This window comes from Halococcus salifodinae DSM 8989 (assembly GCF_000336935.1).
GTDB classification, from domain to species: Archaea; Halobacteriota; Halobacteria; order Halobacteriales; family Halococcaceae; genus Halococcus; species Halococcus salifodinae.
Window position 1 is genome coordinate 102,065 of sequence record NZ_AOME01000070.1, and the last position, 114,153, is coordinate 216,217.

A 114,153-nucleotide genomic window follows, 5' to 3' on the forward strand; every position below is an offset into this window, starting at 1 on the left:
CCTCGTACGGCGGCCGGCTCGAATCGATGTGCTCGGCGTACTCCCGTTTGAGATCGAGCAGCTCCTCCAGAATCGGCGCGAACGTCTCGAAGTCGTCCTCGGCTTTCGCCTCCTTCCAGACCGGGAGCGCCTCGCTCGTTGTCTGGGAAATTTCGGCGACGAGATCCGTCGGAACGCGCGCCGCGCGGTCATACTGGCGACGGATCTCTCGGACGACGGCGGCCTGTTCGCCCGAGAGATCCGCACTCTCAGCCTCCTCGAGTGCGGTCTCGGTCTCGTCCTCGACGAGGAGTTCGTGGCTCGTCGCCGATAGCGCCGAGCGCTGGGCCGAGCGTGCCGGCGTGCCGCCGTCGGGCATCATGACTTCCTGATCCCAGCTCAGCACGCCCGCTGCGCTCTGGATGTTGGAAATCCGCTCGTAGCGTTCGAGGAGATCGTCGTAGGCGTCGACCGTGGCGTCGGATGCCATACCCGACAGCCGGCGCGCCGCCCTATCAATTCTTGCCTACCGGCCGATCGATTCGGCCGCCTCGCGGTAGGTCTCGTAACACCGATCGAGGACGGCGAGCGACACGCTCTCGTCTTTGGTGTGGGCCTCGCCCTGCTCGGCGGGCCCACAGATCACGCAGGTCACGCCTGCCTCGGCGAGCCAGCCCGCGTCGGTCGCGTGGGGTTTCGTGACGAGTTCGGGCTCGCTCTCCTGAGCCTCGGCGGCGGCCGCGCGAACCGCCTCGGCGAACGCCTCGTCGTCACACGCCATTGGCGGGAGGTCCTGATCGACCGTCCACTCAACGCGTTCCGAATCCTCGACGGCCGCCAGCGGAGCGCGCTCGCCCGGAACCGTCCGTTCATCCACGGTGATCGAACACGACTCCGGAATGACGTTCCACGCCGAGCCACCATCGATCTCGGTCACGACAACGCTTCCCCGTACCCGCTCACCGAACACGTCGGTGGATGGTGCGTCGATCCCGCGAACGGTCTCGACTGCCTCGCACGCGGTGTAGACGGCGTTCTCGCCGGCTTCGGGTTCGCTCGCGTGGGCTGCCGTCCCGCGGGCGGTGATGGTGCTCGCCCGCCGGCCTTTGTGTGCCACCGCGACATCGGTCGTTCCAGGAGCGGAGTAGCCCGTCGTGCCCTCGCCGATGATCGCGTAGTCGGGCGCGAACCCCTCGTCGATGGCGTGGCGTGCGCCCTCGCCGCCGATCTCCTCGCCGGCGAAACTCGCGAAGACGAGTTCCACTGTAGGGTCGGTGTCGTCGGACTGCGTCCGACTGTCCGAGGTGCGTAGCACCTCGCTATCGCGGAAGGCACACATCGCGGCCGCGACCGCGCCCTTCATGTCCGCCGCACCGCGGCCATAGAGCCGGCCATCGCGTTCCTCGACGACGTACTCGCCGTCCGCTGTCTGTGAATCGTCCGGTGGAACCACGTCGTGGTGACCGACGAGCGCGATCGACTCGTCCGCGTCGGCATCCGTGTTTCGGCGGGCAATGACGTTGCCAACCCCATCGCGGGTCACGTCGGCGTCGGTCCCCTCGCGGAGCCAGGTCTCGATGAAGTCACCAGCATCGGTCTCGTCGTCGTGACTCGGGATCGCAACGAGGTCGCGGGTGAGATCCGTGGCAGCAGCCATGGAAGCACAGTCCACGAGAAACGGCATAAGCCCTTCCGCCCGCGCTTGAACACCCTTTTGATCCTGCCGGCCGAACGACACGCATGACTGTCGTACCGGACACGAGCGCGGTTATCGACGGACGCGTGTCCGAACGAGTGGAGAGCGGTTCGTTCGAGGGGGAGACCGTTGCGATCCCCGAGGCGGTCGTCGTGGAACTCGAATCTCAGGCCAACGACGGCCGCGAGTCGGGCTGGGACGGGCTCGAAGAGCTCCAGCACCTCGCCGAACTCGCTGACGAAGGGACCATCGATGTGGAGTACGTCGGCCGGCGGCCGGGCGACGGCGAGCGCCACGCTTCCGACGAGGGGGCCGTCGACGCGTTGATCCGCGATCTCGCTGCGGAGGAGGAGGCCACGCTACTCACGAGCGACAAAGTCCAGAGTGAGGTCGCCCGCGCGAAAGGACTCGACGTCGAGTACGTCGATCCCGAGATCCGGGGAGACGCGCCCGAGCACCTCGCGATCGAGGACTTTTTCGACGACGAGACGATGAGCGTCCACCTCAAGACCGGGGTCGCACCGATGGCGAAGCGCGGTGCGGTCGGCGAGATGCGCTTCGAGACGATCGGCGACGACCTGCTCACGGAGGACGATCTCCAGGAGTGGATCGCGGAGATCGAGACCGCCACGCGGGCGTCGAGCGACGGGTTCACCGAACTCGATCGGAACGGGATGACGATCGTCCAGTTCGGCAACTACCGGATCGCGATCGCCCAGCCACCGTTCGCCGACGGGCTGGAGATCACCGCCGTGCGGCCGATCGTCGAAACCGAACTCGACGACTACGACTACGCCGACGACCTCCGTGAGCGACTGCTCGATCATCAGCGCGGCGTCCTGATTGCGGGCGCTCCCGGGGCCGGGAAGTCGACGCTCGCTGGTGCGGTCGCGGGCTTTCTGGCCGATTCGGCGTTCTCGGTCAAAACGATGGAGAAGCCCCGCGATCTCCAGGTCGGTCCCGAGATCACCCAGTACACCGAACTCGACGGCCGGATGGAGAACACCGCGGACTCGCTGTTGATGGTGCGGCCGGACTACACCATCTACGACGAGGTCAGGAAGACCGAGGACTTCTCGGTGTTCGGGGATATGCGCCTCGCGGGCGTCGGGATGATCGGCGTGGTCCACGCCACGCGAGCGATCGACGCGCTCGGGCGGCTGGTGGGCCGGGTCGAGCTCGGGATGATCCCCCAGGTCGTCGATACCGTGGTGTACGTCGAGGCGGGCGAGATCGATACGGTCTACGACGTTCGAACCGAGGTCAAGGTCCCCGAGGGACTCACCGAGGAGGACCTCGCGCGGCCGGTGATCCAGGTTCGAGACTTCGAGACCCAGCGGCCGGAGTACGAAATTTATAGTTTCAATCGCCAGGTCGTCACCGTTCCGGTGGGCGACGCCGACGAGGAGGACAGCGGCGTGGATCGGATCGCGAAACAGGAGATCGAGCGCGAGATCCGGTCGGTCGCACACGGCAACTGCGAGGTCGACCTGAAAAGCGCGAACACCGCAGTCGTCTACGTCGAGGAGGCCGACATCTCGACGGTGATCGGCAAGGGCGGCGGGCGGATCACCGATATCGAGAACCGACTCGGGATCAGCATCGACGTGCGGACGTTCGACGAGCGACCGGGCGGTCGGGGCCGATCGGGAAACGCGAATAGCGGTGGTGGCGGCAGCCACGGCGGGAGCGGCGGTGGCGGAGCGAGCGGCGCGGGCGATATCGTCACGCCCGAGATCACCTCGCGACACGTCGTGATCCCGATGGACGGCTACGCTGGCGAGACGGTCGAGATCCAGGCCGACGGCGAGTACCTGTTCACCGCGACCGTCTCACGGGGCGGCGAGGTTCAGGTCTCGCGTGGCAGCGCGATCGCGGAGGAACTCGAAAACGCGATCGACCGCGGCCGGCAGGTCACCGTCGCACCGTCGTAAACGACAACAGTCGACCGCTTTTTTCGGGATGGTTGCGCTCTGGAGCGGCGGCTGTGGTGCGGGCCTGGCGTCTCGACGAGCGGAGCGAGTCGAGGCTCAGGAGAGCCTGCTCTCCTGGCGGATGAAGGGCGAGGTCACGAACGCCGGAGCACGCGCTGCGCGTGGTTCGAGGGAGCGAAGCTCCCTCGTCATCACGAAAGGCGCTTCGCGCCTTTCGAACGACTTCGAGTTCTCGTTCGCTTCGTCTGCTCACGGGCGCGAAGCGTCCTCAGAACGGCTTTGCCGTTCTGATGGGCTGCACGAGAGCTTCGATCTCGTGAACGCCCGTTCGCATGGTCCGCGGGACCGAAGGTCCCGCGCTACTCACGAGAACGAAGTGAGTGACCGAGGGTTTCGGGGGTATTGTGCGGTTTGCGGTCGTGGTGCGGTGGGCAACTGGGTTGTACCGCGAGCGACCGCAGGGAGCGAGCGGGGGTTTTTGATCCACCGGAAGACGCGAAGCGTCTTCCGAGCCTTCGTTCGCTCCGCTCACGAAGACACATTTTTGCAAGCGGGGGTCGCGCGAGCGCAGCGAGCGCGATCCCCCGCAGCAAAAAGGTGGGGTCGCATCGTAATGTTCAGTACGCGCCAGTCGATAGGAGTGGTATGAGCGAAACCGACGCCGACGGACCAGTGAGCCGCCGGGGGTTCCTCCGGACGGCAGCGGGGGCGGCGGCCGTCGCGGGTGCGAGCGGCACGGCGGCGGCACAGGAAGGCAACAGTTCGAGCGGGGGTGGTGGCGGTACGACGACAGTGGAGGTCGGTGCGGGATCGGGGACCTCTTTCGGACCCGAGGAAGCCACCGTCGCGCCCGGCGGCACCGTCGTCTGGGAGTGGACCGGCGAGGGCGGCGCACACAACGTCGTCGCCGACGACGGGGCGTTCGACAGCGGGAGCCCGGAGGAAGGGAGCGACATCACGTTCGAACACACCTTCGAGGAGACCGGCGAGTTCGCCTATCACTGTGCACCCCACGAGGCCGTCGGGATGGTCGGGACGATCGTCGTTCAGGAGGGCGGCGCGAGCAGCGGGGGCGGGGAGTCCTCGGGGCCCGCGGTTCCGAACAGCGCGAAGACCCTCGGCGTCGCCACGATGAGTTTTATGCTCTCGACGCTCGGCCTCGCCTACGTCTTCATGAAGTATGGCGGAGACTACGACAACGCACTCGAAGAGTAGTCTCGCAGAGAGAGTCCGAACCGGTCTCGCCCACGCTAACCGGCGATACAATCACACGAATTCTTCTCCACGGCAAACATTCACGCGACCACACGATTGAACAGGACCGGGCCGGTAGCGGGTGCCAATGGGGCTGCATTCCCGATTTCGGCAGCCGGAACACGTCGGCAAGAACCGCTGTCTCGCATGTACGGTGGTCAACGTCGGAATCGCGATCGCGGCGAGCGCTGCGATCGGACTGTGGGTCGCTGGCGCAGGGGTGGCGGTACTCGTGGGCTGTCTCGTCGTCATCTATCTCAGGGGGTATCTCGTACCAGGCACTCCAGCGCTGACCAAGCGCTATCTCCCGGATCGGGTGCTTCGTTGGTTCGGAAAAGCACCGACACAGCCGTCGACCTCCGCGTCCTTTTCACCCGAAGAACTTCTGATAGATGCAGGAGTGATCGGCCCGTGCGAACACGCTGACGATCTCTGTCTCCAGCCCGATTTCCGGGCGGCGTGGCGCGACCGGATCGAGACCGTTCGGGAACGTGACCCGGGATCAAGAGACCTCGAACGCGCGATTGACGACTCTGACGACCGTCTGACGTTCGAGAGGGTCGACAGCAACGTCATCGCGCTTCACGACAACGCAACCGTCGGCCAGTGGAGTTCCGACGCGGCGATCGTCGCTGATGTGGCCGCGACCGACGTCGTTCCGTCGGTCGTTCCCTCCTGGCAGCGACTGACGCCCGTCGAGCGACTCCAGCTCCTCGGTAGCCTCCGGCTGTTCCTCGAAACGTGCCCGGCGTGTGACGGTGCGGTGGAACTGGACGAGGAGGTCGTCGACTCGTGCTGTCGGTCGTACGACGTAGTCCGCGCAGCCTGTCAGGGCTGTGACGCTCGGGTGTTCGAGATCGAGTGGACCTGACCGACTCGCAACGACAAAAGAACTGCCACCCGTCCGCGAAGCCATAGTCCCGAGCGGATTCGAACCGCTGTCATGGGCTCCAAAGGCCCATATGATTGGCCACTACACCACGGGACTTCTCACTACGTTCAAAGTCCCGTGAGGATCGCAAATCCTCCGGATTTGCTCACCACCACGGGACCTCAGCCCGAAGTATCGCCGGATCGCACTTGAACGCTTCGAGACTCGCCCTTATGTGTCTGGGTCACCCGAAGTCGAGCAGACGTGGCCGACGAACGGATGGCGTCCCACGAACCGCCGACGAGATTGGCTGACGGAGCACTCGCTGCGGCCGTTCTCGTCATTGCGATCGTGGTCGTCCGGAACCGCGAGATCGACGTCTCCCTCTCGGTGATCCTGCTCGGTGCTGGATCGACCGTGGGCTTCGAGGTACTCGCCGGTCGCGATCCCGAGCGCGTCCGTCGGCTCTGGGCCCGGCCAGCACTCAGAGCCGTGATCGTCAGCACCGCCCTCTGTCTCGGCGTGTTTGCCGTGGTCGTCTCCGCTGGTTGGCTCGTTATTGCAGGTGCGGCGGCACTCGGCTGTTATTTCGTCGTCCTCGTACTCGCCGCGTCAGGAATCGTCCCACCGCCGGAGACGTGGGCCGACAGACAGTAAGTTCGATTTTGTGCGCGTTTGCGAAAAACTAGTCCGCCGCGCCGGGCTCGGCGTCGAGCAGCGCACAAACGTCCTCGTCGGGGGCGAAGCAGTCGGGACACTGGGGTTCGCGGTCGATGATGGTGTCGAGGCGCTCGGCCACCGTTTCGTCGATCACGCTTTCGAGCTGGCTCGCCTCGGCGCGGAACTCCTCGACGTCGAGCACCTCCACGAGGAACCGCTCGATGATGCAGTACGTCTGGAGGGAATCACGCGCGCGCTCGATCCCTTCGTCGGTCAGCGTGACGCCCTTGTACTTCTCGTGGTCGGCGAGCCCGCGAGATTCGAGCTTCCCGATCATCTCGTTGGCGCTCGCGGGGCTCACGTCGAGAGTATCGGCGAGCCTCCCGGTCGCTGCCGGGCCGTTCTCGACCTGCTGGACGAGATAGATCGCTTTCAGGTACTGCTCGGCCGTGTTCATGGCGACCACCGCCTGTGATCGCCGTGAGCCAGTCGAAGCGGCGCTTCGACACTGTTCACGCGAGCCACCTCCGGCACGGAGCGTGTGCTCGTCGATGCTTCGCTTCGACGGTGTTCATTCGCGTTCCTCCATGAGTTTCGTGACCTCCTCCGCTCCCTCTGCTTCCTCCTCGCGAATCGCCGACAGCGTCCCGACGAGTCGTTCGCGCTCGATGCCGAACTCCACAGTACTGGACTCGATCGCGGCGATGAGATCGTCGTAGAACTTGTAGGCGGTTTCCTCGTTGCAAAGCTGATCGTAGAGCACGCCGTCGGTGTCCCGATCGCGCTCGTAGTGGTCGGCGACGAGTGGTTCGATCTGCTCGAACGGGATCTGCTCGGCGTCGAGTTCGTCGATCAGCCCCGAGAGACGGTCGCGGTGCTCGGCCGATTCCTCGGCGGCGTGCTCCAGTAAGTCCTCGATTGCGGGGTCGAGATCCGCCTCGAACGACTGGTAATGCTGGTGGGCGCGCGCTTCGACGACCTCCTCCAACACGACCCCGATCTGGAGGAGACGGGCGAGCTGGTGGTCCGAGGCCACCGGCTGGCTCACGCTCACGGGGACCACCCGGAAAAGATGCGCTCGAAAACCGATGCCTCGTGGACGTCCATACCGTTGTTCGTGAACGGAAGAACTTAAGCGATTACTCCCGCAGCCGCTCGGCCACGAGGTCATCGAGGTCGTCGCGGAACTCCTCGACGGCGATCTCTTCGAGCACCGGCACGAAGAAGCCCTCGACGAGCATGTTCCGTGCCATGCGTGGCGACACCCCGCGCGAGGTCATGTAGAACAGGTCCTGCTGGTCGACCTGTCCCACGGTGGCGGAGTGGCTCGCCTCGGTGTCGTGGTTGTTGATGATGAGCTTCGGCGAGGCGTCGGCCTCGCTCTCGTCGCTCAGCATCAGGGTGTTCTCGCGCTGGTACGAAGACGTATCCCACGCGTTCGAGCCGACGTCTTGAACGCCCTCGTAGACCGACCGGGCGTCGTCGTCGAGCACGCCACGGGTCACGAGGTCGGCGGTCGTGTGTTCGGCCTCGTGCCAGACCCGCGCGGCGACGTCGAAGTGCTGGTCGTTGTGACCGAAGAACGCGCCGACGATCTGGGACTCCGAGCCCTCGCCCAGAAGTCGGGTCTCGACCGAGGACTTGGTGAGTCGCGAGCCGACGTTCCCTTCGATCCAGTTGATCGTGGCGTGGCTGTCGGCGTGACCGCGCTTGAGGGTGTAGGTGTACGTCTCCTCGTCGACGTTCTGGAGCGAGCCGTACTGGACGTTCGAGTTCTCGCCGGCGTCGATCTCGACGATCCCGGAGTAGTATCGCTCGCCGTCGACGTCCTCGCCCGTCGTCTGACGCTCCAGAATGGTCACCGAACTCGATTGCTCGGTGACGACGAGGGTGTAGTTGAACAGCGACTGGGAGTTCATCCGCGTGCGAACGGTGACGTCCTCGGCATCGACGCCTTCGGGGACGTAGACCACGGTTCCAGTGCTGAAGAGTGCGGTCGAGAGCGCGGTGAGGTAGTTGTCTTCGGGATCGACGACCGAGCCGAAATGCTCCCGAACGAGCTCCTCGCGCTCGTCGAGCGCTTCGGCGATCGACATGACCTCGACCTCGCTGGGCCCGACCTGGTCCTTCTCCTCGGCCGCAGTGAGGGGATCGACGAACCCCTCGAAGTCGAGATCGTAGAGGTTGGTCCAGTTGCGTCCCGGCGTCCGGATGACGTCGGGCATTTCCAGCTCTTCGAGCGTGTCGAGCGCGTCGAGACGTGTCTCCAGCAGCCACTCGGGTTCGTCGAGTCCCTCGGAAATCTGCCTGACCTGCTCCTCCGTGAGGTTTGCGTGTACCTGTGTACTCATTGCGATAATCCGATGGGGAGCTTACCCGAGGCTCCCTTCCATTTCGAGTTCGATCAGCCGGTTGAGCTCGACCGCGTACTCGATGGGTAGTTCTTCGGTGATCGGCTCGATGAACCCGGCAACGATCATCTGCTTTGCGTCGTCGTCGTCCAATCCTCGGGACTGGAGGTAGAACACGTCCTCGTCGCCGATCTTCCCCACAGTAGCCTCGTGGGCGACGTCGACCTTCGACTCCTCGATCTCCATGTACGGCATCGTGTCCGACGTGCTCTCGTTGTCGAACATCAGCGCGTCGCACTCCACGCTCGTGGAGGAGTTCTCTGCGCCGTCGGAGATGTGGACGAGGCCACGGTAGTTCGTGCGGCCGCCGTCCTTGCTGATACTCTTGGATTCGATCGTGGACTTGGTGTCGGGCGCGTTGTGGTAGACCTTCGCGCCGGTGTCGATGTTCTGGCCCTCGCCCGCAAAGGCGATCGTGATGTGGTTGTCCGTCGCGCCGCGGCCCTTGAGAATGGTCGAGGGGTAGAGCATCGTGGCCTTCGAGCCCATCGATCCCGAGATCCACTCCATCGTGCCCTCGCGCTCGCAGATCGCGCGCTTGGTGTTGAGGTTGTAGGTGTTCTTCGACCAGTTCTGCACGGTCGAATACTGGACGTGGGCGTTCTCGCCGACGAACACCTCAACGCCACCCGAATGGAGGTTGAACTCGCTGTACTGCGGGGCCGAACAGCCCTCGATGTAGTGGACTTCCGAGTTCTCCTCGGCGATGATGAGGGTGTGCTCGAACTGGCCCATCCCCTCCGAATTCATCCGGAAGTACGCCTGGATCGGCATCTCGACCGTGACGTCCTCGGGGACGTAGACGAACGAGCCGCCCGACCAGATCGCGCCGTGGAGCGCCGCGAACTTGTTGTCGCTGGCGGGCACGCAGTTCGTCATGAAGTGCTCTTTGACGATCTCCTCGTGCTCTTGGACTGCCTTGTCCATGTCACAGAAGACGACGCCCTTCTCCTCCCAGCGCTCCTGCATGTTCTGGTAGACGATCTCGGACTCGTACTGTGCGCCGACGCCCGAGAGCGCGTTCTTCTCGGCTTCGGGGATGCCGAGCTTGTCGAAGGTGTCCTGGATCTCGTCAGGGAGGTCGGTCCAGTCGTCGACACCGCCGCGGGCGTCGATGTCGGGACGGATGTACGGGACGATCTCGCCGATGTCGACCTCCGAGAGGTCGGGCTGGCCCGGCCAGTCGGTCGGCATCGGCATCGCGTGGAACTGCTGGAGCGCGCGCAGGCGGCGCTCCAGCATCCACTCGGGCTCGTCCTTGTCTTCGGAGATCAGGCGGATCGTCTCCTCGTCGAGATCGCCCTTTTCGGCGCGGAACGCCGAACTCTCCTCTTTTTTGAACTCGAAGCGCGCTTCCGAGTCGGTCTCGCGCAGGTGGTCTTGGTCGGAACTCATGGTGTGTGTTGTAGTGGTCGAAGCCTTATCAGGCTGTCTCGTAGGCTTCCTCGCGGACCCAGTCGTACCCCTCGTCCTCGAGCTTGTGGGCCAGATCCGCGTCGCCGCTTTTGGCGATCTTGCCGTCGAGCATCACGTGGACGTGATCTGGCTCGACGTAGTCGAGGATCCGCTGGTAGTGGGTGATCTGGAGGATGCCCGCGCCCTGCTCGTCGCGGAGCGCGTTGATCCCGTTCGAGACGTCCTGGAGCCGGTCGATGTCGAGCCCGGAGTCGATCTCGTCGAGCACCGCGATCGACGGCTCCAAGATTGCGGCCTGGAGCACCTCGTTCTGCTTTTTCTCGCCGCCCGAGAAGCCCGCGTTGAGGTAGCGCTGGGCGAACTGGGAGTCCATGTCGAGCTGTTCCATCTTCTCGGCCATGATCTCCTGGAACTCCGCGACGCCGACGTCGCCCTCCTCGACATCGCCTTCCATCGGCGAGGTGTCGTAGCCCGCGTCCTCGTCGTCCGCGTCGGCCTCTGCTTCCTCGCCCTCATCGTCCTCGAAGAGCTCCTCGCGCTCTTCGAGCTTGGCGTTCAGGGCAGTCCGAAGGAAGTTCACCATCGTGACGCCCTCGATCTCGGCGGGGTACTGGAAGCCGAGGAAGACGCCGAGCGCCGCGCGCTCGTTGGGTTCGAGATCGAGGAGGTTCACCGTCCGCATGTCCTCGGGGATCTCGATGTCCTCGAACTCGTCTTCGTCGAGATGGACGAGCACTTCGCCGTCGGTGACTTCGTAGGCAGGGTGGCCGGCGATGACCTTCGCGGTCGTCGACTTCCCTGACCCGTTCGGTCCCATCAGTGCGTGGATCTCGCCCGATCGAACTTCGAGATTGACCCCGTCGAGGATCTTCTCGCCGCCCTCCGCGACCTGTGCGTGGAGGTCCCGTAGCTCTAAGCGTGCCATTGTCCTATCGTCCGTCTGTTGGCCCGTCGACCTGATAATGGTTTCCATTCACCGGTAACGATTTTCGATGGGGGAAAATTTGTTTGCCGCGAACGGAACTCACGAGCGAGTATCGCGTTGCAGAATCGGTGGTGAGCGGCCGCCCGCGGAGCGGGGTAGTGCGGTCGGCGGTGTGGTTCGGTGCGGTCCTGGTGGATGAAGGGCGAGTGAGTGAAACGAACGAGGGCTTCGGCGGTGCTGTGTGGAGCGGTTGCGGGGCGGAGAGTGTCAGCAACTGTACCGCGAACGAGGCCACAGGCCGAGTGAGCGGGTGTTTTTGATGAACCTTTTTGCAAGGGGTTGAGCGCGCCGGAGGCGCGCGAACTCGTTCGAGACGGCTTCGCCGTCTCGTGATGTCATCAGAACGCGAAGCGTTCTGATTGCAAGCAAGAAATCGAAGATTTCTTGCACTGACGAAAATCGCGAAGCGATTTTCGAACCACCCCGCAGTAAAAAGGTTCAGGTGAAACTTTGGAGCCCGGTCTGGGTCTGGCCGGATTTGACCTCCTGCCACGAGACGCCGACCGCCTCGATGACGCGCGCGATCGGTCCCTGAAGTGTTTTTTCGAGCATCTTCTCCCAGTTGACCTCGAACTCGTCGGGAATCTGGTCTTCGTACTCGAAACAGATCACGTCGGGCGTGCGCCGGAACTCGGTGTAGAGGGCCTGTTCTTCGGGGCTGAACGTCGACTCGTCGACATCCTCGAAGAAGTCCGGATGGATACGATCGAGATAGAGCCGTTTGGGTTTGCTGCCGCGCTGGAAGTTCGTCCCGAGGAGGAGGTTCGCGTACTTCGCACCGCGGACCTGGGCGGTGTCGGTGTCGTAGTCGTCGAGACGCTTGCCGATCCCACCCGGGATGCCGATCTCGTCGAGCGGAACGGAGCCCTCCGCGCTGAACTCTTCGATCACGTCGTGGACGTAGGTTTCGACCTCGTCGAGGTCCTCGCCGTGGACGATCCGCTCGATCACCTCGTGCTGGACGCGTTTGGTGATCGGTGCGATGTCCGAACGCTTGTACTCGAAGCCCGTGATATCGACGTCGTCGACGTCTTTGCCCTCCTTCCAGATGATGTGGCCGGCGTAGCGTTTCTTCTTGCCGGCCTGGAAAAACCGTCGGTAGAGCTTCTCGAACTCGATCTGGAAACGGTGGTCGTCGGCGTTGAGTGTGTCTCGCGCGAACTCATCGTACGCTTCGTTGATGTGGTCCTCGATATCGAAGGCCTGCTCGATGGCTGCCTCTTTCGTGAGGTCGGCACCAAGCTCTGTCATTACACTGTCGGTATCTCCGTACGTCACCTCGTAGTCCATCTCGTTCGCGGCGCGCTCGGTGAATGAGATGACCTCCCGGTTGGTGGAGGTCACGCCTGCACTCATCGCCCGGTCGTAGAGTCGGAAGCGATCCCAGCCGAACACGCCGTAGAGGCTGTTCATGATGACCTTCACGGCCTGCTGCTGGCGGTCGAATCGCTGGTACTCGCCGGTGCCAGGGGAGTGATCGTCGCGACGAGCTTTCTTCTCCTCGCGTTCGGTGAGGAGCTCGTCCACCATCTCCCGGATCATCCCATCGGGTTCCTTCCGGAAGTGGATTCCAGTGGGTGTCTGGTAGGTCTCGCCGTCGTAAGTATCGGGATCGACCTGGGTTTCGGGCGAGGCGTTGATCGTCACCATCGACATTGGGTATAAACTTTTCAAATCGAGTACAGAAACCATCTCTTTCACGCCGGTGATGGGATCGAACACTGCACCGCCCTCGAAGTCCTCGGTCTCCTGCTGGCCCTTCGAGGGGAGCGCGAACTTGCCGTGGGCCTCGTGGAGGACGTACATGTCGACGGCGTCGCCGGGTGTGGTGGCGTCCTCGAGCTTGCAGCCCACGAAGGTGGCGACTTCCTGCCAGAACGGGATCACGCCCTGCTGGCGGTCGATCTCGACACAGAGCTCCACGTCCCGGAGGTTGTATTCGAGGAGTCGCTCGGGATCGTCCTCCCAGAGATCGCCGATGTCGCCCGGATAGCGTTCCTTGCCGGCGTCGAGTTCGACCTCACCCACGGCGTCCAACCGATAGGAGTCGAGCTCGGTGAACTGGGTGCGCTGGTAGGCGTACAGCAGATCGAACACCACCCGTCCTTTGACGTTCGGCCCCTGCCAGTCCGATCGCCAGACTTCGTTCACCCGTGAGAGGCGATCGGGGTCGAGGTCGTGTTCCTCACAGCCCGCGCCCCCGAGCTCTTCGAGCCGGTCGATGAAGTACGGCGCGTCGAAATCGGTGAAGTTCCAGCCGGTCATGACGTCCGGATCGGTGTCCTCGATGTAGTCGAGAAACGCCGCGAGCATCGCCTCCTCGGTGTCGAATCGGTACACGTCGGCGTCGATCTCGTCGTCCTCGCTGCCACTCTCGCTGCTGTCGCCGCTGCCGCCGTCGATCGCCTCGTACCCCGCGAGCTCCTCGGGCCCCATCTCGCCGCCAGGCGCTTCGTAGAGCCAGACGGCGTACTCGTCGCGGGCGGAGTCGTGACTCGACAGACAGACGATGGTCTCCTCGCCGTCCTCGGGGAACCCCGAGCGGTCGTCGACCTCGATGTCGAAGGTGCAGACCCGGGCTTCGGCTTGCATCTCGATCGGTTCGACCTCGTCGAGGGGAACGACGAGCGCGTCGTCCGTCGCCCGTCGTTCGGGGACCCGAAGACCGCTCGTCACGTCCGTGTCGATCAGGAACCGGTTCGGGAACAGCACGTCGGCCTCGTAGTGATCGAACCGATCCCGAATCTGGCCGACATCGCGCGGGGTCTGGCCGAAGATCTTGGTGAGTGACTCGCCACGAATGCTCTCGTAGGCGTCGCCCTCGACGGCCGACTCCTCCCAACCGGTGATTCGATCGTGATCGAGCCGGTCGTCGTCCTCGTCGAGCGATGCGGTCGGCGCGTAGAAATAGGGCCGAAACCCGTGAACGCGGACGTGTTCGACCTCGTCGTCCGCCGTGCGGCCGAAGACGTGGATGATCGGCGTCTCCTCGTCGCCGCTGCCCTCGATCGTGTAGTCGACCTGGGTCACCGCGATCTCCACAGTACTATCGGCGTCGGGGTAACGCCGTGCGGCGGGGTCGGTGATCTCGGCGTTCGCCCCGCCGTCGCCAGCGACCGCTCGGGCTGCCGTCGCCGCTGCCGACCGATCGCTCCCGCCCGGTGCGACGCTGTCGCCGAGCGTCGCCTGCGTGGTCCCCTCCTCAGTCATGGAGTGTGGTTCGCCCCCGCCGGTAAAAATCCCCGCGGTCGTCGCGTCGAACCCCGGCCTGGCTTGCCGTTTCGGTCGCCGGGCAACGTCGGCCGAATCCGCAAACACTATTGCTTGGCACATGGTACCGCGATACAGCATGTCAAACGCTACCGATCGGCCCGACCCGCCCGCACGGACGGCCGCCGAACCGTCGCCGCCGGCCGGCCTCGAAACCACCGAACGCTACGAGATCGACGACGGCGTCGTGTTCTACGACGCGGCGAATCCGCTCGCGTGGCTCGAAGCGGGCCACGCGCTCCGGCTCGCAGACCAGATCTGAACCGGTACGGAATCCTTTTGCGCGGCGGACCCGGTACTCCGGGCGTGTCAGACGACTCGCCGGGCGATTCGACACTGGACGACGCCGGCGACTCGCTGCCGGGGACGGATCTCGGGTTCGACGTCGGGGCACTCGATGCGGAGCTCGGGCCCGACGATCCGTCGGTTTCGATCCCCGATACGTCGGACGCCGACGCGTCGCCGGAGCTCCTTCAGGCGTTCTGGGGGAGCGTCTTCGCGCTCAAGATCGGCGTGATCGCGGCGACCCTCGGCCTGCTGTTCGGGTTCTTCCAGGGTCGGTGGCGGCTCGCGGGGCTCGGCGTCGCGATCGGACTCGTGGCGTTCGCGAACGGCTATCGGCAGTACCGACGGTATCAAAACCGCTAACCGACCGTGGCCGGTAGAACGAGTATGGACACTGCCCGTATGGACACTACCCGGGACGACCGCGCGCTCGCGCTGCTGCGCGAGATCGACGCCAACGGGCCGTTCGCGGTGCGGACGCTGCTGTCGCGGTACGATCTCTGCGAGAGCGATCTCCACGGACTGTGTGCGGAGCTCCGGGCAGCGGGGTTGCTCGCGGAAGCGGAGGTGGCCGGCGAGCGCGGGTATCGAACCACCGAGCGCGCTCGGAAGGAACTCGAACAGGTCCGGAAAGCGTAGCTCCCCGTCCGTGACGGTGTTACCGACGATCACTTTCACTCCATACTGGGGTGTTTAATAACCACCCACCGGTTAGATCCACGCCAAATGAGGACGAGACGATGACCACGCTCCTCCACGTGAGCGATACCCACCTCGGAAAGCGCCAGTACGGGAGCGATGTTCGGCGGAAGGACTTCGCAGACGCGTTCGAGCAAGCCATCGACATCGCTCTCGGCACACATCCGGAGCACGACAACGACCCGGTCGACGCGGTAATTCACACCGGTGATCTGTTCGATCGGCGGACGCCGCCGCTTCCCGTGGTCAGAAACTGCATCCGAACGCTCCGCAAGCTAGAGGACGGCGAGATTCCGTTTTACGGCATCGTCGGCAACCACGAGCGGAAGATGGACGACCAATGGCTCGACCTCATCGAGGAGACGCGGACTGCGAGCCGTCTCAATCACGTGCCGACGACGGTCGGCGATGTCGCGCTCTACGGTATCGATTCGGTGACGAAGCCAGCGTGGGACGCCACCGAATTCGACCTCGAAGAACCCGACGACGGGGACGCCTTTCGACTGCTCTGTATGCACCAGTTGCTCCACCCTCCGGTGCCCGAAATCATGGCCGACCACGCGACCGCCGAGACTATCGAAAAAGCGGACCTCACAATCGACGCACTCGCACTCGGCGACTACCACGAAGCCGAGGAGGCGGTCGTCGACGGCGTCGATGTCTGGTATCCCGGTTCGACCGAACGCTGTAGCGTGGGCGAGGAGGCCCCCCGGAGCGTGTGTCTGCTTGACATCGAGGACGGAACGCTCAGACGGCGCGCGATCGAACTCGATACCCGGGAGTTCCGGCACGTCGCCATCGAGTTCGGCGAGGACGACGGCTACGGGCACGCAGAGCGCGTCATCGAGCGCCACGACCTCGATGGAGCGGTCGCGCTCGTCGGGCTGCGCGGCGAGCGGAGTTCGGTCACGGCGAGCGCGGTCTACGACCTCGCTACTGAGCGCGGCGCGGCCGTCTGCAAGGTCGACGACGACCGGGGACGCGAGGCGCTCGATGCCGAACACGGCCCGTCGGGAACGGTCAAGCGTCCGGACGAACTCATCGAGGAACGCCTCGCCGAGGCGTCGCTCGGCGGCGTGACGAGAGACGTCGAGGCGCGCGTTCGCGGCGACAACGACCTCGGGACGAGCCACGTGGCCGACTGGGCCGAAGAGCGCATCAGAGAGGCCCAGTCCACGGCATTCGACGACGGCGATTCGAGCGGCGAGACGGAACGTAACGGGGAAGCGGGCGTCGCCGACGCTGACGCCGCTACGGTTGACGACGACACGGTCGCCGACACCGATTCCGGCACCGCCGCCGATGGCGGCGAAGACTCGCGACTCGATTCGTGGACCGGGACGACGGAACACGACGAAAGCGGCGGAAACGAGACGGACGACGGGGAGGGACGACGGTGAAGATCAAGCGCCTGCGTCTGGAGAACGTCCGCAGCTACGACGATCAGACAGTCGAGTTCCCCGACGGCGTCATTCTCGTTCACGGCGAGAACGGCTCGGGAAAGACGTCGCTGTTGATGGGGATCTTCGGCGGACTCTTCCTCTCGAAGATCACGAGCGTGGGGTCGAACAGCTTCACGCTCGAAGACCTCGTGCGCCGCGGCGAGGACAGCGCGTGCGTCGAACTCGTCTTCGAGGTCGGCGGCACTGCGTACACCACGGAGTGGCGGCTCCATCGGACGAGCACAGCTTCGACGGCCGAGCTCACCTCCTCAGCGCTCTCAAATCCAGTCACGGGCGTCCGTGACGTCCGCGCGGCAGTGGTCCAGCTCGTCGGGCTGGACGCCGAGGACTTCGCCAGTTCGGTCTATGTCAAGCAGGGCGAGGTCGACCGCCTCATCGACGACGAGGACCGGACGACGACCATCGATAGCTTACTTGGACTTGACGAGATAGATAACCACACCGAGCGAATGAAACAGGCCCGGCGGGCGGCCGGTCGTGTTCGGGAGGCGAACGCCGAACGGCGGCGTGGACACCAGGAGGACCGCGACGAGTACGACCGCGATGAGGCCGACTTCCAACGAGAGATCACCGCGCTCACCGATGACATCGAGGCGGCGGAGGGGGACGTCGAGACGGCCGAAGAGTATCTCGGCAGACTCAAAGACCACCGACGGGAGAAGACGGCTGCGCTCGACCGCTACGAGGACCTCGTCGAGAAGGCGCGGGCGAAAGCCGAGCAGGTCGAGCGCGTCGAGGCAAAGCGCGGCGAACAGCAGTCGGCCATCGAAGACGCCGAAAGCGCCATCGAGGACGCAGAGGACGAAATCGAGCGTATCGAGGCAGAAATTGCCGACCTCGGCGAGGGGGTCGAGTACGACCTCGGTGACGAGGAAAGCGCCGAAGCGGCACGCGAGGGAGTCACCGCAGCGCTTACCGAGGCGAGCGCCGAGCGCGCCACCGCCGAGAGTAAACTCGAAAGCGCACGCGAAGAACACGAACGGCTCGTCGACGAGCGCGAAGCCGCGACCGAGACGCTCGACGAACTGACTGACGAGCGTGAATCGCTCCGCGAGCGGTACGAATCCATCGAAGAGCGTGCCGAAGCGGCTGAATCGGCCATCGAGGAAGCTATCGGGAAACGAGACCGTCGCGCCGCGTCGTTCCTCCCGAAGCCCGAGGCGGCGGACGTGACCGACGAACACCGCGAGGCGGTCGGGGAGCGTCTCGACACGCTCTGCGAGAAGCGCGAAGCGGCGACGAACGCACTGACCGAGGCACGCACGAAACGGGAGGTGAAGGCGTCGGCGCTTGAGGAGGCGCGTGCGGAACTCGCTGACCTCGAAGAGCGCCTCGATTCACTCGGCGAGCAACGTACAACGATCTGCGAGGAGATCGAGGCAGCGAAAGCCGAGGTGGAAGCCGCCGAGGGCGAACTCGCAGAGAGGGTTGAAAACCTCGCGTCGGACGGTGATGAACTCGGGATCGCCGTGTCCATCGAAAGTCTCGGCGAGGCCAGGAACGACCACCTCCCCGCCCGCCGCGACGAACTCACCGACGCGCTCGGGGACGCAAAGAGCGCGATCGCCGCTCTGAACACGGAGGAACGACAGTACACCGAAGATCTCGACGAGCTACGAAATCTCGGCGAGGGCGGGACGTGTCCGACGTGCGGGCAGGCGGTCTCGGAGGCCCACGTCGAGGACGAAATCGCCGAACTGGAGGACGAGCTCGCGGACATGCGCGAGCGGAAGGCGGCCAAAGAAAGCGAGCGAGAGGCGATCGCCGCGGAACGAGCCGACCTCGACGGACTTCGTGAGCGCATCACCGAAACCATCGAGTACCGCGACGACGCTCTCGAAGCGCGTCGAGAGAAACTCGACGACCTGTGCGAACGCGAGAGCGACATCGATGCCGAGGTCGCCGAGACGAGCGGCGAGGCCGACGCTATGGGAGAAGAGATCGCGCGCATCGAAGGCCAGCTCGACGACTTCGACGAGCGCATCGCCGCGCTCGAAACCGACGAGTCCGAGGCGCGCGAGGGAGTCTCTACCGGCGAAGCCGTGATCGAGGGGTTCGAAACCGTCGCGGAGCGCCGCGAAGCGCTCGAAGTGGCCGAAACGGAGCGCGAGGACGTCGTAGACGACATCAGGGATATCGAGAACGACATCGAAGAGAAACAAAGCGAGGTCGAGTCGCTCGACGGCGCGCTCGACTCTCAACGGGGGACAGTCGAGAACCGCGAAACGGCGCTGGCCGAGGCCCGCGAGCGCGTCGAGGCTGTCGAGGAGGCGAAATCGACGGTCGAGGGGGCCGTCGAGCGCTACGACACCATCGACGACCACGAAGCGACGATCTCTCGGGCGACCCAGCGCATTGCGGGGGCCGAGCGGGCTATCGAGGACTTCAACGAACAGTTGGCAACGCTGGACCGCGAGCTGGCGAAGGTCGAGGAGGAACTCGACGAACACGACGGTCGGGACGAGATCGAGGCGGAGATTCGAGAGACGGAAGCACGCATCGAGAAGCGCGAGGCGACGCGCGAGGAGTACGCCACTCGGGTGCGCCGGCTCCGTGACGAGCGAAGCAAACTCGAAATCGAGCGCGACAACTTAGAACGGCTGAACGAGCGCATCGAACGTTGCGAGCGAAAGGAGCGCTGGGCCGACGACGTCTACCAGGAGATCGAGATGGTGCTCTCGGTGTACCAGCGCGTGAAATCCGAACTCCGTGAAGAGTACCTCGCGTACATCAACGAGTACACGAACGAGGTCTTCGGGAAAATCTACAAGAACACCGGCTACCAGCAGGTCCAGATCGAGGAGATCCACAACGAGCGCCGGGAGACCTACGACTACGCGATTCGGCTGTTGCGCGACGATGGGGCCCGCGAGAACCCGACGAACGCGAGCGGCGGCGAGCGCGCCATCGTCAACCTCGCGCTCCGGGCGGGCATCTATCGGCTCATCGCTGAGATGGGTGGTGGCGACCGGAGTACGCTGCCGCCGTTTATTCTCGACGAGCCGACGACGTTCCTGGACGAAGGCCACGTGGGCCAGCTCGAACGAATGCTCCGGACGCTCGACGACTGGGACGTCCCGCAGGTAATCGTCGTGAGCCACGACGAGCGGTTGATTCACGGTGCGGACCACGAGTGCGCCGTGAGGAAGGACGCCGCGACGAAGACGAGCCGCGCCGAGATGCACGTCGCGGGTCAGTCTCGGGGCGCTGATGGCGGGGATGTCGGCGTCGCATCGGGAGGTGACGACTGAGTGGACCGGAACGCGTTCGGTGTCGTCAGACAGCTGTTCGAGCACATCGATGAGAGCGTGCCGGGCGAGCCGGTCTCTCAGACGGAGTACGCCCGTCGCCTGTTTTCCTTGCTCGGGCGTGACGGCGGGCAGGTGGAGGCACTTGGCGAAGTGGACTGTATGAAGACGCGGACGACCGACCTCGGCACGTGGAGCGAGGATCCGTGGGCCGAGCACACGTACGGTCTCGACGCCAGCACCACCCGGCCGATGGAGTACAACAACGGGCTCGTCGTCGATACCGCGAACGCGAAACTCGGCGTCTCGGGTGCGAGCGGCGACCGTGCGCTCGAACGGGCGGGAACGATACGCTCGGTCGTGTACTTCGACGACGATGAGAGTCGCTTTTTCACCAGCGCGTTCGAGGACGGGAGCGGGTACGTCGACGGCGAAGTGCTCGCCGTCCCCGGAACCGCCGACCGAGCGGCAGACGTCACGCGGTGGATATCGACGGCAGCACAGCGCCTCGCCGAGGGCCGACACGCCCTCGAACACGCGGAGACCATCGATGGAGCGTTGTTCATCGATGGGTCGACCTATCCGCTGGGTGTCCTCTACTGGCTCATGCTCGAAACCGTCGACCGGATGCCGGTGCCGGACACGTGGGAGAAACCACGAGAGATCGTCGCAAACTATGTCGACCTAGTCGACGCCCTCTACGAGAAGGACCTGCCGGTGCTCGGAGTCGTGAAGACCTCGATGACCGGCCAGGTTCTCGACGCGCTCGAAGCGAAGATCGACCGTCACGATCTCACCGACGAAGACGGGCACACGCTCGACGTCCCGTGGCGACGCGACCACCAGTTCGTCGGCGAGGTGCTGCGCGACGGGAGCCTGAACCACCTGACGTACACCTCGTGGCTCGTCCACGAGCAGAGCATCGATGGCCGGCCGTTCGAGATGTTCTCGACAGTCGCAGACCAGTTGAGACACGGCGACCCAGCCGACTACCGCCGTGCGTTCTTTTACGTCCGCCTGCCGAAGACGGGTGGCGTGTTTCGCGTCGAGACTCCGCTGCTGATGCTCGAAGACGACGAGCGCCGCGGGGCAATCCAGCGAAAGGCGCTGAAGGAGATCGCCCGGAGCAGGGACGTTCCCCAAGCGGTCAAGCGTGCTGACCGCATCGCCCGCATCAGTCCTGACAACCGCGAGACGATCCGTGAATTCATCACGTCAGCCGAGAGCTACCACGATTACAACGAGGATGGCCGCTGGAAGGACATCGAGGACCCGAATGAGGTAACCCAATGAGCGACAATCCACTTGAGGACGACCCCTTCGAAACGGACGACGACCGCACCGACGACACTACTGGAACCGATATCAACGACGGGACGGACGCGACCGGAACCGTCGACGACTCGGAGGAGGACAGCGAGCAGGCTGGGACGGTGCTGTCCGAACAGCGTGTCCCGAACTCGGCCACCGATCTCGGTTCCCGTGAGATGGGCCACGTGCTCGCGAGCGAGACAATCCACGTTAGCCGGGACGAGTACACGGTCAACGCCTACGTCGCCACCGAGCGCCGTGATCGAGTGCGGGTCGGCGATTACGTTCAGATTCCGTATCCCGACAGCGAGGACGTCCTGTTCGCCGTTGTCGACGGGTTGCGCTACGAGCCATACACCGACCTCGACGATCGCTCTGACACGCACAACCTGATCAACCGCGAATCCGCGCTCGACGAGTCCGAGTTCGTGCTGGTCGCCGAACTCGAACCGATCACGATCCTCTCCGTCGATGGCGACGCCGAGGATGCGGGCGAACAGCATAAAGAGAGCAGCGAGGCGCTCTCACGGGGTATCGTCAACAAAGTCCCGAAGCCGAACACGGGCGTCGAACTCACCGAAGACGAAGCCTACCTGCGCGAGGGGCTGAACATCCCACACTCGGGCGTCTTCTGTGGGTATCTCTCGGTCGGCGGCAGCGCGATGGAAGTGAACGATGAGCCGTTCCCTTACTACCTCGCCAACCCAGGCATCGGTCTCGATGGGGAAATTGAGCCGGGCGAACCGGCTGTCTTTCGACACGCGCTCGTCGCCGGATCGACCGGAAAGGGGAAGACCCACTTCGCAAAGAACCTCCTCCGGCAATTCATGGGAGAGAAACGCTATCCGATAGAGAACCACGAAACCGGCGAGCTCGAACGAAGTCGGCTGAACGTCGTCGTCTTCGACCCCGAGAACGAATACTGGCAGATGCGCGAGGACGGCGACCTGCCCGACGGGGCACGACAGCGACTCGAACGGAAGGGCATCGAGGTCGGCGGCGTCGATGATTTGGAGGTGTTCGTGCCCGACGTGGCGAACACGACCGCCCCGGCAACGGGCCAGAGTCGATCGTTTTCGATCCCCTTCTCGCTGGTGCGCTCGCGGCCGGAGCTATTGATGCCATACGAACCAACCCCTGTAACCCGCGGCGCGCTCGAAGGCTGTCTCTCCTCGTACTTCGAACAAGAGGGTGGGACACCGACCTACGAACGATTCAGGAACTATCTTGACGCAAACGTCGACGAAAATAGTTCACTCAGGCAACAGCACGAGATCGCCGATGGGACCTGGAGCGCGGTCATGCGTCGGGTGAAGGGTGGAGACGGAGCCTTCGGTGATGTGTTCGATGGTGGGGGCGGCGGAAGCACCGGCGCGAACCCGCTCAACGAGATCTCGGGCGAGCTGTTCCGCGAGGGACAGGTGACGGTGATTCCGACCGGCCACCTGCGTGGCGGGAAAGAAGAACTCGTCGTGCTCTCGGCCCTTTCTTACGTCATCGAGAATAAGATATCCGATCACGATGTCGATAGCCACGTCAAAGACACGCCGCTGCTTCTGAGCGTCGACGAGGCGCACAACTACCTCTCGGGAGCGAAGACGCTGCGTGGGAAGTATATCATCGAGAGAGCGCGTGAGGCGGCCAAGCAGGGCCGAAAGGACAAACTCGGATTGTTGATGATTACCCAGAACCCCGAGGACATCGACGACGAGGTTCTCAAGCAGACGAACACGAACGTCTTCCTCGGTCTCCGCGACGAGGTGGTTGAGAAAGTGCCGTCCGTACCTGCGGAGTTCAAGCGCGATATCCCGAAGTTCAGCAAGGGACAGGCGGTCGTCAAGGCACCGGACGTCGAGGCGGTAGAGGTCATTGGTCTACCGTACTGCGTGACGAAACACGGCAAGCATGACAACTGAGACGATAAAACCGATCGTCCCGTTCATTGTCCGGTTTCGACCGTCTCGGTTCACTGGACCCGAAGTCTCTTATGAACCAGCGCCCTATCGCTGGCAATGACCGATACGGTGGACGACGTGGAGCAACCGTACGATACAGACGCCTCACACCAGGAGAAGATCGATTCGCTCGAAGACCGCATCGACATCCTCGACGCCCAGAACGAGGAGATGCGCGACAAGCTGCTCGACGCGAACGCCGAGAACAACAAGTACCAGCAGAAGCTCGAACGGCTCAACCACGAGAACAAGAAGCTGAAGCAGTCGCCGCTGTTCGTCGCCACAGTCCAGGAAGTCGCCGAGGACGGCATCATCATCAAACAGCACGGCAACAACCAGGAGGCGCTCACCGAGGTCACCGACGAGCTCCACGAGAAGCTCGAACCGGGCTCCCGTGTCGCGGTCAACAACTCCCTTTCCGTGGTCACCGACCTCTCGGACGAGACCGACGTCCGGGCGCGGGTGATGGAAGTCGAGGAGAGTCCCGGTGTCGACTACGACGACATCGGCGGCCTCGCGGAACAGATGAACGAAGTGCGGGAGACCGTCGAGCTCCCGCTCGAGAGCCCGGAGATGTTCGACGACGTCGGCATCCAGCCCCCATCGGGTGTGCTGCTCCACGGGCCACCCGGCACGGGCAAAACGATGCTCGCGAAGGCGGTCGCGAACCAGACCGACGCGACGTTCATCAAGATGGCTGGCTCGGAGCTCGTCCACAAGTTCATCGGTGAGGGCGCGAAGCTCGTCCGGGACCTCTTCGAGGTCGCCCGTGAACACGAGCCCGCGGTGATTTTCATCGACGAGATCGACGCGATCGCCTCGAAACGCACCGACTCCAAAACGTCGGGCGACGCCGAGGTCCAGCGCACGATGATGCAGCTCCTCTCCGAGATGGACGGGTTCGAGGAGCGCGGCGAGATCCGGATCATCGCCGCCACCAACCGCTTCGACATGCTCGATCGCGCCATCCTCCGGCCCGGCCGGTTCGACCGGCTCATCGAGGTTCCCAAACCCGACGCCGAGGGTCGCGAGAAGATCTTCGCGATCCACACCCAGGAGATGAACCTCGCCGACGATGTCGAGTTCTCGGAGCTCGCGGCGGACGCGACCGACGCCAGCGGCGCGGACATCAAGGCGGTCTGTACCGAGGCCGGGATGTTCGCCATCCGCGACGAGCGCACCGAGGTCCGGATGACCGACTTCGACGAGGCGTGGGAGAAGATCGAGGCCGACGAGGAGGCGACCGGCGACGTGACCAAAACCTTCGCCTAAACAACGTTTTTACGTCGTCGGGTGGCCTCCCTCCGGTCGGCCACCACTCTCTGCTCACGGGTGCGGAGCACCCGTTCGCACGGTACGAGGGACGCTTCGCGCCCCTCGCTATCGCCGGCGCTTCGCGCCGGCTGTAAGAGGTTCCTTCGGAACCTCTCTACTCGCAAAAACGTTGATGAAAAACTCCCGCGAGCGCCCGCTGGGCGCTCGCGGTGAGAACACTGGCGCTCTCCGCGACCGCAACCGCACCGCCACGCAACCGCCGACCGCAACCGCCACGCAACCGCCGACCGCCACGCAACCGCCGACCGCCACGCAACCGCCGACCGCAACCGCACCGCCGAAGCCCTCGTTCGCTTCGCTCACTCGCCCTTCATCCACCAGGTCCGCACCGTAATACCACAACATCCGCAGCACGATTCGTCGGAGTCGGGGTCATTCCGACGGAAGCTGTGGTCGGTAGAACTGAGGCGCGTGGTGGCCGTACACGGCGTATCGAGGTCGAAATTGGACCGTATTTAGCGGCAGGCTCCGCCAACATCTCACACAAGCAAGTATTAATCTTTATACCCACGCTGATCCCCGGTATATGTCATGCGCAGACTCGGCCGGCACGTCGCCGACGCCTACCGCAACCTCCGCCACGGTGGGCCCGACGTCATCCGGGAGTTTCTTTCGCGGGCGTACTTCGGAACGGTCCCCTCCGTCGATCCCGATCCTGTCTACGCCGAGGACTGGGACCTCCTGATCGTGCTCGACGCCTGCCGGGCCGACCTCTTCGACGAAGTCGTGGCCGACGGCAGCTACGAGGGTCTCTACGGCGGCGAATCCCGCATCTCGGCCGGCAGCACCTCGACCGAGTGGATCGAAGGCGTCTTCGGTGACGCCGACCCCGACGACCTCCGCGATACGGCGTACATCACGGGCAACCCCTACTCCGAATCCCATCTCGACGAGGAGTCGTTCGGCCTCGTCGACGAAGTCTGGCGGTACGCGTGGGACGACGAACTGGGAACGATCCCCGCACGACCGCTGACCGACCGCACCATCGCCGTCGGCCGCGAGCGCTCGTTCGATAGGATGGTCGTCCACTACATGCAGCCACACTTCCCCTCGATCCCCGACGGCGACCGCGATACGGGCGTCACCCTCGACGAGTTCGGTGACGAATCGATGTCGGTCTGGGAGGAGCTTCGCTTCGGCCAGCGGACCGAGAGCGAGGTCTGGGAGAGCTATCGCGCGAACCTCGAATACGTGCTCGGCGAGGTGCAGCTCCTGCTCGATCACGTCGACGCCGACCGGGTGGTCGTGACGGCGGACCACGGCAACGCCGTTGGCGAGGCGGGACTGTACGGCCACGCCGAGGGCGTCGCGCTCCCCTGCCTCCGAGAAGTGCCGTGGTGTAAAACCACCGCGACCGATCGCCGGGTCCACGAACCCGCCCAGTACGACGCTACCGCGACCAGCGGCACGACCGCCGCACGGCTCAAGTCGCTTGGCTACGCCTGAACGTTTTTACTGCGGGGGTTCGCGCCCTTCGGGCGCTCAACCCCTTGCAAAAACGTTCACCGGAGCGGCGAAGCCGCTCCGAGCCCTCGTTCGCTTCGCTCACGAGGACATGAAAAACTCCCGCTCGCTCCCTACGGTCGCTCGCGGTGAACCGCGCTCGTTCCACTCGCGCGGACGCTATCTCCCACACAGCTGACCGCAGCCGCGCCGCCGAAGCCCTCGGTCACTCACTCCGTTCGTTCCCTCGCCCTTCATCCACCAGGAGAGCGAAATCCCCCTGAAGCACCCACCTCCTGACCCACCGCTCGCCCACCGACCACTGACCCGACTCCGGAAAGTCCTTGACCGGCGGGAGCGCCACTTCGGACAGTAGCCGTGCCCTCGAAACCGAATCTCCTCGTGCTCTGTGTCGACTGTCTCCGCGAGGACTGTCTCGCGTCGAGCGCGTCCGACACACCGTTTTTGGACGATTTCAGAGCATCGGGACTCGCCTGCGAGCAGCTCTTTGCGACCGCGACCACCACGACGCCCGCGGTTGCGAGCCTCCTCACGGGCTCGTACTCCGAGCGCAACGGCGTCCACTCGCTCCAGCACGGCCGGCTCGATCCCGAGGTCCCGACGCTCCCCGGAATCCTCGGCGAGCACGGCTGGCACACCGAAGCCCTCGCCACCGGCCCGCTGGTCGCCGAGACCGGCCTCGATCGCGGGTTCGACGTCTACCGCCACCGCGAAGAGGACGAGTCGCTGTTCGGCGACTGGCGCGAGACTGCCCACGACCGCCTCGCATCGCTGTCGGAACCGTTCGCGGCGTTCGTCCACTGCTGGGAGCTCCACGAGGACATCGACGTGCCAGCCGCGTACGACGAGCCGGCCTACGGCGACACCGACTACACCCGCGCACTCAGCGCGCTCGATCGGGAACTCCGTGATCTGGTCGAGACGCTCCCCGAGAACACCCTCGTCGCGATCCACGGCGACCACGGCGAGAGCATCACCCACCGCCACAACCCGCTGCGGCTCCTCGGAAAGAGCGTCCGCGACGCCATCCGATACTACGGCGGCGTCGACACCCGCACCATGGTCGGCCGACTGAACCGTGCGCTCGACGGGCTCGGCCCCGACATCGATGACCACTTCCTCGAAAACGGCCACGGCGAGAACGTTTTCGACTTCACGACCAACGTTCCCTTCCTCCTCGCTGGGCCGGGAATCGACCCCGCGACGATCACCGCTCAAACCCGCCAAATCGACGTACTCCCGACGCTGCTCGCGGCGCTCGACATCGATGTCGATGCCGGAACGGACGCCGAAATGGACGGCGATGCGCTCCTGCCGGCGGACGACGTCACCGACCGGCCAGCGTACATTCGAGCGTGCGGTGCGTCACTCCACCGCACGCGCAACTGGGCGCGCGCGATCCGTCACGACGGCGCGAAGTACATCGAGTATCCCGACCGCGAGTGGTCCGCGGAATGCTACGATCTCGACGCCGATCCCCAGGAACTCGCCTCGATCGAGGCCGACCGGCTCGCGGCGCGGCTGCAACGTCACCTTCCAACCGAAGAGCTCGGCGACGCCGAACGACTCGACATCGACGCCCGGCTTCGAGATCTCGGCTATCTCTAAGCTGGCCGGCCCACGATCGACGCACCACGGATCTTGATCGTCGCCGCCGCGGCGGCTCCCAGGCTGTTGGTCAGGAAGAACCCGCCGACGCTGTGAATCGTCACCGCCGCGGTCGCGATCGTCGGGCTCACGCTCGTCACGAGCACCAGGAGGGTGATGTTGACCGTCTCGATCCCGCCGAGCCCGCCGGGTGTCGGGACGATGCTCGCGGTGGTCCCGATCGGGACGACGAAAAACGGGATGTAGATCGGCACCGACGCGCCGACAGCGAGCAGCGCGACCCAGAGCCCGAGCGCCTGGCACGCCCAGCCGGTCGCCGAAAAGGCGAGCGCGGCCGCCACCCGCCGCCGATCGCCCGCGACGCGCTCGACCGCCTCGACGAAGTTCCCGATCCGGGTTGCGATTTCGTCCGGTTCGAGGGGATCACCTGGAAGCACGCCCGAGATCCGCCGGATCACCGGCGTCAGGCCGCTCACGAGCCGGCGCTGGAGCGCGACGCGCCGCCGCCACGCAAGCGCGGCGAGGAGGGGAAGACCGACCGCCGCCACGATCACGCTGGCGACCAACACTGCGAGCCCATCGCTGAGCGCGACCGCAGTGGCGTAGTAGCCGACCCCGACGACCGCAAAGGACAGCGAGGGAACGAAGTTGAGCGCGTCGAGGCTCGCGATGGAGGCGAGCGCGGTCTCGAACTCCGTGTCGGAGATGTCGGTCAGCAGCCACGCCGTGACTGGCTCGCTGCTCGCCTGACCGAACGGCACCACGTGGTTGATGAACGCCGCAGCGGCGGTGACGAGCACCGAATCGAACGACGAGAGATCGACGCCGAGCGCCGCGAGGATACACCGAAGAGCGAGCCCCCACGCGAGGAGCCACGCCACGATCGTCGCGGCGACGACACCGACGAGCGGGAGACTGGCGCGCGCGAGCGCCGCGAGCACGTCCTCGACGCCGACGAACCAGAACAGCGCGACGAACACGACGCCGGCGGCGGCGAACCCGACGAGCACCGACGAGAGCTTTCCGCGACGCATATCAGTCCCACACGGGGGGAGCGCTTGAACCCGGCGGAACCGCTCCGTGACTCGGGGATCGTCCTTCGTTCCGAGACCGGGTCGGCGATATACTTATCCCGTCGACCCCCAACCGTGGCGTATGCGCGAGGGGTTCCGACCGATCGTTCTCGTCGCTGCCGTGGTGCTCGCGGGCTGTCTCGGCGGGGCGACGGGCGGAGCTCCCTCGGACACTGCGCTCTCGTTCGCCACGGCCGACGACGCCGGTCTCGACTACGAGACGACGGATTCGGGCCTCGGCAACGGCAACGACAGCGTCTACGCCGCGGACTACGACAACGATCTCCAGACCGATCTCCTCGCCATCGGCGGTGACGACCCCACGCTGTTCCACAACACCGGCGGCGCGTTCGAGCGATCGGAGGCACTCCCCACGATACCGGGCCACGTCCAGAGCGCGCTCTTCTTCGATCGTGACGTCGACGGCTGGCAGGACCTCCTCGTGCTCCGGCGGAACGCCACACCGGTCTTCCTCGAAAACCGCGAGGGCGAGTTCCACCGAGCCGACGTGGGACTCGACGACGAGCTCGCGATCCCGGTGAGTGCAAGCGCCGGCGACTACACCGGCGACGGCTGTCCCGACCTCTTCGTCGCCCAGTACGGCGACTGGGAGAACACCACCCCGAGCGCGTGGAACGCGCCGACCACGCTCATCGAGGAGGACAACGGCAACCCGAACCTGCTCTACCGCGGGACCTGCGCGGACGCCACGAACGGAAGCGGCGGGTTCGAGCGCGCTACTGACGCCGGGATCGAAGGGGCACACTGGAGCCTCGCGACCAGCTTTGTCGACCTCAACGGCGACGGTCGATCCGACATCCACGTCGCGAACGACTACTACAACGACACGATCTACTACAACGAGGGCGATGGCACGTTCGAAAAGCGAGTCCTCGGCGAGCAGACCGATCGAAACGGGATGTCCTCCGAGACGGCGGATCTCGACGGCGACGGCCAGCTCGACCTGTTCGTCACCAACATCTACTTCCCCGAGAACACGAGCGCGCTGTCCGAACAGGAGCGCGAGCTGTTCGAGAGCTTCGTCGAGAATCGGCTCGGCAAGCGGATGCGGGGCAACAACGTGCTGCTCGGAGCAAACGAGACGAACAGTACCGACGGGACGGATGGAGCGAACAACGCCGGCAGCACCAGCAGCGCCGGCGACGCCAACAGCACCAGCGTCGGCGACGCCAACAGCACCAACGCCAGCGACACGGGGTTCACCTACGCCGGCGAGCGTCTCGGCCTACACCGCGGCGGCTGGGGCTGGGCGGCCGCGATCACCGACTTCGACAGCGATGGCGAACAGGACGTGTTCCACACCACCCAGACCGTCATCGCATTCAACGACTCCGAGCCACGGTACCCGACCCCGATGACGTGGGTCCAACACGACGGCGACTTCTACCGCCAGAGCGCGACCGGTATCGGGTTCGAATCGACCAACGGCCGCGGAGTCGCCCATCTCGACTACGATCGCTCCGGGACCGCTGACCTCGCGCTGGCGACCTACGACGATCGCCACCGGCTCTACCAAAACAACGCCTCGCAGGGTAACAGCCTCCAGGTTCGCGTGCAGTCGGGAAGCCTGAACCACACCTCGCTCGGCGCGCGAGTGTCCGCCACTACTGGCAACGACACCCAGCTCCGGGTGAACACTGCAAAAGCCGACTATCAGTCCCAGGACACCCGCTTCCTCCACTTCGGGCTCGGTGAGAGCGAGTCGGTCTCGAAACTTCGGGTGGTGTGGCCCGACGGCACGGAGCGCGTCCTCGAAAACGTCTCGGCAGGACAGCGAATCGTGGTGACGCCAGGCGGCATCGCCGACCACGCCAGCTATCGGAACGCCACGGGCTGAGGATCCTCGCGTCTGCTACTGACGGTCGTACCGCTGAGCGTCACTCCCGATCGGGTCGCGGCCCCGGCAGCGCCCGCAACGAGCGCGGCGGGATCAGGTAGGTCGCCCGGCGTTCGACGTCGAGGAAGTCGACGATTCCACTGTGGTGGGCGTCCGCGCCGCCGAGATCGTCCATCGCTTTGCGCGCCTCGATGAAGCTCTCCATCCCGCGCTGGATCGAGTTGAAGTTCATCCCGGCGTCGTAATCGGGCGACGTCCCGACCCCCTCCGACCGCCGGAGGATCTGGGGGTCGAAGTCGTCGTCGCGCGCCCGTGCAGTCTTCTGTGCGTGGCCCAACCGGCCGTGGTCGTCGGCCTCGCCCTCCAGATCCTCGGCCATCTCCTCGGTGACGCCGCTCTGACCGCCGAGGTTCTCGCCGGTTTCGCCGACTTCCTCCGCGGTGTGTGCGGTGCTGAACATCTGAGTTACGCGGGCGTCGGCGTCGAGGTCGTACCACGCGTCGAGGTCGATCCCCAGCCGCGAGGAGAGCTGGGTGGTGCCGCTGGCGAACGGTCCTTCTCGAACGGTCACGCGATCCTCGGCGGGGTTGGTGTCCTGATAGCCCGACTTGTACCCCATCGAGAGCGGGGCATCGTCGTCGATCGCGTCGTGATCGATCTTCTCGGCGGGCAGTCCCCGCCCGACGACGCCGGTACGGCGATCGACCACCGAGAACACATCGCCGATCCCCGCCTCCATCTCGATTCCGTTGAGCGTGTCCTGCTCGCCAAACAGCGCCTCCTCGACCGCGAGCGGGATCGAGCCGTAGTCGCTGTTCAGGGTCAAGAGTGCGTCGGCGTCGTCGGCACGGTCGGTCGGCTCGTCGAGTTCGTCGAGCACGGCCGTCGGCGTCGGAAGATCGATGTCGTCAGGCAGCGACGCGTCGAACCGGGCGAAGTACGCGGGCGCGTACCCGAACATGAACAGGAGGCCGTCGTTGAACGTCGCGCCGGCTTCGCCGCCGGTGCCGCGCTCGAAGGCTCGTTCCACGGTCGAAAAAGCGCTCTCGACGGTCTCGCGCTCGTCGTTCGTCGGCGGCACCGACCCGGTGTACGAAAGCGAGAGCAGCACCTGGTGGCGCGGGAGAACGGTGTCGCCGTTGGCATCCGTGACGAGGAATTCGTTCCACGCGTGCTGTCGCTCGGGGAGCGACGCGAGGTCCTCGGGGCCGTGGGGAAACTCGGGCTCACTCGACGAATCGGCGTTCGCCTCCATATCGAGACACGCCGACAGCGCGCTCGCGCCACCGATCGCCACCGCGCTTTTTACGAACGCACGGCGATCGATCGGCTGGGGAGGATCCGATGGCACGGCCGGGCCAACGGTGTCGGAACGGAAAGCTGTGTCGTCGTGTGACAAATTCGCCAACAGCGGTCGCGATTGTCGGGACGACCGCGGCCGGCTGGCAGTCTCGGCCGGCGATGGCGCTACGCCGGGAGCGTTTCGGCGAGCGTATCGACGAACGCCGCCGACCGTTCGACGTGCGGGAGGAGTTTGGCGTCGTCGAACACCACCAATCGGGCGTCGGCGGCGTCGGCGATCTCTCGACCGCGTTCGAGTCCGGGGAGGTCGGCGTCGCGGCCCCAGACGATCGTCGAGGGGATGTCGAGTGCGGCGAGTCGATCGTCGAGATCGACGTCGGGATCGAGAAACCCGCTCACGAACGAGGCGGGAGCGAACCGCGCGCCCGGCTGGTGGGTCGTCCGCCAGCGATAGTCGATGTACTCCTCGGTGAGGATCGACGGATCGGCGATGGCGTGATCGCGCTCGAAGTACCGGAGCGAGGGTTTGCTGGTGAGGAGGTTGAACAGCGCCTCGCCCACGAACGGCGCACGGAGCAGCGAGCGGAGCCACACCCGGCGCTCGGGCATCGTTTCGGCGGTCGGACAGACGAGGACGAGTTCGGTGAAGCCGGCGTCCTCGGCGGCGGTCGCGGCATACGCACCTGATAGCGACGACGCGACACAGATCGCGTCCTCGGTGAGATCGCTGGCGAACTCGGTCACGAACGTGGTGTAGAGCGACGCGGAGTACACGAGAGGCGGCCGATCCGAGCGTCCGAACCCCGGAAGATCGGGCGCGATCACGTGGTACTCGGCAGCGAGCTCCTCGAAGACCCGCTCGAACTCCCGGCTCGATCCGGCAGCGTTGATTCCGTGGAGGAGCAGACAGTCGGGGTCGTCCGGATCGCCCGCCTCGGTGTAGGTGATATCGAACCCGCGCCAGCGGTACGTGTGCTGGGTACCGGCAAGCGCGTGATCGAGCACGCCCGCACGACCGGTCAATGCACGATTGGTCACGGCGACGAATCCCGCGCCAGCGAGGGCACCGACGGCGGCGCGAAGCTTCATGTGGATGCCAACGGGCAACCACGGTTTATACGTGGTGATGGTCTCCGACCGGCAGCGACCGGCGAACGGCCACAACGATTATGAGAGGGGGCATACATCCTCCGACGAACCGATGTCGAAAAGCGATCGCTGCTGTATCGTGTGTTGAAGACGATGGATCTCAATCGTTAATCTCTATGACGAATTATTTATATAGTGTTGTTCAGTTAATCTACGCGAAAGTGGACGGAGATACGACATGCCAGAAACGCCAACCATCGAAGCCGAGGCCACGACAGAGGAAAACGCCAGCGAGTTCGTGACGGGATCGGCGGCGCGCGTCGCCGTGCTCGAACGGCTGGTCGAGGGACCCGCGGCCCCCGACGAGATCGCTGCCGAGCGATCCGTCAGTGCCGCCAGCGCAAAGGACGCAGCGGCGGAGCTCCGGGAACGTGAACTCGTCGAGCTCCTCGTTACCGACGACGAGCGCGTGTACGGGCTCACCGCGAAGGGCGAGCGAACCCTGTTCTTCCTCGAAACGGAGGGGAAGGTCTAGCGACCGTTCGGACCGCTTCGAGGGGGACGGATGCAGTCCGCAAGTCTCGGAGGGGTTTTTGCGAAACAACCAACCAGCGAAACACTGATGCCACGCAATGATAGCGGATGCGGCCGGAGGGGTAGCGAGACGGGAAGCGACTTCGCCATCGATCGGCGTTCGTGTCTGAAAGCCGCGGGGATCGCCGCCGGTTCAGCCGCGCTGTTTTCGGGATCGGCGAGCGCCGCGGAACACCGGGGGATCCGGTTCAAACGAACCGTAAACATGGTCGAGGACGCCGGCTGCGATCCGACCGGCACGGAGCCGTGTGACGAGCAGTTGCGAGCGGCGGCCGACGACTACACGCTCCTGAAGTTCCCGGCTGGAACCTACAAGTTCACCGAGAAGAACGTCGTGCTCGACACCACGAACCTGGGGTTCCGCGGCGAGGGTGACGTTCGCTTCGCGGTTCCCGAGGGGTACAACGAGAAACTGCTCGTCGCCGACCGTGGAACCGGGCTGCTGTTCGAGAACATCGACATCGATCAGCGAGCCCACGGAGCGACGCCGGGACTCCATCTCGGGGCGGCCGACGATCTCCAAATTCACGACGTCGAGTACATCGGCCAGGGTATCCACTTCGACAGCGAACCGCGCAGCGAGGGCGGCGGGAACCCGGCGGTCACGAACGCGCTCTCGCCCATCGTTCGTTCGGCGGACGGCACCGGTGTCGTCGAGAACGTGACGGTGAACGACGCCGGTCTGATGGGAGCGTACAACCGCGGTGAAGGACGCGTCGGCGTCTGGATCGGGATGAGCACCAGGGGAACCATCACACTCCGGGGTTGTCACATCGAAGGAGTCCCGAACAACGGCCTCTACTGCAGTCGAACCTACGGTGTCGTCCGTGTCGAAGGCGGAACCTTCAGGAACAACGACATCTCACAGGTCCGGATCGGCAGCGAGGGGAGCTACGTCGATGGAGCGACCATCGAGGTCGACGCTGGGGCGAGTAGCAGCCCCAATCCGGGGCAGATGCTCAACGGACGCGGGGTCCGCTTCGAGGTCGGCTCGCTCGACACCGCCGGACCGGAGGTCCGAAACTGTGACATTACGATTGCCGACGCCTCCCACTCCGGTGGCGGAGTGGTCGCGTCGGGCGATATCGGGCGGTTCGACGTTCGGAACACCCGTATCAAGGTCGATGTCGACGGCGTTCGCGGTGTGCTCGCGAAGGATCCGACCGGCGGAGCCTACAACACCGGTACACCGTACGACGGCACGCTGCGGAACGTCAGCGTCACCGGAAGTGCGGGCGGGACATCGGCAATCGAGCTGCGCCAGCGCTCCGGATCGGTGATCGAAGGGTGTTGCCTCCAGGTTTCAGGAGCCGATCGGAATGGTGTCACAGTGGTCGATTCGGACGACTGTGTCCTCCGGAACGGAACGATCGACGTGACGGGCGAGTCAGTTGTCCGCGAGAACGCATCGGTCGCCGTCAGCGGGATCGGCGATAGCGGCACCTGCCCGGCTCCGAGCGGTGCGTCGCCATCCCAGCCGCAGCCAGAGCCCGAACCACAACCAGAATCGTCGGAACCGGGTCCGGACGCGGACGTCCTGACGATCGAGGGCGCATCGGGGGCGGACTACGAGCTCGCGGCGAGCGAGGGTCTGGCGAAAACCACCACGATGGACGGAGCGACGATCGATCCGAACGACACCATCGACGGGGCGACCGCGACCGGCCAGGTCGGTGGCAGCGGCCGAGACAGCTTCGCCATCGGCGGTGAGATNCCACCACGATGGACGGAGCGACGATCGATCCGAACGACACCATCGACGGGGCGACCGCGACCGGCCAGGTCGGTGGCAGCGGCCGAGACAGCTTCGCCATCGGCGGTGAGATCACTAAACTGGTTCTCGACGGCGGCGCGAACCTCTACTACAACGGCGAGAACGTCGATCCCGCCGAGTACCTTCCCAACACCCTCTCCGTCGAGAGNCTGGTTCTCGACGGCGGCGCGAACCTCTACTACAACGGCGAGAACGTCGATCCCGCCGAGTACCTTCCCAACACCCTCTCCGTCGAGAGTGACACTCACGCCGAGTTCGAGTTCACCGCCTCCGACGGCGTCGTCAAAAGCGCCGTCATGGGTGCGGCCGACCCCAACGACTCCGTCTCCGGCCGGACCGTCTCCGGCCAGGTCGGCGAGGGTGGTCGTGACAGCTTCGCCTACCTCGGCGAGATCCAGAGCCTCGATATCGACGGCGACGCTACCGTCTACCGCAACGGTGACGCGATCGATCCCGACGAACTCGGATCGGGTGGCTCCGGTGGACCGAACGTCCTGACGATCGAGGGCGCACCGGGGGCGGACTACGAGCTCGCGGCGAGCGAGAGCTTGGACAAAGCCACCACGATGGACGGAGCGACGATCGATCCGAACGACACCATCGACGGGGCGACCGCGACCGGCCAGGTCGGTGGCAGCGGCCGAGACAGCTTCGCCATCGGCGGTGAGATNCTGGTTCTCGACGGCGGCGCGAACCTCTACTACAACGGCGAGAACGTCGATCCCGCCGAGTACCTTCCCAACACCCTCTCCGTCGAGAGCGACACCCACGCCGAGTTCGAGTTCACCGCCTCCGACGGCGTCGTCAAAAGCGCCGTCATGGGTGCGGCCGATCCCAACGATTCCGTTAACGGCCGGACCGTTTCCGGCCAGGTCGGCGAGGGTGGTCGTGACAGCTTCGCCTACCTCGGCGAGATCCAGAGCCTCGATATCGACGGCGATGCCACCGTCTATCGCAACGGCTCGGTGCTCGCGAACCCGACACAGGCGTCGAAAAAGCAGGACGCACTGCCGTCGTTCGGCCGTCTGCCGTAACAGCAGTTGCCGATCACCCTCGGTGGCGTCGGGCCGGCGAGTGGTCGGAGGGGTAGCAGTCGATACTGGCTGTCGTTCTCGGTGGTAGCTTACGACCAGAACCGTTGATCGCCACGCGAGGGAGTTCGACGGAGTCTGGGTTAAATCGGCGCTTCAAGACCCGTCCCGTAGTATCGCCGTGTCCGGAAGACGTTCGTTGGGACGCTATCGACGAGAGATAGCTGAATCTGTGACGACAGTATCAGTCGAGAGCCACAGTACCCGAAACCGTATCGTCGTTCGTACGAGACCTTCCACAATGCTTATGCCCGCCGATTCGGTCGGTTAGAGTGATCGGTCGCATCCATGGGGCTTACCACAGGGCTGCGGTATCGCGTCGCGAGCACCCTCGGGACCGCCGTGCTCGTCGTGGGCGCGATNGTCGGTTAGAGTGATCGGTCGCATCCATGGGGCTTACCACAGGGCTGCGGTATCGCGTCGCGAGCACCCTCGGGACCGCCGTGCTCGTCGTGGGCGCGATCGTGGTAGCCAACCACCCGTTCGCTCAGCGGGTCCTGACGTCGCTCCCCGTCTCGGGCCGGCTCGTGCCCACGACACTCACCGACGGGGCGTTGACGGTGGCCGCAGCCACCGCCCTCGTCGTGGTGTTCGTCGCACTCGGGCCGCTGTTCAAGCCCCGGCCCCGCCGGATCCTCGACACCATCTCGCTCACTGTCCGTCGGCTGTTTGCCGCGTCGCTCGCGCTCGCTGCGGTCGGCTACCTCGATTACACCTACCGGCTCCCACGAACGACGCTCGTGATGATGGCGGTGCTGCTTGGGATTTGGCTCCCCGCGTGGTTCGTCCTGATCCGTCGCCGCCCCGTCGCCGGGAGCCACCGCGCAGTGCTGGTCGGCGACGATCACACCGCGATGGCCGAACTTTTCGAAACCACCGATCTCTCGATCGTGGGCTACGTCGCCCCTTCCATCCAGTACGATCCCGAACCATCCGAACAGGGATCGACCACCCGATTCGCCGACGGTGGCACCCACCAACAGCCCCGTCTCGACGACGTGGAGTGTCTCGGTGGGCTCTCACGGCTCGAAGAGGTCTTCGTCGAGCACGATATCGACACCGCAGTGCTCGCGTTCGAGCGATCGGATCGTGCGGAGTTCTTCGGCACGCTCGCGACGTGTTACGACCACGGCGTGGCGGCGAAAGTCCACCGTAAACACGCCGATAGCGTCCTCACCACCGACACGAGCGTGGTCGGCCTTGTCGACATCCAACTCGAACCCTGGGACTGGGAAGATCGAGCGCTGAAGCGGCTGTTCGACATCGCGTTCGCCGCTACCGGACTGATTGTCCTCTCGCCGATCATTCTCCCAGTCGCGATCGCGATCAAACTCGACAGTCCGGGACCGGTGCTCTACGGCCAGGAACGCACCGCGGAGTTCGGCGAAACCGTCGAGATCTACAAGTTCCGGAGCATGGTCGCCGACGCCGAGGCCGACACCGGCGCGAAGCTGAGCGAAGAGGACGCCGGCGGCGTCGATTCCCGGGTCACTCGGACCGGACGGCTTCTCAGACGCACCCATCTCGACGAAATCCCCCAGCTCTGGTCGATTCTCGTCGGCGATATGGCGGTCGTCGGCCCACGGCCCGAACGTCCCGAACTCGATGCCGACATCGAATCCGGCATCACCCAGTGGCGACGGCGATGGTTCGTCAAACCCGGCCTGACTGGCCTCGCCCAGATCAACGGTGCCACCGGCCACGATCCCGAGCGGAAACTCCGGTACGACACCCAGTACATCCACCAACAATCGTTCTGGGTCGATATCCGGATCGTCATCCGTCAGGTCTGGATGGTCGTTAGTGACACGGCAGCTGTTGTCACGACTGACGATAGTTCCGAGAAGTAATCGATCGCAGCCAGCAGCACTACCCGTGGCGTGATGCAGTTATTGAGGTAAAATATCAATCAGGGATGGTAATCAATGTGAATATATGCCAAACCCACATGATCGATTCGTATCGATATGCTGAAAACCCTTTTATAACATCGTCACAAATCAAACCACACGCAGTTCGACGAGGACAGATATGACAGGAACAGAACTCATCTGGCGGATCGCGGGCGGTTCCGGCGACGGGATCGACTCGACAAGCCAGAGTTTCACCAAGGCGCTGATGCGGGCCGGATTGCACGTCTTCACCCACCGACACTACCCCTCACGGATCCGGGGCGGCCACACCTACGTCGAGGTGCGCGCCGCCGAGCACGAAGTGAAGTCCCGCGGCGACGGCTACAACTTCCTACTGGCGCTCGGCGACAGCTTCGCGCGGAATCCCCAGGACGAGGCCTACTACGGCAACGAGGAAGCCAAGCCGCTGTCGGAGAACCTCGACGACCTCCGCGAGGGCGGCGTGATCGTCTACGACGAGGGCCTGCTCGACGAAAGCGAGATCGACGACTTCGATCAGCGCGTCGAGGACAACGACTGGCACGTCTATCCGATGGACCTCCGTGGGATCGCCCGCGAACACGGCCGCGAGATCATGCGCAACACCGCCGGCGTCGCGGTCACCGCGGCGCTGCTCGGGATGGAGACCGACCCGTTCGAGGAGCTCATGAGCGACAACATGGGCGGGGACATCCTCGAGGACAATCTCACCGTTCTCGAAGAGGCCTACCAGCAGACCGCGGAGTTGGAGCACACCCACGAGTTGGAAGCACCGACCGCCGAACCACACGACGACCAGCAGGTGCTGCTCAACGGCTCGAACGCGCTGGCGTACGGCGCGATCGACGAGGGGTGTCGGTTCATCGCGGGCTATCCGATGACTCCCTGGACCGACGTGTTCACCATCATGAGCCAGCATCTCCCCGAACTGGGGGGTATCTCCGAGCAGGTCGAAGACGAGATCGCCGCCGCCGCTCTCGCCATCGGTGCCTCCCACGCCGGCGCGAAAGCGATGTCGGGCTCGTCCGGTGGCGGGTTCGCGCTGATGAGCGAGCCGCTCGGCCTCGCAGAGATGACCGAGACGCCACTCGTTCTGGTCGAAGCGATGCGCGCGGGCCCCTCGACTGGGATGCCCACCAAACCCGAACAGGCCGATCTCGAACACGTCCTCTACACCAGTCAAGGGGATTCGAATCGCGTCGTCTTCGCGCCGGGCAACGTCGCGGAGTGTTACGACCAGGCTCGCGAAGCCTTCCGGGTCGCCTACGAGTACCAGATTCCCGCCGTGATCGTCATCGACCAGAAGCTCTCGGGCGAGATGACCAACGTGCCCGAATCGCACTTCGACCGCGAGCCCAACCCAGACCTGGGGAGCACACTGACCGAAGAGGAGATCGCGGAGGCTCCCCACCACGCCTCGGGGAAGTTCAACCGCTTCCAGCACGATCCCGAGAACGGTGTGAGCCCGCGGTCGATCCCCGGCCAGGAGGGCGGACGCTACCTCGCTTCGGGTAACGAACACACCCCGCAAGGGCACATCTCGGAGGATCCCGACAACCGCGTCGCTCAGACCGACCGTCGGCTCCGCAAGCTCGACGCCATCCGCGAGGATCTCGACAGTACCGATCTCGATCGCCAGACGGCGTACGGTCCGGACGACGCCGACTACGGCATCTTGGTCTGGGGGAGCCAACAGCCCACCGTCGAGGAGGCTGTCGACCGCCTCAACGACGACGGCCACTCGGTCAAAGCACTCGGCGTGAGCGACCTCATGCCGTATCCGAAACAGGACGTGACCGAATTCCTCGAATCGGTCGAGGAGTGTCTGGTGGTGGAGATGAACGCGAGCGCACAGTTCCGCGGGCTCACCCAGAAGGAACTCGGACGGTTCGGCGAGAAACTCACGAGCCTGCTGAAGTACAACGGGAACCCGTTCGAGCCGGGCGAGATCGTCGAGGGGTTCGACGTGCAGGTCAACGGCGGGAGCGAGCCACCAACCGCCCAGGTTCGACTCGAACCCGCGACAGGTGATTAATCCATGAGCAAGTCATTCAGCGCGATCGGCAGTGCGGCACAGGACGAGGAGATCGACCGCGAGGTGTTCACGCCGGGGATCGAACCCCAGGCGACGTGGTGTCCCGGCTGTGGCGACTTCGGCGTCCTCAAAGCCCTGAAGGGCGCGATGCCCGAAGTCGGCCGGACGCCCGACGAAACGCTGTTGGTGACGGGCATCGGCTGCTCCGGAAAGCTGTCGAGTTACTTCGAGTCCTACGGTGTGCACTCGATCCACGGCCGATCGTTGCCCGTCGCCCGGGCGGCGAAATTGGCGAACCCAGGTCTGGAGGTCATCGCAGCGGGTGGTGACGGCGATGGCTACGGCATCGGCGGGAACCACTTCATGCACACCGCCCGCGAGAACCACGACATGACCTACATCGTGTTCAACAACGAGATCTTCGGGTTGACGAAGGGGCAGACCTCGCCAACGAGTCCGAAGGGTCACAAATCGAAGACCCAGCCCCACGGCTCGGCCAAAGACCCGATCCGGCCGCTCTCGATGGCGCTGACGGCCGGGGCGTCCTACGTCGCGCGGACCGCTGCGGTGAATCCCCGGCAGGCGACCGAAATCCTGACGGAGGCGATCGAACACGACGGGTTCGCCCACATCGACTTCCTGACCCAGTGTCCGACCTGGAACAAGGACGCCAAACAGTACGTTCCCTACACCGACGTCCAGCAGTCCGACGAGTTCGACTTCGACGTCTCCGATCGGCGCGAGGCCGCCGAGATGATGCACGAGACAGAGGACAAACTCTACGAGGGCGAAGTTCTCACAGGGAGATTCTACGTCGACGAGGATCGCCGGTCATACGGCGAGGAAAAGCGCTCGACCGGCGAGATGCCCGAAGACCCCCTCGCCGAGCAGTACTTCGACGACGACTACGACTGGGAGCGCTCCTACGACCTCCTCGACGTCCACAAGTAAGCCCTCCCGGAGTTCTGCCGACTCGATCCCGAGTTTCGGGTTCGGAAGATATTTTTTCGCGCACGCCAACTATCATCCATGAGCGCGGACGCTACCGAGGACCGCATCCTCTCGGTCTTGGAGGAGGATGCCCAAGCCTCGTACGCCGAGATCGCCGAACGGGCCGGGGTTTCGAAACCCACGGTTCGAAAGTACATCGAGAAACTCGAAGGCGACGGCGTGATCGTCGGCTACTCCGCGGACATCGACCCCAAGAAGCTCTCGGGCCGGTCGATCGCGTTCGTCGGCATCGAGGTCGAGAGCGGACGCTACGTCGAGGCGACCCGCGAACTCAAAACCGTCGACGACATCGAGACGCTGTACAGTTCGAGCGGTGATCACACCCTGATGGCCGAAGTCCGTGCACCCGACGGCGATGCGGTCGGCGCGATCATCGCGGATGCCATCCTCCCGATCGACGGCGTTACCGCTGCGCATCCCTCTTTCCTTCAGGAACGGCTCAAGTGAGTCGCTGTCGGCTGCTGTGACGACCTGACTATCCCGAAGCGATCGCTGTCGAGACAGGAAAACACCGCAGAAACGGTGTTCGGTCTCGTTCGATCACGACGAGTGGTCGGCGTTCGAACGAACGGTCCGAGACGATCGGAGAGCAGTCAGTCGAGATTACGATTCGGCTTCGGGCGCGTCTTCGATCTTCATGCCGTCGAGCTTCTCCACGATCCCGTCGATCTTGCCGTCGAGATCCTCGACGAACTCGGCGGTGCGCTCGGTCGTGATCGCCCCCTGGCTCGATGGCTCGATGAGGGTTTCCTCTTCGAGCACGCGCAGCGAGTACCGCACCTTGTGGTGGGGGTAACCAGTCTCGTTCGACATCTTCACGATGCCGATCGGTTCGCTGTCGATCACGATACGCAGCACCTGGAGATGTCGCTCCAGCATATCGACTTCCTTTTCGAGTCGATCTATCATGGCACTTGTTAACTCGTGGAGAGACGGTTTAAAGGTTACTGCCGAGAGCGGACGCGATCGGTGGTGAGACCGGTGTTGTGACCACCGTCACGCACGACGACGATTCTCACGAGAGATACGGACGCATATCCGATATACTTTCCGGCCGACGGTAGCCAACGGCGAAGAATACCGAAAAATGGTGTTAATTGGGGAAGTGCTGGCCGGTTCCGGCCGAGCGACGACCGACGGGCACACCGTAATCGGTTTATCTCGAACGTCGGAACCCTCGGCCATGACCGTAACGATCGTCGGCGCGCAGCTCGGCGACGAGGGGAAGGGCGGGATGGTCGACCGCTGGAGCGAGCCGGCCGACGTGGTCTGTCGGTATCAGGGCGGCGACAACGCCGGCCACACCGTCGTGTACGACGACCCGACCGACGAGCGAACCGAATCGGACGACGAAAGTGCGGAGTACAAACTCTCACTCGTGCCGAGCGGCGCGATTCGGGGCAAAACCGGCGTGCTCGGCAACGGCTGTGTCGTCAACCCCGCGACGCTGTTCGAGGAGATCGAGGGACTCCGCGACCGTGGACTCGACCCGGACGTTCGAGTGGCCGAACGCGCCCACGTCATCTTCCCGTATCACCGCGCGCTCGACGGGATCGAAGAGGACGCGAAAGAGGATCACATCGGCACCACCGGCAACGGTATCGGGCCGGCCTACGAGGACAAGGCGGCGCGCCGTGGGATTCGGGTCGGCGACCTGCTCGATCCCGCAGTGCTCCGCGACCGCCTCGAATCACTCGTTCCACGAAAGCGCGCGCTGTGTGGGTCGGTGTACGACCGCGATCCGGACGCGTTCGACGGCGCGTTCGACGTCGACGAGCTGTTCGACGAGTACCGCGCGTACGGCGAACGACTCGTCGACAACGACATGCCGGTGAACTGTGGCGCGTACCTCGACGAGCGCGTCGAGCGCGGCGAACAGCTCCTCTTCGAGGGTGCGCAGGGCACGGCGATCGACATCGACCACGGCAACTACCCCTTCGTGACCTCCTCGAACCCGACGGCCGGCGGTGCGGCCACGGGGACGGGTCTCGGGCCGACCGTCGTCGGTAGTGGCGAAGTCATCGGCGTCGTCAAGGCGTACCTCTCACGGGTCGGGGCGGGCCCGCTCCCGACCGAAATGGGGTTCGTCGAGGGCCAGACGCCGGCCGAGGGCGGCGACCCCGACATGGCGGAGCTCGCCGATCACATCCGCGAGGCTGGCGGCGAGTACGGCACCGTCACCGGCCGGCCGCGCCGGATCGGCTGGCTCGACATGCCGATGCTGCGTCACGCGGCGCGCGCGAGCGGGTTCTCCGGGCTCGCGATCAACCACGTCGACACGCTCGCGGGAATCGAGGAGCTTCAGGTGGGCCACGCCTACGAACTCGATGGTGAGACAGTCGAGACGATGCCAGCAACCACCGAGCGCTGGAGCGAGTGCGAGCCCCAGTACAGATCGTTCGACGGCTGGTCCGAGGCCGACTGGGACGCTATCGCGGACGAGGGCTACGATGCACTGCCAGCGAACGCCCGGACCTACGTCGAGTACATCAGCGACGAACTCGATGTCCCGATTTCGGCGATCGGCGTCGGTCCCGACCGCGAACAGACGATCGTCCTCGACGATCCGTTCTAAGCCCCACTTTTTTACACGGGGTCCTCAGTCGCTCGCTCCTTCGAACCCACTTCAAAAACCTGTCTTGCTGAGCGAAGCAAGGCTCGTCTTCCGGTGGGTGAAAACTCCCGCTCGATCACTGCGTTCGCTCGCGGTACGATCGCTAGCCCTCTCCGCAACCGCACAGCACCGCCCGAGCCCTCGGACGCTCCCGCTGGTCGCGTCCTCGCCCTCGATCCACCAGGGCCGCGTCCGCCCCGCAACCACACCGCCACTGGCTGCGCGGCAGCGACGCCTCCTCCGCACCGCTCCGCTCGTCAAATATCCTCACAGTCCGTGTCGGCCAATCACCCCACCGGAAACGGAATACGCCCATGAGACCTCGATCCAGCATGGAGGTCTTCGTCTACGGAACGCTGACCGATTCCGACCGTGCGGCGGCGCTCCTCGATACGTTCGCGTACCACGGCGAGACCGTTCTCGATGGACTCCACCGGGTCAAGGGAGCCTACCCGACACTCGCGCCCGATGGCAGGACGCGAGGACGAATTCTCCGAACACCTGAAATCGACGTGCTCGACGAGTACGAAGGCGTCGAACGCGGGCTGTACGCCCGTGTTTCGGTACCATTCACCGACGCTGCGATCGATCACGACGACGCTGCTGCCCGGGGTGATACAGCAATCGACAGCAGGAAGCTCGCGGTGTACGTTGGCGACCCGGATGCACTCGACGTGGTGGGCGTTTCGTGGCCGGGTCCGGGTTCGTTCCGCGAGCGCGTCGAGCGGTACGTCCACGAAGAAGAGGTGTGCGTCCGTCGAGAGTGAACAGTTCGTGGCGGTATCCGGGTCGTCTTCACTTTCACTCTGCATGGCAGAGGTTCAAGACGAGTCGAGTTCGATCATCGGTGGGTCACACGCCTGGCGGTTCTCTCCACCGCCGTTTTCGACAACCGTTATACCGCGGAGCGACGCAAACGGGACATGATCGAACTCGCCGACGTGCTCGACGCCCGCGAGCGTGTCGAAAGCGTCGCCCGTCACACACCGCTCGAATACTCCCACTCGTTTTCGTCGATGACCGGTGCGGCGGTCCACCCCAAGCTCGAAGTGTTTCAACGTACTGGCTCGTTCAAGCTCCGGGGCGCGACCAACCGGATCGCCCTCCTCTCGGCCGACGAGCAGGCGGCGGGCGTCGTCACCGCGAGCGCGGGCAATCACGCTCAAGGTGTGGCGCTCGCGGCCACCCGTGCGGACGTCGACAGCGTCGTCGTGATGCCCGAGCACGCCCCGATCGCGAAGGTCAAAGCCACCCGAAGCTACGGGGCCGAGGTCGTCCTCCACGGTGAGGACTACGACGCAGCTCAAGCCCACGCCCACGAGATCGAGGCCGAGGACGACCGGACCTACGTCCACGCGTTCGACGATCCGGCAGTGATGGCTGGCCAGGGGACCATCGGTCTCGAGATCGTCGAGGACTGCCCCGAGGTCGACACCGTCGTGGTTCCGATCGGTGGCGGCGGACTCATTGCGGGGATCGCCACCGCAATCAAAGCGAGATCGCCCGACACGCGGGTGATCGGTGTCGAGGCCGAGGGCGCACCGAGTGCGAGTCGGTCACTCCAGCAGGGGAGCATTCAGGAACTCGACGGCGTCGACACCATCGCCGACGGGATCGCCACCCGCAAGATCGGCGATCGGACCTTCGAGGTGATCGAGGAGTGCGTCGACGAGGTGGTGACGGTCTCGGACCCCGAGATCGCGGTCGCGATCACGACGCTGCTCGAACGATCGAAAACGCTGGTGGAGGGCGCTGGTGCAGTCCCGATGGCCGCCGTTCTCTCGGAAGCGTTCGAGTACGCCGACGACGAGGTGATCGTGCCGGCACTCTGTGGCGGCAACATCGATCTCAACATGCTCCGGACGGTGGTGATGCGCGGTCTCGTCGAAACCGGACGCTACCTCCGGCTCCGGACCACGCTGGCCGACCAGCCCGGATCGCTCGAACAGCTCATCGGGATCATCTCCGCGGAGCGGGCGAACATCTACGCCATCCAGCACGACCGGACCTCGCGAGACACCGGAATGACCGCGACCGAAGTCGAGATCGACCTCGAAACCCGTGGGGAAGACCACGTCGCGGCCCTCCTCGACGAACTCGAATCCAGCGGTTACGATGTCGACGTGCTCGTGTGAGGTCGTTGAGGTGGTGATTCTGGTTCGATGCGGGGAGATTTAGGTCGTTCACGCCGGAGTTCGGGTATGGAACGGATCGCCCAGCGGGATCGAGTCTCGATGGTGGCTGTGAGGGCAGCGTAGTGCATCCACGAACCAAGACGAGCCTGCTGTGGGGCGTGATCGGCGCGCTCGTCTTTCTCGTGCTCGTTCAGGGCTACACGCTCCTCGTCGTGTCGGGGCCGGCGATCGGTATTCTCGCGAAGCTCGTGGTCGCCGTGGTCGTCGGCGTTTGTGGGGCCGCATCGAGCTACGCGCTGGAGGGATGGCTGGCGCGGAGCGAAAGGTCTTAACCGCAGACTCCGGTAGGATCATCCGAGCCGGGATGGCCGAGTGGTAAGGCGCACGCCTGGAAAGCGTGTTCCCTTTGGGATCCGGGGTTCAAATCCCCGTCCCGGCGTTCTCGTGAATAGCGCGGGACCGAAGGTCCCACGGACTATGCGAACGGTGGCTTCGCCACCGTGAGCAGACGAAGTGAACGAGAACTCGGAGCGGCGAAGCCGCTCCGGCGTTTTGCCGATCAAAGCGAGGCAAAGCAGGGAGCAGCTCCGCTGCGACCGTGTTTTTGCGACGAGCGGACGCGAGGAGCTAAATCGCCAACGCGGGGATTCGAGCAGGGAGTGGGACGTGAGCGAGCGTAGCGAGCGAACGGGAGCGATCGTGTTCAAATCCCCGTCCGGCATTTTCACCATTTCAGAACAGGGACATTACTGATCGGTTCACGATCGAGTGTCGAGAAAACCGACGTTAGAGCCGACCAGGATTACAATACACCGAGATACGCTGCCCCGAAGAACAGTCCAAAGACCACGACGAGCACCAGCAGCAGACCGATCATGTACTGATACATTCCATCGACCGATGTCGGCGACGGGAGATCCATGAGCGATTCGTACCAGCGGAGACGTTTAGCACTACCGTAATACTCGCACGACGGCGCTGGCTGCTGCAACGTAACCGATCGAGAGCTCAGAGGTGTGAGAGCACTCGATCGATGTCGTCGGTCGTGTTGAACGCGTGGACCGAGATCCGGATCGCGTCGGGCGACGGGAGCGATCGAACCCGGATGTCGTGATCCACAAGGCGCTCGACGGTGGTTTCGGGATCGTCGACATCGACGGTCACGAGGCCCGATTCGTATTCGCGCGGGCTCAGGAGAGTGTCGCTATCGAGACCGTCCTTGAGCCGATCGGTGAGTCGCTCGATCCGGCCCTCGATGGTGTCGAACCCGATCGAATCGAGACACTCGATAGCCGTCGCGAGGCCAGCATGCGGGGCGGGCGAGGCGGTGCCGACTTCGAGCCGACGTGCGCCAGCGGCAAAGCCAGCAGCTGGATCGTTCGGATCCGCGACGCTCCGGTAGCCGACGCGCTGTGGTTCGAGCGCCGCGGTGGCGTCGTCGGCGACGTACAGAAAGCCCGCACCCCACGGTCCGAGCAGCCACTTGTGGCCGGCTCCGACGACGAAGTCAGCCCCCCACTCGTCGACGTCGACTGCGACCTGGCCGGGCGACTGGACCGCGTCGACCAGGACGCGCGCCCCCGTATCGTGGGCCATCGCGACCGCCTCCGTGATCGGGAGTCGCGTGCCGTAGTTCCACGTGATCGAGCTGAGACAGAGTAGATCCGCGCCATCGAGCGCGGTCGCGAGGTCGTCGCGGTCGAGACGGCCACGAGTGGTTTCGACGACTCGGGTCTCGACGCCGTGATGGTCGGCGAGGCGTTCCCACGGCAGGATACCGGCGGGATGCTCGCAGTCGGTCCGAACCACCACGTCGCCCTCTTGCCACGGCAGCGCGGTTGCGATCCGGTTGATCCCGTCGGCAGTGCTCTGGGTCAGCGCGATCTCGTCCGGGTCGGCACCCAGGAAGTCGGCGACCGTTCCCCGCGCATCGTCGAGCGCCGCGAAGAGCGCGGGGTACATTCCCTCAGCGGCGGGCGCGACGTACTGCTGGTGTTCGACGCAGTCGATGACGGCTTCGATGACGGGGCGCGGGGCGGGGCTCGCGGCACCGGTGTTGAGATACGTGATCTCGTCGAGCGCCGGGATCGCCGCGCGGAGATCGAGCGGGTCCATAGCCGAAGTACGGCTCACGGGGATTGAAACGTTCTCATCCGGAACGCGGCCACGAGAGCCGAAGTGGACACCGTTATGCGGGGTCCGCTCGACACGCCGGTATGTATCTCGCGGATCGGACGTGGCCGGAACTCGGCGAGTACGTCGCGAGCGAGTCGCTCGCGGTCGTCCCACTTGGTTCGACCGAACAGCACGGTCCGCATCTCCCGCTCGCCACCGATCACCTGATCGCCGAGCATCTCGCTCGCGAGGCGACCGATCGGGCTGACGTGCTCTGTACCCCGACCGTGAACATCGGCGTGAGTCCCCACCATCGGCAGTTCCACGGCACGATGTGGGTCGACGCACCGGCCTTCCGGGACTACGTCGAGAGTCTCGCGCGCAACCTCTCGTATCACGGCGTCGACCGCATCGTGTTCGTCAACGCTCACGGCGGCAACACCGTCCACCTCCGCGAGGTCGGCCGGCGGCTCCGCGACGACGGCACCGCCTACGCGATCGAGTGGATGTGGAACGACTCGATCCCCGAACTCGTCGACGACCTCTTCGAGACGAACGGACCTCATGGCGGGCCGAAGGAGACCGCGATGATCCAGCATATCGCTCCTGACCTCGTTCAGGACGGAAAGCTCGACGACGCCCGGGACGGCGGGATCGCCGATCTCGACGAGGCCGACGTGATCATCAATGGCGCGCGGACGTTCTACGACTCGATCGACAACACCGAGAACGGCGTGCTGGGCGATCAGACCGACGCGACGGCGGAGAAAGGCGAGCGGTTGTTCGAGGCCGCGGCCGACCAGCTCGTTCAGCTGCTCGACTGGCTCGACGAGCAGCCGTGCGACGCGCTCATGGCGAAACCCCACGTCGACCCGCAGCCGGGTAGCAGGCAGTAGCCACGCAGCGGGGAGTTCAGTGACAAGCAGGAGGTCGAAGACCGCAGATCACGGTACAAATGAGAGACCATTGGCCACGCCCTCCCCAGCCGATTCCCTCGTCTCGTTCGTGTCAATCACCCGACTCAGTCATCCCTCGCACGACTCGCGCGTCAGAGACGCGCTCCCGCGCGCCGACCGCTTTAGAAATCAGGACGCACGCGCTCGCGACGTGACCGCAATCCCGACGAGCACGACCGCACCGCCGACGACGGTGATCGTGGTCGGGACCTCACCAAGGAGAACAAGTGCGAGCAGCGCGCTCCCGATGGGTTCGCCGAGCAGCGAGACGCTGACGACGCTGGATTCGACGTGGGCAAGTGCCCAGTTTAATACTGTGTGGCCGAACAGTCCGGGGCCGACCGCCATTCCGAGAAAGAGCAGCCACTCGCGGGCCGGATAGTCGACCAGGGCTGCGCCGTCGGCGACGGTGAGCCCGAGTAGCACGACCGCACAGACCGAGTAGACCACGATGACGTACGGGACCAGCGGGATGCGCTGGCGGAGCGAGCGCCCGGTGAGCACGTAGCCGGCCGAACAGACCGCGCCGACGAGTGCGAGGGCGTTGCCGTACAGCGGGGCCGCACCCGCGACGTTCGCCCCGGTGAGAGCGTCACCAACCGACATCACCGCGATGCCACAGAGTGCGACGACCATCCCCGCGAGGGTGCGGCGGGTGACGTGTTCGGCGAGCAGGAGTGCTGCGCCGGCAGCGACAAAGAGGACCTGAGACTGGACGATCGTGACCGAGGCGGCGACGCTCGTATATTCGAGACTCTCGAACCACGACGCGAAGTGGATCGCGAGTGCGACCCCGCCCGCGATTGCAACGAACCAATCCCGGACAGAGAGCCGGCCAAACGCGTCGCGGTGGCGAACGAGGGCGAATGGGACGAGGAGCAGTGTGGTGAAGAGAACGCGGTAGAACGCTTTCACGAGGCTCGGGGCCGAACTGTAGCGGACTAAGATCGCGCTGGTACTGACCGCGACGACCGCCACCGCGAGCGCCGCAAGGGGTGGCGTCGCGCGCTCCACACGTCGAAAAACACCGGTGCTCACGCCCGGTTCGACGGCGGCCGATCGCTTACGGGTTCTGGATCGTCGCGACGGTCGTCGCTCACTCGGCGTCGGCAGGCGTGTCGAAGTCGTGGAAGTGTTCGCCTTTCTCTTTGGTGAGGACGTTCAGGGCTGCGGCCGCGCCGTCGCCCGCCGAGATGACCGCCTGCCACTCCTCGGCGCGGACCATCGCGCCGGTGGCGTAGGCGTCCTCTACTGTGGTTTCCATCGTCACGTCCACGTCGATCACGTCCTCGTCGGTGAACTCACAGCCGAGGTTCTCCGCGAGATCGCGCTTCGCGCCCGTCGCGAGGACGACGTAGCTCGCCTCGTGATCGCCATCGTCGGTCGAGACGGTGAAGCCGTCGCCGTTCTCGGTGACACCGGTGACCTGCGTTCCCTGCCGGCGGTCGACGCCGAACTCCTCGACCTGTTCGCGGGCGTCGTCCATGAACGCCGAGCCGTCCTCGCTCTCGATTCCGAGGTAGTTGAACAGGTGCGCTTTGTGCATCCAGGTTTCGTCGGTATCGAAGGTGATCGTGTCGAGACCGTTCTTCGCGGCGAACAGCGCCGCGCTGAGCCCTGCCGGTCCGCCGCCGACGACCGCGACATCTGTCTCTGACATACGTCGATACGTACCACGCCGAACGGGATAAATCGTGGTGGCGGGAGCAGCGGTGAGGTTGCGGAGCGGTGTGGCTGCGGGAGCGGTCGCAGGGCGGTGTAGCTGCGGGAGCGGTCGCAGGGCGGTGTAGCTGCGGGAGCGGTCGCGGGAGCGATGCGGTCCTGGCGTCTGCGGTCGCTCCGCAACCGCAGGCTCAGGGGAGCGTGCTCTCCTGGTGGATGAAGGGCGAGGGCGTGAACGAAGTGAGCGCCTGAGGGCTTCGGCGGTGCTGTGCTGTCTGCGATGCAGTCGCGGAGAGTGCGAGTAGTTGTACCGCGAGCAACCGCAGGGAGCGAGCGGGTGTTTTAGTCCACCGGAAGACGCTTCGCGTCTTCCGAGCTCTGTCTCGTGGTTCGAGAGGGTGGAGCTCTCTCGTCATCACGAAACGGCGGAGCCGTTTCGAACGACTCCGCTCGACAGAAACAGGTTTTTACGAGTAGAGAGGTTCCGAAGGAACCTCTTACAGCCGGCGCTACGCGCCGCGATTCGAGGCGGCTCCGCCGCCTCGTGCGCCCGTGGGCAGAGAGTGGTGCCCCAGCGCGCCGGAAGTGCGCGAGGACACCCGACGTGGTTCGAAAGACGCCGGAGGCGTCTTTCGTCACTGAGCGGGAACGAAGTTCCCGCGAGATCGTCGGGCGTCGAAGCCGCCCGACTGCAAGCGATTCCGAAGGAATCGCACTGTGTAAAAGAGCCGTCGGCTCTTTTGACGATGCCGAGACGGCTTCTTCGTGCGGCTCCACCGCGCGAACGGCCCGAGGTGCGTAGCGCCTCGCCGTCGTCGTCTCGTGGCAACGTAAAAAAAGTCGGGCGTCACCGTTAACCACCTGGGGGCGAAACGAACCACCATGAGCACGGGCGCGACCACCGACGGGGAAGCTACTCCCGAGATCGAGGTCTCGGAGTCGGCTGCCGATCAGGCGCTCGATCTCTTGGGTAGTGAAGGGATGGACACCGACATCGCCGGCCTCCGACTGTTCGTCCAGCAGGGCGGCTGTGCGGGCCTTTCCTACGGAATGCGCTTCGATACCGAACCCGAAGGCGACGATCAGATCTACGAACACCACGGCCTCCGGGTGTTCGTCGATCCCGCGAGCATGAACTACGTCGGCGGCAGCGTCGTCGACTTCGAGGGCGGACTCCAAGGCGCTGGCTTCCACGTCGAGAATCCCAATGTCGTCAGCGAGTGTGGCTGCGGCGAATCCTTCCGCACTTGAAAGCGAAAGCCCTCAGAACTGCGCGGGCAAGCCCGCGCATCCGGCCTCGTGGTTCGAAAATCGCCGGAGGCGATTTTCGTCATCACGAAAGAGCGCGGAGCGCTCTTTCGAACGACTGCGCTCGGCCGGACGCCTGGCGTCGACTCCTCGCCCTTTTCATGTCCACTGGAAGAGCAGAGCTCTTCCAAGCCCTGACTCGCTCCGCTCGTCAGGACACCAGGACCGCATTGCGCGNCCCGCGCTGTCGCGTCTGCTCACGGGCGCTTCGTGCCCGTTCGCACGGGCCGAGGCGCTACGCGCCTCGTGGCGGCACGCGCTGAAGCCCCGTCCCTCCCCGTGCGGCCGCGATAAACGCGGCCGCGGGCTTCCTTCCGCACCGCCACCACACAGCTTCTGCACCGCTCCGCACAGCACCGCCGAAGCCCTTGACTGCTCGCTTCGCTCGCAGTCTCGCCCTTCATCCACCAGGGCCGCTGCCACACCGCCTCCGCACCCCCACCGCCACCCACGCGAGCGTCGAACCCTCTTTGTGGCCCCCGTTCGTAGGTGACCCATGCACTGGAAACTCTTCGCGACGCTCGCCGAGATCGCCGGCGAACGCGAGGTCGATGTCGAGGTCGAACCGGATGCGAACCTCGACGACGCGCTCGCGGCGCTGTTCGATCGGTATCCCTCCCTCGAAGATGAGATCACCGAGGACGGCGAGATCCGCGACCACATCCGGCTGCTCAGAAACGGCGAGGACCCCTTCGTCGCTGGCGACGGCCTCGATACCGACCTCGATACAGACGACGAACTCGCTGCGTTCCCGCCGGTCAGTGGTGGCTGATCGGCCTCACCTCAGAGATCGGTAGCCGCGTCGAGTGCGATCGCGATCGCGCGCTCGACGTTGTCCTTCGCCTTCTCGGGCAGCTCCTCGCCCTCGGTCTCGCCCTTCTGGGTGCCCGCGACGAGGTTGCCGTCGACGGTACAGAGCGCGCCCGCCCGCAGTCCCTTCCGGCGCGCGAGCGTGAAGATCGCCGCGGCCTCCATCTCGACGGAGAGCACGCCCGCGCGCTCCCACGCCTCGATGTACTCGTCGGTCTCGGCGTAGAACGCGTCGTCGGAGGCGATCGGCCCGACGTGGACGGGTTCGGAACGCGTTTCGGCCGCTTCGACCAGCCCCGAGAGCACGTCGTAATCCGGGACCGCCGGCACGGTGTCGCGCTCGTAGCGCTCGGTCGTCCCTTCGTCCTTCGCCGCGCCCGTCGCGACCACCACGTCGCCGACCTCGATGTCGGCCTGGAGCGCGCCCGTGGTTCCAACCCGAATGAGACTCTCGACGCCGACGTTCGCGAGCTCCTCGACCGCGATCGCGGCCGACGGACAGCCGATCCCCGTCGAACAGATCGTGACCGGCGATCCCTCATAGGTGGCGTTCACGATCTTGTACTCGCGGTTCTCGGCGACGACCTCGCTCTCCTCGCAATGGCCGGCGATCCGATCGACTCGACCCGGATCACCAGGCAGGAGCGCAACGTCGTGAAGCTCGTCCGACTCGACCAGCAGGTGTGGCTGTTTTGCCATACCGCAGCCTCGTCGCCGGGGGAGAAAAAACGGTCTATCCGGGTGGACGGAGCGAGTGCCGGCCACTTTTTCACCCGGCGCGTCGAACCGCGGGCATGGCGCTCGAAATCACTCGGATCGAGACCATGGAGTTCGCCTACCCGCTCGAAGACGTCGGCTCGGACGAGGGGTTCAACCTCGCCTACGAGCCAGGCACGACGACCGAGCGGCGGCTGTTCGCGATCGAGGTCCACACCGACGGCGACGTGACGGGGCGGTTCGTCGGCGGCAACTCGCCCGCGTTCGCCCAGATCCACGAGGTCGCCGACTACCTCATTGGGAAGGACCCGCTCCGCCGCGAACGCCACTGGAGCGAGATGAAACGCGCGCTCCGAAAGTACGACCGGATGGGGATTGGACCTGTGGACATCGCGCTCTGGGACCTCGCGGGCAAACACTACGACGCGTCGATCAGTGAACTCCTCGGGCGCTACCGCGATCGTCTTCCTACGTATGCCTCGACATACCACGCCGACGACAACGGCGGGCTCGATTCGCCCGAGGCGTACGCGGAGTTCGCCATCGAGTGCGCCGAGATGGGGTATGGAGGATTCAAGATCCACGGCTGGGGCGGCAGTGACGCGGCTCGGGACATCGACCGCGAGGTCGCCACCGTCCGCGCGGTCGGCGAGGGCGCACCCGACGAGATGGATCTGATGATCGATCCCGCCTGCGAGTACGAAACCTTTGCCGACGCGCTGGAGGTCGGCCGCGCGTGCGACGAACAGGACTTCTTCTGGTACGAGGACCCGTTCCGCGATGGCGGCATCTCCCAGCAGGCCCACAAACGCCTCCGCCAGCGGATCGACACGCCCCTTCTCCAGACCGAGCACGTCCGTGGGCTCGAACCCCACGTCGATTTCATCGCGAGCGAGGCGACCGATTCGCTCCGAGCCGATCCGGAGTACGACGGGGGGATCACGGGCGCGATGAAGCTCGCCCACGCCGCCGAGGGGTTCGGGGCCGACGTCGAGATCCACTCGCCGGGTCCGGCCCAGCGCCACTGCATGGCCGCGATCCGCAACTCGAACTACTACGAGATGGCGCTGGTCCACCCCGACTGCGACAACACCGCGCCGCCGATCTACGAAGAGGGATACGACGACCAGCTCGACACCATCGACAGCGATGGGACCGTTCCCGTCCCCGATGGACCCGGACTGGGTGTCGACTACGACTGGTCATACATCATGGATCAGAAGAAGGGCGGCCGAACCTACGAGTAACGCGGCGTCGGTGGTCGGCGATCTGTAGTCACGGTGCGGTCCGACGCCTCACTTCGAATCGGAGTCGAGTGCGGTCGCCGGGCGGGAGTCACGCCGGCGAGCGACGAGTGCGGCGACACCGAACACGATGACCAGCAGGAGTCCGAAGACGAACGCCAGCGTGCTCAGGCTCAGGTTCGACAGGATCCCACCACTCTCACCCGAGGCTCCGGTCGTGTTCGTCTCGTTTGCCGTGGTGCCGGGTGTCGTCGTCACACCGGTCGTGATCGTTTGCGGCGGCTCGGTCGTCGATTCCGTTGTCGTCGGCGTTTGAGTCGCCGTCGAAGTGGCTGTCGCGGTCGGTGTGGCCGTCTGCGTTGCTGTTGGCGTCGGTGTCGGCGTCGCGGTCGGTGTCGGTGTCGGCGTTGGCGTCGGTGTATCTGTTGGCGTCGGGGTTGGTGTAGGGGTCTGGGTCGTTGTCGGCGTCGGGGTTGGCGTAGGCGTTTCCGTCGTTGTAGTGGTCGTCGTTGTTGTGGTCGTGGTCGTCGGTGGTGTTTCCGAGAACGAGTCCAGATCGCGCTCCTCGCCGTTGACGAGAACGGTTACCGGGCCACCAGTGACGCTGAACGACGTAACCTCTCCAGCGAACCGGAAGCTGTCCTCGCCGCCCTCAGCGGTTGAGCCGGTGGCTGTGTTGCCGGAGGCCGTGTCGGGAATCTCCGCGTCTTCGGTGTCCGCTCCGCTGCCTGGCTCGATCCGATCGCTCACCGTGATGGTGTAGTTCGCCCGTTCGTCGCTGGTGCTTTGAACGGTGATCGTGTTCGACGGTTCGGACGACTGTGCGTAGCCCGATCCGAGCCGGACGGCGGTCGCCCCGGAACTGCTCGACTCGATCGGCGTGCTTGCATCCACCGAGGGCTGAACTCCACCGTAGTCGGCGGTCGGGGCCGCGACGGCCGGCATCGTCGTTACTGTGAGGACGCAGACTGCAACCAGGATCACCGACGAAACGGACGAAGACATCGTCTGCTTCGCAGTAGCGACGAACGGGTAAATAACCCTGCGGTCGTGACTCGCGGAATTCCGACCGATACGCATCGGAACAGTTAGCATCGTACGTGGAGTGGCTCCAGCCATGAGCCTTCGTGCTCGTGACATCATGACGACCGACGTGAAGACAGTGCGGCCGGACGAGGACGTGAGTGACGTCCTCACCCGGCTGGCTCGTGCGTCGTTCAACGGGTTCCCGGTCGTCGACGACGAGAACCACGTCGTCGGGATCGTCACGCAGGGCGATCTCGTCGATCTCTTCCAGCCGAGCGACCGCACGCTCTGGATCCCGATCGGGTTTCCGCCGTTCATCAGCTCGATCGACTACGCGGTCGATATCTCGTGGAACGATCTCGACGTCGGGATCGATCTCGCCAAACACGCCGGCAAACCCATCCGCAGCGTGATGACCGCAGACGTCGTGACCGTCATCCCCGACGACGATCTCGACCGAGTGCTCGAACTCCTCGCCGACGAGAACCGCGACATCAATCGTCTCCCCGTGATCGAGGGCGAGCGACTCGTCGGGATCATCGCTCGCGAGGACCTCCTGCGGACGCTTCGAGACGAGCGCGAACTCGCGTCCTGATCCGCCGATTCGGGCGCTCGGTCACCTTCTCGTAACCCGTCCTTTCGGCCCACAGTATATTCCCGTGGAAGTCGAAGCCGGGGCAGTATGGTACACTCGACGTGGGGCGACTGGTTCGTGCGTGACGAGATCGAGGCCACGGAGCCGAACGGGCTCTCGGTGTGGTATCTCGGGTGTAATGGCTACGTTCTCCGGACCGCCGAAACCACCGTCTACCTCGACCCGTACTTCGGCGACGGGTCGCCACCCCGGACGATCCGGATGATCCCGATCCCGATCGATCCCACGGACGCGACGCTGTGCGACGCCATCTTGGTCACCCACGAGCATATCGATCACATCCACCCACCCTCGTACGGCCCGCTCGTCGAGGACGGGGCCGAGATCCACGCTCCGAGCGCCTCCTACGAGAGTCCCGACTACGACGGTGATCTGCGCGCGCCCGACGACAAGCGTTACACCGTCGAACCGGGCGACGAGTTCGCGGTCGGCGATCTCACGATCCACGTCCGGGGTGCGAACGATCCGGATGCCATCGAACCCGTGAGCTACGTCGTCGAACACGACTCTGGTACCTTTTTCGCTGCGGGCGACTCCCGGCCAGCCGATGCTTTCACCGATATCGCCGACGAGTTCGATCTCGATCTCGGCGTGCTCGCCTTTGGCTCCGTCGGCAACATCGTCCACACCGAGGACGATCCCACCGAAGCCCGTCCAACCGAGTGGTACAACGACGGCGACCAGGTCGCGACCGCCGCGAACCAGCTCGAACTCGACAGGCTCGCACCCGTCCACTGGGACATGTGGCGCGGCGTCGGTGCCGATCCGGACGCCATCGCCGACCACGTCGCCTCCTCTCGGTATCCGAACGTCGTCGAGACCGTCCAGATAGGCGACCGACTCGATGTCAGTGAGCCGGGTGTCGTCCAGCTTCGGGATGTCCGGAACCACTGAGCGTCGCGCCGGCCTGGCCCCACCGTGAGGATCCGCTTCCTCCGTGACGACGTGGCTTTCCATCGACGGCGGGTGTATTAAGCCAGTGGCGACCGAGGCCACCGAGCATGGGCACTGCGAGCTTCGATTTCAGCGACGAGACCGTGATCGTCACCGGGGGCAGCGCCGGGATCGGCCGTGCGATCGCGCTCGGCTTCGGCGAGGCGGGCGCGACGGTCGTCAATGCCGACGTACGCGAAGACCCCAAGATGGAGGGCGAAGACACCCCGACTCACGAGAAGATCGAGGAGATGGGCAGCACCGGCGAGTACGTCGAGACCGACGTGTCCCAACCCGACGAGATCGAATCCGTGGTCGAAGCGGCCCGCGAGTTCGGCGGCGTCGACGTGATGATGAACAACGCCGCCGCCCAGCGATCGGGCGCGTTCCTCGATGTCGATCAGGACACCTTCGATCTGCTCCACGACACCAACGTCCGGGGGTACTTCTTCGGCACACAGGCCGCCGCACAGGACATGATCGACCGCGGCGAGCCGGGCTGTATCGTCAACACCGCCTCGATCTCCTCGGAGGTCGCCCAGCACGACCAGGTCCAGTACGACTCCACGAAGGGCGCGATCAAGATGATCACCAAAGGGACGGCGCTCGAACTCGCCGAGCACGACATCCGGGTGAACGCGGTCGCGCCGGGTCAGATCGCCACCGAGTTCACCGAGGGCTGGTCGGAGGAAGCCCAGCAGGCCGCTGGCGAGGGTGGTGAGGGATTCATCAAGCCCGTCCCGCTGGGCCGGGTCGGCCATCCCGACGACATCGCGGGCGCGGCGCAGTTCCTCGCGAGCGACGACGCGTCGTACATCACCGGCGACATGGTGTTCGTCGACGGCGGCTGGACGGCGATCTGACTTCAGCCGGCCCGTCAAAGCGCGATCGATCCGACCGACCACGGAGATTTTGTCAGCGCCGCGCGACGCCCCGATATGGACGATCGAATCCACGAGCACGCCGACGTGCTGGTCGATTGGAGCGCGCGGATCGAGTCCGGCGACGATGTCGTCGTGAGCGTCTCGGAGGGGGCCCACGATCTCGCGGTCGCGGTCGCCGAGAAGATCGGTGATAGAGGCGCGAATCTCGTGACGACCTACGGCTCCAGCGAGATGAATCGCGCGTACCTCAACGCGCACGACGGCGAGTTCGACGACGACCCCGGCCACGAGCTCGCGCTGTTCGAGAACGCGGATGTGGTGCTCTCCCTCGGCGGCGGTCGGAACACGGCGGCCCAAACCGACGTGTCGGGCGAGGTGCGCGGCGCGTACTCGAAGGCCCACGAACAGACACGTGAGGCGTACATGGACACCGACTGGGTTTCTACTGTGCATCCGACTCGATCGCTCGCCCAGCAGGCCGGGATGAGCTACGAGGCGTATCAGGAGTTCGTCTACGACGCCGTGCTCCGTGACTGGGAGTCACTCGCTACGGAGATGAGCGAGATGAAGGACATCCTCGACGCGGGCAGCGAGGTCCGCATTCGGAGCGAGGACACCGATCTCACGATGTCGATCGAGGGCCGAACCGCCGTGAACTCCACCGCATCGGTCGCCGACGACAGCCACAACCTTCCGAGCGGCGAGGTGTTCACCGCGCCGCACGCTACCGCGGGCGAGGTCCGGTTCGACGTGCCGATGACGATTCGTGGGACACGCGTCGAGGACGTGTGGCTCGAATTCGACGACGGCGCGGTGATCGACTACGACGCAGCACGCAACCCCGAAGTGATCGGAGAACTCCTCGATACCGACGAGGGCGCGCGCCGACTCGGCGAGCTCGGAATCGGGATGAACCGCGGCATCGACCGCCCTACCGACAACATCCTGTTCGACGAGAAGATGGCCGAAACCGTCCATCTCGCGCTCGGCCGCGCCTACGACGCCTGTCTGCCCGACGACGAGACTGGCAACGACAGCGCGATCCACACCGACCTGATCACCGACGTGAGTGACGACTCGTCACTCGCCATCGACGGCGAAATCGTCCAGCGCGACGGCCATTTCCGGTGGGAAGACGGGTTCGAGAGATAGCCGATATCGGGTCCGGCGATCGGTGCGAACGCCTGGTAGACCGTCGTTGAAGGCGGCGAGCGATCGAGAGGGTGTCGGCTGAGACTGCTCTGCGAGCACTCTTGGAGAAAGTATTTAACCGTTGTGGCCGATTCGACGAGGAGGAGCAGCCGTCGGATGAGCTATCTCGATCGACTCAGGCGACGCGTGGGTGAGCCCGACCGCGACGACGCGGAGTACGAGTGCACCGGCTGTGGAGCGGGATTCGACAGACGCCGGCAGGTGTGTCCGGAGTGTGGGGGCTACTCGATCAGGCGACGCGAGTGGCGCTCGGCAGTGATTCGGTGAGTTTGGCTCCGAGAGCGTTCGGTCACTCCCACCAGTCGCTTCTGCGTTCTTCGTCGCTCGTCGACTTCCGGAGCGCTGGCGGGTATGCCGCCCCGTCGCCGGGTTCGAAGCCGAATCCGAGCGCGAGGTGGCGCGCGACGTGCCACCCGGTTGCGTCGGTGTCGACATCGGAGAGAGCGACGTCGACGCGGGTGTAGCGTTCGATCGCACCGTCGCCGTCGGGATCGGTGCCGTAGACCGAGCCACACGATCCTGAGCCGTCCCCGCAGGGCGGACCGTCCTGGAAGTAGACCACGATGTCGGCGTTTTCGAACGACGAGACACGCTCGAAGGAGACGTTGTCGGGAACGCGACCCGCCGCGCCGTGGTCGTAGTAGTCGAGTGCGTGGTCGATCTGCTCGCGGACCGCAGCGCGCTCGTCGGCCGGGATGGCGTCGAGATCGGCGAACACCGCGAGGGTCGGGTCGGCCCACGGGAGCACGCGCTCGCTCGCGTTGGGCTCGGGTAGCATCGTGAGCGATGCCCGCGATCGCATCAGCTGTGTCGGTTCGTCGCTGTGATCCAGTCCAAGGGTATGGCCGAGTTCGTGTTTGAGCACCTGGGTGGTCGATTCGTTCGAGAGATCGTCGAGGATGCGAACGTCGACCGTGTCGGCGGCCTGGGGCGGACTGGTGATCCGTGGTGCACAGCCCGCGGCCGTTTCGACCTCACCACAGCGGTCGAGCGATCGCTGGAACGTCACCCGGAGGTCGGGATCGGTCGCGTTCGGCGCGAGCGTGAAGTTCACGCCGAAGTCGAGGTAGCGGTCGTCGTTGCGTTCCCAGTACGAAAGCGCCTCGTGCACCAGCGGGTCGAACGGCCGATCGGTCTCGCCCGGATCGACCGCGACGGTCAGCTCGTCGTCGGGGTAGGGGTTGTCGGGATCACCCGCGTAGCCGGCGAGTTCGTCGGGGAGCGCGCCGCCCGCACAGCCCGCGAGAACGACGAGACACACCACCGCGAGCGCGCGAGCGATCCCGGCCATCATCGAGACGTGGCGCGACGCGGGTATCATGTTTGCGGCGTGGTCGCGGCTGTGGCAGCGGTGCGGTGGCGGTGCGGCGCGGTCGCGGTGCTGTCCTGGCGGATGAAGGGCGAGGCCCGCAGAACGGGCCGAGGGCTTCGGCGGTGCTGTGCGGGGCGGATGTGGGGTCTGTCCGTGCGAGCGAAGCGAGCGCGGCTCACCGCGAGTGAGCGCGAAGTCGTCCGAAACGGCGATAGCGAGGCGCTACGTGCCTCGAACCGTTGGCGCGGCTTCGCCGCGCCAAGAAGCCGTTTCGTGATGCCGAAAATCGCGGAGCGATTTTCGGGCCACGCGAACGAGCGGGTGTTTTTCATGTCCTCGTGAGCAGCGTGGGATCGAAGGTCCCACGGGCCGTTCGCGCGGCTTCGCCGCGCGAAGACGAAGCGAACGAGGACTCGGAGCGGCTACGCCGCTCCGGTGAACGTTTTTGCAAGCGGGGGTCGCCGCAGGCGACCCTCCGCAGTAAAAAGGTTCGGCTGGGGAGGAGTAAGCCCCCTTCTGTTCGTCCCGGCATTCGGCTGAGCGTCCGCACCCCTGCCGGGCTACCGTGCGGCTCGCGCCGCGTGGTGCGGACTTGCACCGGTGAGGATTCGCCGTTCCATCGATCCTCGCCCGTCGACGCTCGGTGGGTCGACTCCCCGTCGCTTCGTCGGCCGAGTGGCCGTTTCGCTCAGGGTTCGCACGCTCGCAGGCCGGCTCGCGGGCGGTGCCCGCTCGCTCGTTCCGGGGCGCGATGCGCCCCGTGCCGCGAACGCCGAGGAGGCGGCGAAACCGCCTCCCGCACCTCATCGCTCGGGGCGAGACGTGTCGTTGCTGTTCCAGTGCCGACGGTCTCCCGTCCCGGGGTTTCCCCGGTCACCTGCCCGGCGGTGGGGGGACTTTCCTCGCTTCGCGTGGCGGACCACGCGCGCGGTGGCCAGGCTCTCCCTGCCGATCGACGCTACGTCGTCGATCGATAAAGATGGTTCGAAAATCAGGGCGTCGCGTCGAAGTCGACTCGATCCGCGTCCTCGCGGGCACGGTCGGTCGCTACGTCGAGATCGAACTCTCGCACTCCCTCTCCGTCGCGAATCAGCGGTTTCAACAGTGCATCGCCCTCAGCCGGGCCCTCACGATCGGCGAGTGCGACTTCGTGGCCGCCCTCTGCTGTGCGATAGACCTGTTTCTTCCCCGAGAGCTTGCCTCGTTTTGCGGCGGGTTCGCCGTCGACTGCGACGATGTCGAGCGCGAAATCGACTGGATCGGCGTTCGAAACGTAGCCACCGACGCCGAAGCCGGTGGCGACGTCGCGGAGTTCCCGGAGATCGGCGGGACCGAGGCCGCCGCTCACGAACAGGTCGACGTCCTCGCGGCCGCGGGCGTCGAGCTCCCAGCGCACCTCGCGCAGGATGTGGCGGATGTCGCCCCGGCGCGAACTCGTGGTGTCGATCCGGACGCTGTCGAGGCGGTCGTTGAGCGCGTCGGCCGCCCGGAGCACCTCGTCGACCTCGTCGGAGTACGTGTCACACAGCGCGATCCGGGGGACGGACTCGGCGACGGCGTCGTCGAACGCCTGCCACGCCACCTCCTGGTTGCCCTCACCGAAGCAGATCACGAGCGCGTGAGGCATCGTGCCGCTGGCATCCCGACCGAGCAGCTCACCGGCGGCCACGTGAGAGAACCCGTCGAACCCGCCGAGCAGCGCGCTGCGTTCGACTACTGCCGCGATCGACGGATGGACGTGGCGAGCTCCGAAACTCACGATCATCGACTCCGGGGCCGCCCGGCGCGCGCGGAGCGCGTTGGTCGCCATCCCCGACGCCTGAGAGAGAAACCCCAAAAGAGCGGTTTCGAGCCGTGCGAAGTCGAGATACGGACCCTCGATCCGCATGACGGGGCCGCCGTCGAACAGTTGGCCTTCGGCAAGCGCGTCGACGTCGATGTTCCGGCCGTCGAACAGCTGTGCGGCGTCCTCGATCCCGGCGAAGGCCTCGAACGCGCCCGTGGGGAACTGATCGGCCGTCACCTCGGCCGTGACGTGCGGGTTCCGGTCGGCGTGTTCGAGGGTCTCGACCGTGCGCTCGAAGTAGGCGTCGGTCGCCCCACCCTCGCGGATGGTCTCGGGCGGAACGATGTCGAAGGCGGCCATGAACGACCAATCCGGCGGCCGGGCAAAAGCGTAGTGTTGCGGAGGGAGGGGAGACTCCATGTCGAGATCCGTAGGGCTAAGTGTGGATGGTGGATGCAACGGGTAGGAGGTGTCTGCCATCCTCACGATCGAGTTCGAGACCGAACCCACCGGGACGCTCGCGAAGCTCGCCCCCGCGATCGGTACCGACGGGAGCATCGAACTCGACAACGCGTTCTACGTCGAGGACGGAACGTGGCTCGAATCGCTGACGCTGGCCGCGACATCGACGATCGATCTCGATGCCGAGATCGACGCGGTCCCCGGCGTGTCGCTGTTTCACAGCGAGTCGATGCCGACCGGACCGACCGGCATCGACCACCGCCGCGCCATCGTGTTCGCGAACGAACCGTACCCGTTCCTCCTCGAACTCGTGTTGCGCCACCGGGCGATCCCCAACCGTGTCGTGCTCCAGAACAGCACGGCGACGGTGATCGCCACGGTCGGCGAGTGGGACGACTTCCGCGCGATCGCCGACGACGTCGAGGCAAAGCTCGGCCGATTTGACGTGATCCGGGTCAACGAAACCGACCGTCCGGGCGAACCCCTCGACAGCGGACGGCTGTCGGATGTCCTACTCTCGAAGCTCACCGACGACCAGCTCAACGTCCTCGAAACCGCCTACTCGATGGGCTATTTCGCCGTTCCCCGCGACGCCTCGGCCCAAGCGGTCGCCGACGAGCTCGGGATCCAGCAGTCGACGTTCAGCGAGCGCATCCGCACCGCCGAGCGGGCGTTTCTCGAACTGGTGTTCTCCCCTCGATGAGCGGTGCTGGGTGGTCGGTGTGGATCGGACAGCCCGATCCTCTCGATCGACGGTCATACTTAAAGAACGATGATGTTCACCGCCGTTCGTGAACATCGACTTGGAGATACCCCCGCTACGAGTGGCCATGGCAGATGATGGCAGACGAACCGATTCGCCGACCACGACCCGCCGCGGGTGGCTCGCAATCGCCGCGGGAGCCACACTCGGGACGGCCGGATGTCTCGGCGGCGGCTCCGGCAGATCGGACCGCGAGACGCGCGTCCCATCGGGTGTTTCGGCGACGGTCGAGACCAAGTACTGGCACGACTGGCCGACAATCGAGGCCGACGCGCCGCCGATGGAGTACACCGCGCATGCGGGGGCGGCGCTCGATCCCGTCACCCTCGAGTTCTCGACGGAGGACGACCCGTGGATGCGCGAGCACGCGTTCACGGTCCAGCGTGCGTTCACCGAGCTCGGCGTGCCCACGACGCTCAACAACCGCCCGCTGAACCAGCTCTACGCACAGAGCTGGACCACGGCCGGGCTCGAAAACATGGTCTCGATGAGCACCCACGGGCCGGACCCCCAGCGCGGGCTCGATCCCAACCCGCTGATGATGCGCCGGTACAAGTCGAGCGCGTCGAACTACGACAACTACTGGCACCCGAAACTCAACGAGATTCTCGACGAACAACGCCGTCAGACGGGCGACCGTGAGGCACGAAAGCGACTCGTCGACCGGGCACAGAAGATCTTCGCCCAGGACGTCGGCGCGCTCATCACGCTGATCCCGGACGTCATCACGGCCGCCAACGAGCGGAAGTGGGACGGGTACGTGTCGACGCCGGGCAACGGACCCACCGGCGACGCCTTTCAGTGGACCGAGGTCAACCTCCAGCCCACGGCCGGCGATCGGTCGTTCGTGAAGGGAACGACCATCTCGATGAACTCGCTGAACCTGCCGTGGGCGGCCGGCGGTGCGGAGTCGAAGCGACTCACCTACATCTACGACGGGCTGTTCGACGCGTCGCCACAGCTCGACGTGATCCCCGCGCTCGCGACGAGCGCGGAGTTCGTCGACGACACCACCGTCGAGATGTCGCTCCGAGAGGGCGTTACGTGGCACGACGGGGAACCGTTCACCGCCGAGGACGTGAAGTTCACCGTCGATTTCTATACCCAGAACTCCTCGACGAGCCAGGCACCCTTTTACGAACCCATCGACTCCGTCGAAGTTCTCGACGACCACGCGGTGCGGTTCACCCTCAAGCGGCCGGACGCGGCGTTTCTGACCCAGCGGGTGGTCCGGAGCGCGATCATCCCGAAACACCACTGGCAGGACGTCGACAGCCCGACCCAGTACAGCCCCGCGAACCCGATCGGCACCGGCCCCTTCGAGTTCGAAAGCTGGTCTCAGAGCAGCAAGTTCGTGGTGAGTCGCAGCGACGGCCACTGGATGTGGGACGACGAGTGGCGCGCCGAGCATCTCGGCGACGCCGCGGCCGCCGGTCCGGGGATCGACCGCGTGATCTGGGTCAACGTCGGGAACATCAACGCGCTGATCGGCGGGATCCAGAGCGGCGACATCGACGCGATCGCCGGCCGGCTGTCGAGCCAGCAGGCCGAACGTGCCGCGGGGTCCACCAGCGTCGAGAAGAAAGTCGCCGACAACTTCGCGCCGCTGGATACGAAGCTCATGTTCTCCGCACCGCTGATCCGCGACAAGGAGTTCCGGATCGCGCTCGCGAAGGCCGTCGACAAAAAGGGGTTCGTGAAGCAGGTCCTCCAGGGCCGCGCGACCGTTCCGCCCGGCGAGAACTTCATTTCGGACATCATGCAGTGGCACAACCCCGACACTCACGACTACGGGTACGACACTGAGGCGGCACGATCGATCCTCGAACGCGCCGGCTACACGTGGGACGACAACGGCAACCTCCAGTTCCCGAACGGGCCCGCGTGGGGCGCGTTCGTCGAACGGGTACAGAACGGCAACTGCCACCGGCGGCGGGACGCCCTCGGACAACGGAACTTCGCCACCGATGACTGAGAACGCATTCGCTGGAGGCGTCACCGCCGACGGCTCCGCACACGACGCGATCACCACCGAGCAGTACCAACTCGTCGAACAGCATTGGACGATCGTCACCCGGGAGGTGGGAACGTGAGCCAGTTCCAGCGGTTCCTCGCGAAGCGGATCGGGATCTCGGTGGTGCTCACGCTGGTCGCCGTCTCGGTGATCTTCTTCACGCTCCGGCTGCTGCCGGGCAGTCCGTTCACGCAGCTGGTGGCATCGGGCAACCTCACCGAACAGCAGATCCAGGAGATCATGCGGCTCTACGGACTGAACAGGCCGCTCGGCGAGCAGTATCTCGCCTACCTCCGGAACCTGCTCACGTTCCAGTTCGGCTTCTCGATCCGCCAGAGCCGGCCGGTCTGGGCCATCCTCGGGCCGAAGCTGCTCAACACGCTGGTGTTGCTCGTCCCGGCGCTGGTCTGTACCGCCGTCTTGAGCACGGTGCTCGGGATGGTCGCGGGCTGGAATCGTGGCTCGTGGCTCGAAACCAGCAGCATCGTCGCGACCACGTTCTTCCGGTCGACGCCGGTGTTCATCACCGCGCTCGGGTTCATCATCGTGTTCGCGTACACCCTCGATCTCGTGCCGGCGTTCGGGATGCGTGACATCACCGTCACCCCGAGCGGGGTCGGAGCGTACTTCTCGCTCGATTTCCTCCATCACTACCTCCTGCCGTTCACGGTGGCGGTGCTCTACTACAGCGGCGACTTCCTGCTGCTCGCCCGCAACGGCATCGTCGAGCGGAAAGGATCGGCGTTCCTCAAACTCCACCGCGCGAAGGGCCTCTCCGAGACCGAACAGCTCTGGCGCGCCGGCCGGAACTCGCTGCTGCCCGTACTGACGTACTTCGCGCTCCGGCTCGGGATGGTGTTTCAGGGTCTCATCCTGCTCGAAGTGGTGTTCGGCTGGCCCGGCATCGGCCGCCAGCTCGTCACCTCGATCGCCCAGCAGGACTACCCCGTGGTGCAGGCCGCGGTGTTCCTGATGGCGCTCGCGGTCATCATCATGAACCTCGTGGCCGACGTGCTCTCGGCGTACTTCGATCCCACCGTTTCGATGGGAGGTGGGAGCTGATGTCCGTCGAGTTCTCGCGGCCGACCGGCGACTGGCTGCGGACGAAGGTCGGTCAGGCCCGCGATCAGCTCCGATTCATCGCCGATGACCGTCCGGCGCTCGTGAGCATGGTGATCCTCGCGGGCTTCCTGTTCCTCGGCGTGTTCGGCCCACTGATCGCCCCGCACGACCCGATCCGCTACAGCGTGCTCTCGGCGGAGGGGGTCATCATGCGGTTGCATCCGCCGACGCTCGCGGCCCCGTTCGGTACGACCGCCTACGGCAAGGGCGTGCTGAGCCAGTTCCTCGCTGGGGCCCAGCCGACCCTGATCGTGGGGCTGTTCGGTGGGGTGGCGACCGGTGGGATCGGCTTCCTCGTCGGGCTGGTCAGCGGCTACTACGGCGGCTGGGTCGACGAGATCCTGATGCGGCTCACCGACCTCACGTTCTCGCTGCCGTTCATGCCGATGGCGCTGCTGTTGCTCACTTTCATCCAGCCCAACATCTGGATCATCACGCTGATCGTCGCGGCGTTCCTCTGGAAGATGCCCGCCCGGGTCGTGCGCTCGGAGGTGCTCTCGGTCCGCGAGCGGACGTTCGTGAAGTCCGCGCGTGCGAGCGGTGCGAGCGACCTCCGGACGATGTTCGTCCACGTCGCGCCGAACGTCCTGCCGATCGGCTTCCTCTACACGGCGTACGGCGTCGCGTGGTCGATCGCAGCACAAGCCAGCCTCGCGTTCCTCGGCTTCGGCGATCCCACCACGACGAGCTGGGGCCGGATGCTCAGGCAGCTGTTCGCCTCCGGGAGCATCCGGGTCGCGTGGTGGTGGGTGCTCCCACCAGCGCTCGGCATCGCCGCAGTCACGACGTCGGTGTTCCTCGTGGGACGTGCCTACGAGGAAGTCATTAACCCCGAAATCAACGGATAATCAATGAGTTTGCTCGAAGTCGAAGACCTGACGGTCACGTACGGTACCGACGACGGCCGCGTTCACGCCGTCAACGGCGTCTCCTTCGCGATCGAGGAGGGGATCAACTACGGCCTCGCCGGCGAGAGCGGCTCCGGCAAGTCCACCGCCGCCGAAGCCGTTCTTGGATTGCTGCCCGGCAACGGCCGGATCGACGCTGGGTCGGTGCGGTTCAAAGGTGAGGACCTCCTGGAGATGTCCGCCGACGAGCGCCAGGACGTCCTCTGGGAGGAGATCGCGTACATCCCTCAGAGCGCGATGGACGCGCTCGATCCGTCGATGAGCTGCGGCGCGCAGATCCGCCAGGCGATCAGCAAACACCGGAACGTCTCGACCGCGAACGCGCGCGATCGGGTGCGCGAGCTGTTCGAGATGGTCGGCCTCGATCCCGATCGGGCCGACGACTACCCCCACGAGTTCTCGGGCGGGATGCGCCAGCGCGTCACCATCGCGATGGCACTCGCGCTCGAACCCGACCTGATCGTGGCCGACGAGCCCACCACGGGCCTCGACGTCATCGTTCAGGACAAGATCGTCGACACCATCCTCGACATCCAGGAACGCATCGACAGCTCGCTCCTGCTCATCACCCACGAGATCGGCGTCATCGCCGAGACCTGCGAGGAGCTCTCGTTGCTCTACGGCGGGAAGGTGATGGAACAGGGCAGCGTCGACAACGTCCTCCTGAACCCCACCAACCCGTACACGATGGGGCTGAAGAACTCCTTCCCCGAGGTCGACGACCTCGGCGACGATCCGGTGGCGATCCCGGGATCACCGCCCGACCTCGGCCAGCCCCCCGAGGGCTGTGCGTTCGTCGACCGGTGTCCGTTCGCCACCGAGGAGTGCGAGCGCACGCACCCGCCGTTGGTCGATCTCCCGAACCGCAACCACCGCTCGGCGTGCCACCACGTCGACGAAGCTGCACAGATGCGCAACGCGGCGGGCGATCCCGAAACGTGGGGTATCGAGCTGGCTGACGACGAACACGAGGACGAAGAGAGCGAGGAGATCCTGCGTGTCGATGGGCTGGAGAAGTGGTACGGCACGTCCCAGCCGCTGCTCGACCAGATCCGCGGCGAGGAGCCGCCACAGGTGAAAGCCGTCGACGGGGTCTCCTTTTCGGTGCAGCGCTCGGAGATCCTCGGCGTCGCTGGCGAGAGCGGCTGCGGGAAGTCGACCCTCGGCGAGACGATCTCGCTGCTCGAAGACCCGACCGGTGGCCAGATCGTCTTCGACGGCAAAACCGCCGCAGAGTACAAAAGCGGCGGGATGAAGGAGTTCCGCCGGAAGCTCCAGGTCGTCTTCCAGGACCCCTTCGACTCGCTCAACCCGCGTCAGACCGTCGGCCAGCTCGTGACCGAGCCGCTGACGATCCACGGCCTCGCCGAGGGGCGGCGCGAGGAAGCCGCGAGCGAGACGCTCGAACGGGTCGGGCTGACCCCGGCCGACGCCTTCCTCGATCAGTACCCACACGAGCTGTCGGGCGGTCAGCGCCAGCGGGTCGCCATCGCGCGGGCGCTGGTGGTCGATCCTGACTTCCTCGTCTGTGACGAGCCCGCATCGATGCTCGACGTCTCGCTCAAGGTCAACCTCCTCACCCTGCTGCGCGATCTCGCCGACGAGGACGACATCGGGATCATCTACATCTCCCACGACCTTGCGAGCCTCGCGCAGGTCACCGACCGGCTCGCGATCATGTATCTCGGCCGGCTGGTCGAACTCGGGGCGACCGACGAGATCATCTCGAACCCGAAACATCCCTACAGCGCGGCGTTGCTCGCGGCCTCGCCCGAGAAGGACCCCTCGGCCGACCGGGATCGCGTGCTGCTCGACGGCGAGCCGCCGGACCCGGTCGATCTCCCCTCTGGTTGTGTGTTCGCCCCGCGCTGCCCGAAAGCGAGCGAGGAGTGCTGGGAGGCTGAGCCGGCGCTCGATGAAGCTGGTAGCGACGATCACACGGCGGCGTGTTACTTCCCGGTCGAGGGTGCGCTCGACACCGATTTCGACGCGTCCGACGCGCCCTCGGAGGAGTCGTACTCGGACTGACAGAGAGCCGATGGTTCCGGGCTGTTCTAGCTGGCGTCCCCGTCGTGGACCGCGTCGAGGTCCTCGACCGTCGGGGCGTTGACGATCGTCACGGTGTTGCCTTCTTGGCGGATCGAGAACGCGTCGGCGAACGGTGATTCTTCGTCAACTCGCCAGACGTTACCGGTGTCGCTGGTGGGTTGGCCGCCCCAGTGAGCGAGGAGTTGCTCGTAGCCCGCCACGAACTCGCGGGCTTCGACCGGCGAGTCCCACGCCAGTTTCCAGACGTAGCCCGTCCGGTTTTGCTGCTGGTAGACGACCATCTTGTCGCCGTCCCAGCCGTCGGTGTAGTTGAGCCCGTAGTTGAACGGGTCGGTTTGGTTGACGCCGCCGATCCCGCCGTTGAGGAACTCGCGGGGCGAGACGGTCGAAGAGCGGTTGTAGTCGTCGTACAGGGTGTACGCGAACATCGCCGTGAGTCCCGATTGGCCGAGCACGGCGTAGTCGGGCTGCCCCGGACGGTCGAGCGCGACGCGCGACCACTCATCGGCACTCGTCTCGCTGATCGAGACGTTCGTGGGGGCGTCCTCGCCGTATTTTTCGGGATGGATCACCTGCTCGGTGCTCGCGGGCAGGTCGTCGTAGAGCGCGTTCACGCCCTCCCAGCCGTCTTGCTGGTAGATTGCGTCGACGAAGCCCGGGCCGTCGGCGTACGGGAAGAAGCTGAGGATGTACACTCCGAGATGGAGGTTCCCACCGGCTGCACTGCCGTTGCTGGCGCTCTCCGAGTCGATATCGGGACATTCCCATTCGTCACCGCAGCGGTCGTCGTACTGGCGCTGGACGTAGTTGGCATCGCCCTCGATGAGGCCGTTCCGGGCGTTGTACGCCTCCCGAGTCCCCGGATTACTCGACGTGAGATCGAACTGCTGGTCCTGAAGCGCGTGCACCAGCTCGTGGGCGAGCGTCGAGCGGTTGAGTCGCGGCGTCTCGGACGACGAGACCACCACGATGGAGTCCTGGGTCGGGCTGTAGTACCCGAGGACGTTCTGGCCGCGGTTCGACTGCTGGACCGCGAGCGAGTTCTCGTCCTCGCCGATCAGGAACAGTCCCTCGAACTTCGTGTTGTCGAACGTCCGAAACGCCGGTGCGGCGTCGCCGCCTCCGCTGCTCGGTCGCTGCTGGAACTCCTCGCGCGAGATCACCTCGACCGGCACCGTTCGGTTGAACTCGAGCTGTCGGATCCGCTCTAACCGCGCCATCGTGCGGTTGACGACCGCTCGACGTTCGGTCGCGTTGAGTCCGTCCTCGCCCACGACCGGCACCGACTCGTTGTACCAGACGCCGTTCTCCCAGCCGAGTACGTCCTCGGCGGGATCGTCGATGCTCTGCACCGCCTGTTGGCTGCTCTCGGTGGCTGAGTCGTTACCGGTCGTCCCGTCGGATTCACCGACCGTTCCGGTCGCGGCGTCGGTCGCCGGCGCGGTGGTCGCGTCGCCGGACGTGGGTGACGCCTCCGGCGAGGTGTCGTTGCCGGCCGATCCGTTGCCGGCGGTGAAGGGCACGCTACAGCCGGCGAGAACCACGAGAACGGCGAACAACAGGGCGGCGAGCTGTCGCATATTCGGGTGACGGAGGCGACGGACAAAAAGGACCCGCCCGGAGAAACTGACTTCCGGAAACCGGTCTTGTACTACGCATGAAGTTCGATCCCGACCGAACCGCCGTCGTGGTGGTCGACATGCAAAACGGGTTCTGTCATCCCGAGGGCAGCCTCTACGCACCGGGGAGCGAGGGGGTCGTCGATCCGATCGCGGACCTGCTCGACGATGCGCGCGACGCCGGCGCGAGTGTCGTCTTCACGCGCGATGTCCACCCTCCTGAGCAGTTCGACGACACCCACTACTACGACGAGTTCGATCGCTGGGGTGAGCACGTCGTCGAGGGGTCGTGGGAGACCGAAATCGTCGATGGGCTCGACGTCAGGGACGAGGATCACGTGGTCGCAAAACACACCTACGACGCTTTCTACGAGACCGAGCTGGAGGGGTGGCTCGATGCCCACGGGATCGACGACCTCGTGCTCTGTGGCACGCTCGCCAACGTCTGCGTGCTTCACACCGCCGGCAGCGCTGGCCTGCGCGACTTCCGGCCCGTCCTCCTCGATGAGGCGATCGGCTACATCGAGGAAGACCACCACGAGTACGCGCTCGATCACGCCGACTGGCTGTTTGGCGAAGTCACGAAGCGCGCGGATGTCACGTTCGAATAGCAGTGGTTTCGATCGAACACCACGCACTCCCCGAGTCAGCGCCGAAACAGCCGATAGGCACCCTGCCCCGTGGCGACCGCTTTCGTCTCGCCGTCGGGAGCCTCGCTCTCGACCGTCACGGTGGAAACACCGACGCTCGACCCCGCACGGATCACGTCGGCGGTCGCGGTGAGGTCGCCGGCAGCGGGTCGGAGATAGTTGACGTTGAGGTTGATCGTCGCCACGCCGTCTTCCATCGGGTCGTCGAGGGCGGGCCGGAGCGCGATCCCGCCGGCGGTGTCGATCAGCGTCGCGGCGATCCCGCCGTGGATGTTCGCGGTCGCGTCGCCGTCGCCGTTCGGTCGCGTGTTCGTGAGCTTCTCGTCGAACGGGATCGTCATCACGAGCCGATCGTGTTCCATCGACTCGACCTGCGTTCCGAGCCACGACAGATAGCCGTGGTCGTCGATGTATGCTTGGAGAAAAGCGGCCGCGTCGTCCGTCTCGTCGATCATGGAGCCACCGCGAGCGCCAGCGGTTAGTAGCCACCGGTGCGTGAGACGTTACGGCAGGCAACAGCGTGAGGGTGGGGCGGCCACAACGAACGTCGTGAGCGACGACCCCGAGTACGACCTCGACTTCCGCGCCCATCCAGAAAGGTACGAGATCGGTCGCGGCGAGAAAGGGGTGTTCAAGATCGAACCCTACAAGAGCGAACTCCTCGGGCTGTGGGGGTACACGGACCGCGAGGCCGCACTCGTCTACGAGGTCTGGTGGAACCGAGTCGAGAACGACGACGAGTACCAACGGCTGAAAGCACAGCATCGAGAACACGACTGACTCGGTATTGTCGAGAGTGACGTGAAGTTGGCTAGAATCTGCCTCTTGATGCGACAAACCGATGGAAAAATGGTGTGTGCTCCGAAACGCCTCACAGTTACCCGAGACAACTGAGAACCGCAGGCCACTTCCTCCCCAGCCGACTCCCTCGTTCGCATCACTCGGTCATCCCTCGCGCGGTGTTGCGCGCCAACAAGCGGCGCGCAGCACGCGCCAACCGCAACCACTCAGCACCGCCAACCCCACTCGAATCGCGTGAGATCAGAACAGCGCTTCGGACTCGTCGAGCACGCGCGCGGGACCGCCGACCTCCCAGACGCGGGTGTCGACACCGCAGTCGGCGATGCGCTCCTCGACGCGCTCGACGTGCTCGGCCGTAGTGTTGACGTAGACGCTCGCGCCCGTGTCTGTCGAGAAGTAGACCGGAACGCCCGATTCCCGCAGCTCGCGGACCGTGGCGAAGATTTCGAGGGTTTCGGGCTGCCAGTAGACCCAGCCGGCGGGGCCGGTCATCGTGGTCGCGGCGAGCGAGAGCGAGTCGTGTTCGGCGAGTTCGAAGGTGCGGTCGAAATCGCCTGCCCGGAGCGCGTCGCGCATCTCGGCGAGCTGACCGTGGATGTGGGCGAGTCGCGCCTCGAACATGTGGCTATCGGCGGCTTCACGGTGGGCTTCCTCGGTTTCCTTGTACGCGGGCACGAGCGCCGCCACGATCCGGAGATCGTCTTCGAGGTCGCTCTCGATCCGCTCCGAACGACAGTCGATGTCGTTGCGCCCCGTGTGGAGGTCCGAGAACCCGCCCGTGACCGCCCGCGCCGACGACGCCGAGCCACGCCGTGCGACCGTCGAGACTTCGGGCAGCGTGAGATCGAGCCCTGCCGCGGTTGTCAGGGCCATCGCCGCTGCCGCGAAGCCCGACGACGACGAGCCGAAGCCCACGTTCGTCGGGAAATTGCTCTCGCTCTCGAAGCGCACGGGAGCCTCGACGTCCGCGAGTTCACGCACGCGCGAGACGACGCTCTCGATGCGTTCGCGCCCCCGCCCCTCCACGGTCTCGTCGTCGACGACGTACCGATCCTCTTCGAGCGAGTCGTCGAACGCCACCGTGGTGGTGGTGTTGCTCGGTGCGGTGCAGACGCTGATCGAGTCGTGGTACGGCAGCCGGAGCTCGTCATCGACCATGCCGTGGTACTTGACGAGTCCCTGGATCGGATGCGCGCGCGCGGTGGCTTTCATACCGTGCGAAGCGGCCGACACGCGAATAAACGTCCCGGAACCGCGCTCTCCACTGAAGGGTGCTGTCGGTGGAAACTGCCTGTTTTGACTGCGGTGGCGCGCGGGAGTACGCCGAAGGCGCACGACTCGTGCGAGGGATGACTGAGCGAGCGTAGCGAGCGAGGGAGTCGGTTGGGGAGGTGTGTGGCCGTTGCGGTACGGTAGCGGAGCGGTGGGCGGTTTCTCATATGCACCGGCACTCGCGGTTCGTTTCTCGTTTTGGCCTCTCTTTCCGACGTGAGCGATCAACGGAATACCGGGTGGCTCAATGCTTTTGTCTCAAGCTACCGAATCAACGGCATGGCTCCGAGGAGTCCGATCGAATCAATCGCAATCGTGCTCTACGAGGGGTTCGATGAACTCGACGCGATCGGCCCGTACGAGGTGTTCGAAAACGCCGCCGAAGCGGGGGCCGATCTCGATGTCGGACTCTGCACCCTCGAACCCACGAATCGAGTGACCGCGAGTCACGGTCTCGTCGTCGAACCCGCCGGCGCGCTCGACGATCTCGCTGACGACCCCGACCTCGTCGTGGTTCCCGGCGGCGGGTGGACGGATGGGGCGAAGCATGGCGCGCGAGCCGAGGTCGAACGGGGCGCGCTTCCGGACGCGATCGCGGAACGACACCGCAACGGCGCGAGCGTCGCGTCGGTCTGCACCGGCGGGATGATCCTCGCCGCGGCCGGCGTCCTCGATGGCCGACCGGCGACCACCCACCATGGGGCGATCGACGATCTCCGCGAAACGGCAGCGAACGTGGTCGACGCGAGAGTGGTTGACGACGGCGATGTCCTCACTGCCGGCGGCGTCACCTCGGGACTCGATCTCGCGCTGTGGCTCGTCGAACGGGATTTCGGGGCCGATACTGCTGAGACGGTCGCCCGCGAGATGGAGTACGAGCGACGCGACGAGGTGTATCGAGCCAACTGAGTATTCAGTACGCGGTGTCGACGGAACCGAACGCCTCAAACCACGCTCGGTCGGATGCGTCCGCATGGGAACGCCGCTCGATTCGCGCGAGGCACAGGCCACGGAAGTCATCGATCGCCTCGCGACCGAGTACCCCGACACGACGATCTCGCTCGATTTCTCGACCCGGTTCGAACTCCTCGTCGCGGTGATCCTCTCGGCGCAGTGTACCGACGAGCGGGTAAACAAGACGACTGCCGACCTGTTCGAAACCTACCCGTCGCCGGAAGCGTTCGCGAACGCGCCCCAAGAAGAACTCGCCGAAGCCCTGAACTCGATCACCTACTACAACAACAAGGCGAGCTACATCCGCGAGTCGGCCCAACTCGTCGTCGAGGAGCACGATGGCGAGGTTCCGGACACGATGGCCGCGCTCACCGACCTCCCTGGTGTGGGGCGCAAGACCGCGAACGTCGTGCTCCAGCACGCACACGATGTCGTCGAGGGGATCGTCGTCGACACCCACGTCCAGCGGATCACCCGGCGGCTCGGGCTCACCGACGAGGAACGACCCGAGAAAATCGAGAGCGATCTGATGGGGTTCGTGCCCGAGGACCGCTGGCAGGCGTTCACTCATCTGTTCATCAGCCACGGTCGGGCGACCTGCACCGCACGAAACCCCGACTGTGCCGACTGCACGCTCGAAGACGTCTGTCCCTCGTCGAAGCGCGACTCTGCCGTCGATCTCGCTAGCGACGAGGCGTGGTGACCGACGGCCGCCGGACGATCGTTTGTTTCGAACGATTCCGTGCCGTTTCGACCGAAAACGGATGAACGGCCGGCGGGGGGTTTTGTGGAGTATCCCGAAGCGATGGCTGCAGCCAGCCCCGGGCTGCACTGCTGCGCGTGGCATCACCGATCGGTCCCGAACTGATCCTGGCTCGGGACCGATCGGTTTTCGTTCGACGAGACCCGATTCAGGCCAGATAGCGGAGCGCGTACCGGGCGATCCCCACGACGTACGCCAGCAGCCAGAAGATCACGTAGCCGAACACGCCGATCCGGAGTCGGCTCCGCCAGTGATCCATCCGATCGGAGCCGATCTCGTCGAGGAGCACGTCCTCGTCGTAGTCGTGATACAGGTTGTGCCGACGTTTCGCGCGAAAGATCCTGACGATCCCCGTGAAACCGAAGGCGAGCATGGCGTACGCCTGGAGCCCAAGAAAGGCGTGGAGCGCCGACGCACCGCCCAACTGCTGGAACAGCCGGGGGAGCATCCATACCAGCAGAGGGATCGTGGTGAGCGCGAGCCCGGTGACGATGAACTTGAGGTGGTAGGTCAGCACGCTCCACGTCACGTTCTCGGTGTCGATCATGATCCACGCCCCGTAGAGAAAGCAGGGAAAGCTCGCTGTGACCAGCGCCGCGACGATCGTCGCCACCGCCGCGTCGGCCAGTCCGAACATGGCCGAACTCGCTGTCCTGGGCGCTAAAGACTGCCGAAACCCGCTCGCGGGCGGTCGGAAAGCCTAACCCGGCCCGTGGCGTAGATAGAGCAATGGCCGATCCTCGATCCTCGTCGTCGAACGACGACGGGACCGCGGATGCGAGCGACCGCCCAGCGGACCGAGCGGACGCTACGGACGACGAGACGGACGAACTCCGTCGACAGGTCGAGGAAACCTACGATTTCGAGGAGTTCGGGCCGCGGGACATGGCCGAAATGAGCCCTGAGGAGTGGGACGCCGCCTTCGACGAGGAGGCGTGGATCACGGGCACGGAGCTCCTCGACCGTGTCGAGGCCGATCTGCTGAGTCGGATCGCCGGCCGTGAGGTGTTCGCCCGGATCGAGCGCGTCGACGACGGACTGCTCGCGTACTCCGACGAGGGGTACGTCCACGTCGCTCCCGACGGCAGCGTCGAGGGTCGAGGAACCGTACTGCGCGACGTCAAACCGACGGTCGCGCTCTGTTCGATGGACGACTACGACGTGCCGGAGCCCCCCGACGGCGACCCGCTACCCGACCCCGCGACGGTGCCGGAAGGGGGCGGCGAACTCGGTAACTGGATGCTGCAAGCCGTCGCCGCCGCCCAGCTTCTCGTCGGTCTGGGACTGATCGGCGCGTATCTCGTTCTCTCGGGTCTCAGTACGATCGCCGCGCCCGTGATCGGCCTGCTGTTCGTGCTGTTCTCGTTGGTGCTCTTCCTTCAGGTGGCGAACGCACGGCTCTCCGATAAGTTCCGGGCGGAGGAGTACCGCGACCGGTTGCGGGCGGTCGGCGTCGGCTCGGGCGAGCGTCCCGACGTCCTGCCGGAGAAATATCGTGACGTCGATCGGGAACAGCCGGCCGGCGAGATCGCGAACGCCGACACCGAGGGTCGGGGCTCCGGAACGTCCGAACAGGGGAGCGACGCGCGCGATGCCGAGGACTCTCGCCCGTCGGCATAGTGGCCACGGGCCCCGCATTCGGTGGACTTATGCGAAGCCAGACCCGAGTGCGGACACACATGAACAGGCGGGATTTTCTGCTGGCGACAAGTGTCGCGGCCGGCGGCACAGCCGCCAGCGGGGCGGCCGCCGCACAGCAGGGCAACGCCTCCGGTGGCGGCAACGAAACCGGGGGCGGCAACGCCACTGGCGGCAATCAAAGCGCCGGTGGAAACCAGAGTGGCGGTAACGCGACCGGTGGCAACGCAACCGGTGGGAACGCGACCGGTGGAAACCAGAGCGCAGGTGGCGGTGGTGGTGGCAGCACGACAACAGTCGAGGTCGGGACAGGTTCGGGAACCTCCTTCGGTCCCGAGGAAGCCACCATCGCACCCGGCAGCACCATCGTCTGGGAGTGGACCGGCGAGGGTGGCGCACACAACGTCGTCGCCGACGACGGCGCGTTCAACAGCGGGAGCCCGGAGGAAGGCAGCGGAATCACCTTCCAGCACACCTTCCAGGAGGCCGGTGAGTTCACCTATCACTGTGCTCCCCACGAGGCCGTCGGGATGGTCGGGACGATCGTCGTTCAGGAGGGCGGCGCGAGCAGTGGTGGCGGTGGCGGCGAGGAGGAAGTCGACCCCGAGGAGATGGGCGTGGCGTTCCAGGCGCATTTCGTCGGGATCGCCACCCTGCTGATGATGGTCCTTTCGTTGATCTATAGCTTCTTCGCGCTGAAGTACGGTGAATCGCCGAACGCGAAGGGAGGGAACAACTGATGAGCTCCTCCGGTAGCACGTACGGCGACATCCACCGGTACGAGCCGGCCCGCGAGAGTACCGCGGCCGCGATCGCGATCGTCCTTCTGACGGTGGTCGAAGTGGTGTTCGTCGGGCTGTTCGCCTACGGCCTCGTCAGTGGCTGGGGGACGGACGAGCTCGGCAACATGTATCTCGGCGCGGCGCTCGCGATCGTGTTCGTGGATCTCGCCTTCATTCTCATGCTCTACCGCAAGGAGTTCCTGCCGGACGTGATGATCGTCAAAAAGCGCCGCCGGAAGTGGGAGGATCTCTATATCCGCGAGGAACAGCAGACGGGGACGAGCGCCACCGACGGCGCGTGGGACTCCGTGAAACGTGCAGTCTACCCCTACTACAAGCGATAAACCATGCCAGAGAACGAAGACCGATACCCAGCCGAATCGGGACGGAGACGGTTCGTGAAGGGCGTCGTCGGTGCCTCGGCGCTCGGTGCGACCGGGATTTCGACCGCGCTCGCGACCAACCTCACCACCACCTCCTCGGGGGCCGGTGGCGGGGCAGTCCAGTATTACGGCATCGAGAACACCGACGGGCCGGCTCCACGTGGACTGCCACAGATCCCCATCGAAGTCACCGGCAACGGAGAGATCAAAGGGATCTGGCCCGAGGTGAAGACGGAGACGGTCAACAACGAGGAGGTCCAGCTCGCTGAGATGCAGCTCGGTGGCACCACCTACTCCAGCGAGTGGTTCCAGTACTGTGGCGTCCAGACGTACCCCGGCATCCGACCTGGTGCCGACCAGAGCAACTTCCTCCGATCGGGCCCCCAGCCGAGCTTCGAGTGGCAGAGCGAGCTCAGCCCCGGAGACAAGCTCACCGTCGACATGTTCGACGACTACGAGACGTGGGGTAACGATGTCGGCACGGCCGGCATCGGTAAGCCCGCATCGGCGACATGGCGCTCGCAGGACCTCTCGCCACAGGAGACGGTTCCGGTACAGGTGATGCGGAGCACGCGGATCGAGGAGCTCGCTCAGAACGCGAGCGATCCCGCGATCCGGGAGTGGCTGCAAGCGAGCACGTCACAGGGGTTCATCGCGTGGCTCAACAAGTGTACTCACTTCTGTTGTGTCCCCGGGTTCAAACAGACCGCCGACTTCGGCGCGGCGAACGCGGTGTACTGTCCGTGCCACCAGTCGGTGTACGATCCGTTCAGCATCGTTGAACGGCAGTTCACGTCGCTGCCGCGGCCCGAGGACACCGGCAGCAGTAGTGAGTCGGGCTCCGGCGGTGGTGAGTAACCCATGAGTCTCGAACGGAGCGACGACCACGACCACGAGGGGTGGATGGAGCGGAAAGACCTCACCCCGATCGAGGGGGCGTATCTCACCGTCTTGCTCTGGCTCGACAAGCGGCTGCGGCTGGTCGACTACCTCGAGGTTCTGGAGAACCTCTACTACAAGGTCAATCTCCAGATGCCCAAGAGCCACACCGAGCAGTACAACCTCGACAACAAGTTCTGGTACTGGTACCCGCTGTACGCGCTCGGGAGTTTCTCGACGATCGCCTATGTGGTGGCGGCCATCTCGGGCGCGCTACTCGGCTTTTACTACTCGCCAGCGGCAGCCTCGGGGGCCTGTACCATCGACGGCGCGTCGGTGGCGTACTGTTCGCTTACCGCGATCATGACCGACATCAACTTCGGGTTCATGCTCCGGAGCATTCACCGGTGGTCGGCGCAGGTGATGACAGCCGCCGTGTTCCTCCACATGCTCCGGGTCTACTTCACCGGCGCGTACAAGGAGCCACGCGAGCTCAACTGGATCCTCGGCATCGTCCTCATCTCGCTCACGATGGTGTTCGGCTACACCGGCTACCTGCTGACGTGGGACCAGCTCGCGTACTGGGCCGGCCAGATCGGCGTCGAGATGAGCCTCTCGATCCCGCTCATCGGCGAGTGGGTCGCACAGCTCATCTTCGGCGGGTTCTCGCTGGGTCAGGCCACCCTGATGCGGATGTATATCCTCCACGTGTTCTTCTTACCGTTCGTGGTGACGGCGCTGATCGCCGTGCACATCGGCATCGTCTGGATGCAGGGCATCGCGGAACCCCACTAGATCAATGACCCGAGACAACGCCACCGACACGGACGAATCGAGCGGGACCGACACGGGCGAGGGCGTCGCCGCCGACGGCACCGGCATCGTCGCGCCCGACGACGAGACCCCGACGTGGGGCGAGCGCAAGGAGCGCACTCAGGGGCTCTCGCGGCTGACCTACGAGTACTTCGAACGCTCGCGCCGTGAGGATCAGGACCTCCGCACCGAGTCGAGCTACGTCGAGCGCGACGTGCTCGCGTTCCCGACGTGGCCCCACGAGATGGTCCGCAACCTCGCGCTGACGAGCTTCTTCGTCGGACTGATCATCTTCCTCGCGGCGACGCTGCCGCCGCACCTCGGCGCACCCGCGAACCCGAGCCAGACGCCCGCGATCATCCTGCCGGACTGGTATCTCTACTGGTCGTTCGGCCTGCTGAAACTCGGGCCGCTGAACCCCGACCTCGCCGTTCTGGGTGGGAAGAAGCTCCTCCAGGACTCCACGTACGGCGTGCTCGCCAATCTCGTGGTGGTCGGGTTCATCGCGATCGTTCCGTTCCTCAACAAGGGGAGCGCGCGTCGGCCGGTCGAGCAGCCGTTCTGGTCGGCCGTCGGCATGTTCGGCGTGGTGTTCGCCGTGATGATCAGCGCGCTGTCGATCAAGAACCTCATGCCGACGTGGTTCGACACCCATCTCCTGTTCGATCTCACCTTCCTCCTGCCGTTCGTGGCAGGGTTCATCACCTACGGCATCCTGCGTGCGATGCGCGAGGGGTACATGTTCGACCTGAACCGTCGGTACTACCGGCTCCGACCGCCGCGATAGCGTCGTGAGCTCCGACACCGGCTCCGAGGCCGACGGCAGCGACGGCGGGAGCAGGGGTCGCGAGATCGTCGTCCCGCTGCGAACCTACAAGGCGGTCACGGTGTTCTCGACGCTACTCGCGATCGTCTGCGTACTGCTCGGCTTCGCCTTTCTCGACGCTGCCACCGCCGAGGCTGGCCCGCTGCCGGTGCTGTTCGATCTGCTGCCATCGGTCGGGCTCCCGGTCGGCTCGGGCGTGATCTCGCTCGTGCTCGTCCTGATCGGGCTCGGGCTCATCGCGGTCGGTGCCGGGGTGTACGTGCTCGGCACCCGCTTTCGCACTGCGGGGATGCGGAACGCTCAAGACGACAGCGACGAACTCTCGGGCAATGAGTGACGAATTCGCCAAGGGCCTGGCGATGCTCACCGGTGGGCTGCTCGGGTGGATGGTGCTCTCGGGCTGGTATGCCACCGAGAGCTTCGAGTCGCCGAAGCAGCTCATCGCCGAGCCACCCTCCGGTCTCGAACTGTTCGGCACGCTCTCGCTCACCCTTCGAGAAGCCCTGTTCTGGTTCGCCATCGTCGGCGCGCTCGTCTTCTGGGTGCTGATTCCCGCAAGCCAGCGGGCACGCATCGCGTGGAACGAACGTCAGTCGAGCTAGCGTCGACAGCGCTCCACGACTTCTCACCGTTCTCCAAATCGATAGCGACGGGAACCGACCCGTGATTCCCCGCTGTCTCCACTTTTGATTGATTTACTTTGCGGCGGTGCGGTCCTGGTGTCCTGCGGTCGCTCCGCGACTGCAGGGCTCAGGAGAGCTTGCTCTCCTGGTGGATGAAGGGCGAGACGCGCGAACGAGCGAAGCGAGTGAGTAGCGAACACCGGAGCACGCTTCGCGCGTGGTTCGAGGGAGCTTCGCTCCCTCGTCATCACGAAAGGCGCTTCGCGCCTTTCGAACGACTCCGAGCTCCCGTTCGCTTCGCTCACGGGAACGAGGGGAGCGCGCGGTGAGGGCTTCGGCGGTGCTGTGCGGTTGCGAATCGATGTCCGTGCGAGCGAAGCGAGCACGGTTCGCCGCGAGCGAACGAGCGCAGCGAGTGAGCGAGCGGGTGTTTTTAGTCCAGGTTTTTGCGGGGAGGGGTGCCCGCAGCGCGCCACAGGCGCGCGAGGACACCCCTCTCCGTAAAAAAGTGGGTGCTTAGTAGAACTCGCGAACGAGGTCGGTGGCGTCCTCGGGTGCGCCGTCGGGGATGTCGGCCATGTTCTCGTCGAGGCCGTGGCGTTCGTTGTACGGCTCCGACTCCTCGTCCTGGTAGATGACGCCCTGATACTCGGTGTCCTCGTCCATGATCTTCTTTTGGGCGGCGTCGCGGTCGGTCGGGTCGTGACCTTCCTCGTCGAGATCGACGATCGCATCCCGGAAGTAGTCGTAGGTGTCGACGTCGTTGAACGTGACACACGGACTGTAGACGTTCACGAACCCGAAGCCGTCGTGTTCGACCGCCTGCTGGACGATCTCGGTGTGGCGCTGGGCGTCCGACGAGAACGACTGGGCGATGAAGCTGCCGTCGGCGGCGAGCGCGAGCGCGAGCGGGTTGACCGGAGCCTGTTTCGGCCCGTCGGGCGTCGTCGCCGTCTCGAAGTCCTCGCGCGACGTCGGCGAGGCCTGTCCCTTCGTCAGCCCGTAGATGCGGTTGTCCATCACGACGTAGGTCATGTCCATGTTTCGTCGTACTGCGTGGACGAAGTGACCAGCGCCGATGGAGTAGCCGTCGCCGTCGCCGCCCGAGACCATGACTTCGAGGTCGGGGTTCGCGCTCTTGACGCCGATGCCGACGGGAAGTGCGCGGCCGTGGACGCCGTGGAGCGCGTAGCTGTGCATGTACGTGCCGATCTTGCCCGAGCAGCCGATTCCCGCCACGACGAACGTGTTGTCGGGGTCGTTGCCGGTGTTGGCGAGCGCCTTCATCATGCCGTTCATGGTGCCGAAGTCGCCGCAGCCGGGACACCACGTGGGCTGCTTGTCGGACTTGAAGTCGGTGAACCTGACGTCTGAACTCATGTGGGAACCTCCTGGGCCGCGTCGAGTTTCTCGGTGATCCGCTCGGCCAGTTCGTCGGCCTTGAACCGCACGCCGTTGTACTTGTTTATCCGTTTGACTCGGGTAAGCGTGTCGCCTTCGACCACGTCGGCGAACTGTCCGGTCGCATTGCACTCCACCACGATGACCTCGTCGGCGGCCTCGATCTCCTCGGTGAGATCAGGCCGGGGGAACATGTACGGAACCGAGAGGAATCGAACGTCGATGTCGGCCTCGTCGAGAAAGCCCATCGCCTCGCGCATCGCGCCCTCGTTCGATCCCCACGAGAGGACGAGCGTGTCGGCATCGCTGTCGCCGAACTCGCGGTAGTCCCAGTCTTCCTCGTTTTTGGCGGTCTCGACCTTCTGATTGCGTTTGTCGACCTGCTCGATCCGCACCTCTTGCTCCTCGGTCCGGCGGCCGAGCTCGTCGTGTTCGAGTCCGGTCGTCATGTGTGCGCCGCCCGACGTTCCAGGCAGCGTGCGCGGGCTGATGCCGTCGGCGGCCGGGAAGTGGGGCTGGAACTGGTCGCTGTCGTTGAGCCACGAATCGATCTCGTTCTCGTCGACGAGCTTGCCGCGGTCGATCTCCACACTGTCCATGTCGAACTCCTCGGGCTCGAACGTCTGTTCGGAGACCGCGAGCGCGAGATCGCCCACCAGATAGACCGGCGTCTGGTACTTCTCGGCGAGGTTGAACGCCTCGATCGTCTTGTGGAAACACTCCGATATCGTGGTCGGTGCGACCACGAACCGCGGAATCTCGCCGTGGCCACCGTACAGGAGCATGTCGAGGTCGCCCTGTTCCTGTTTGGTTGGCATCCCGGTCGAGGGGCCCGATCGCATCACGTCACAGATCACGAGCGGCGTCTCGCTGGTGGCGACGAGGCCGAACGTTTCGGTCATCAGGTCGATGCCTGGGCCACTGGTCGCGGTCATCGAACGCGCACCCGCCCGCGCCGCGCCGAGCGCCATGTTGATGGCGGCGAGTTCGTCCTCGGCCTGCATCACGTGGCCGCCGTAGCGTTCGAGCCGGCCCTTGAGGTACTCCATCACGTCGGTCGCGGGGGTGATGGGGTAGCCCGAGTAGAACCGACAGCCCGCGGCGATCGCACCCATGCCGATGGCCTCGTCGCCGTTCAGCAGGACGTAGTCGTTGTCGGTGGTCTCGATGTCGTAGTCGAACTCGTCGTGGTCGAGCTCCTCGACGACGTGTTCCTCGCCGAGCCGCGCGGCCTGGCGGTTGTTCGCGACGATCGACTCGCCCTTGTCGCCGAAGCGCTTTTCGAGCGCTTCGTCGAGGTTCTCGATCGGGAAGTTCGCGACCTCACAGGCCGCGCCGAGCGCCACGATGTTCTGCATGAGCGCGCCGCCGGCGTCCTCCGCGAGGCGTTTGAGCGGGACGGGAAGCCCGATCATCCCCTCGGGGGCCTCGAAGTCCTCCATCATCGTGCGCTCGCCGTCGTAGATGATGACCGAGCCCTCGTGGAGTTCGTCCATGTTCTCCTCGACCGTGCGCTGGGTCAGCGCGATCAGAATGTCGAGCCGATCGACGACCGACTCGACGCGCTCGGTCGAACTCCGGACCTTGTAGGCGGTGTACCCCCCGCGGATCCGCGAGGCGAAGTCCTTGGAGGTGAAGACGTGGCGGCCCGCCCGCGAGAGCGCCTGCGCGAAGATCTTCCCCGTGGAGTTGATCCCGTCGCCGGCCTCTCCACCGATGGCCCAGTTCAAATCGTCTGGCATGTGCTGGGTCCGGGTACGCCATCTGCGGACGAAAAGGCTTCGGAACGATCGTCTACATCACCGACGAGTACGATCGTGTTTTCGGTTCTCAGGATTCGCTGCCGCCCGAATCACCCCGTCACGATCACCGATACCGATCCTCCCGACGGGTGTATCGAAGTCCCTTTGGCCGGGCCACGCCCAGCGTCGGCATGAAAGCGACACGAACGCGCGTGCGCGACAACCGGGCGGTCGGACCGGAAACCATCGCGCTCGATCTCGAAACCCCCGACGGGTTCGACGCCCGGCCCGGCCAGTTCGTCAAGCTCTCGCTCGATGTCGATGGCGAGCAACGCTCGCGGTTTTACACGCTCTCTTCGTCCTCAGTGGCGGACACGTTCGAGGTCACCGTCGGTGTCGATCCCGACGGCGAGGTCGCCCCCTACCTCGCGGAGCTCGACGCCGGCGATTCGGTGACGATGGCGGGGCCGTTCGGCAGCGCCCACTACGAGGACGAACCTCGGACCACCGTCCTCGCGGGCGGTCCGGGAGTCGGGCCCGCGATCGGGATCGCCGAGCGCACGCTCGACGACGGCGGCGAGACCGCGGTGGTCTATCGCGACGACGATCCCGTCCACGAGGACCGCCTCGACGCGCTCCACGACGCTGGCGCAACCGTCCACGTCGTCGGTTCGGACGCCGATCTGACCGATCCGACGGTGGACGCACTCGCCGGTGACGAGAACGAACAGGTGTTCGTCTACGGGTTCGCTGATTTCCTCGACGCCGCAACCGACGCGCTCGCAGCCGCCGGCGGCGACCCCGACAGGGCGAAGATCGAGAACTTCGGCTAAACGTTTTTACTGCGGGTGATCGCGCTCGCTCCGCTCGCGCTCAACCCCTTGCAAAAACGTTTATCAAAAACTCCCGCTCGCTCACTTTGTTCGCTCGCGGTGAGATTTCTATCCTCCCCGCAACCGCACAGCACCGCCCGAGCCCTCGGCCCCACGGGCCTCGCCCTCGATCCGCCAGGAGAGCTTCGCTCTCCTGAGCCCTGCATTCGCGCCGCGAACGCAGGACGCCAGGCCCGCACCGCGATCGCTACCCCGCCTGTTGGTTGGGGGAGTGAGTAGCCGACGAATAGATGGCGTACGCGCCCGAGTGTCAACCATGAGTCGATATCGACCCGGATCGAGGGCGACTCGCCGACGATACCTCGCGCTCGCGGCTGCGATCGGCGGGTCACTCGCCGGCTGTCTCGGCGGTGACGGCGGCGGCGACAGCGAGGAGACCGCGACGGCGGATACGGAGGGATCGGATTCGACCGCTGCTGACGGGACCACTACGGACGCCGCCACGACAGCCGAGACGAGCCCCACAGCGGGGGCCGGCGCGTCTACCACCGTGGCAACCGACTCGGCGACGCCAGGGACGACCACGGGCAACCAGCTCGACCTCCGCGAAGCGAACGTCGTCGGCGTCGAAGTCGAGTCGACCGCCGACGGCTACCGCTTCGACGTGACGCTCTATCACGACGACGACGGCGAGGATGGCTACGCCAACTGGTGGCAGGTCGAGAACCTCGGTGGGGAGCGACTCGGCCGGCGTGAACTCCGTCATCCACACGGCACCACGCGATTCACGCGCTCGGAATCGATCGAGGTGCCGGACGGAACGGAACGCGTCGTCGTCCGCGGCCACGACCAGACTCACGGCTACGGCGGCCAGGCGATGCTCGTCACCCTCGAAACCGGCGCGACCGAGATCGTCGGGCAGGGTCCCGAAACCCAGTCGTTCGACGGCAACGGTTCCGGATCGGTGACCACGACTGGCGGTGGATGACGTAGAGAGGGCATGTGACAACCTGGACTGAGGCTGCTGTTTTATCGCAGGAACACTAATCCAACTGGCGTGACGACCGACGGCATGGTTGACATCACGGGAACGCTCGCAGGACTGTTCGGGACCGACGAGGCGACGCCGACAGGATCGACGATGCTCGACGTGGCTCGTGACATCCGGGCAAACCCCAGGACCGTCGACTGTCGCGACGGGCGGGCGCTCGGGTACGCCGACTGCGGCGATCCCGACGGCGACCCGCTGGTGGTCTTCCACGGGTTCCCGAACTCGCGGGTGTTCGGTGCGCTCCTCGATGCGTCGGCGCGCGAGCGCGGCCTCCGTATCATCGCGCCCGAACGCCCCGGTCTCGGCGTCTCTGACCCGCTCCCGGACCGGACGGTCGCCGACTGGACCGACGACGTGGCCGACCTCGCCGACGCGCTCGATCTCGGCTCGTTCCCGGTGCTCGGAATCTCTGGCGGTGGTCCGTACGCGGCAGCGTGCGCCGCGCGCCTCCCGCGGACCGAGCGTACCGGCATCGTCTGTGGCCTCGCACCGCTCGAATCGGTGGACCTCGACGACCGGCTGCCGTTCCTCACGGCGAAGTACGCCAGGCCGCTCGCGACGCTCTCGCTCTGGTCCGACGGTCGCACCGCACGATGGAACCCCGAGGAGTATCTCGCATCCCGCGCGGAGACCGCCGCCGATGTCGACGCGGAGCGCTGGAGTGGCGAAATCGGCTGGACGTTGCTGGAGAGCGGCCGCGAGGCGACCACCCGTCACGGCTACGGCCCGCTCGCCCAGGAGCTCGCCGTGTTCGCCGACGACTGGGGGTTCGATCTCGGCTCGATCGACGTGCCCACCTATCTCTGGTACGGTAAGGCCGACCGGATCGTTCCGCTCTCGATGGGGCTCCACTACACTGATCGGATTCCCACCGCCGAGGCGCACGTCTATCCGAATCAGGGCCACCTCTCGATCGTCGAGGAGAACGAAGCGGCGATCCTCGACGCAGTCACCGGAGCGTAGCCGACGCCCGATCGCCCGATCGTGTCAGTGTTCGACGAACTCGATCAGGACGCCGCCGGTCGATCCGGGGTGGAGGAAGGCCACGCTATGCCCCCACGCGCCCGGCCGCGGTTCGTCGTCGATGAGTTCGACACCGTGCTCTCGCGCCCGATCGAGCGCAGCCGCGACATCGTCGGTTTCGAGCGCGAGGTGGTGGATGCCTGGCCCATTGCGATCGAGATATCTGGCGATCGCGCCCTCACCGCCGAGCGGTTCGAGGAGTTCGAAGTAGCTCTCGCCACAGTCGAGGAAGACGACGTTCATCCCGTCGAACGTCTCCTCGTGAGCCACCTCGAACCCGAACAAGTCGGTGTACAGCTCCGCGAGCACGTCAGCGTCGTCGGTGGCGATGCCGGCGTGATCGACGTTCATAGCGCGGCTCCGCCCTGGTGCTCGCCGAACACGTCGCGCATCGTGTCACAGATCTCGCCGATGGTGGCCTCGGCTTTCACTGCATCGACGAGATACGGCATCAGGTTGTCGTCGCCCTCGGCGGCTGCGTGGAGCGCCGCAAGCGCGTCCTCGGCGGCCGCGTCGTCGCGCTCGTCGCGCACATGCTGCAGCCGATCACGCTGGCGCTGCTGATCGGCCTCGGTGACCTCCTCGATGTCGACTTCGGGCTCCTCGTCGACCTCGTACTCGTTGACGCCCACGATCACGCGCTCGCCCTCGTCGATCTCTTGTTGGCGCTCGAAGGCGACATCTTGAACCTCGCGCTGGACCCACTGGTCCTCGACGGCCTGGAGCATGCCGCCTTTCCCGTCGACGGTGTCGAGGATGTCGAACGCCTCCTCCTCCAGTTCGTCGGTGAGGTTCTCGATGTAGTAACTCCCCGCCAGCGGGTCGATGGTGTCGGCCGCGCCCGATTCGTGGGCGAGGATCTGCTGGGTCCGGAGTGCTGTGCGAACGCTCTCCTCGGTGGGGAGTGCGAGTGCCTCGTCTTTCCCATTCGTATGGAGGCTCTGGGTCCCGCCGAGCACGGCGGCGAGCGCCTGGTAGGCTACCCGGACGATGTTGTTGTCGATCTGCTGGGCGGTCAGCGTCGAGCCCGCGGTCTGGGTGTGGAACTTGAGCTGTTTCGAGTCGGGATCGTCGGCGTCGAAGCGCTCGTCCATGATCTTCGCCCACATCCGGCGCGCGGCCCGGAACTTCGCGACCTCCTCCAAGACGTTGTTGTACGACGCGAAGAAAAAGGAGAGCTGCGGCGCGAAATCGTCGACGGCGAGGCCAGCCTCCGTGGCGGCCTCGACGTACTCGATGCCGTTGCCGAGGGTGAAAGCGATCTCCTGGGCCGCCGAGGAGCCCGCCTCGCGGATGTGATAGCCCGAGATCGAGATGGTGTTGAAGCTGGGGACCTCCTCCGCACAGAACTCGAAGATATCAGTAATAATTCGCATCGAGGGCTCCGGCGGATAGATGTAGGTGTTGCGCGCGACGTACTCCTTCAGGACGTCGTTCTGGATCGTGCCTCGCAGCTCCTCGCGGTCGATGCCCTGACGATCGCCGACCGCGATGTACATCGCGAGTAGGACGCTCGCGGGCGCGTTGATCGTCATGCTGGTCGAGACCTCGTCCAAGGGGATGCCCTCGAAGACGGTCTCCATGTCGTGTATCGAGTCGATCGCCACGCCCGACTTGCCGACCTCGCCCGCGGCCATCTCGTTGTCCGAATCGTATCCCATCTGGGTCGGGAGGTCGAACGCCATCGAGAGTCCCGTCTGGCCCTCGTCGATCAGATACTGGAAGCGCTCGTTGGTCTCCCGAGCGGTGCCCATTCCGGCGTACTGGCGCATCGTCCAGAGCCGGCCACGGTACATCGTGGGATAGACTCCCCGCGTGTAGGGCTCCTCGCCGGGGAAGCCGACGTCCTCGCGGTAGTCGCGCTCGCCCACGTCGTCGGGGGTGTAGAGCCGATCGACCTCGTGGCCCGCGGTGTCGGTCTCGAAGGTGTCCTTGCGCTCGCCGAACCGATCGAGGACGGGATCGAGCGTTTCTGCTTCCCACTCTTCTTTGGCCGACCGGATGTCGGCGAGATCGTCGGGGTCGAACATACTCGATCGTGGGACCGACGCGACTTTAATCGTTGTTCGTCGTGGCCGAGATCGGGAACTCGTTGCGGTCGTGACCGGATGGACGCCGGTATGACTGGGGAAAGAACGACAGGTTTATATTTGTAGAACTCCTTATGTCAAATACCCAGAAGTTTTTAGTATCCATAGTTCCGACTGTGTCGAGCGATGTCCGAAGACGTCACGCTCGAAGTCGGCGACAGCGCGTATCCGGGACGACTGAACATACCTGAAGAATCCTCGGATCGTGGGGTACTGATTGTGCCCGGGGCGGGACACGGTCCCTTCGGCGACGTGTTCCTCCGCTTTTCCCGTGCGGCGGCCGAGAAGGGCCACCACGTCGCCCGATTCGAGACGTGGATGTCGCCCGACGAACTGGAGGAAAAGACCGACGAGGACTTCCGCACAGAACTGGCAGCCGGCGTCGATTTCCTGCGTTCGCGCGGCTGTTCGACGGTCAGCGTGGTCGCCAAGAGCCTCGGCGGCCGGGTGGCTCTGGAGCATCTGCCGGAGGGCGTCGATCGGTTGATACTGTGGGCTCCCGCAGTCCTCGCAGAGGGAGCCGAGAACGTTCCCGATGAGGCGCGCGAACTCTTGCCGTCGGTGACTCCCGGCGAGTTCGGCGTCGATGTCCCCACACGGATCCTCCAGGGTGACGACGACAACATCTCGGTTGACAACGCGGAACGGATCGTCGAGGGGTTGCCCCAGGGTGAGCTCGTGATCCTTCCCGACGAGGACCACTCGTTCCTGCGGGACCACGAGCGAGTCATCGAGAAGACGCTGGCGTTCCTACCGGAGTGATGCGATCGTGTGAAAACACGGATCACTCGATCGGCTGTTCAGGTCGTCACGAGCAACGAAGATGCCGTCATCGCCGTCGTCGGGATGATGCGATTCCAGACTGAGGCGACCACCACCCAATCGTCTACTCCGTTGCAGTCTCCACGTCGAAGTCCTCCGGTGTGGCTGCCCTGACGGCGGGGAGTCCTCGAAGCCGCGGGCGGAGGAGGACGTAGATCGCCGTGAAGCCGAAGCCGCCCGCGGTCAGCGCCATCGTCGTCGTCGTTCCCAGCACCGCGGCGACCGCGCCACCGATGAGCGACCCCAATGGGAGCGTCGCCCCCGAGGCGGTGCCTTTCGTTGCGGAAACCCGACCCAGCAGGTCGGCCGGGAACACCCGCTGGTTCAGCGTTGAACCAAGTACGCTCGAAACGCCGACGGGAACCCACGCGAGACCGAACAGGACGACCGTGAGTGCCGGCGACGACACGAGGACGGCCGCGAGCCAGCAGCAGGCACCCAGTCCGTGGGCGAGGAGCAGCCTCCCGTAGGGGACGCCCTCGAACCACGGACCGACGAGCGAGCCCACGAGCCGGCCGATCCCAAGCGCGCCCAGCAGTAGGCCATAGACGGCGGGGCCGCCGAGGCCGTCGCCGAACGCCGGCAGTATCGCCAGCGTGACGCCGGTCGTGAAGTTCGCCACCGCAGTCGTCAGTATCAGCTCGACGAACACCGTCCCGCGGAGCACCCTGACTCCGTCCCGGAGGTCCGAGACGTACGAGCGCAGCACCGAGCGCACAGTTTCAGGGGCCGTTTCGTCCCTTGCTTCGGTGCGCTCGTCAGCCCCCGCAGGGGTGCCGAGCCTGATACCGGCGAACAGCAGCGCCGCGACAGCGAACGTGGCCGAGTCGGCGAGGAACAGGGTCGTCGCGCCGAACACGGCGACGAAGCCGCCGCCGAGCGCGTCGAACACCATGTCCAGGCCGAGCGTCACGGTCGAGAGCGCCGAGTTCGCACCGGGGAGGCGCTCGTCGTCGACGATACGGGGCAACAGTGCGGTCTCCATCGGGAACATCAGCAGCGACGCGAGCATCAGGATCGGCGCGACGGCGAACAGAACGCCGACGTCTAAGTGTCCTGTCGCCGCCGCCAGCGGCAGGGCCAGCACGACGGTGCCCTGAATCACCTGCGAGCCGACGAGGACGTGTTCGAGCGCCAGGCGGTCGACGAGCGGGCCGGCGAACACCTGCAACAGCCACGGTAGTAGTAATATCGCGTTCAGCGCGCCGGTGACCAGCGTCGAGCCGCTCAGCTCGAAGGCCAGCCAGAGCATCGCCACCGTGTAGAGGCTGTCCCCGGCGTTCGTGACGAACTGTCCGGCGAAGAAGCGCCGGAAGTCGGTGTTGCGCCACAGCCCCCGATCGAGAGCGCTCATCGGCGACCGCCTCCGAGGAGCGTCGGCAGAGCTCCACGCGGAGCGGGCGAGCGGCTCCCACGCCAGCGTCTCGGGCATCGGCGCGGGCGGTTCGGTCGTGATTCACGTGTCGGTGCGCGGTCGTGCGAGCGCCGGCACTGGACCGGCTGCTCGGTGGATATCGGCATATGCGTGCGTGTTCGAGAGGAAATGCGGCTACCGGAGTGGTAGCGAAACGAACCCGAGTGCTGCGGCTATCGGGCCCGTCAGGCTGCGGGAGGCGAGAGGGGGTCGAACACCGGGCGAACCGTGGGCCGGCGAGTCATAGAACAGTTCTTCGGATCGGTTCGCACGGCTGGTGAAAAGCGTGCTGGTTCCACGTGAACGGGGGCTGCTGCTGCTGCCTGCGCTCATGATCTCATCGGGTCCTGCGAAGAGTCTACCGCGGCGGATCTCTCTCTGAGAGCCAGAACGGACGACGATCAGCGACGCAGCCCCCTCACCCGACGACGATCCGTTCGTCGTCGGGATCGATGACCGCTCGGCCGCCGATCGGGAGCGCGAGGGTGGATTGGTGTGGCCGAAATCGAGATCGAACACCACAGGAATATCTGGGTTGTACCGCTCCAGTTGGCCGGCAATCGCCTCGCGCTGGCGGTCGCGGTACGCGGCGCGTTCCTCATCGTTGGGGCGTTCACGATGATTCCTCGTGGCTGGTCGTCCGACGAGCACCGCGCCGAACCGGTCGAGCAAGCCGCGTTCGCCCATGCACATGAGAGTCCACTTCACGCGGTCGGCGCTCGGCATGTCCTCGGCGGTCTCGATCGCGAGCACACAGCCATCGAGCGCGCCTGGATCAGGCAGGTAGCGCCCGGTCATCAGGTGCCACTCGACGATCGCGAGACAGCCACCCCAGAGCCGTCCTTCGGCGCGCTCCTCGCCGCCCCGCCACGTCCAGCCGATGGCGTCCTCGTACGCTGGTTCGTGGTCGGCGTACGCGTCGTCGCCCCAGTCGATCACGTCGTCGGTCCACTCGGCGGCGGGTTCGAGTTCGCCGAGCGACTCCTCGAAGAACGCCCGGCGAAGATGGCGCTCGGTAAACTCGTGGAGATGGCCAGGCGTCGCGACCTGGTTCATCAGTTGACCGCCGTTGTACGAGACGATCCCGAGATTCCAGAGATAGAGCTGGAGATTCGTGTTGTCGCTCATCCCGTAGAATCTGGTGGGATTGTCGCGGAGCACGCCGGCATCGAGGTGAGGGAGCACCCGGAGCTGGTCGTCGCCGCCGATGGTCGCCACGATCCCCCGAACGTCGGGATCACGGAAGGCATCGTGGATGTCACGAGCGCGCTCCTCGGGATGTGTTTCGAGGTACTCGTTCCCCTTCTCGGCGGTCGGATAGACGACGGGTTCGAGATCGAACGTCTCGCGGAGTCGCTCGACACCGAGATCGAGGACATGCGGTGCGTCCGCCGCGCCCCCACTGGAGGGCGCGACGATCGCGACGCTGTCGCCGGGATCGAGTGCGGGCGGCACCACGAACTCCGAGGGCATGATCGCGTCTCGTCGGTCGAACCGAAAAGCGCTCCGGCCGTTCACCCGGTGTCGTACTTGTACGTCGTGTTCTCGCTGTCGATCCCGAAGTCCTCGGGGCTCTCCTCGGCTGCGGGTTCCTCGTCCTCGGCTCCGTCTTCGGCGGCGTGTTTGAACCGCTCGCGTAGCTGGGATGGCATGGTGAACGCCCCGACATCGACCCGCGTCGGGACGGCTTCGGGAACGCTGCCCTCTCGTTTGACGTCGAGGCGTTCGGCGATCTTGTCGGGAAGGTCGTCGGTCGCGACACGCTCGAAGCCGAACTGTTCGAGGTACTGAGCTTCGTCGGTCAGCGAGTAGACGGTCTCGAACCCCTCGTCGCCGGCGCGGTCGACGAGCCGCTCGACGACGTGTGCGCCGATTCCTTGCCCTCGCCAGCCGTTGAGAACCCCGATTCCGGTGAGTTCGCAGAACTCGCCGTCGTCGGTTCGGTGGATACGGATCCGGCCGAATCCCGCTTTCTTGTTGCCGGCCTCGTCGACGGCGATGACGTAGTCTCGGGAGCGGAAGGCGGCGTCGTCGAGACTCATCGCCTCGATATGGTCCAGAAGCCAGACTTCCTCACGGTTTCTCGCGTTCCGGACGTACATACGTTCGGTTGGGTCGCCGGCCAGTAAAAGGGTTTCCGGGTATCGAGAACGAACGACGATGGGGAAACTCCTTTCATGTCGTGCGGTGTCCCCTCCGGTATGGAGTCCCTGGGCGAGTTCGACGAGGTGGTTCACGAACCGACCGAGGAGTTCGTCGAATCCACGAACGTCCACGCGTTCATGCAGGAGTACGGGATCGACGACTACGACGAACTGATCGCGCGGACCTGCGGCGACACCGGGATCGACGAGTCGGGGGTCGACTGGTTCTGGGACGAGCTCGTCGACTATCTCGGTATCGAGTTCTACGAGGGCTACGACAGCGTTCGCGACGACAGCGAGGGACCGCAGTTCACCGACTGGTATCCCGGCGGCACGATCAACATCGCTCACAACACGCTCGATCGGTACGCCGACGGCGACACCGCCGACGACGTGGCGTGCACCTGGGAGGGTGAACCGGGCACGGTTCGGGAGGTCACGTTCGCGGAGCTCCACGAGCAGGCGAACCGAGTGGCGAACTGTCTCGAAGCGCGCGGGGTCGAGACGGGTGACACCGTCGGGCTCTACATGCCGATGGTCCCCGAGGTCATCGCCATTCTCTACGGCTGCTTCAAGATCGGTGCGGTCGCGGTCCCGATCTTCTCGGGGTTCGGCGTGGATGCGACCGCCACCAGAATCGAAGACGCTGAACCCACCGTGTTGTTCACCGGCGATGGGTTCTACCGCCGGGGCGGCGAGGTCCGACTGAAGGGGGCCGCCGACGAGGCGATCGCCGAGGCGGGCCACGTCGAACACACTGTCGTCTACGATCGGCTGGGACTGACGCCCGACGAGAACGGTGGAGGGGCCGCAAGCGACGTGCCGTGGGACGACGCACGCGACGAGCACTGGGACGATGCGGTGGGCGAGCAGTCGAGCGAGTACGAGACGAAAGAACTCGACGCCTCCCAGGAGTCGATGCTGCTGTACTCGTCGGGGACGACCGGCAAGCCGAAGGGGATCGTCCACACCCATGCCGGGGTTCTGATGCAGTGTGCGAAGGAGATCCACTTCGGATTCGATCAGAAACCCGACGACAACTTCTTCTGGGTGTCGGATATCGGCTGGATGATGGGGCCGTGGACGCTGATCGGCAACCACGCCTTCGGGGGAAACGTGGTGATGTACGAGGGCGCACCCGACCACCCCGAACCCGATCGATTCTGGGCAATGATCGACCGCCACGACGTCACCCAGTTCGGGATCTCGCCGACCGCGATCCGCGCGCTTCGGAAGCAAGGAGACGAATGGGTGGAGGGTCACGACCTCTCGAGTCTCCGCCTCTTGGGCTCGACCGGCGAGCCGTGGGACCCCGAGTCGTGGCTCTGGTTCTACGACCAGGTGGGAGGTGGCGACACGCCGATCATCAACATCTCCGGCGGGACCGAGATCTGTGGGTGTTTCCTGATGCCGATGCCGATCCAGTCGCTCAAACCCTGTACGCTCGGCGGCCCAGGGCTAGGAATGAACATCGACATCGTGGATTCGGCGGGCGAATCGGTGGCTGACGACCACGAGCGCGGCTTTCTGGTGGCGCGGGATTCGTGTCCCTCGATGACGAAGTCGCTCTGGAGCGGCGACGAGCGCTACCTCGAGGAGTACTGGTCGAGCTTCGAGGACCCGCCGCTGTGGGACCACGGCGACTGGGCCCAGAAGGACGAAGACGGATTGTGGTTCCTCCACGGTCGGGCCGACGACGCGCTGAACGTCGCCGGGCGGAAGGTCGGCCCCGCCGAGGTCGAGGGCGCGATCATCGAACACGACGACGCGAACCAGGCCGCCGCGGTCGGCGTCCCCGACGACACCACCGGGACGGCGGTCGTGGCGTACGTCGTCCTCGAGGACCACGCCGAAGTGTCGGACGCGCTCCGCGAGGAGCTCCGCGATCAGGTGGGCGAGGAGCTCGGCAAGCCGTTCAAACCCCGCGAGGTGCTCTTCGTCGAGCAGTTCCCGAAAACCCAGTCGGGGAAGATCATCCGGCGGGCGATCGCCTCGATATATCAGGGCGAGGAGCTCGGCGACATGGACTCGATCGAGAACCCCGCTTCGCTCGACGCTATCGAGCAAGCACGATAAGCTACTCGCCCCGCTCTTCCCACTCATCTCGGAGCAGGCCGTACTGAAACGTATCGCGGTACGCGCCGTCGATGAACCGGTCCTTCCGGGTGCGGCCCTCCTCCGTGAAGCCGAGTGACTCCAGCAGACCGCGGGAGGCATCGTTGAAATCGTAGGCTCTTGCTCCCACGGTAGGGTGGTCGTACGTCCGGAAGACGTAGTCGATGACGAGTGCGACGGACTCCCTGCCGTGGCCCTCGCCGTGGACCTCGGGAACGAGCCAGTAGCCGAGCTCCGGGCGTCGCCAGTCGGCGTCCGCCACGCTCACGACGCCGATCCGCTCCACGTCGTCCCCGTCCGGCTGGCCGGGACCGGCGTCGTCGCCATCGAGACAGACGAGGAACTGGTCGGTGTCATCGTCCTCGGTCGGGAGCTCGATCTGCTCCTGGTTTCTGAGCGGCGTGCCGAGCGGGTAGCGGATGGCCGGATTGGCGGAACCGCGCTGGACGAACGGGAGATCCTCGGATTCGAGGGTTCGGAGTGTGACACGCTCGCCGCTCGTGATTCGTGGGCCGGGCATGATTCGACAGCGATCGCACAGCGTATAGCGCTTTTCGGTGGCTGCTCATCGATTCGGGTTGGTCGTCGAGATCAGCGGATCGCGGTTGGGTCGACGATGGTTCCCTCGGGCGCACTCTCGGTCGCGATCGCGACATCGCCGACGGTCCCAGCAGCCGGAAACACGACTGTCGCACCCGTAAGCAGCGGTGCGACGATGCCGGCCGCGACGGTTCCCGGGATGGTGAGCGACGCACGCACTACCACATCGTCACCGGCTGTCAGTCCTGTACGTTCGACGACGCGCTCGGCTGTATCGAGGAGTTCGGCGTGAGAAACCGACGATCCGTCGGCGGCGAGCACCGGGTCGTCGGCCGCGACCTCTGCCGGTGCGAGCGTCGGGTTTTCGCTCCAGACGTCGCGCTCGAAGTGTGCCGTTCCGGGGTCGTCGGGTGGATCGTCGTAGGCGACGCGCGTGCCGCCGGGTGGGAGTTCGAAGTCGTCGATCCTCTCGGCAGGGGCGACGACCGCACGAGCGTCGATCGATGTCGGCGGATCGAACCGCACGATGCCGCCGAGCGACGCCGTGCCGAGGACGGTGAGCACCGCTGCGGGCTGCCGTCCGGCGATCCCGACGGTTCGTCCGCGGCGGACCCCGAGGTGGCTGAGGAAGTTGCCCGTCTTCCACGTGTTCGTGAGCAGTCGGTGGTAGTCGTAGCTGTGGTCGGAGCCGTCCGGAGCGCGGAGCGCGGGGTGGTCGCTCCGTCGATCGCGCGCGAGCAGCCCGCGCAGCGTGTCCATAGCCTCGATTCGGTTGCACGGCCCAAAACCTCGCCGGCCGCGGCGGCGGTGCGGCCGCGGTCGCGGTGTGGCTGCGGTGGCGGTCGCGGTGTGGCTGCGGTGGCGGTCGCGGTGTGGCTGCGGTCCTCGGTGGATCGAGGGCGAGCGAGTGCAACGAGCGAGGGCTCGGGCGGTGCTGTGCGGTGGCGGTCACGGTGGCGGTTGCGGAGAGTGCCAGTGATCTCACCGCGAGCGAACGTCGTGAGCGAGCGGGAGTTTTTAGCGTAGCTTTTTGCAAGGGGTTGAGCGCGCCGAAGGCGCGCGAACCCCCGCAGTAAAAAGGTACAGGTTGCTACTGGTCGATGATCTCGCCGACCGCGAAGTTCGACTTGACTTCCGTGACTTCGACCTTGACGCGCTCGCCGATCTCTGCACCGGGCACGATGATGACGTAGCCCCGCTCGACGCGTGCGATCCCGTCGCCCTGCTTGCCGATGTCTTCGACCTCGACGTAGCGCATCTCGCCGATGTCGACCGGCGGCTGGGGCTCCGAGGACGGCCGGCTTGATCCCGAGTGCGACCCGCTCGACCCCGCACTACTCGATTCGTCGTCAGTGCGCTCGCGCGAGACGAGCGCCACGCGGTAGACGTCGCCCGCCTCGACCGAGCCGGTGTCGATCTCGCGGCGCGGTACCTCGACGGTGTAGGTGTCGTCGTCTTCCGCAGTGACCTCGGCGTTGAACAGACACAAGAGCTTGTCAGAGATTTCCATCGGTAGGCCTCTGTTTGCGCCCGTTGGTGGCGAGCGGTAAAGAACTACCGCACGAACGCTCGTCCGGCACGGCTGTCACCGATCACGGTCGATCACGACCGCCAACTCCTGCCCATCGAATCTCCGAAACCGATTACCTCGCTGTACCACTCTCGCTCACGAGCGCCCCGACCAGGCTGATCGTGGGCGTCCAGTGGAGTCATCACGCGACGAAAATCGGCCGACAGCGGCCGAATTACCCTGGTGTACCAAATCCGCTTTAGGAGGACGTCCCGTTCGTGCATTCATGGCAGCCAGCAGCGCGACGCCCGACCTCAGTCGAAAACAGCACCGGATCCTCGAGTACCTCCGCGAGAACGCCGGCACCCGGACGTACTTCAAATCCCGACTGATCGGCGACGAACTCGACCTCTCGGCGAAGGAGGTCGGCACGAACATGACCGCCATCCAGAACGGTGAGTGTTCGCTCTCGGTCGAGAAGTGGGGGTACTCCTCGTCGACGACGTGGAAGGTCACCGCCTGAAAGCCCTCGGAACTGCGAGGGCAAGCCCGCGCATCCGGCCTCGCTGTGCTCGGCCGGACGCCTGACGGCGGCTCCTCGCCCTTTTCATGTCCACCGGGGGAGCAGAGCTCTCCCGAGCCCTGCCTCGTGGTCCGAAAGACGCGAAGCGTCTTTCGTCATTGCAGGAAATCGGTGATTTCCTGCAAGCAGTCAGATTCCGTCGGAATCTGACGACATCACGAAACGGCTTCTTGGCGCGGCTTCGCCNATTGCAGGAAATCGGTGATTTCCTGCAAGCAGTCAGATTCCGTCGGAATCTGACGACATCACGAAACGGCTTCTTGGCGCGGCTTCGCCACGCCAACGGTTCGAGGCGCGTAGCGCCTCGCTATCGCCGTTTCGAACGACTTCGCTCGGCAGGACACCAGGCCCGCATTGCGCGACCCGCGCTGTCGCGTCTGCTCACGGGCGCTTCGTGCCCGTTCGCACGGGCCGAGGCGNTCGAACGACTTCGCTCGGCAGGACACCAGGCCCGCATTGCGCGACCCGCGCTGTCGCGTCTGCTCACGGGCGCTTCGTGCCCGTTCGCACGGGCCGAGGCGTACGCGCCTCGTGGCGGCACGCGCTGAGGCCCTGCCCTTCCCCATGTTCGCGCGCCCGGCGCTGTCGCGCCGGTCCGCGCTCACGGCCACCGCCCCGCATCCGCTTCCCGCTTGCACAACACTACACCGCCCCGCATCCGCCACCTCCGCCACCGCCCTCGCTACCGCACCGCCCCACCTCCGCCACCGCACAGCACCGCTCCCCGTGTGCCCGTCGCCACCTTATGATCGCACGACTGGAGACGGACGAGCGCGCAAGATTGATACCCTCGGCCGGAATCGGATCGTAGTATGCCCGGTCCCACATTCCTCGAAGGCGATCGCATCACGCTTCGAACGGTCGAAGAGGAGGACCTCGATTTCCTCCAGCGTGATGTCAACGATCCCGACGTCTGGCGATCGCTCGGTGCGGTATCGCCGGTGAACGCCGAACAGGAGCGCGAGTGGTTCGAGGAGCGGAGCGAGGGTGACGGCATCTCGCTACTCATCTGCGACGACGAGGAACCAGTCGGGTCGATCGGACTCTCCGGGATCAACGAGACGTGGGGCCACGCCGAGGTGGGATACTGGGTGACGCCAGACGCGTGGGGTGAGGGCTACGCGACCGCGGCTACCGAGCTCCTCGTCGGCTACGCGTTCGACCAGCGCCGACTCAACAAGCTCGTCGCCAACGCCTTCGACTTCAACGCGGGTTCGCGGCGCGTCCTCGAAAAGGCCGGATTCGCAGAAGAGGGCGTCCGCCGGGAGGAAGCGTTTATCGACGGCGAATTCGTCGATATTCACCGATACGGACTGCTGGCTCGCGAGTGGCGAGCGGACGACTGACGATCTGCTACGAATCGGAATCGTACCGTTCTGGTGGGGCTGTACCGTCCGATTTCACTGGCCAGCCCAATCGTGTCGCTACCTCGTGAAAGGATTCACCACCGACCGGTCGATCGAACGTTGGCGTGGGTAGCCGATGGCGCTGCTGAGGACGTGTTCGCTGCGATCGTAAAACGACCGGAATCGGTTCAGACGACCGCGTTCCAGACCGGAGCGACCACGAAGAAGACGCTGAGAAAGGCCGCGTACAGGAGTACGAGCACCGAGGCGGCGATGGCTCCGTTCGGTCGACTGAGGTTGCGGTCGTTGCGTGCCTCGACACGGAGTGCTTCGAGTTCGAAGAAGTCCGTGATGAACATCCCGACCACGAGGACCGAGAGAACGATGCCCGAGTGAACCTCGACCGTCGTGAGGTAAAACGACGCGAGGATCAGCAGGATCGTCGAGGCGACGTGGGCCGGGTGCTGACCGATGGCGTCCGCACCCTGCTCGCGCGCATCACTGACGTTCGATCGGTGGGCGATCGCGCGCGTGACGATGTTGACGATCACGAGGATCAAGAGAACGTACAGGATGAGCGGGTTGTCACCGCTCCCGAGGACCGCGTCGATCGGCCCGAACAGCGAGAGGGGTTGCATGATCGGCTTTCCGACGGGATCGCATTAGAGCCTTTCCCATTTCTCGCCGCTCACACACGGTGCGGGGACGCGAGCCGGAGCGTTCCGTCGAGCGTGATCCGGACCGGGCTCCCCGACCTGACACGCCCGAGCGAACACCCGTCGACGAACAGCTCCACATCGGCGTCGTCGCGCTCGACGGTGAGCGACACGCCCGCCAACGGGACCACCCAGTGATCGGGATCGGTCGCGAACGGCGAGATCGGTACCACCGCACCCACGTCGGTGCCGTCGACGACCACCGGTCCGCCGGCAGCGCGCGCGTAGCCGTGGCTCCCGACGGGCGTCGCCACCACCACGCCGTCGGCACGGAACCTCGCGAACGGTGTTCTATTTCCGTCATTCTCCGCATCGTGGCCGCGCACCTCGGTACCGGCGGCGACCGCGAACTCCGAGATGCTCGCGGGCGCGGCAGTCACCAGGGCGACATCACGTAACGCTCGCCCGTTCGTGGTCGGCGTGTCGACTGCCACCACCGGTCGTTCGCGGATCGGATACTCTCCGGCAAGGAACCGTTCGATCCCATCCGGATCGTCGCCGCTGGCGAGCGATGGGACCCTATCGACATCGATCGGGAGGACGGGAACGCCGATGTCGGTGGCGACACACTCGCGGAGACCTCCATCGCCGACCGCAACGATCGCGTCAGGGTCGATGCCAGCGGTTTCGGTGCTGACGGTCTCGGTAGCGGCGGTCTCGGTGGCGTCGTGGACGCCGCCGCCGGCCGTATCGACCGCGTCGACGATTGCGGTTGCGTCGGTCTCGGGGGCGACGACACCGACGCTGGTCGACTCACGACGCCTCGCCGGCTCGCCATCGCTCATCGGTTCCCGTTGCGCACGGTGGGCCAAAAGACTGCGGGGTCGACGCGATCGGCCGAACCACGGTCGGCACACCGGCGTCGACATCACACCGTTCGCCCGCGCCGATTGGCCGCTTCCCGAACACTCAAGCGAGGGACGGAACGATCGGTAGCGCATGACTAACTGGATCGGCGACGTGTTCACCAGCGATGTCGGCTGGAATCATCTCGAAACCCTCGTCGACATCGGCGATCGGATGGCCGGAAGCGACGGCGAACGCCGCGCTGCGGAAGCGACTCGCGACGCGCTGGCGAACGTCGGCGCGCGGAACGCCCGTTTAGAGGAGTTCGACATCCAGGGATGGACCCGTGGCTCCGCGGCGATCGGTGCCGGCGACAGCAGCCGCGAGACCATCGCGCTTCCGCGGAGTCCGGCGGGCGAGGTCGCGGGTGAGTTCGTGGATCTCGGCTACGGCCTCCCGAGCGACTTCGAAGAGACTGACATCGAAGGAAAGGTCGTGATGGTCGCGTCGAACGTTCCCGGCCACTACGATCGGTTCATCCACCGCCGGGAGAAGTACTACTACGCCGTCGATGGGGGTGCGGCCGCGTTCGTCTTCCGGAACCACGTCGAGGGCTGCCTCCCACCGACCGGGAGCGTCGGCACCGAGGACTCGCCGATCGGCGAGATCCCGGCGATCGGGGTGAGCAAGGAGGTCGGGTCGCGGCTCTCGCGGCGTCGGGAGGGCGAGACGATCGAGGTGTCGGTCGACGCCGACGCTCACGACGCGACCAGTCAGAACGTCCACGCCGATCTCGGTCCCGACACCGACGAGGCGGTGTTGCTGACGAGCCACGTCGATGCCCACGACATAGCCGAAGGGGCGATGGACAACGGGGCCGGCACCGCCGTGGTCGTGGAGGTGGCGAAGGCGCTCGCCGAACGCGAGGCGGAACTCGATACCCGCGTCCACCTCGTCGTCTACGGTGCCGAAGAGGTCGGTCTGGTGGGATCGGCCCACGACGCCAACGAGCGCGACCACGGTTCGATCAAAGCCATCGTCAACAACGACGGCGTCGTCCGTGGACGGACGCTCAGTGCCCATACCCACGGGTTCGACGCACTCGGCGAACTCGTTACTGGGGTGGCCAACGACTTCGATCACCCGGTCACGACGATCCCCGAACAGGGACCACACAGCGATCACTGGCCGTACGTCCAGTGGGGCGTTCCCGGCTATCACCTGATGAGCGAGACGGGCGACGAAGGGCGCGGGTGGGGACACACGTTCGCGGACACGCTCGACAAACTCGACGTCAGGAACCTCCGCGAACAGTCGATCCTTCTCACTGAACTGTGCGTTCGTCTCGCGGACGACGAGTTCGCCGTCGAGCACAAGGGGCCCGAGACGATCGCGGCGGCGCTCGAAGCCGAAGATCAGGCGGCAGGGATGAAGATCATCGGCGATTGGCCCTACGACGAGTGAGCCGATCGGACCCCGCTCCGGCAGAGAACGAGACTTTTTAGCCCGCCGCCACCGGTCACAACCGTATGCGCGACGTGCTCGCGGCGTGGCGGCCGGTCATCGACAGGGAGATCGAGCAGTTGCTCCCCCGCGAGATCGACGCCGAGTACGTCGCCCGCGCCTTCGGCGAGCCGAGCTACGAGTACGACCCGGTCGCCATCCAGCGCGCGCTCCCCGGCCCGATCTGGGACCTGCTCGATCGGGGCGGGAAACGCTGGCGCGCGGTGGTCTGCTGTCTCCTGATCGACGGGTTCGGCGCGGACCCCCACGAGTATCTCCCCTACGCCTGCATCCCCGAAATCCTCCACAACGGGACGATCATCGTCGACGACGTCGAAGACGGCGCGACGATGCGCCGCGGCGAGTCCGCGCTCCACCGCGAGGCCGGGACCGACGTCGCGCTCAACGCGGGCAACGCGATGTACTTCCTTCCTCTGAACATCGTCGCGCACAACCCCGGCGATCTCGACGCCGAAACCCGACTCGCGATCTACGAGATGCTGATGTACGAGCTCAACCGGACGCATCTCGGCCAGGGGATGGACATCCACTGGCACAACGAGCAGGCCATCCGGATGACCGAGGCCCAGTATCTCGAGATGTGTGCGTGCAAAACTGGTTGTCTCGGCCGGATCGTCGCACGCCTCGCCGCACTCATCACGGGCCAGTCCGACGAAACCGAACGCTGCGCCGCGCGCTACGCCGAACGGATGTCGATCGCGTTCCAGATCGGTGACGACATCCTCGACATCGAGAACGCCGACGAGGACGGCGGTGCGTTCGGCAAAGCCGTCGGCAACGACATCCGCGAGGGCAAGAAGACCCTGATGGCGATCCACGCCGCGAGCGAGGCCGCTCCCGAGCAGGCCGCGCGGCTCGAAGAACTCCTCTGGGCCGACGACAACTCCGACGACGAGATCCGTGAGGCGATCGACATCCTCCGCGAGACCGACAGCGTGGCGTACGCCCGCGAGCGCGCACTCGAACTCGCTGCCGAGGCGCGCGACGCCCTCCGCGAGCTCGATATCGATGACGAGATCGCCGACGATCTCGCCGAATTCACGCGGTTCGTCATCGAACGCGACGTCTGAGCGACCGGGACGAGAGCTCGGGCGGTGCGGTTGGCGGAGGCGGGGCGGTCCTGGCGGATGAAGGGCGAGGCCGCTTCGCGGCCGAGGGCTTCGGCGGTGCTGTGTGGTTGTGGAGTGGTAGTCATACCGACTGTCCCGCGAGCGATCGTAGTGAGCGAGCGGGCCGAGGAACCCCTGAAAGGGGTGACGTTGGCTTTTTCCCCACGTTTTTGCAAGCGAAGGAGCGACCACAGGGAGCGACTGAGCGAAGCAAAAAGTGGGCGGGTATGCGTGGGACCGGATTTGAACCGGAGCCGGACGATCCGGCTCGCTGCGCTCGCCGGCTGCGACCGGCAGGGTTCAAATCACTCCGTTCGATTCCTGCTGCTCGCGGATTTGCTCGCAGCAGGAATGCGTGGGACCGGATTTGAACCGGCGGACCTCTACAGGACAGCGCCCTCAACGCTGCGCCGTTGGCCTGGCTTGGCTACCCACGCGCGGTTCGTTGATATCCCTTGATCGGGTAAAAGCGCTTCCATTCGACGACCGTCTGGCCGCGACTCACACGCAATGGCTACCAGCCCCGTCTCGCTGTTCGATGCTGTTGCTCGTCGCTTGTCGGTCACGGGACCGTCGAGAGTGAGATTCTTCACTAGTGGATAGTCTCGATCGAATCGCCGTGGTTGTCGCCACGCGATCGTATCTCTGCTATATGAGTACGTTCGAATATTTCCGGGGAGTGAGAATCATACGAGAATTGCACTACTAGATAACCCATTCTAGGAAACAGGCTTTATTATGATGATGTACTAATTTTCAGAATTATCTTTAGACACAAATCTAAGTGGGGTGGCAACGACACCATGTCTCGTATGGAATCGAAGGGCGCAGCAAAAACGGTCGGAGTAGCACTTGTCGTCTGTTTGTTCGTCGTACTCGGAGCGACGGGGGCCGCACTCGCGGTCGGGCACGATACTACCGGGCCGGACAGCACGACACTACAGGATGGAGAGGGGCAACAATCACCCCATCTGAGTAGTCAGTACAGCCTGGCAGCGAACTGTAGCGATACATGCTGTACGGGCGAAAAGGACAGCGATGTCGTCGATATCGACGGCGATCGTAATCAGGTACGGGTCAACGCCGACGCGGCGGGTGTCGGTGGAGCTACCGGCGACTGTACGACGAACGCTGACAACGATATCGTCGATATCGAAGGCGATGGCAACGCTGTTCGCGTCGATATCGATTCGCCAGATACCAACGACGCGGATGAAGCGAGTGACGGGGCGAGCGATACGACTGGCAGCGACGGTAGCGGTACTGACGGTAGCGCCGATAACGGGGCCGATACCGCTGGCGGAGCGGATGGTGCAGACGGAACCGACGGTGCGGACGGAACTGATGGAGCGGATGGTGCTGACGGAGCAGATGGTGCGGATGGAGCTGACGGAACGGATGGTTCCGATGGAGCAGATGGTGCGGATGGAGCTGACGGAACGGATGGTTCCGACGGAGCAGATGGCGCGGACGGGGCGGATGGTGCTGACGGAGCAGATGGAACGGATGATGCAGACGGAACGGATGGTTCCGACGGAGCAGATGGTGCGGATGGAGCTGACGGAACGGATGGGAGCGACGGTGCGGATGGGGCGGACGGGAGTGATGGGGGCGACGGTGGGGATGGGGCGGACGGAACGGATGGCGATGACAGTGGAGACGGAACGGACGGTGCGGATGGGGACGACGGGTCGGACGGTGACGACGGTGAACGAACCATTGTCGTTGAGGGCAGCGAAATCACCGTCGACAACGACATCAGCGACGAACGAGTGCAGGAGATCATCACTCAGATCCAAAACAACGTCGATACCGACACGACGGTCACCACCGAGACGATCAATCGGATCATCAACGAGAACAACATCAACAACACCGATATCAACAACATCGATCTCAGTGATCTGATCGATATCATCAACGATCCCGACGACGAGACACCCGACGATGGGAACGAAACACCGGGCGACGGCAACGAGACGCCGGGCGACGGCAACGAGACGCCTGGCGACGGGAACGAAACACCGGGCGACGGCAACGAAACGCCCGACACCGCCGATATCAGCGTCACGAAAAGCGCGAGCATGGACGAAGTCGAGCTGAGTCTTCTGGAGGGTGGCGGGATCCTTCAGGCGAACGAACCCGTGACGTTCACGGTGACCGTGACCAACGAAGGGCCCGCCACGGCGACGGACGTGATCGTCGACGACGAGGACGTCATCGCGGACATCGACGAACTCACCGACACGACGGCGTTCCTCGTCACCGGTTCGAGCGCGAGTCAGGGCGATTTCAACGCCGTCACCGGTGAGTACGACGTGGGATCGCTCGATCCGAACGAGTCCGCGACGCTCACCTTCGACGCGCTCGCGGTGTCGACCGACGCCACGCTCCTCGCCGATCCGCTCGCGGAGCTCAACGCGACCAACGTGGCCGAACTGGATACGGTCTCCCCTGACGATCCGAACGCCGACAACGACGTCGGCAGCACGGAGGTCACGCTGGTGAGCGTCCTCGACGGCGGGCCTGGCGGCCCCGGTGACGGCAACGAAACCGGAGCAATCAACGTCAGCGATTGCCGTGACGCGCTCGTGACGGGCAACCTGACCAACGCAACCGTCGAGTTGGATCTCCTCAACGTGGGCACGGGCAACGACGAAACCGTCACGATCGGCCCGATCAACGGAAGCGAGAACGTCTCGGTCAGTGGTCTCGACGAGGTAGCGAGCATCGACCTCAGCACGGCAGTCATCGAGGAAGCACGACTGCTCGATGCCGACGGTACCGTGGTCGACACCGACACGACCGCCGATCTCGGCGTGTGTGTCGACGTGCTCGGGATCGAACTCGTCGATCTCGACACGGGACTGCTCCTCGATGCCGACGTGCTCGATGATCTCGACGACCCCAACGCGGCGACGCTCGCCGATCTCGTCGCCGAACTCGACGACACCGAGATCGAACTGCTGAACGAGGCGGTCGACACCGGCGAGATCACGAACCGAGAGATCATCGACCTCGCACGGGCGTTCGAGAACGACGAAATCACGCCGACGGAGCTCAACGACCTTCTCAACAACACCGTCGACCAGCTCGGGGATGCTCTCGATTCGCTGCTCGGCGGCATCCTCCCGCTGGGCGCGGAACAAACAGCGTCGACGAACGCAACCACCACGACCGGCGGCGAGAACGCATCAGCGACGAACACCACGGCCAGCGAGGTCGGAGCCACGACGAACGCCAGCACGACGACCACCGGTGGCAACGGATCGAGTAGCCTCGGTGACGCCGTCGGGGCGTTCGGTATCGCTGCGGTCGGCCTGACCGCCAGCGGGATGCTGCTACGGAAGCAGCGACGGGAGTAACGGTCGAGTCGACTCGACCCTCTCGTTTCGCGGTTTCACTCGTCCGAGGAGTCGTTTTTCAGCCAATTGCGAGAGACCGAGTGGTACGTGTGAGTGTGGCTGAGTATGTGGCCACTTCGAGACTTCAGAACTCCCGACGTCTCGTCGTCCGAACTCAGAAACGAACAGCAGTCGATCAGTCGCCGGCGCTCGCGCGGTTGCCGTCGATCGTGGGGCGAGAAACCTCACGATCGGTCGCCTCGCCCGCGATGTCGTAGGGGTACTCGCCGGTGACACAGCCCATACAGAGGTCCTCTCTGGGGGTGTCGAGCGCGTCGGCGATCGCCTCGTGGGAGATGTAGGCGAGGCTGTCGGCACCGATCGTCTCGCGAACCTCTTCCGTCGATCGGTCGGCGGCCAGCAGCTCCTCGCGGCTCGCCATATCGATCCCCATGTAACAGGGTGCGACGATCGCCGGCGAACCGATCCGGAGGTGGACCTCCGCCGCGCCGGTATCGCGGAGCAGTTCGACGAGCTGGGTCGAGGTCGTCCCCCGAACGATCGAGTCGTCGATCAGGGTCACGGTTTTGCCCTCGACGGTGCTCTTGATCGGGTTGAGCTTCAGCCGGACCGCGCGCTCGCGCTCGTCCTGGGTCGGCATGATGAACGTCCGGCCCACGTATCGATTCTTCATCAGCCCCTCCGCGAACTCCACGCTGCCGTCGCCCTCGTTCGCGGCCTCCGCGTAGCCCGAGGCGAACGCGCGCCCGGAGTCGGGCACCGGCATCACGACGTCGGTGTCGATGCCGCTCTCGGCCCACAGCTGTCGGCCGAGTTCGCGCCGGGCCTCGTAGACCAGCTCGCCGTCGATCGTCGAATCCGGCCGTGCGAAGTAGACGTGTTCGAAGAAACACCGCGCGGTGTGATCGGGCTCGACGAGTCGATGGCTCTCGTAGCCCGCGCCGTCGGGTTCGAGTACCACGAGTTCGCCAGGTTTGACGTCCCTGATGAGTTCCCCGTCGAGCGCGTCGATCGCCGCGCTCTCGCTCGCGAGCACGTAGCCGTCCTCCAGCTCGCCGAGACACAGTGGCCGATTGCCTTGTGGATCGCGGAGCCCGAGCACCCGGTCGTCGTGCATCACGGCGAGCGAGTACGACCCATGTATTTTGCCCATCGTGCGCTCGACCGCCGCGACGAGATCGTCGTCGAGGAGGTTCCGCGCGAGATCGTGGGCGATCACCTCGGTATCGCCGTCGGAAGTGAACGCGTGGCCCAGCCCGGCGAGTTCATCCCGCAGTGCGCTCGCATTGACGAGGTTACCGTTGTGGCTCAACCCCAACGACCCGCTCTTGAACGAGACCGAAAAGGGTTGCGCGCACGACGAGTCGACGCTGCCCGCGGTCGGGTAGCGGACGTGACCGATCCCGTTCGGCCCGTTGAGCTCCGCGATGTCGTCCTCGGAGAACGCATCGCCCACCAACCCCATCTCGACGTGGGAATGCTGTTGGAACCCGTCGTGGGTGACGATCCCGGCCGACTCCTGGCCGCGGTGCTGGAGGGCGTAGAGTGCGTAGTAAATCGGCTGCGCGGCGGCGCGGTCGTCGAGCGAGACGCCGACGACCCCGCACTTCTCGTCCATTTACTCGCCGGCCTTCTCCTGCCAGGCGTAGTCGCGTCGCTTCGCGGATTTCCCGAACCCACACGACGCACAGACTTTCTTCGTCTTGTGGTAGGAGGCTTCACCACAGCGGCGGCATTTGACGTGAACGGTCTTGTTCTTCTTCCCCTGGCTCGGCGTTCCGGATCCGGTCATGGTGTTATCGTGACGACGTTGTCGCCGCGGATAATCGTTGTGCTCTCGACCGTCTCGACGCCGACTTCACCGGGAGTCGGCGGTTCAGCGTCGTTGCTGGCGGGTTCGAGCACCACGTTCATGTGCTGGTCGTAGCCCGCGAGCGAGCCCGTGTAGATCTCGCCGTCTTTCAGCCGCACGGCCACGCTCTCGCCGAGCGTCGCTTCGAGCACGTCGAGCGGACGTCCTTCGGTCATACTGCGTCCTCGTTCGGTTCGACCCTTAAGCGTACCGTCACGCGGTCGCGCCGAGCGGACGCTCCGCCGACGAACTCGGACCTCGACCGCGAACACACACAGCAACCGCGGGTCAGATCTCGACGGCGAACGACTCGTCGACATCGATACGCTCGGCGAACGTCCCCAGCAACGCCGCGAGCGCATTGAGATCGTCCGTATCGATCATCTCGACGGGCGTGTGCATGTATCGGTTCGGGAGCCCGAGGTTCAGCGACGGGATGCCGCCGCGCTGGGTGAAGATAGCGTCGGCGTCGGTCCCTGTTCGCGAGCCGGTCGCCTGAAGCTGGATCGGCGTCTCGTCGGCGTCGGCTGCCTCGCGCATCGCGTCGACCAGAACGGGATGGCTCGCGCCGCCGCGGGTCACGACCGGCCCCTCGCCGAGTTCGATCCCGTTGCTGCGCGTGCCCGGCGTCGCGGGCTCGTCGGTGGCGTGGGTCACGTCGACGACGATTGCGGCGTCGGGCGCGAGGTCGAATCCGACCATCTGAGCGCCCTGGAGACCGACTTCCTCCTGGACGGTGCTGACGGCGTACACCGTGGCGTCGACGTCTGCCTCGCTTGCTCGACGAAGTCCCTCCGCGGCGGCCCACGTCCCGATCCGGTTGTCCATCCCGCGGGCCGCGAGCCGTGTTCCGTGGAGTTCCTCCACTGTGGTCGCGATCGTGATCGGGTCGCCGACTTCGACGAGTTCGCACGCCTCGTCGCCGTCCGCGGCTCCGATGTCGACGTGCTGCTCGGCGATATCGGCGATCTCGTGGTCGTCGCGCAGGTGGATCGCGGCCTGACCGATGACACCGGACACCGGCCCGTCGTCGGTGTGGATCGAGACGTGCTGGCCGCGCGAGACGGTCTTGTCCGCGCCGCCGATCGAGCCGAGGCGAACGAACCCCTCGTCGTCGATGTCGCGGACCACGAACCCGATCTCGTCGGCGTGGCCGGTGAGTGCGATGCTCGGCGCTTCGGGATCGCCCTCGTGAACCGCGATCGCGTTGCCGTAGTCGTCGGTCCGGACGTCGTCGGCGAACTCCGCGACGTACTCGGTCCAGACGCGCTGACCGCGCGTTTCGTACCCGGACGGGCTCGGCGTTTCGAGCAGGTCGTCGAGGAACGTACGCTGGTTCTCGTTCACAGCCACCGTATCGACGCCCCGGGTATGAACCGTTCGGAACCGGGGATGGAGTCCGAAACGAGCGCACGAGGACCCGGCACTGAAAGCCCAAACGAATAAGCCACCGGACCCCGAACGATCGCGGCATGGCAGACAAGCTAACCCTGCTCGAACTCCACCTGCACAGCGAGGACAACGAGTTCACGAGCGACGTCCAGCTCAGCTCCGACGTCGGCGAGCTGCTGCGTGATCGCCTCGGCTTCGGGGCCGGGAACTCGGAATCGGACACCGAGTTCTCGACCGACACCGACGACACCTCGTTCGGCACCGAAACCGACGACGACACAGAGACGTCGTTCGAGAGCGAGCCTGACGCCGGCGTCGACCCGCTCGGTGCGGACGGCGGCAGCGATGGTGCGGTTCAGGCGACCGACGACGAGGAAACGGGCGACACGGTCGTCGAGATCGACGAGGACGTGGCCGACGAGGACGAGGAGGAATCGTCGGGCAGCGCGCTGCGAAAACTGTTCGTCCTCGGGCTGCTCGTCGGGCTCGCGCTCGTCGCGAAGTGGTATCTCGGCGGCGACGATCTCGAAGACGAGTTCGCGATGGACGACGACGAGTTCGGCGTCGACGACTCCGAGAACGAGTTCGAGGAGCTGTAGAGGCGAAACCCTTTGCCCGGTCGGCGACATTCTTCGGTATGAACCTCCTGCGCAGCGTCAGAGCGGTGACCGAGGCCTCCGGCGATGGACTGATCGACTGGGCCGCCGTCACCGAGGCCGCACGGGCCGCCACCGACCCGGGCGATCTCACGCTCACCGCCGACGAGCGCGCGGGCTATGCGGCCGACGTTCGCGACGCCCGAACCCGGGTCCGGGAGGTCGGCGGCGTCTCCTTCGACCTTCCCGACACCATCGAGGTCCAGCACCGCCACCACTGGATCGACGCGAACATCGCGACGTTCGAGCGCATCATGGGGGCCCTCGACATCGAGGGACGGACGCTCGCCCCCGGGATCGCGCGGGTGGCGAACACCGGTTCGATGACCGTTGCGCTCGCGTTCCTCGCCAACAACGTGCTCGGTCAGTACGACCCACTCCTCCTCGCCGAGGGCGACGATCGGGACGGGGCGGGCGAGGGCGCGGCAAGCGGGGCCGACGACCACGCGCTCTACTTCGTCCATCCGAACATCCAGCGGGTCGCCGAGGAGCTCGACGTCTCACACGCACGGTTCCGACGGTGGATCGCCTTTCACGAAGTGACCCACGCCGCGGAGTTCGGCGCGGCTCCGTGGCTCTCCGACCACCTCGAAGCCCGGATGGAGCGGGCGGTCGACGCGCTCGGCGAGGGGGGCCTCGACCGCGAGGCGTTCCGCGAACTCGACGCCGCGATGACCGCGGTCGAGGGGTACGCCGAACTCCTGATGGATCGTGCGTTCGACGACGAGTACGCCGATCTTCGCGAGAAAGTCGAGGCACGACGACGGGGCCGTGGTCCGGTCTCCCAGCTCGTTCGGCGACTCCTCGGGCTGGGGATGAAACGCCGCCAGTACGAGCGCGGGAAAGCCTTCTTCGAGACCGTCGCCGACGCCCGTGGGGTGGAGGGAGCGAGCGTCGTCTGGGAGCAACCGGAAAACCTGCCGACGAACGCTGAGCTCGACACGCCTGAGCAGTGGCTCGACCGCGTGGCTTGAGCGGTGGGCGCGGTCGGCGTCGCCGTCGAAGCCGGCTTCGTCAGCTCCGAAAGCCGAGGCCACGGGGGAAGGCGAGCCAGACCACGACAGTCCCGACGACGAGTCCGGCGCACACCGCGAGCGCAAAGGTGAGAAGCGAGGGCTCGCCCTGGAGCGTGATGAGGCCCGCCGAGAGCCCAACGAGAACGATGAATCCGATCTTGATGCGGCGCGACGCAGTGAGTCGTTCCTCCTGCGATACCGGACCGACCATCACCGCTCACCGGTCCCGTCGGTGGCGGTCGAGTCGTCCGTCGTGTCGGCGTCGGCGGTGCTCACGTGCATTCCGACGAACGCCCACTCGTCGTCACGGCGTTCGAGGGTGCCGCTCCACCGCGTCTCGTGTTCGCGGTATGCGCCGTCCTCGGTGCTCCGCCACGCCATCACCACGCTGTCGCTGAACCACGCACACGAGTCGCGTTCGGTCACTCGGAGCTGCTGGCTCTCGACGGTCCAGTCGTCGGTCCTATCGGTCTGTTCGTGGAGGCCCGCCTCGATCGCCTCGTAGCCCGCGAGTCGCTCGGTGATGCCGAACTTGACGATCGATTCCGACTCGGCGAAGAAGGGAGATAGCGGGTTGCCCGCACGGAGAGCGTCGTAGTACGCCTCGATTGTGGCTTCGGCGGTCATACTGGCTCGATGCGACGGTGGGATTTACGCCTACTGGAACCCGTGGTTGGTTTCGTTCTCGTCGACCAGGTCCTCGAGTTCGGCGTCGAGCAGGTCTTCGGCCTCCTCGAACTCGTTGGCGAAGTCGTCCAGCCCGTCGGGGCGGTCGTACTGGTCGTACTCCATCGGGCCGTAGGCGGGGCTGTCGAGCGCGCCCATCACGTCCTCGAAGAGTGCGTCGGGGGTCGTCGGCGCGTCGGCGTG

Annotated in this window: 105 protein-coding genes, 3 tRNA genes, 1 other RNA gene and 1 pseudogene (2 of these 110 only partly in view); 64 read left to right on the plus strand and 46 right to left on the minus strand. The window is 65.3% G+C overall.

Translation table 11 applies throughout. The features are described from left to right. Positions 1-469 (minus strand): annotated as a pseudogene (locus C450_RS13170) (carboxypeptidase M32) (it extends 921 nt beyond the left edge of the window). A gap of 36 nt (positions 470-505) precedes the next feature. Further along, the gene (locus tag C450_RS13175; protein ID WP_005044223.1) at positions 506-1,636 is read right to left on the minus strand and encodes a M20 family metallopeptidase; all 1,131 of its coding nucleotides are present in this window, start codon (positions 1,634-1,636) and stop codon (positions 506-508) included. An 83-nt stretch (positions 1,637-1,719) separates the two neighbouring features. Here C450_RS13175 and C450_RS13180 point away from each other — a divergent pair, with 83 nt between their 5' ends. The 3 genes from C450_RS13180 (at position 1,720) to C450_RS13190 (ending at position 5,734) form a co-directional block, all read left to right on the plus strand. After that, complete coding sequence (locus C450_RS13180) at positions 1,720-3,609, plus strand: PINc/VapC family ATPase (RefSeq protein WP_005044225.1); 1,890 nt, start codon at positions 1,720-1,722, stop codon at positions 3,607-3,609. A gap of 645 nt (positions 3,610-4,254) precedes the next feature. Then, positions 4,255-4,824, plus strand: coding sequence for a plastocyanin/azurin family copper-binding protein (locus C450_RS13185; RefSeq protein ID WP_005044227.1), 570 nt, complete (start codon positions 4,255-4,257; stop codon positions 4,822-4,824). Positions 4,825-4,951: 127 nt separating this feature from the next. Next, the gene (locus tag C450_RS13190; RefSeq protein WP_005044228.1) at positions 4,952-5,734 is read left to right on the plus strand and encodes a hypothetical protein; all 783 of its coding nucleotides are present in this window, start codon (positions 4,952-4,954) and stop codon (positions 5,732-5,734) included. 44 nt (positions 5,735-5,778) lie between these two features. On the opposite strand, the gene C450_RS13195 is transcribed toward C450_RS13190, so the two are convergent. Then, positions 5,779-5,851 (minus strand) — tRNA-Gln (locus C450_RS13195). 147 nt (positions 5,852-5,998) lie between these two features. Between C450_RS13195 and C450_RS13200 the strand changes: the two genes are divergently transcribed. Next, positions 5,999-6,391 (plus strand): hypothetical protein, encoded by a 393-nt coding sequence (locus C450_RS13200; RefSeq protein ID WP_005044230.1) that lies wholly within the window; start codon positions 5,999-6,001, stop codon positions 6,389-6,391. A gap of 28 nt (positions 6,392-6,419) precedes the next feature. Here the strand turns inward: C450_RS13200 and C450_RS13205 are convergent, their stop codons facing one another. From C450_RS13205 to C450_RS13230, 6 genes are all read right to left on the minus strand, one after another. Next, positions 6,420-6,851, minus strand: coding sequence for a metal-dependent transcriptional regulator (locus tag C450_RS13205; protein WP_005044233.1), 432 nt, complete (start codon positions 6,849-6,851; stop codon positions 6,420-6,422). A 114-nt stretch (positions 6,852-6,965) separates the two neighbouring features. Beyond that, entirely contained in the window at positions 6,966-7,448 is a 483-nt protein-coding gene (locus C450_RS13210) for a hypothetical protein (protein WP_005044236.1), read from the minus strand. An 85-nt stretch (positions 7,449-7,533) separates the two neighbouring features. Next, a complete protein-coding gene (gene sufD / locus C450_RS13215; RefSeq protein WP_005044238.1) occupies positions 7,534-8,745 on the minus strand; it encodes a Fe-S cluster assembly protein SufD in 1,212 nt (403 codons plus the stop codon). 21 nt (positions 8,746-8,766) lie between these two features. Beyond that, a complete protein-coding gene (gene sufB / locus C450_RS13220; protein ID WP_005044239.1) occupies positions 8,767-10,200 on the minus strand; it encodes a Fe-S cluster assembly protein SufB in 1,434 nt (477 codons plus the stop codon). A gap of 28 nt (positions 10,201-10,228) precedes the next feature. Next, on the minus strand, positions 10,229-11,146 hold the full coding sequence (locus tag C450_RS13225; protein WP_005044241.1) for an ABC transporter ATP-binding protein: 918 nt from the start codon (positions 11,144-11,146) through the stop codon (positions 10,229-10,231). A gap of 498 nt (positions 11,147-11,644) precedes the next feature. Continuing rightward, on the minus strand, positions 11,645-14,416 hold the full coding sequence (locus C450_RS13230; protein ID WP_005044246.1) for a DNA-directed DNA polymerase: 2,772 nt from the start codon (positions 14,414-14,416) through the stop codon (positions 11,645-11,647). A gap of 139 nt (positions 14,417-14,555) precedes the next feature. Here C450_RS13230 and C450_RS13235 point away from each other — a divergent pair, with 139 nt between their 5' ends. The 10 genes from C450_RS13235 to C450_RS13280 all read left to right on the plus strand — a co-directional run bounded on the left by C450_RS13235 (position 14,556) and on the right by C450_RS13280 (position 27,844). After that, a complete protein-coding gene (locus C450_RS13235) occupies positions 14,556-14,738 on the plus strand; it encodes a DUF7331 family protein (protein ID WP_005044249.1) in 183 nt (60 codons plus the stop codon). A gap of 44 nt (positions 14,739-14,782) precedes the next feature. Further along, positions 14,783-15,124 carry a DUF7322 domain-containing protein gene (locus tag C450_RS13240; RefSeq protein WP_005044251.1) on the plus strand — a complete coding sequence of 114 codons (342 nt, stop codon included), beginning with the start codon at positions 14,783-14,785 and terminating at the stop codon, positions 15,122-15,124. Positions 15,125-15,148: 24 nt separating this feature from the next. Beyond that, positions 15,149-15,400 (plus strand): DUF7346 family protein, encoded by a 252-nt coding sequence (locus C450_RS13245; RefSeq protein WP_394324912.1) that lies wholly within the window; start codon positions 15,149-15,151, stop codon positions 15,398-15,400. Between the two features lie 101 nt (positions 15,401-15,501). Beyond that, positions 15,502-16,860, plus strand: a complete 1,359-nt coding sequence (locus C450_RS13250; RefSeq protein ID WP_005044254.1) for a DNA repair exonuclease — start codon at positions 15,502-15,504, stop codon at positions 16,858-16,860. Then, complete coding sequence (locus C450_RS13255; protein ID WP_005044256.1) at positions 16,857-20,174, plus strand: AAA family ATPase; 3,318 nt, start codon at positions 16,857-16,859, stop codon at positions 20,172-20,174. The genes C450_RS13250 and C450_RS13255 overlap by 4 nt, the downstream gene beginning before the upstream one ends. Next, the gene (locus C450_RS13260; RefSeq protein WP_005044258.1) at positions 20,175-21,464 is read left to right on the plus strand and encodes a DNA double-strand break repair nuclease NurA; all 1,290 of its coding nucleotides are present in this window, start codon (positions 20,175-20,177) and stop codon (positions 21,462-21,464) included. Then, positions 21,461-23,398 (plus strand): helicase HerA domain-containing protein, encoded by a 1,938-nt coding sequence (locus C450_RS13265; protein WP_005044261.1) that lies wholly within the window; start codon positions 21,461-21,463, stop codon positions 23,396-23,398. The genes C450_RS13260 and C450_RS13265 overlap by 4 nt, the downstream gene beginning before the upstream one ends. A gap of 96 nt (positions 23,399-23,494) precedes the next feature. Continuing rightward, on the plus strand, positions 23,495-24,709 hold the full coding sequence (gene pan1, locus C450_RS13270) for a proteasome-activating nucleotidase Pan1 (protein WP_005044263.1): 1,215 nt from the start codon (positions 23,495-23,497) through the stop codon (positions 24,707-24,709). A gap of 594 nt (positions 24,710-25,303) precedes the next feature. Continuing rightward, positions 25,304-26,218 (plus strand): hypothetical protein, encoded by a 915-nt coding sequence (locus tag C450_RS13275; protein WP_005044264.1) that lies wholly within the window; start codon positions 25,304-25,306, stop codon positions 26,216-26,218. Positions 26,219-26,593: 375 nt separating this feature from the next. Further along, complete coding sequence (locus tag C450_RS13280) at positions 26,594-27,844, plus strand: sulfatase-like hydrolase/transferase (protein WP_005044265.1); 1,251 nt, start codon at positions 26,594-26,596, stop codon at positions 27,842-27,844. Here C450_RS13280 and C450_RS13285 read toward each other — a convergent pair. Further along, positions 27,841-28,878 (minus strand): lysylphosphatidylglycerol synthase transmembrane domain-containing protein, encoded by a 1,038-nt coding sequence (locus tag C450_RS13285; protein ID WP_005044267.1) that lies wholly within the window; start codon positions 28,876-28,878, stop codon positions 27,841-27,843. The genes C450_RS13280 and C450_RS13285 overlap by 4 nt on opposite strands. Before the next feature lie 121 nt (positions 28,879-28,999). Between C450_RS13285 and C450_RS13290 the strand changes: the two genes are divergently transcribed. Next, the gene (locus C450_RS13290; RefSeq protein ID WP_005044268.1) at positions 29,000-30,775 is read left to right on the plus strand and encodes a CRTAC1 family protein; all 1,776 of its coding nucleotides are present in this window, start codon (positions 29,000-29,002) and stop codon (positions 30,773-30,775) included. Between the two features lie 40 nt (positions 30,776-30,815). On the opposite strand, the gene C450_RS13295 is transcribed toward C450_RS13290, so the two are convergent. Both C450_RS13295 and C450_RS13300 read right to left on the minus strand, forming a co-directional pair. Further along, positions 30,816-32,126 (minus strand): DUF7405 family protein, encoded by a 1,311-nt coding sequence (locus tag C450_RS13295; protein ID WP_005044270.1) that lies wholly within the window; start codon positions 32,124-32,126, stop codon positions 30,816-30,818. Between the two features lie 116 nt (positions 32,127-32,242). Further along, the gene (locus C450_RS13300) at positions 32,243-33,166 is read right to left on the minus strand and encodes an alpha/beta fold hydrolase (RefSeq protein WP_005044272.1); all 924 of its coding nucleotides are present in this window, start codon (positions 33,164-33,166) and stop codon (positions 32,243-32,245) included. Positions 33,167-33,404: 238 nt separating this feature from the next. On the opposite strand from C450_RS13300, the gene C450_RS13305 reads away from it, so the two are divergent. Further along, the gene (locus C450_RS13305) at positions 33,405-33,701 is read left to right on the plus strand and encodes a hypothetical protein (RefSeq protein ID WP_005044275.1); all 297 of its coding nucleotides are present in this window, start codon (positions 33,405-33,407) and stop codon (positions 33,699-33,701) included. Positions 33,702-33,893: 192 nt separating this feature from the next. Here the strand turns inward: C450_RS13305 and C450_RS21695 are convergent, their stop codons facing one another. Beyond that, positions 33,894-34,532 (minus strand): hypothetical protein, encoded by a 639-nt coding sequence (locus C450_RS21695; protein ID WP_152424505.1) that lies wholly within the window; start codon positions 34,530-34,532, stop codon positions 33,894-33,896. Between the two features lie 2,482 nt (positions 34,533-37,014). Between C450_RS21695 and C450_RS13315 the strand changes: the two genes are divergently transcribed. The 4 genes from C450_RS13315 to lrpA1 all read left to right on the plus strand — a co-directional run bounded on the left by C450_RS13315 (position 37,015) and on the right by lrpA1 (position 42,010). Continuing rightward, positions 37,015-38,475, plus strand: a complete 1,461-nt coding sequence (locus C450_RS13315; protein ID WP_005044280.1) for a sugar transferase — start codon at positions 37,015-37,017, stop codon at positions 38,473-38,475. Between the two features lie 181 nt (positions 38,476-38,656). Beyond that, entirely contained in the window at positions 38,657-40,552 is a 1,896-nt protein-coding gene (locus C450_RS13320) for a 2-oxoacid:acceptor oxidoreductase subunit alpha (RefSeq protein WP_005044282.1), read from the plus strand. A 3-nt stretch (positions 40,553-40,555) separates the two neighbouring features. Next, positions 40,556-41,503 carry a thiamine pyrophosphate-dependent enzyme gene (locus tag C450_RS13325; RefSeq protein WP_005044285.1) on the plus strand — a complete coding sequence of 316 codons (948 nt, stop codon included), beginning with the start codon at positions 40,556-40,558 and terminating at the stop codon, positions 41,501-41,503. A gap of 78 nt (positions 41,504-41,581) precedes the next feature. Then, entirely contained in the window at positions 41,582-42,010 is a 429-nt protein-coding gene (gene lrpA1 / locus C450_RS13330; protein ID WP_005044287.1) for an HTH-type transcriptional regulator LrpA1, read from the plus strand. 156 nt (positions 42,011-42,166) lie between these two features. Here lrpA1 and C450_RS13335 read toward each other — a convergent pair whose 3' ends face one another. After that, a complete protein-coding gene (locus C450_RS13335) occupies positions 42,167-42,472 on the minus strand; it encodes a hypothetical protein (protein ID WP_005044288.1) in 306 nt (101 codons plus the stop codon). Between the two features lie 274 nt (positions 42,473-42,746). On the opposite strand from C450_RS13335, the gene C450_RS13340 reads away from it, so the two are divergent. From C450_RS13340 to C450_RS13360, 5 genes are all read left to right on the plus strand, one after another. After that, the gene (locus C450_RS13340) at positions 42,747-44,138 is read left to right on the plus strand and encodes an adenylosuccinate synthase (protein ID WP_005044289.1); all 1,392 of its coding nucleotides are present in this window, start codon (positions 42,747-42,749) and stop codon (positions 44,136-44,138) included. A gap of 371 nt (positions 44,139-44,509) precedes the next feature. Next, a complete protein-coding gene (locus C450_RS13345) occupies positions 44,510-44,944 on the plus strand; it encodes a gamma-glutamylcyclotransferase family protein (RefSeq protein ID WP_005044292.1) in 435 nt (144 codons plus the stop codon). A gap of 156 nt (positions 44,945-45,100) precedes the next feature. Next, positions 45,101-46,312: a threonine ammonia-lyase gene (gene ilvA, locus C450_RS13350; RefSeq protein ID WP_005044294.1), complete on the plus strand. Its 1,212-nt coding sequence runs from the start codon at positions 45,101-45,103 to the stop codon at positions 46,310-46,312. A gap of 122 nt (positions 46,313-46,434) precedes the next feature. Beyond that, the gene (locus C450_RS13355; RefSeq protein WP_005044296.1) at positions 46,435-46,644 is read left to right on the plus strand and encodes a hypothetical protein; all 210 of its coding nucleotides are present in this window, start codon (positions 46,435-46,437) and stop codon (positions 46,642-46,644) included. A 26-nt stretch (positions 46,645-46,670) separates the two neighbouring features. Then, positions 46,671-46,751 (plus strand) — tRNA-Ser (locus tag C450_RS13360). 569 nt (positions 46,752-47,320) lie between these two features. On the opposite strand, the gene C450_RS13365 is transcribed toward C450_RS13360, so the two are convergent. Beyond that, a complete protein-coding gene (locus C450_RS13365) occupies positions 47,321-48,427 on the minus strand; it encodes an aminotransferase class V-fold PLP-dependent enzyme (RefSeq protein ID WP_005044300.1) in 1,107 nt (368 codons plus the stop codon). Positions 48,428-48,528: 101 nt separating this feature from the next. Between C450_RS13365 and C450_RS13370 the strand changes: the two genes are divergently transcribed. Then, positions 48,529-49,323: a creatininase family protein gene (locus tag C450_RS13370; protein ID WP_005044302.1), complete on the plus strand. Its 795-nt coding sequence runs from the start codon at positions 48,529-48,531 to the stop codon at positions 49,321-49,323. Positions 49,324-49,512: 189 nt separating this feature from the next. Here C450_RS13370 and C450_RS13375 read toward each other — a convergent pair whose 3' ends face one another. Continuing rightward, the gene (locus C450_RS13375; protein ID WP_049910217.1) at positions 49,513-50,421 is read right to left on the minus strand and encodes a DMT family transporter; all 909 of its coding nucleotides are present in this window, start codon (positions 50,419-50,421) and stop codon (positions 49,513-49,515) included. 58 nt (positions 50,422-50,479) lie between these two features. Beyond that, positions 50,480-51,043, minus strand: coding sequence for an NAD(P)/FAD-dependent oxidoreductase (locus C450_RS13380; protein ID WP_005044305.1), 564 nt, complete (start codon positions 51,041-51,043; stop codon positions 50,480-50,482). Positions 51,044-51,927: 884 nt separating this feature from the next. Between C450_RS13380 and C450_RS13385 the strand changes: the two genes are divergently transcribed. Together C450_RS13385 and C450_RS13390 are read left to right on the plus strand one after the other, a co-directional pair. Then, positions 51,928-52,296 carry a HesB/IscA family protein gene (locus tag C450_RS13385; RefSeq protein WP_005044308.1) on the plus strand — a complete coding sequence of 123 codons (369 nt, stop codon included), beginning with the start codon at positions 51,928-51,930 and terminating at the stop codon, positions 52,294-52,296. Between the two features lie 553 nt (positions 52,297-52,849). Beyond that, complete coding sequence (locus C450_RS13390) at positions 52,850-53,125, plus strand: ubiquitin-like small modifier protein 1 (protein ID WP_005044310.1); 276 nt, start codon at positions 52,850-52,852, stop codon at positions 53,123-53,125. 11 nt (positions 53,126-53,136) lie between these two features. On the opposite strand, the gene C450_RS13395 is transcribed toward C450_RS13390, so the two are convergent. Next, the gene (locus tag C450_RS13395; RefSeq protein ID WP_005044312.1) at positions 53,137-53,862 is read right to left on the minus strand and encodes a nucleoside phosphorylase; all 726 of its coding nucleotides are present in this window, start codon (positions 53,860-53,862) and stop codon (positions 53,137-53,139) included. A 95-nt stretch (positions 53,863-53,957) separates the two neighbouring features. Here C450_RS13395 and C450_RS13400 point away from each other — a divergent pair, with 95 nt between their 5' ends. After that, a complete protein-coding gene (locus C450_RS13400) occupies positions 53,958-55,127 on the plus strand; it encodes an enolase C-terminal domain-like protein (protein ID WP_005044314.1) in 1,170 nt (389 codons plus the stop codon). 48 nt (positions 55,128-55,175) lie between these two features. Here the strand turns inward: C450_RS13400 and C450_RS22145 are convergent, their stop codons facing one another. Next, positions 55,176-56,129: a laminin G gene (locus C450_RS22145; RefSeq protein ID WP_161606969.1), complete on the minus strand. Its 954-nt coding sequence runs from the start codon at positions 56,127-56,129 to the stop codon at positions 55,176-55,178. A 112-nt stretch (positions 56,130-56,241) separates the two neighbouring features. Between C450_RS22145 and C450_RS13410 the strand changes: the two genes are divergently transcribed. The 5 genes from C450_RS13410 (at position 56,242) to C450_RS22445 (ending at position 60,101) form a co-directional block, all read left to right on the plus strand. After that, on the plus strand, positions 56,242-56,745 hold the full coding sequence (locus C450_RS13410) for a CBS domain-containing protein (RefSeq protein WP_005044321.1): 504 nt from the start codon (positions 56,242-56,244) through the stop codon (positions 56,743-56,745). Between the two features lie 87 nt (positions 56,746-56,832). Continuing rightward, entirely contained in the window at positions 56,833-57,699 is an 867-nt protein-coding gene (locus tag C450_RS13415) for an MBL fold metallo-hydrolase (protein ID WP_005044323.1), read from the plus strand. A 107-nt stretch (positions 57,700-57,806) separates the two neighbouring features. Further along, the gene (locus tag C450_RS13420) at positions 57,807-58,601 is read left to right on the plus strand and encodes an SDR family NAD(P)-dependent oxidoreductase (protein WP_005044325.1); all 795 of its coding nucleotides are present in this window, start codon (positions 57,807-57,809) and stop codon (positions 58,599-58,601) included. Between the two features lie 75 nt (positions 58,602-58,676). After that, positions 58,677-59,774, plus strand: a complete 1,098-nt coding sequence (locus tag C450_RS13425; RefSeq protein ID WP_005044327.1) for an aminopeptidase — start codon at positions 58,677-58,679, stop codon at positions 59,772-59,774. A 156-nt stretch (positions 59,775-59,930) separates the two neighbouring features. Next, the gene (locus C450_RS22445; protein ID WP_005044328.1) at positions 59,931-60,101 is read left to right on the plus strand and encodes a hypothetical protein; all 171 of its coding nucleotides are present in this window, start codon (positions 59,931-59,933) and stop codon (positions 60,099-60,101) included. Positions 60,102-60,123: 22 nt separating this feature from the next. Here C450_RS22445 and C450_RS13430 read toward each other — a convergent pair whose 3' ends face one another. The 3 genes from C450_RS13430 to C450_RS13440 form a co-directional block, all read right to left on the minus strand. Continuing rightward, positions 60,124-61,155: a matrixin family metalloprotease gene (locus C450_RS13430; RefSeq protein WP_241430405.1), complete on the minus strand. Its 1,032-nt coding sequence runs from the start codon at positions 61,153-61,155 to the stop codon at positions 60,124-60,126. A gap of 483 nt (positions 61,156-61,638) precedes the next feature. Continuing rightward, an RNA gene (gene rnpB, locus C450_RS14380) (RNase P RNA component) lies at positions 61,639-62,096 on the minus strand. Between the two features lie 41 nt (positions 62,097-62,137). Beyond that, entirely contained in the window at positions 62,138-63,292 is a 1,155-nt protein-coding gene (locus tag C450_RS13440) for a nicotinate phosphoribosyltransferase (RefSeq protein WP_005044335.1), read from the minus strand. A 109-nt stretch (positions 63,293-63,401) separates the two neighbouring features. Between C450_RS13440 and C450_RS13445 the strand changes: the two genes are divergently transcribed. From C450_RS13445 to C450_RS13465, 6 genes are all read left to right on the plus strand, one after another. Then, positions 63,402-64,097: a helix-turn-helix domain-containing protein gene (locus C450_RS13445; RefSeq protein ID WP_005044337.1), complete on the plus strand. Its 696-nt coding sequence runs from the start codon at positions 63,402-63,404 to the stop codon at positions 64,095-64,097. Positions 64,098-64,224: 127 nt separating this feature from the next. Then, positions 64,225-66,132, plus strand: a complete 1,908-nt coding sequence (locus C450_RS13450; protein WP_005044338.1) for an ABC transporter substrate-binding protein — start codon at positions 64,225-64,227, stop codon at positions 66,130-66,132. After that, positions 66,125-66,250, plus strand: a complete 126-nt coding sequence (locus C450_RS23245; RefSeq protein ID WP_275039282.1) for a hypothetical protein — start codon at positions 66,125-66,127, stop codon at positions 66,248-66,250. The genes C450_RS13450 and C450_RS23245 overlap by 8 nt, the downstream gene beginning before the upstream one ends. Next, positions 66,247-67,233: an ABC transporter permease gene (locus C450_RS13455; protein WP_005044340.1), complete on the plus strand. Its 987-nt coding sequence runs from the start codon at positions 66,247-66,249 to the stop codon at positions 67,231-67,233. The genes C450_RS23245 and C450_RS13455 overlap by 4 nt, the downstream gene beginning before the upstream one ends. Then, complete coding sequence (locus C450_RS13460) at positions 67,233-68,141, plus strand: ABC transporter permease (protein ID WP_005044343.1); 909 nt, start codon at positions 67,233-67,235, stop codon at positions 68,139-68,141. Before C450_RS13455 ends, C450_RS13460 begins: the two co-directional genes overlap by 1 nt. A 3-nt stretch (positions 68,142-68,144) precedes the next feature. Next, positions 68,145-70,229 carry a dipeptide ABC transporter ATP-binding protein gene (locus C450_RS13465; RefSeq protein WP_005044345.1) on the plus strand — a complete coding sequence of 695 codons (2,085 nt, stop codon included), beginning with the start codon at positions 68,145-68,147 and terminating at the stop codon, positions 70,227-70,229. A gap of 26 nt (positions 70,230-70,255) precedes the next feature. Here the strand turns inward: C450_RS13465 and C450_RS13470 are convergent, their stop codons facing one another. Further along, a complete protein-coding gene (locus tag C450_RS13470) occupies positions 70,256-71,830 on the minus strand; it encodes an Hvo_1808 family surface protein (RefSeq protein ID WP_005044348.1) in 1,575 nt (524 codons plus the stop codon). A 77-nt stretch (positions 71,831-71,907) separates the two neighbouring features. Between C450_RS13470 and C450_RS13475 the strand changes: the two genes are divergently transcribed. Further along, positions 71,908-72,480, plus strand: coding sequence for a cysteine hydrolase family protein (locus C450_RS13475; protein WP_005044350.1), 573 nt, complete (start codon positions 71,908-71,910; stop codon positions 72,478-72,480). Between the two features lie 35 nt (positions 72,481-72,515). Here the strand turns inward: C450_RS13475 and C450_RS13480 are convergent, their stop codons facing one another. Beyond that, positions 72,516-72,974, minus strand: a complete 459-nt coding sequence (locus C450_RS13480; RefSeq protein WP_005044351.1) for a PaaI family thioesterase — start codon at positions 72,972-72,974, stop codon at positions 72,516-72,518. Positions 72,975-73,068: 94 nt separating this feature from the next. Here C450_RS13480 and C450_RS13485 point away from each other — a divergent pair, with 94 nt between their 5' ends. Then, a complete protein-coding gene (locus C450_RS13485) occupies positions 73,069-73,299 on the plus strand; it encodes a DUF4385 family protein (protein ID WP_005044354.1) in 231 nt (76 codons plus the stop codon). A 261-nt stretch (positions 73,300-73,560) separates the two neighbouring features. On the opposite strand, the gene mvaD is transcribed toward C450_RS13485, so the two are convergent. Beyond that, positions 73,561-74,532, minus strand: coding sequence for a phosphomevalonate decarboxylase MvaD (mvaD, locus tag C450_RS13490; protein WP_005044356.1), 972 nt, complete (start codon positions 74,530-74,532; stop codon positions 73,561-73,563). Between the two features lie 339 nt (positions 74,533-74,871). Between mvaD and C450_RS13495 the strand changes: the two genes are divergently transcribed. Continuing rightward, entirely contained in the window at positions 74,872-75,501 is a 630-nt protein-coding gene (locus C450_RS13495) for a DJ-1/PfpI family protein (protein WP_005044358.1), read from the plus strand. Positions 75,502-75,565: 64 nt separating this feature from the next. Continuing rightward, entirely contained in the window at positions 75,566-76,249 is a 684-nt protein-coding gene (gene nth / locus C450_RS13500; protein WP_005044360.1) for an endonuclease III, read from the plus strand. A 208-nt stretch (positions 76,250-76,457) separates the two neighbouring features. Here nth and C450_RS13505 read toward each other — a convergent pair whose 3' ends face one another. Next, entirely contained in the window at positions 76,458-76,946 is a 489-nt protein-coding gene (locus C450_RS13505) for a DUF7321 family protein (protein WP_005044362.1), read from the minus strand. 92 nt (positions 76,947-77,038) lie between these two features. On the opposite strand from C450_RS13505, the gene C450_RS13510 reads away from it, so the two are divergent. The 8 genes from C450_RS13510 to C450_RS13545 are packed head-to-tail and all read left to right on the plus strand — an operon-like array spanning position 77,039 to position 82,232. Then, a complete protein-coding gene (locus C450_RS13510) occupies positions 77,039-77,929 on the plus strand; it encodes a DUF7319 domain-containing protein (RefSeq protein ID WP_005044365.1) in 891 nt (296 codons plus the stop codon). 59 nt (positions 77,930-77,988) lie between these two features. Beyond that, a complete protein-coding gene (locus tag C450_RS13515; RefSeq protein ID WP_049910244.1) occupies positions 77,989-78,687 on the plus strand; it encodes a plastocyanin/azurin family copper-binding protein in 699 nt (232 codons plus the stop codon). Then, positions 78,687-79,073 carry a DUF7318 family protein gene (locus C450_RS13520; RefSeq protein WP_005044369.1) on the plus strand — a complete coding sequence of 129 codons (387 nt, stop codon included), beginning with the start codon at positions 78,687-78,689 and terminating at the stop codon, positions 79,071-79,073. Before C450_RS13515 ends, C450_RS13520 begins: the two co-directional genes overlap by 1 nt. A gap of 3 nt (positions 79,074-79,076) precedes the next feature. Then, a complete protein-coding gene (locus C450_RS13525; protein WP_005044371.1) occupies positions 79,077-79,970 on the plus strand; it encodes a hypothetical protein in 894 nt (297 codons plus the stop codon). 3 nt (positions 79,971-79,973) lie between these two features. Further along, a complete protein-coding gene (locus C450_RS13530) occupies positions 79,974-80,786 on the plus strand; it encodes a cytochrome b (RefSeq protein WP_005044373.1) in 813 nt (270 codons plus the stop codon). Positions 80,787-80,790: 4 nt separating this feature from the next. Beyond that, complete coding sequence (locus tag C450_RS13535; protein WP_005044374.1) at positions 80,791-81,591, plus strand: cytochrome b; 801 nt, start codon at positions 80,791-80,793, stop codon at positions 81,589-81,591. 4 nt (positions 81,592-81,595) lie between these two features. Further along, the gene (locus tag C450_RS13540; RefSeq protein ID WP_005044376.1) at positions 81,596-81,967 is read left to right on the plus strand and encodes a DUF7315 family membrane protein; all 372 of its coding nucleotides are present in this window, start codon (positions 81,596-81,598) and stop codon (positions 81,965-81,967) included. Next, the gene (locus C450_RS13545) at positions 81,960-82,232 is read left to right on the plus strand and encodes a DUF7314 family protein (protein WP_005044378.1); all 273 of its coding nucleotides are present in this window, start codon (positions 81,960-81,962) and stop codon (positions 82,230-82,232) included. Before C450_RS13540 ends, C450_RS13545 begins: the two co-directional genes overlap by 8 nt. Before the next feature lie 537 nt (positions 82,233-82,769). On the opposite strand, the gene C450_RS13550 is transcribed toward C450_RS13545, so the two are convergent. After that, on the minus strand, positions 82,770-83,633 hold the full coding sequence (locus tag C450_RS13550) for a 2-oxoacid:ferredoxin oxidoreductase subunit beta (protein ID WP_005044380.1): 864 nt from the start codon (positions 83,631-83,633) through the stop codon (positions 82,770-82,772). Further along, a complete protein-coding gene (locus C450_RS13555; protein WP_005044383.1) occupies positions 83,630-85,396 on the minus strand; it encodes a 2-oxoacid:acceptor oxidoreductase subunit alpha in 1,767 nt (588 codons plus the stop codon). The genes C450_RS13550 and C450_RS13555 overlap by 4 nt, the downstream gene beginning before the upstream one ends. A gap of 191 nt (positions 85,397-85,587) precedes the next feature. Here C450_RS13555 and C450_RS13560 point away from each other — a divergent pair, with 191 nt between their 5' ends. The 3 genes from C450_RS13560 (at position 85,588) to C450_RS13570 (ending at position 88,243) form a co-directional block, all read left to right on the plus strand. Further along, positions 85,588-86,229, plus strand: coding sequence for an FAD-dependent oxidoreductase (locus tag C450_RS13560; RefSeq protein WP_005044384.1), 642 nt, complete (start codon positions 85,588-85,590; stop codon positions 86,227-86,229). A gap of 316 nt (positions 86,230-86,545) precedes the next feature. Further along, the gene (locus C450_RS13565) at positions 86,546-87,217 is read left to right on the plus strand and encodes a hypothetical protein (protein ID WP_005044386.1); all 672 of its coding nucleotides are present in this window, start codon (positions 86,546-86,548) and stop codon (positions 87,215-87,217) included. Positions 87,218-87,301: 84 nt separating this feature from the next. Next, a complete protein-coding gene (locus C450_RS13570; RefSeq protein ID WP_049910219.1) occupies positions 87,302-88,243 on the plus strand; it encodes an alpha/beta fold hydrolase in 942 nt (313 codons plus the stop codon). 24 nt (positions 88,244-88,267) lie between these two features. Here the strand turns inward: C450_RS13570 and mce are convergent, their stop codons facing one another. Both mce and C450_RS13580 read right to left on the minus strand, forming a co-directional pair. Next, positions 88,268-88,654, minus strand: coding sequence for a methylmalonyl-CoA epimerase (mce, locus tag C450_RS13575; protein ID WP_005044390.1), 387 nt, complete (start codon positions 88,652-88,654; stop codon positions 88,268-88,270). Further along, positions 88,651-90,333: an acyl-CoA mutase large subunit family protein gene (locus C450_RS13580; RefSeq protein WP_005044393.1), complete on the minus strand. Its 1,683-nt coding sequence runs from the start codon at positions 90,331-90,333 to the stop codon at positions 88,651-88,653. The genes mce and C450_RS13580 overlap by 4 nt, the downstream gene beginning before the upstream one ends. Before the next feature lie 186 nt (positions 90,334-90,519). Here C450_RS13580 and C450_RS13585 point away from each other — a divergent pair, with 186 nt between their 5' ends. Continuing rightward, complete coding sequence (locus C450_RS13585) at positions 90,520-91,155, plus strand: alpha/beta hydrolase (RefSeq protein WP_005044394.1); 636 nt, start codon at positions 90,520-90,522, stop codon at positions 91,153-91,155. Positions 91,156-91,279: 124 nt separating this feature from the next. Here the strand turns inward: C450_RS13585 and C450_RS13590 are convergent, their stop codons facing one another. From C450_RS13590 to C450_RS13600, 3 genes are all read right to left on the minus strand, one after another. Further along, a complete protein-coding gene (locus tag C450_RS13590) occupies positions 91,280-92,569 on the minus strand; it encodes an MFS transporter (protein ID WP_049910247.1) in 1,290 nt (429 codons plus the stop codon). A gap of 195 nt (positions 92,570-92,764) precedes the next feature. Beyond that, entirely contained in the window at positions 92,765-94,102 is a 1,338-nt protein-coding gene (locus C450_RS13595; protein WP_338035761.1) for a S66 family peptidase, read from the minus strand. Between the two features lie 41 nt (positions 94,103-94,143). After that, a complete protein-coding gene (locus C450_RS13600) occupies positions 94,144-94,731 on the minus strand; it encodes a GNAT family N-acetyltransferase (protein ID WP_005044401.1) in 588 nt (195 codons plus the stop codon). Positions 94,732-94,830: 99 nt separating this feature from the next. On the opposite strand from C450_RS13600, the gene C450_RS13605 reads away from it, so the two are divergent. Continuing rightward, a complete protein-coding gene (locus C450_RS13605; RefSeq protein WP_005044403.1) occupies positions 94,831-96,849 on the plus strand; it encodes an AMP-binding protein in 2,019 nt (672 codons plus the stop codon). Between the two features lies 1 nt (position 96,850). On the opposite strand, the gene C450_RS13610 is transcribed toward C450_RS13605, so the two are convergent. From C450_RS13610 to C450_RS13620, 3 genes are all read right to left on the minus strand, one after another. After that, positions 96,851-97,408, minus strand: coding sequence for a GNAT family N-acetyltransferase (locus C450_RS13610; protein ID WP_005044405.1), 558 nt, complete (start codon positions 97,406-97,408; stop codon positions 96,851-96,853). Between the two features lie 71 nt (positions 97,409-97,479). Continuing rightward, positions 97,480-98,187 carry a hypothetical protein gene (locus C450_RS13615; RefSeq protein ID WP_005044406.1) on the minus strand — a complete coding sequence of 236 codons (708 nt, stop codon included), beginning with the start codon at positions 98,185-98,187 and terminating at the stop codon, positions 97,480-97,482. Between the two features lie 331 nt (positions 98,188-98,518). Next, the gene (locus tag C450_RS13620; protein ID WP_005044408.1) at positions 98,519-98,938 is read right to left on the minus strand and encodes a TRAM domain-containing protein; all 420 of its coding nucleotides are present in this window, start codon (positions 98,936-98,938) and stop codon (positions 98,519-98,521) included. A gap of 286 nt (positions 98,939-99,224) precedes the next feature. Here C450_RS13620 and C450_RS13630 point away from each other — a divergent pair, with 286 nt between their 5' ends. Beyond that, complete coding sequence (locus C450_RS13630; RefSeq protein ID WP_005044409.1) at positions 99,225-99,461, plus strand: DUF7123 family protein; 237 nt, start codon at positions 99,225-99,227, stop codon at positions 99,459-99,461. Positions 99,462-100,333: 872 nt separating this feature from the next. Further along, positions 100,334-100,867 carry a GNAT family N-acetyltransferase gene (locus C450_RS13635; protein ID WP_005044411.1) on the plus strand — a complete coding sequence of 178 codons (534 nt, stop codon included), beginning with the start codon at positions 100,334-100,336 and terminating at the stop codon, positions 100,865-100,867. Between the two features lie 188 nt (positions 100,868-101,055). Here the strand turns inward: C450_RS13635 and C450_RS13640 are convergent, their stop codons facing one another. Both C450_RS13640 and C450_RS13645 read right to left on the minus strand, forming a co-directional pair. Then, positions 101,056-101,505 carry a DUF7313 family protein gene (locus C450_RS13640; protein ID WP_005044413.1) on the minus strand — a complete coding sequence of 150 codons (450 nt, stop codon included), beginning with the start codon at positions 101,503-101,505 and terminating at the stop codon, positions 101,056-101,058. Between the two features lie 50 nt (positions 101,506-101,555). Further along, the gene (locus C450_RS13645; protein ID WP_005044415.1) at positions 101,556-102,368 is read right to left on the minus strand and encodes an NAD(+)/NADH kinase; all 813 of its coding nucleotides are present in this window, start codon (positions 102,366-102,368) and stop codon (positions 101,556-101,558) included. Positions 102,369-102,522: 154 nt separating this feature from the next. On the opposite strand from C450_RS13645, the gene C450_RS13650 reads away from it, so the two are divergent. Both C450_RS13650 and C450_RS13655 read left to right on the plus strand, forming a co-directional pair. Beyond that, positions 102,523-103,833, plus strand: a complete 1,311-nt coding sequence (locus C450_RS13650; protein ID WP_005044416.1) for a M28 family peptidase — start codon at positions 102,523-102,525, stop codon at positions 103,831-103,833. Between the two features lie 65 nt (positions 103,834-103,898). After that, on the plus strand, positions 103,899-104,963 hold the full coding sequence (locus C450_RS13655) for a polyprenyl synthetase family protein (RefSeq protein ID WP_005044419.1): 1,065 nt from the start codon (positions 103,899-103,901) through the stop codon (positions 104,961-104,963). 391 nt (positions 104,964-105,354) lie between these two features. Here C450_RS13655 and C450_RS13660 read toward each other — a convergent pair. Then, positions 105,355-105,439 (minus strand) — tRNA-Leu (locus tag C450_RS13660). Between the two features lie 375 nt (positions 105,440-105,814). Here C450_RS13660 and C450_RS13665 point away from each other — a divergent pair. Further along, positions 105,815-108,367 carry a DUF11 domain-containing protein gene (locus C450_RS13665; RefSeq protein ID WP_005044421.1) on the plus strand — a complete coding sequence of 851 codons (2,553 nt, stop codon included), beginning with the start codon at positions 105,815-105,817 and terminating at the stop codon, positions 108,365-108,367. A gap of 175 nt (positions 108,368-108,542) precedes the next feature. Here C450_RS13665 and purF read toward each other — a convergent pair whose 3' ends face one another. From purF to C450_RS13685, 4 genes are all read right to left on the minus strand, one after another. Beyond that, entirely contained in the window at positions 108,543-109,985 is a 1,443-nt protein-coding gene (gene purF, locus C450_RS13670) for an amidophosphoribosyltransferase (protein ID WP_005044423.1), read from the minus strand. Further along, positions 109,986-110,159 (minus strand): 50S ribosomal protein L37e, encoded by a 174-nt coding sequence (locus C450_RS13675; RefSeq protein ID WP_005044428.1) that lies wholly within the window; start codon positions 110,157-110,159, stop codon positions 109,986-109,988. Further along, on the minus strand, positions 110,156-110,395 hold the full coding sequence (locus tag C450_RS13680; protein WP_005044431.1) for an LSM domain-containing protein: 240 nt from the start codon (positions 110,393-110,395) through the stop codon (positions 110,156-110,158). Before C450_RS13680 ends, C450_RS13675 begins: the two co-directional genes overlap by 4 nt. Before the next feature lie 112 nt (positions 110,396-110,507). Further along, positions 110,508-111,566: a M20/M25/M40 family metallo-hydrolase gene (locus C450_RS13685; protein ID WP_005044433.1), complete on the minus strand. Its 1,059-nt coding sequence runs from the start codon at positions 111,564-111,566 to the stop codon at positions 110,508-110,510. Between the two features lie 125 nt (positions 111,567-111,691). Here C450_RS13685 and C450_RS13690 point away from each other — a divergent pair, with 125 nt between their 5' ends. Together C450_RS13690 and C450_RS13695 are read left to right on the plus strand one after the other, a co-directional pair. Beyond that, positions 111,692-112,210 (plus strand): hypothetical protein, encoded by a 519-nt coding sequence (locus C450_RS13690; RefSeq protein WP_005044435.1) that lies wholly within the window; start codon positions 111,692-111,694, stop codon positions 112,208-112,210. 38 nt (positions 112,211-112,248) lie between these two features. Further along, positions 112,249-113,241 carry a zinc-dependent metalloprotease gene (locus C450_RS13695; RefSeq protein WP_005044437.1) on the plus strand — a complete coding sequence of 331 codons (993 nt, stop codon included), beginning with the start codon at positions 112,249-112,251 and terminating at the stop codon, positions 113,239-113,241. Positions 113,242-113,281: 40 nt separating this feature from the next. On the opposite strand, the gene C450_RS13700 is transcribed toward C450_RS13695, so the two are convergent. The 3 genes in view from C450_RS13700 to C450_RS13710 are tightly spaced (at most 30 nt apart) and all read right to left on the minus strand, a layout consistent with a single transcriptional unit that may run on beyond the window. Then, entirely contained in the window at positions 113,282-113,494 is a 213-nt protein-coding gene (locus tag C450_RS13700; protein ID WP_005044439.1) for a hypothetical protein, read from the minus strand. Continuing rightward, positions 113,494-113,910 (minus strand): nuclear transport factor 2 family protein, encoded by a 417-nt coding sequence (locus C450_RS13705; protein WP_005044441.1) that lies wholly within the window; start codon positions 113,908-113,910, stop codon positions 113,494-113,496. The genes C450_RS13700 and C450_RS13705 overlap by 1 nt, the downstream gene beginning before the upstream one ends. A 30-nt stretch (positions 113,911-113,940) precedes the next feature. After that, on the minus strand, positions 113,941-114,153 hold the end of the coding sequence (locus C450_RS13710; protein ID WP_005044442.1) for a hypothetical protein. Its footprint extends 336 nt past the window's final position; only the last 213 of its 549 coding nucleotides appear in the window; its start codon lies beyond the right edge, outside the window — the gene reads right to left on this strand; its stop codon occupies positions 113,941-113,943.

Excerpts from the sequence above, each read along its gene's own strand:
- C450_RS13475 (WP_005044350.1), top strand. The coding sequence starts at position 71,908 with ATGAAGTTCGATCCCGACCGAACCGCCGTCGTGGTGGTCGACATGCAA.
- mvaD (WP_005044356.1), bottom strand. The coding sequence starts at position 74,532 with ATGAAAGCCACCGCGCGCGCGCATCCGATCCAGGGACTCGTCAAGTAC.
- C450_RS13265 (WP_005044261.1), top strand. The coding sequence starts at position 21,461 with ATGAGCGACAATCCACTTGAGGACGACCCCTTCGAAACGGACGACGAC.
- C450_RS13385 (WP_005044308.1), top strand. The coding sequence starts at position 51,928 with ATGAGCACGGGCGCGACCACCGACGGGGAAGCTACTCCCGAGATCGAG.
- C450_RS13460 (WP_005044343.1), top strand. The coding sequence starts at position 67,233 with ATGTCCGTCGAGTTCTCGCGGCCGACCGGCGACTGGCTGCGGACGAAG.
- C450_RS13645 (WP_005044415.1), bottom strand. The coding sequence starts at position 102,368 with ATGAGCGATGGCGAGCCGGCGAGGCGTCGTGAGTCGACCAGCGTCGGT.
- C450_RS13235 (WP_005044249.1), top strand. The coding sequence starts at position 14,556 with ATGTCAAACGCTACCGATCGGCCCGACCCGCCCGCACGGACGGCCGCC.
- C450_RS13550 (WP_005044380.1), bottom strand. The coding sequence starts at position 83,633 with ATGAGTTCAGACGTCAGGTTCACCGACTTCAAGTCCGACAAGCAGCCC.
- sufD (WP_005044238.1), bottom strand. The coding sequence starts at position 8,745 with ATGAGTACACAGGTACACGCAAACCTCACGGAGGAGCAGGTCAGGCAG.
- C450_RS13505 (WP_005044362.1), bottom strand. The coding sequence starts at position 76,946 with ATGTTCGGACTGGCCGACGCGGCGGTGGCGACGATCGTCGCGGCGCTG.
- C450_RS13205 (WP_005044233.1), bottom strand. The coding sequence starts at position 6,851 with ATGAACACGGCCGAGCAGTACCTGAAAGCGATCTATCTCGTCCAGCAG.
- C450_RS13585 (WP_005044394.1), top strand. The coding sequence starts at position 90,520 with ATGTCCGAAGACGTCACGCTCGAAGTCGGCGACAGCGCGTATCCGGGA.
- C450_RS13605 (WP_005044403.1), top strand. The coding sequence starts at position 94,831 with ATGGAGTCCCTGGGCGAGTTCGACGAGGTGGTTCACGAACCGACCGAG.
- C450_RS13555 (WP_005044383.1), bottom strand. The coding sequence starts at position 85,396 with ATGCCAGACGATTTGAACTGGGCCATCGGTGGAGAGGCCGGCGACGGG.
- nth (WP_005044360.1), top strand. The coding sequence starts at position 75,566 with ATGGGAACGCCGCTCGATTCGCGCGAGGCACAGGCCACGGAAGTCATC.
- C450_RS13440 (WP_005044335.1), bottom strand. The coding sequence starts at position 63,292 with ATGGCCGCCTTCGACATCGTTCCGCCCGAGACCATCCGCGAGGGTGGG.
- C450_RS13655 (WP_005044419.1), top strand. The coding sequence starts at position 103,899 with ATGCGCGACGTGCTCGCGGCGTGGCGGCCGGTCATCGACAGGGAGATC.
- C450_RS13250 (WP_005044254.1), top strand. The coding sequence starts at position 15,502 with ATGACCACGCTCCTCCACGTGAGCGATACCCACCTCGGAAAGCGCCAG.
- C450_RS13345 (WP_005044292.1), top strand. The coding sequence starts at position 44,510 with ATGGAGGTCTTCGTCTACGGAACGCTGACCGATTCCGACCGTGCGGCG.
- C450_RS13675 (WP_005044428.1), bottom strand. The coding sequence starts at position 110,159 with ATGACCGGATCCGGAACGCCGAGCCAGGGGAAGAAGAACAAGACCGTT.
- purF (WP_005044423.1), bottom strand. The coding sequence starts at position 109,985 with ATGGACGAGAAGTGCGGGGTCGTCGGCGTCTCGCTCGACGACCGCGCC.
- C450_RS22145 (WP_161606969.1), bottom strand. The coding sequence starts at position 56,129 with ATGTCTTCGTCCGTTTCGTCGGTGATCCTGGTTGCAGTCTGCGTCCTC.
- C450_RS13680 (WP_005044431.1), bottom strand. The coding sequence starts at position 110,395 with ATGACCGAAGGACGTCCGCTCGACGTGCTCGAAGCGACGCTCGGCGAG.
- C450_RS13565 (WP_005044386.1), top strand. The coding sequence starts at position 86,546 with ATGAGTCGATATCGACCCGGATCGAGGGCGACTCGCCGACGATACCTC.
- C450_RS13185 (WP_005044227.1), top strand. The coding sequence starts at position 4,255 with ATGAGCGAAACCGACGCCGACGGACCAGTGAGCCGCCGGGGGTTCCTC.
- C450_RS13335 (WP_005044288.1), bottom strand. The coding sequence starts at position 42,472 with ATGATAGATCGACTCGAAAAGGAAGTCGATATGCTGGAGCGACATCTC.
- mce (WP_005044390.1), bottom strand. The coding sequence starts at position 88,654 with ATGAACGTCGATCACGCCGGCATCGCCACCGACGACGCTGACGTGCTC.
- C450_RS13370 (WP_005044302.1), top strand. The coding sequence starts at position 48,529 with ATGTATCTCGCGGATCGGACGTGGCCGGAACTCGGCGAGTACGTCGCG.
- lrpA1 (WP_005044287.1), top strand. The coding sequence starts at position 41,582 with ATGAGCGCGGACGCTACCGAGGACCGCATCCTCTCGGTCTTGGAGGAG.
- ilvA (WP_005044294.1), top strand. The coding sequence starts at position 45,101 with ATGATCGAACTCGCCGACGTGCTCGACGCCCGCGAGCGTGTCGAAAGC.
- C450_RS13305 (WP_005044275.1), top strand. The coding sequence starts at position 33,405 with ATGCCAGAAACGCCAACCATCGAAGCCGAGGCCACGACAGAGGAAAAC.
- C450_RS13190 (WP_005044228.1), top strand. The coding sequence starts at position 4,952 with ATGGGGCTGCATTCCCGATTTCGGCAGCCGGAACACGTCGGCAAGAAC.
- C450_RS13285 (WP_005044267.1), bottom strand. The coding sequence starts at position 28,878 with ATGCGTCGCGGAAAGCTCTCGTCGGTGCTCGTCGGGTTCGCCGCCGCC.
- C450_RS13705 (WP_005044441.1), bottom strand. The coding sequence starts at position 113,910 with ATGACCGCCGAAGCCACAATCGAGGCGTACTACGACGCTCTCCGTGCG.
- C450_RS13290 (WP_005044268.1), top strand. The coding sequence starts at position 29,000 with ATGCGCGAGGGGTTCCGACCGATCGTTCTCGTCGCTGCCGTGGTGCTC.
- C450_RS13365 (WP_005044300.1), bottom strand. The coding sequence starts at position 48,427 with ATGGACCCGCTCGATCTCCGCGCGGCGATCCCGGCGCTCGACGAGATC.
- C450_RS13300 (WP_005044272.1), bottom strand. The coding sequence starts at position 33,166 with ATGAAGCTTCGCGCCGCCGTCGGTGCCCTCGCTGGCGCGGGATTCGTC.
- C450_RS13180 (WP_005044225.1), top strand. The coding sequence starts at position 1,720 with ATGACTGTCGTACCGGACACGAGCGCGGTTATCGACGGACGCGTGTCC.
- C450_RS13175 (WP_005044223.1), bottom strand. The coding sequence starts at position 1,636 with ATGGCTGCTGCCACGGATCTCACCCGCGACCTCGTTGCGATCCCGAGT.
- C450_RS13640 (WP_005044413.1), bottom strand. The coding sequence starts at position 101,505 with ATGCAACCCCTCTCGCTGTTCGGGCCGATCGACGCGGTCCTCGGGAGC.
- C450_RS23245 (WP_275039282.1), top strand. The coding sequence starts at position 66,125 with ATGACTGAGAACGCATTCGCTGGAGGCGTCACCGCCGACGGCTCCGCA.
- C450_RS13525 (WP_005044371.1), top strand. The coding sequence starts at position 79,077 with ATGCCAGAGAACGAAGACCGATACCCAGCCGAATCGGGACGGAGACGG.
- C450_RS13390 (WP_005044310.1), top strand. The coding sequence starts at position 52,850 with ATGCACTGGAAACTCTTCGCGACGCTCGCCGAGATCGCCGGCGAACGC.
- sufB (WP_005044239.1), bottom strand. The coding sequence starts at position 10,200 with ATGAGTTCCGACCAAGACCACCTGCGCGAGACCGACTCGGAAGCGCGC.
- C450_RS13510 (WP_005044365.1), top strand. The coding sequence starts at position 77,039 with ATGGCCGATCCTCGATCCTCGTCGTCGAACGACGACGGGACCGCGGAT.
- C450_RS13520 (WP_005044369.1), top strand. The coding sequence starts at position 78,687 with ATGAGCTCCTCCGGTAGCACGTACGGCGACATCCACCGGTACGAGCCG.
- C450_RS13595 (WP_338035761.1), bottom strand. The coding sequence starts at position 94,102 with ATGCCCTCGGAGTTCGTGGTGCCGCCCGCACTCGATCCCGGCGACAGC.
- C450_RS13580 (WP_005044393.1), bottom strand. The coding sequence starts at position 90,333 with ATGTTCGACCCCGACGATCTCGCCGACATCCGGTCGGCCAAAGAAGAG.
- C450_RS13320 (WP_005044282.1), top strand. The coding sequence starts at position 38,657 with ATGACAGGAACAGAACTCATCTGGCGGATCGCGGGCGGTTCCGGCGAC.
- C450_RS13515 (WP_049910244.1), top strand. The coding sequence starts at position 77,989 with ATGAACAGGCGGGATTTTCTGCTGGCGACAAGTGTCGCGGCCGGCGGC.
- C450_RS13245 (WP_394324912.1), top strand. The coding sequence starts at position 15,149 with ATGGACACTGCCCGTATGGACACTACCCGGGACGACCGCGCGCTCGCG.
- C450_RS13650 (WP_005044416.1), top strand. The coding sequence starts at position 102,523 with ATGACTAACTGGATCGGCGACGTGTTCACCAGCGATGTCGGCTGGAAT.
- C450_RS13450 (WP_005044338.1), top strand. The coding sequence starts at position 64,225 with ATGGCAGATGATGGCAGACGAACCGATTCGCCGACCACGACCCGCCGC.
- C450_RS13315 (WP_005044280.1), top strand. The coding sequence starts at position 37,015 with ATGGGGCTTACCACAGGGCTGCGGTATCGCGTCGCGAGCACCCTCGGG.
- C450_RS13535 (WP_005044374.1), top strand. The coding sequence starts at position 80,791 with ATGACCCGAGACAACGCCACCGACACGGACGAATCGAGCGGGACCGAC.
- C450_RS13480 (WP_005044351.1), bottom strand. The coding sequence starts at position 72,974 with ATGATCGACGAGACGGACGACGCGGCCGCTTTTCTCCAAGCATACATC.
- C450_RS13275 (WP_005044264.1), top strand. The coding sequence starts at position 25,304 with ATGCGCAGACTCGGCCGGCACGTCGCCGACGCCTACCGCAACCTCCGC.
- C450_RS13395 (WP_005044312.1), bottom strand. The coding sequence starts at position 53,862 with ATGGCAAAACAGCCACACCTGCTGGTCGAGTCGGACGAGCTTCACGAC.
- C450_RS13600 (WP_005044401.1), bottom strand. The coding sequence starts at position 94,731 with ATGTACGTCCGGAACGCGAGAAACCGTGAGGAAGTCTGGCTTCTGGAC.
- C450_RS22445 (WP_005044328.1), top strand. The coding sequence starts at position 59,931 with ATGAGCTATCTCGATCGACTCAGGCGACGCGTGGGTGAGCCCGACCGC.
- C450_RS13380 (WP_005044305.1), bottom strand. The coding sequence starts at position 51,043 with ATGTCAGAGACAGATGTCGCGGTCGTCGGCGGCGGACCGGCAGGGCTC.
- C450_RS13410 (WP_005044321.1), top strand. The coding sequence starts at position 56,242 with ATGAGCCTTCGTGCTCGTGACATCATGACGACCGACGTGAAGACAGTG.
- C450_RS13635 (WP_005044411.1), top strand. The coding sequence starts at position 100,334 with ATGCCCGGTCCCACATTCCTCGAAGGCGATCGCATCACGCTTCGAACG.
- C450_RS13695 (WP_005044437.1), top strand. The coding sequence starts at position 112,249 with ATGAACCTCCTGCGCAGCGTCAGAGCGGTGACCGAGGCCTCCGGCGAT.
- C450_RS13700 (WP_005044439.1), bottom strand. The coding sequence starts at position 113,494 with ATGGTCGGTCCGGTATCGCAGGAGGAACGACTCACTGCGTCGCGCCGC.
- C450_RS13615 (WP_005044406.1), bottom strand. The coding sequence starts at position 98,187 with ATGGACACGCTGCGCGGGCTGCTCGCGCGCGATCGACGGAGCGACCAC.
- C450_RS13545 (WP_005044378.1), top strand. The coding sequence starts at position 81,960 with ATGAGTGACGAATTCGCCAAGGGCCTGGCGATGCTCACCGGTGGGCTG.
- C450_RS13690 (WP_005044435.1), top strand. The coding sequence starts at position 111,692 with ATGGCAGACAAGCTAACCCTGCTCGAACTCCACCTGCACAGCGAGGAC.
- C450_RS13465 (WP_005044345.1), top strand. The coding sequence starts at position 68,145 with ATGAGTTTGCTCGAAGTCGAAGACCTGACGGTCACGTACGGTACCGAC.
- C450_RS13425 (WP_005044327.1), top strand. The coding sequence starts at position 58,677 with ATGGACGATCGAATCCACGAGCACGCCGACGTGCTGGTCGATTGGAGC.
- C450_RS13225 (WP_005044241.1), bottom strand. The coding sequence starts at position 11,146 with ATGGCACGCTTAGAGCTACGGGACCTCCACGCACAGGTCGCGGAGGGC.
- C450_RS13570 (WP_049910219.1), top strand. The coding sequence starts at position 87,302 with ATGGTTGACATCACGGGAACGCTCGCAGGACTGTTCGGGACCGACGAG.
- C450_RS13470 (WP_005044348.1), bottom strand. The coding sequence starts at position 71,830 with ATGCGACAGCTCGCCGCCCTGTTGTTCGCCGTTCTCGTGGTTCTCGCC.
- C450_RS13590 (WP_049910247.1), bottom strand. The coding sequence starts at position 92,569 with ATGAGCGCTCTCGATCGGGGGCTGTGGCGCAACACCGACTTCCGGCGC.
- C450_RS13430 (WP_241430405.1), bottom strand. The coding sequence starts at position 61,155 with ATGATACCCGCGTCGCGCCACGTCTCGATGATGGCCGGGATCGCTCGC.
- pan1 (WP_005044263.1), top strand. The coding sequence starts at position 23,495 with ATGACCGATACGGTGGACGACGTGGAGCAACCGTACGATACAGACGCC.
- C450_RS13560 (WP_005044384.1), top strand. The coding sequence starts at position 85,588 with ATGAAAGCGACACGAACGCGCGTGCGCGACAACCGGGCGGTCGGACCG.
- C450_RS13325 (WP_005044285.1), top strand. The coding sequence starts at position 40,556 with ATGAGCAAGTCATTCAGCGCGATCGGCAGTGCGGCACAGGACGAGGAG.
- C450_RS13495 (WP_005044358.1), top strand. The coding sequence starts at position 74,872 with ATGGCTCCGAGGAGTCCGATCGAATCAATCGCAATCGTGCTCTACGAG.
- C450_RS13530 (WP_005044373.1), top strand. The coding sequence starts at position 79,974 with ATGAGTCTCGAACGGAGCGACGACCACGACCACGAGGGGTGGATGGAG.
- C450_RS13420 (WP_005044325.1), top strand. The coding sequence starts at position 57,807 with ATGGGCACTGCGAGCTTCGATTTCAGCGACGAGACCGTGATCGTCACC.
- C450_RS13620 (WP_005044408.1), bottom strand. The coding sequence starts at position 98,938 with ATGGAAATCTCTGACAAGCTCTTGTGTCTGTTCAACGCCGAGGTCACT.
- C450_RS13340 (WP_005044289.1), top strand. The coding sequence starts at position 42,747 with ATGACCGTAACGATCGTCGGCGCGCAGCTCGGCGACGAGGGGAAGGGC.
- C450_RS13630 (WP_005044409.1), top strand. The coding sequence starts at position 99,225 with ATGGCAGCCAGCAGCGCGACGCCCGACCTCAGTCGAAAACAGCACCGG.
- C450_RS13400 (WP_005044314.1), top strand. The coding sequence starts at position 53,958 with ATGGCGCTCGAAATCACTCGGATCGAGACCATGGAGTTCGCCTACCCG.
- C450_RS13665 (WP_005044421.1), top strand. The coding sequence starts at position 105,815 with ATGGAATCGAAGGGCGCAGCAAAAACGGTCGGAGTAGCACTTGTCGTC.
- C450_RS13610 (WP_005044405.1), bottom strand. The coding sequence starts at position 97,408 with ATGCCCGGCCCACGAATCACGAGCGGCGAGCGTGTCACACTCCGAACC.
- C450_RS13415 (WP_005044323.1), top strand. The coding sequence starts at position 56,833 with ATGGTACACTCGACGTGGGGCGACTGGTTCGTGCGTGACGAGATCGAG.
- C450_RS13230 (WP_005044246.1), bottom strand. The coding sequence starts at position 14,416 with ATGACTGAGGAGGGGACCACGCAGGCGACGCTCGGCGACAGCGTCGCA.